We start from the raw sequence: 113779 nt of genomic DNA on the forward strand, positions 1-113779 counted from the left end.
GCGATACGTATGAAGTCGGATGGCTTGCGCTCCAGACCCGCGGGTTTGGCAGTACGGCGGCCAGCAAGCTCGATTGCTGTCGGCTCAGGTTTTTCGCGCTGGTCCCAAAATGATGCCGTGCCGCAGCCTCTGCGCCAAACACCCCGTCATCCCACTCAACGCTATTCAAGTACACCTCAAGAATCCGCTGCTTGGGCCAGAACACTTCGATCAGTCCGGTAAACCAGGCTTCCAGGCCTTTGCGCAGCCAGCTGCGCCCAGACCACAGGAACAGGTTTTTCGAGACTTGCTGGCTGAGGGTGCTGGCGCCACGGATCGAACCGCCGCGCTCGTTATGAGCAAACGCCGCCTGAATAGCGCCGATATCGAAGCCCCAGTGCTCCGGGAATTTCTGGTCTTCGCCGGCAATCACCGCGACTTTCAGGTCGTCGGAGATCTCGTCCCAGGGTTTCCAGCTCCGTTGCAGGTCGATGGGTTCGCCGTCAAACCAGGATTCGATCTTGCGCTCGACCATCAGTGCCGTCCCCGGAGGCGGCACCACGCGAAAGATCAGCACCAGCAATACGCTGCCGCCCATGAACCAGAGCACGGCCTTGGAGAAATGACGGAAATAGATACGCAGCATAGAGATGGCTTGGCCGAACCCGTTGAGCGGGCCATTATACAGACCCTTTGGATCGAAACTGACTGGAGTTCTGCATGCTGCGTGGCTTTCTGATGCTGGCCGCTTTTTTCGGTTTCACCGGTGTCGGTCTTGGCGCCTTTGCCGCCCATGGGCTGAAGAACCGCCTGAGCGCCGAGTACCTGGCGATCTTCCACACCGGCGTCACCTATCAACTGGTGCACGCCCTGGCGTTGCTCGGTATCGCGGCGCTGGCCACGCAGATTCCCGGTCGACTCGCCACCTGGGCCGGTGCGTCGTTTGCCATCGGGATCCTGCTGTTCTCCGGCAGTCTTTACGTGCTGACGCTGACGGGGATCAGCAAGCTCGGCATCATCACGCCTTTCGGCGGTCTGGCATTCCTGGTCGGCTGGCTCTGCCTGGGCCTAGCCGCCTGGCGTCTGACCTGATCCGGGATATGACCTCATGTAGGAGCGGCCGCAGGCTGCGATCTTTTGCCTTTTGTTTTTTAAGATCAAAAGATCGCAGCCTGCGGCAGCTCCTACATGAATTGCATTTCAAGACGAATGGCTTGGGTCGGCCTGACTGATCGGGCTAGAATGCCTGCCCCAAAAAATGATGGCGGCATCCGGCATGCGCATTCAGTTGAACGGCGAATCCTTTGAACTGCCCGACGGTGAGACCGTTGCGGCCCTGCTGACCCGTCTGGACCTGACCGGACGCCGGGTGGCGGTCGAGCTCAATCTGGATATTGTCCCGCGCAGCCAGCATGCAGACACCACGTTGAACGACGGCGACAACGTCGAAGTGGTGCACGCCATCGGCGGCGGCTAGTAGTCTCGGCCGAGTGGCCACAGAATTCTGCAAGTACCTCACCCCTACAGAGGATTTCCCATGAGCATCGTTCGCAGCGACAAGCCTTTCGTCCTGGCCGGTCGTACTTACCAGTCGCGTTTGCTGGTCGGTACCGGCAAGTACCGTGACATGGAAGAAACCCGCTTGGCCATCGAAGCCTCGGGTGCCGAGATCGTCACCTTCGCCGTGCGCCGCACCAACCTCGGTCAGATCGAGGGCGAGCCGAACCTGCTCGAAGTGCTGTCGCCGGATCGCTACACCTTCCTGCCGAACACCGCCGGCTGCTACGACGCCATCGAAGCTGTGCGCACCTGCCGCCTGGCCCGTGAGCTGCTCGACGGCCACAACCTGGTGAAGCTGGAAGTATTGGCCGATCAGAAAACCCTGTTCCCCAACGTGATCGAAACCCTCAAGGCCGCCGAAACGCTGGTCAAGGAAGGCTTCGACGTGATGGTCTACACCAGTGATGACCCGATCATCGCCCGGCAATTGGCGGAAATCGGCTGTATCGCGGTGATGCCGCTGGCCGGTCTGATCGGTTCAGGTCTGGGGATCTGCAATCCGTACAACCTGCAGATCATCCTTGAAGAAGCCAAAATTCCGGTGCTGGTGGATGCCGGCGTCGGTACCGCTTCCGACGCCACCATCGCCATGGAACTGGGTTGTGATGCTGTGCTGATGAACTCGGCCATCGCCCACGCCCAGCAGCCGGTCATGATGGCTGAAGCCATGAAACATGCGATCGTCGCAGGCCGCCTGGCTTACCTCGCCGGCCGTATGCCGAAAAAACTCTATGCCAGCGCCTCTTCGCCGCTGGATGGTCTGATCAAGTAAGAGCCATTGATGACTGAATCGAACGACACGCCAATCCAGACGGAAGAAGGCGACGAGCGCCAACACCGCCGCATCAAGAGTTTCGTGATGCGCGCCGGGCGCATGACCGAAGGCCAGCAACGCGGCCTGGAGCAGGGCGCGCCGCTGTTCGTGCTGCCGCTGGCCGACGCGCCGGTGGACTTCGACCAGGTGTTCGGTCGCTCGGCACCGCGCTCGCTGGAAATCGGTTTCGGCATGGGCCATTCGCTGCTGGAAATGGCAGCGGCTGCGCCGGACCAGGATTTCATCGGCGTAGAAGTGCACCGTCCGGGTGTCGGGGCGCTGCTCAATGGCGTGCTGACGCAAGGCCTGACCAATCTGCGGGTCTACGATTGCGATGCGATCGAAGTGCTCAACCGCTGCGTGGCCGATAACAGCCTTGACCGGCTGATGCTGTTTTTCCCGGATCCGTGGCACAAGAGCCGTCACCACAAGCGCCGTATCGTCCAGGCGTCCTTCGCCGAGCTGGTGCGCAGCAAGTTGAAGGTCGGCGGCATTCTGCACATGGCCACCGACTGGGAACCGTACGCCGAATACATGCTGGAAGTGATGAACGTTGCGCCGGGTTACCGCAACCTCGCCGAAGACGGCAAGTGCGTACCGCGCCCGGCCGAGCGTCCGATCACCAAGTTCGAACGCCGTGGCGAACGTCTTGGGCATGGCGTGTGGGATTTGAAGTTTGAGAAGCAGTCTTAAACTGTACTCAATACAAACTGTGGGAGCGGGCTTGCTCGCGAAGGCGTCGTGTCAGTCGACATTAATGTTGTCTGATACACCGCATTCGCGAGCAAGCCCGCTCCCACATTTGTTTTGTGTGTGGCTTGAGATCAGCGGCGGTCAGCTACTACGCCGATGAGTACCAGCACCACCAACAACACCGGCGCCAGGCTGTAGTTGTTGAATTGGCTCAAGCCGCGTACGACCCATGGCGTGGCGTAGATCAGCGCTGCACCGCTGCCGATCATGCACAGCAGGGCCATCAGTGGTACGCGCAAGGCGCCGGCGATGCTGCCCAGGCGCTGCTCGACCCAGCCTTTGAAATCCGCACCAAACAGCACCAGCAGGCAGCCCACCAGGGCCAGGGCGATTTCCGAGAGGTTGCTGCGGCTCCAGCGAGACACGGTGGCAAGCAGGTCGAGTACCAAATCCATTCGATTTCCTTATGTCAGAAATTTCTGCAGCAAGTCGTTGAGGAAGAGTTGTCCGCGCATCGTGGCTACCAGGCGTGACGGTTCGACCTGCAACAAGCCGCTTTGTTCGGCTTCACGGCGGCCTTCAGCAAGGCTTTCCAGGGTCATGCCGGTACGTTCAGGGTACAGCCGCGATTCGACGCCTTCAGTCAGGCGCAGCGCGTTCATCAGGAATTCGAACGGCATTTCATCGTTGCCCAGCGCTTTCTCGCCGGCCCGGAAGCTTTTCGCCGGATTCAGGTAATCCTTCGGCAGGCGGGTTTTCCAGGTGCGGACAATGCGCCCGTCCGGGTGGCTGAGCTTGCCGTGGGCGCCGGCACCGATGCCGATGAAGTCGCCAAAACTCCAGTAATTGAGGTTGTGGCGCGCCGGGCGACCGGGCAGGGCATAGGCCGAGACTTCGTACTGTGCGTAACCGTGTTCGGCCAGCAGCGCTTGCCCGGCCTCCTGGATGTCCCACAGCGTGTCGTCTTCCGGCAGTGTCGGCGGCTGGTTCCAGAACACCGTGTTCGGTTCCAGGGTCAGTTGATACCACGACAGGTGAGTCGGTTTCAGGGCGATGGCGGTGCGCAGGTCGGCCAAGGCATCGTCCAGGGACTGATTCGGCAAGCCATGCATCAAGTCCAGGTTGAAGTTATCGAAGCCGGCCTGCCGCGCCATACCGGCGGCGCGTACGGCTTCGTCGCCGTTGTGAATCCGGCCCAGGGCCTGGAGTTTTTCCTGCTGGAAACTCTGGATGCCGATCGACAGGCGATTGATCCCCAGTTTCCGGTACGCCACGAACTTGTCTTGCTCGAACGTCCCCGGATTGGCTTCCAGCGTGATTTCGATGTCGCTGGCAAAGGGGATGCGTTGTTCGACGCCTTTGAGCAGGCGACCCAGGGAATCGGCACTGAACAGGCTCGGCGTGCCGCCACCAAAGAAGATCGAGCTCAGTTCGCGGCCATGGACGGCGTGCAGGTCCTGGTCGAGATCGGCCAGCAACGCGTCGACATACTCTTCCTCCGGCAGCACAGGGCTGGCGGTGTGGGAGTTGAAGTCGCAATAAGGGCATTTACGCACACACCACGGGATGTGGATGTACAGCGCCAGGGGCGGCAACACAGGCAATGCCGCCCGGGGCGATGAAGCATCGCCGCCGAAGATCAGCGGCGAAGCGGATGATTCACGGGTCATTTCAAGCCCAGACGCTGGCGCAGCAGATCCATTGCACGGGCGCGGTGGCTGATCTGGTTCTTGTCGGCAGGGCTCAGTTCGGCGCTGGAGCAATCGCGCTCCGGCACCCAGAACAGTGGGTCGTAGCCAAAACCGTGTTCGCCGCTGGCCTGGGTCAGGATTCGCCCGTGCCACAAACCTTCGCAGAGGATCGGCAACGGATCGTCGGCGTGACGTACCAGTGCCAGCACGCAGACGAACTGCGCCCCACGCTCGGCTTCAGGCACGTCTTTCAGCACGTCGAGGAGCTTGGCGTTGTTCGCCGCATCGCCCTTGCCGTCGGCATAACGCGCCGAATAAATGCCTGGCGCGCCACCGAGGAAGTCCACGGCCAGCCCGGAATCGTCGGCCAGTGCCGGCAATCCGGAAATGCGCGCGGCATTACGGGCTTTGAGGATGGCGTTCTCGACGAACGACAGACCGGTTTCTTCAGGCTCGACGCTGCTGAACTCGCCGATCGAGCGCAGATGTACCGATTCGCCGAGCATGGCCTGGAGTTCCTTGAGTTTGCCGGCGTTATGGCTGGCCAATACGAGTTGCGTGAAGTTGATCATTGGCCAGGGAAGAGCTCTTGGTTGAAATTGATGGTGTTGATTTTGTCACCGGTCTGCACCTTGATCTCAAAGGTGCGGACTTCCTGTTGATCCACCGGATATTGCGCGATGTAGTAGATCGCGCCTTGTTCGGTGATCTGTTTGAACTTCAGTGGCACGGTCTGGCTGGTCAGGTCTTTGACCGAACCGCTCACTTGGGCCATCAGTGGCTTGCCTTCCTTGAGCACCGAGATATTGATCACGCCCTGGTTCTTGCTGCGGACCAGTTCGGCGGACTTGGCAATGTCCGGGGTCAGGTAGGTGGAGTTGAACGTGTTGTAGTGCACCGTCACGTCACCGAAGGTTTCCTGGCGTTCGCCCTTGATGGCTTCGGCGCCCATGGCGGTGACGCTCAGGCAGGCAGTGAGTAGAAACAAAGCAAGACGACCCATGATCGTTCTCCTTGAATTAGGGTGGATCAGACCGCGACCTTGTGGTCGGAAAGTCCCGGACTGCTGACGCGGTAGATTCCGATCTCACCTAACAGATTAGGCCATAGCTTACTGGCCCACCCGTGCCGATGCTGTTGATCCACTGCAAGCCGATCAATGACCTTCGCTTCACGTTCGCGACACAAGGCTTCAAAGTCCGCGAAGGTACAGAAGTGGATGTTCGGCGTGTTGTACCAGGTGTACGGCAGAAACTCGGAAACCGGCATCCGGCCTTTGCTCGCCAGGTACCAGCGGCAGCGCCAGTGACCGAAATTGGGGAAGGTGATGATGCACTGGCGACCCACGCGCAGCATTTCTTCGAGGATCTTGTCCGGGTAGTGCACTGCTTGCAGCGCCTGGGTCATGACCACGATGTCGAAACTGTTGCTGGCAAAGTTGCCCAGGCCCTTGTCCAGGTCCTGTTCGATGACGTTGATGCCCTTGGCCACGCACTCGGCGATGTTGTCGGCGTCGTTTTCCAAGCCATAACCGGTGACTTGCTTGTTGTCGCGCAGCCAGGTCAGCAGTTCGCCATCGCCGCACCCGAGGTCGAGCACGCGGCTGCCGGCGGGGATCCATTCCTGGATGATTTCCAGATCAGCTCTCATGGCTTTCTCACAACGTAATGCGGTTCATGTAATTGCCGAATGCCTGCAGGTAGCGCGGGATCGGAATCAGGAAGGCGTCGTGGCCTTGCGGTGCGTCGATCTCGAGGTAGCAGACGTCCTTGCGCGCGGCCATCAGCGCGTCCACCAGCTCGCGCGAGCGGGCAGGGGAGAAGCGCCAGTCGGTGGTGAACGACATCACACAGAACTTGGCTTTGGCACCTTCGAAGGTTTTCGCCAGGTTATCGTCGAAGTTCGCCGCCGGGTCGAAGTAATCGAGCGCCTTGGTCATCAACAGGTACGTGTTGGCGTCGAAACGCCCGGAGAACTCTTCGCCCTGATAGCGCAGGTAGCTTTCGACCTGGAACTCGACGCTGTGAAAGTCGTAGTTGAGCTTTTCGCTCTTCAGCCCACGGCCGAATTTCTCGCCCATGGAGTCGTCGGACAGGTAAGTGATATGCCCGACCATTCGCGCCAGCATCAGGCCGCGTTTGGGGATCACGCCCTGTTCCTGGAACGAACCGCCGTGGAATTCAGGGTCGGTGAGGATCGCCTGGCGCGCCACTTCGTTGAACGCGATGTTCTGTGCCGACAGCTTGGGGGCCGAGGCGATGGCCAGGCAGTGACGGATGCGGTCGGGGTAGGTGATGCTCCATTGAATCGCTTGCATGCCGCCGAGGCTGCCGCCGATCACGGCCGCGAACTGGGCGATGCCGAGGCGATCGGCCAGGCGCGCCTGGCTGTGGACCCAATCTTCGACGGTCAATACCGGGAAATCGGCGCCGAACGGCTTGCCGGTGTCCGGGTTGATGCTGCTCGGGCCGGTGGAGCCGTTGCAGCCGCCGAGGTTGTTCAGGCTGACCACGAAGAACTTGTTGGTGTCGATTGGCTTGCCGGGGCCGATGCAGCTGTCCCACCAACCGGGTTTACGGTCGTCGGGGCTGTGATAGCCGGCAGCGTGGTGGTGCCCGGACAAGGCGTGGCAGATCAGCACGGCATTGCTCGCCGTGGCGTTGAGCGTGCCGTAGGTTTCGTAGATCAGGTCATAGGCCGGGAGCGAACGACCACAGGCCAAAGCCAGCGGCTCGCTGAAGTGCGCCACTTGCGGCGTCACCAGACCAACAGAATCGGGGGGAAAGGCAGCTGGCATCGACCCTGCTCTCATTGAAATGAGGCGTAAGTCTAAAGACCGCTGGGGTTAGCGGCAAGCAAAGGCCGGGCCTGATTTCTTTCAGTAAGACCGAGGTGCGGCCTTCGCGAGCAAGCCCGCTCCCACAGAGGAACGCATTCCCCTGTGGGAGCGGGCTTGCTCGCGAATGAGGCGACTCGGTGGATCAGGCTGGACGCACCAGATCAGGCAAGTCCGGCAACTTCTTCGGCGAACAGATCCGCACCCGTTTCTGCCGGTTCAACTCGCCACTGATCAAACTGACCTGGCTCTTGGACACGCCAAACGCCTTGGCCAGAAACGCCATCAGATAAGCGTTGGCCTTGCCCTCGACCGGCGGCGCGGTCAGGCGGATCTTCAGGCGATCACCGTGCAGCCCGGCGAAGTCATCGCTACGGGCTGCCGGTTGCAGGTGACACTCCAGAATCAGGTCGTCACCGTCCCAGCGAAACCAGCTCACCGGGTCAGATCAACACGCGGAGGATTTCCGGCATCAGGGTCAAGGCGGCGAGGTTGTTGATCACCAGCATGTCGATCAGTTTGATCGCCAGGAACGCAAAGATCGGCGACAGATCAAGCCCGCCCAGGTTCGGCAGGAACTTGCGGAACGGCGCCAGGGCCGGCTCGCAGACGTCGTTCACCAGTTCGGCGCCCGGGTTATGGCTGCCCGGTGCGACCCAGGACAGGATCACACTGATGATCAGGGCAAAGAAGAAGATGTTCAGGAATAGCGCGGTCACACCGATGATCGACCAGATCAGCAGTTGCAGCGGATTGCCGGTGGTGCCGTAGGTCAGCAACAGGGTCAGGGCCATCAGGGCCAGTTGTACCAGGATCGCCAGCACCAGCGAGGACATGTCCAGGCCGAACACGCTCGGGATGATCCGGCGCAGCGGCTTGAGCAGCGGCTGAGTGGCCTTGACGATGAACTGGCAGATCGGGTTGTAGAAGTTCGCCCGCACCAGTTGCAGCACGAAGCGCATCAGCACGATCAGCAGGTACAGGCTGCCGAGGGTTTGCAGCACGTAGACCGCTGCGGTGTTCAATCCAATCATGAAAAGCTCCTTATTGACCCAGTTGTTCGGCCATTTCGGCCGAGCGATGCGCAGCAGCGCCGAGTGCTTTTTCGACCAGGGCTTCAAAACCATTGGCCTGGAACGACTTGATTGCAGCTTCCGTGGTGCCCGCTGGGGAGGTGACACGACGGCGCAGCTCGGCCGCGTCGACGTCGCTGGAGACCGCCATGTGCGCGGCGCCCAGTGCGGTTTGCAGGGTCAGTTGTGCGGCGATGTCCGCCGGCAGGCCAAGTTTCACCCCGGCGGCGGTCATGGCCTCGATCAGCAGGAAGAAATAGGCCGGGCCCGAGCCGGAAACGGCGGTGACGGCATCCAGTTGCTGCTCTTCATTGAGCCATAAGGCGATGCCGACCGCGGACAGCAACTCCTGGGCTTGCTGGCGCTGTTCGGCGGTCACCTGGGCTGTTGCGAACAAGCCGCTCACGCCCTGACGCAGTAGCGCCGGGGTGTTGGGCATGCAGCGCACGATCGGCTGGGCGCCAAGCCAGTTGTTCATGCTGGCGCAGGTGATGCCTGCTGCAATCGACACCACCAGTTGGTTAGGCTTGAGGCTTGGGCGAATCGCTTCGCACACGGCTTTCATCGCTTGCGGCTTGACCGCAAGGACAACGACGTCGGCGCCGTCGATGGCCTGGGCGTTGTCGGCGAAGGTTTCGATGCCGTGTTCAGCGCTCACGCGGGCGCGGGTTTCTTCGCCCGGATCGCTGGCGCGGATCTGCGCGGCTTCCAGACCCTTGGCCCGCAGGCCGCCGATCAGGCTGGCGGCCATGTTGCCGGCACCGATAAAGGCAATACGCGTCTTGCTCATGTCAGGTCCTTATAAGGAAGAGAGTCGGTCATGGGTTATGGCCGATCGTAATCACGGGCGCCAAACAGGGCCGTACCGATACGGACCCAGGTGGCGCCCTGGGCAATGGCCGACTCAAGGTCGTGGCTCATGCCCATGGAAAGTGTGTCGAGTGGCAGATTCAGGCTGGCTTGCAGGCTTTGCACGGCCGCAAACGCGGCGTCTTGGGCGGCGCGATCTTCAGTCGGCTCAGGGATGGCCATCAGCCCGCGCAACGTCAGGCGCGGCAGGGCGCTGATGGCACTGGCCAGGGCCGGCAGGTCAGCCGGGGTGCAGCCGGATTTGCTGGCTTCACCGCTGACGTTGACCTGAATGCAGATATTCAGGGGCGGCAAATCGGCAGGACGTTGTTCGGACAGGCGTTGCGCGATTTTCAGACGATCCACGGAATGCACCCAGTCGAAGTGCTCGGCGATAGCACGAGTCTTGTTCGATTGAATGGGGCCGATGAAGTGCCAGATCAAGGGCAGGTCGGCCAGTTCAAGCTGTTTGCCCAGCGCTTCCTGCAGGTAGTTCTCGCCAAAGTCGCGCAGGCCGGCGGCGTAGGCTTCACGCAGGTCCTGTGCGGGTTTGGTCTTGCTCACCGCCAGCAGATGGACGCTGTTTTCGGCGCGATTGGCGGCAAGTGTTGCGGCATGGATGCGCGAACTAACTTCGAGAATGTTGTCTGCTATGGTGGACATCAAGAGGCGCCAGCGGTCTGAAGGTTCGCGGCATTCTACTGGAATTGAGAGGCGCTATGGATATCACTGAGCTGCTGGCGTTCAGCGCCAAACAGGGGGCATCGGACCTGCATTTGTCTGCTGGCCTGCCACCGATGATTAGGGTGGACGGCGATGTGCGACGCATCAACCTGCCGGCCCTGGACCACCAACAGGTGCAGGCGCTGATCGATGCCATCATGAACGACACCCAGCGGGCGGACTTTGAGAGGCATCTGGAAATCGATTTTTCCTTTGAAGTGCCCGGTGTGGCGCGTTTTCGGGCCAATGCGTTCAATCAGAGCCGTGGCGCAGGTGCGGTGTTTCGTACAATTGCGGCGAAAGTGCAGAGCATGGACGAGCTGGGCATGGGGGAGGTGTTTCGCAAAATGACCGACGCGCCCCGGGGCCTGGTGCTGGTGACCGGCCCGACCGGTTCCGGAAAATCCACCACGCTGGCGGCGATGATCGATTACCTCAATAACCATCGCCATCATCACATCCTCACCATTGAAGACCCTATCGAGTTTGTCCACGAGCCGCGCAAGTGCCTGATCAACCAGCGTGAGGTCCACCGCGATACCCGCAGCTTCGCCACGGCCCTGCGCTCGGCGTTGCGGGAGGACCCGGACGTGATTCTGGTGGGGGAGATGCGCGATCTGGAAACCATACGCCTGGCATTGACCGCCGCCGAAACCGGCCATCTGGTGTTCGGCACGCTGCACACCACGTCGGCGGCGAAGACTATTGACCGGGTGGTGGACGTGTTTCCGGGGGACGAGAAGTCAATGGTGCGTTCGATGCTCTCCGAGTCGCTGCTGGCGGTGGTGTCCCAGACGCTGGTGAAGAAGGTCGGCGGCGGGCGCATCGCGGCCCACGAAATCATGTTGGGGACGTCGGCGATCCGCAACCTGATCCGCGAGGACAAGGTGGCGCAGATGTACTCGGCGATTCAGTCGGGAGGCGCGTTGGGAATGCAGACGCTGGATATGTGCTTGAAGGGCCTGGTGACCAGGGGGTTGATCAGTCGTGATCATGCGCGGGAGAAGGCACGGTCACCGGATAACTTGTGAGGATTGCAATGCTACCTGTGGCGAGGGAGCTTGCTCCCGTTGGGTTGCGAAGCAGCCCCAAAAAAGCCGGGAGCGCTACGCACTCCAGCGGGAGCAAGCTCCCTCGCCACAAGTGTTCGCTATCAGGTGTGCATCAGCGCTGAACCACACGCATCTGATTCGGTTCTTTCGGCAGAACCCGCTTGGCAACCACGTAGTGGTTTTCCCAGTACGGTTTTTTCAAGGTGTCGATGCTCACCGACTTGCCGCGACGTGGCGCGTGGATGAAACGGTCGTTGCCCAGGTAAATGGCGACGTGATTGACCCGGCGGCTCTTGATGTTGAAGAAAATCAGGTCGCCCGGCTTCAGGTCGTTGCGATCGACTTTCTCCCCATGACCGCTGGCCATGGCATTGGAGGTGCGTGGCAGGTCGAACGTGGCGTCGTTGAACGCGTATTTCACCAGGCCGCTGCAATCGAAGCCTTTGCTTGGGCTGCTGCCGCCCCAACGATAGGGAGTGCCAAGGACGTTCACGGCGCGGCTCAGCACGTCGCTGCTTTCCTTGGTGCCCATCGGTGGAACCAGGCCGCTTTTGCTGCTGGCCAGGCTTGGAGCATATTTGGCGGATTTCTTGTCTTTGCTCGAAGGAGCAGAGACATGGGATTTTGGGGTGTAACCATTAACGTTAGGAAGACGTTGCTCACGATTGGTGGCGTGGGCGGCCAGTGGCATCAAAAGGCAAATGGTTAGCCATGTCTTGAAAAATGAACGCATTAGGCAAGGCTCTTAATAAGTTAGCGCGCAACTTTATAACAGCTTTTTTGCCGCTTCCGAGGCCGTTGGTCGATTCAACCTGGGGGACAATGGTGGCAAAAAAGCGGCAAAATGGCGCAATTGTCGGACAGAAGTCCGGTGTTACAAGGCTTTGACGGGAGTGAAGGTAGCATTTGCCATACGTCGGGTGCCTGTAAAAAAGTCACAAAGAATTAAAGAATATTTATCTATCGCGTGAATCGAGGTCATTCATGAACCCCTATCAACAGACTTTTCCGCAGCAAGACACCCACAGCAAAGTGATCGGTTATTTGCTGTGGATTTTCGGATTTACCGGCGCTCACCGCTTCTATTACGGCAAGCCGGTGACCGGGACGATCTGGTTCTTCACCTTTGGTTTGCTGGGCATCGGCTGGCTGATCGACCTGTTCCTGATCCCGGCGATGGATCGCGAGGCTGACCTGCGGTTTACCGCGGGGCCTATTGAATACAACGTGGCGTGGATTCTGCTGACGTTTCTCGGGGTGTTCGGTGTGCACCGGATGTATCAGGGGAAATGGATCAGCGGGCTGCTGTACCTGCTCACCGGCGGGTTGTTCTTTCTCGGGGTGCTGTATGACTTCTGGACGTTGAATGACCAGGTTTCCGTGCGTAACGCGCAGCGTCGATAAGCAAAGAGCAAAAGATCGCAGCCTGCGGCAGCTCCTACACAGGAATATGCATTTCCCTGTAGGGGCTGCCGCAGGCTGCGATCTTTTTTTCAAGCCTGGTGGCTGATCCGCCCGTCCACCAGGGTGTAACGCACCACACCCGGCAGGCTGTGGCCAATGAACGGGCAGTTCTCGCCCTTCGACAACCAGGTTTCGCCCGCGACGGTCGAGGCCGCCGGGTCGAACAGCACGATGTCCGCAGCGCCACCCACTGCCAGTTTGCCTGCCGGCAGGCGCAAGGCCTCGGCAGGGCCGGCGCTCAGGCGTTTCAGCAACGTCGGCAGGTCCAGCAAGCCGTCTTCGACCAGGGTCATCGCCAATGGCAGCAGCAGTTCAACGCTGCTGATGCCCGGCTCGGTCGCGCCGAACGGTGCCAGCTTGGCGTCACGCTCATGGGGTTGGTGATGACTGGAGATGGCCGAGATCACGCCGGATTTCACCGCTGCGCGCAGGCCATCGCGGTCGGCGCGGGTGCGTAGCGGCGGCTGGACGTGATACAGGCTGCTGAAGTCGATCAGGGCTTCGTCCGTCAGGATCAGCTGGTACAGGGCGACATCCGCGGTCACCTTCAGGCCCCGGGCCTGGGCCTGGGCGATCAGTTCCACGCCGCGGGCACTGGTGAGCTGGCTGAAGTGCGCACGCACGCCGGTCTGTTCAACCAGCAGCAGGTCCCGGGCCAGGGCGACGGTTTCGGCGCTTTCCGGGATGCCCGGCAAGCCAAGGAAACTGGCGGTCGGACCTTCGTGAGCCAGGCCACCTTCGGCCAGGTCGTGATCCTGGGAGTTGAAAATCACCGTGAGGTCGAACGTTGCCGCGTAGTCCAGCGCCCGGCACAGGGTGCGGGTGTTGCGGAAACTCTCCAGGCCGTTGCCGAAGGCCACGCAACCGGCGTCGCGCAAGGCAACCAGCTCGGCCAGTTGCTCACCGTCCAGGCCTTTGCTCAGGGCGCCAATCGGGAAGACTTTGGTGTTACCGGCCTCACGGGCGCGGTCGAGGATCAGTTCGGCCACCGCCGAGGTGTCCAGCACCGGTTTGGTCTTCGGCGGGCAGCACAGGCTGGTCACGCCGCCAGCCGCCGCCGCGCGGGTTTCGCTGACAATCGAGCCTTTGCGGCTGTAACCCGGCTCGCGCAGGGCAACGTTGAGGTCGACCAGGCCGGGAGCGGCCACCAGGCCTTTGGCGTCGATTGTGTCGACGGCGACAAAACCGGCGGGCGCCGCGCCAAGGGCGACGACTTTGCAGGCTTCAATGTGGATATCGGTCACTTGATCCAGGCCGCTGACCGGATCGATCACGCGGGCGCCGAGAATGCTGAGCTTCACTGTGCGTTCTCCTGTTCGAATTGGCCCTGCTCGAATTGACGCTGCGCAGTCTGCCCGCTCATGGCCATGGACAGCACGGCCATACGAATGGCGATCCCGTAGGTCACCTGGTTGAGGATCACCGAGTGTGGGCCGTCGGCCACTGCCGACTCGATTTCCACGCCGCGGTTGATCGGCCCCGGGTGCATCACGATGGCATCGGGTTTGGCGCCGGCCAGGCGCGCGGTGGTCAGGCCGAACAGGCGGTAGAACTCGCCTTCGCTCGGCAGCAGGCCGCCGGTCATGCGTTCACGCTGCAGACGCAACATGATCACCACGTCGACGTCCTTCAGGCCTTCGGTCATGTCGGTGTAGACCTTCACGCCGTATTGCTCGATGCCGATCGGCAGCAGGGTCTTCGGTGCGATCACGCGAATGTCCGGGCAGCCGAGGGTTTTCAGGGCCAGCATGTTCGAGCGCGCGACCCGCGAGTGCAGGATGTCGCCGACGATGGCCACCGAAAGGTTTTCGAAACCGCCCTTGTGCCGGCGAATGGTCAGCATGTCGAGCATGCCCTGGGTCGGGTGCGCGTGCCGGCCGTCACCACCGTTGATGATCGCCACTTGCGGGCAGACATGTTCGGCGATGAAGTGCGCGGCGCCGGAGTCGCCGTGGCGCACGACGAACATGTCGGCGGCCATGGCTTCCAGATTGCGCAGGGTGTCGAGCAGGGTCTCGCCTTTGCTCGCCGACGACGTGGACACGTTGAGGGTGATCACGTCCGCCGAGAGCCGCTGGGCCGCCAGTTCGAAGGTGGTGCGCGTGCGGGTCGAGTTCTCGAAGAACACGTTGCACACGGTCTTGCCGCGCAGCAACGGGACTTTCTTCACGGCCCGGGCGCCGACTTCGAGGAAGGAGTCGGCGGTGTCGAGGATTTCCGTCAACAGCTCACGGCGCAAACCGTCGAGCGAGAGGAAGTGGCGCAGCTGGCCCTGATCATTGAGCTGCAGCGGGCGCTTGGTGTCTAGAGGCGTCATCGCAAGGGGGACTCTCAATAGGGCGAATTAAAGGGCGAGGTCTTGCAGTTCGAGCGCGAGTTCCGGGCCGGACAGCTTCACCCGTTCGTGTGCGGCCAGCGACAGGGTCGCGCCCACCACGTTCGGGCGGATCGGCAGTTCGCCGGCGTCCAGGTCCAGCAGGCACACCAGCGTCACACTGGCCGGGCGGCCGTAGTCGAACAGTTCGTTCATGGCGGCTCGGATGGTCCGGCCGCTCATCAGCACGTCGTCGATCAGCACCAGGTGCTGGCCTTCGATCTCGAACGGCAGCGCCGAAGGGCGAACCTGCGGGTGCAGGCCGTTCTGGCTGAAATCGTCGCGGTAGAAGGACACGTCGAGGGTGCCGAGGGGCTCATTGCTGCCCAGTTCCTTGAGCAGGGCCTGGGCCACCCAGACGCCGCCGGTACGAATGCCGATGAAACGCGGGTCGCTGATGCCACGGTGTTCCAGGTGGGCCTTCAGGCGCGTGGCCATCTGGCTGATCAGTTCGGCGGGATTGGGCAGGCTCATGGTTGCTCCTTCTTGGGCCCGAGCCGGGTTTCACGCGAGGTGGCTCGGGTTGTAGCTAAGAGAGACGCATCGCGGCTCTTCAGGATTCGAACAGTGCGCCATTTTCGTCGAGCCAGCCTTGCAGCAGCAGGGCGGCGGCGATGGCGTCGACCGGGTTGTCGCGGTAACTGCCTTTCTGGCCGCCACGAGCCAGGCGTTCGCCCTTGGCCTCGAAGGTGGTCAGGCGTTCATCGTGGGTATAGAAGGGCAGGTTGAAGCGGCCGTTCAGGCGCCGGGCGAACTTTTCCGCGCGGGCGCACATGTCGCTGGGCGTGCCGTCCATGTTCAGCGGCAGGCCGACCACCACGGCATCGGGTTTCCACTCTTTGATGAGGGCTTCGACCTGGTTCCAGTCAGGAATGCCGTTCTGCGCTTTCAGGGTGCACAGCTCACGGGCCTGGCCGGTAATCACCTGGCCGACCGCAACGCCGATCTGTTTGGTGCCGTAGTCAAAACCCAGAATCAGCTTCAGGGCCATCAGGCGTGCCCCGCCTGGCTGGTCAGCAGGCTGAGGTTGACACCCAGGTGTCTGGCGGCCGCTTCCAGGCGAAGTTCGCTGCTGGTGTTGAACAGGATGTCGGCGTCAAACGGGCAGTTCAGCCAGGCGTTCTGCGCCAGTTCGGCCTCCAGTTGCCCGGCTTCCCAGCCGGCATAACCGAGGGCGATCAGGCTTTTTGCCGGGCCGACGCCGTCAGCGATGGCGAACAGGACGTCCTGGGACGTCGACAGGGACAACTCATCTTCCAGATCAACGGTCGCCTGGAAACTCTGCCCCTTGGGGTGAAGGACGAAGCCGCGATCGGTTTGCACCGGGCCGCCGATGAAGATCGGCACATGCTGGCAGAGCGCTGGTGGTTCGATTTCCGGGCGTAATTGCTCAAGGATATCGGCCAGGTTCAGCTCTTGCGGACGGTTGACCACCAGCCCCATGGCACCATTGGCCGTGTGCTCGACGATGTAGGTCAAGGTGTGCGCAAAGTTCGGGTCGGCCATGTGCGGCATGGCGATCAGGAATTGATGCTTGAGGTAGCTGGGGCTGACGTTTTTCATGTGCGCTAGTGTGGCGTTCGAGGGGCGAACTGACAAGCTTGAGAGCGCCAAAAGATCGCAGCCTTCGGCAGCTCCTACAGGGTGAATGTGTACATCTGTAGGAGCTGCCGAAGGCTGCGATCTTTTAATTACTGGAAAGTCGATCGCCGCGGGCAAACTTCCAGGTCCGGATAATCTCCAGCCGGTCAACATCCGACAGATCCCCGGAAAAGGGTGCGAACGGCGCCGCCAGCCGGACGATCCGTTGCGCCGCCTGGTCCAGCAGCGGCTGGCCTGAAGATTCCAGCACCAGCACCTCATACAGCGAGCCGTCACGGTTGATCGACACCATCAGGCGCAAATTGCCGTAGATCTGTTTGCGTCGTGCTTCGTCGGGGTAATTGAGGTTGCCGATGCGCTCGACTTTCTTGCGCCATTCGTCCTTGTACCAGGCGCCCTTGTCGCGCATGGTCGAGGCGGCGCTCAAGCGGTGGATGCGCGGGCGCTTGGCGTACAGTTGTTGTTCGGCGGCCAGTTCGGCTTCGAGGCTGGCGATGTCGCTGGACAGCCGCTCACTGTCGAACGTCGGCGCCTGGACCTGGGGTTTGACCTCGGTCTTGGGCTCCTCGGTCTTGGCGGGGGCTTTTTTCGGCTTCGGCGCCACGGTGGTCACGGCAGCCTTCGGCGGGGCTTCCTGCACTTCAGGCTTGGCGGCCGGCGGTGGCGTGACTTTCTGTACCTTGTTGTCCTGGAAGGGCGCGACCTCGGTGGTCTTGGGTATCGCCTTTTTATCCAGGGTGCCGCTGCCTTGCTGGTTCTCTTGCGCCAGGAAATCGGCCTTTTCAGGCTTCTTTTCGCTTTTGAAGGTGGCGAGGGTGATTTCCAGGGTTTTGCTGATCTGCTTGGGCTCGACCACGGCAAACCCGACACCCAGCAGCAAGGCCAGGTGGATCAGCGCCGCCAGGAACAGAGTAAAACCGAGGCGATCGGCCGGGCGCACGCCACGGTGGGCGAGTTCGGCAGGCAGATCGGACGGGAGGGTCATGACAAGGAAACCAACATCGCGTTTTCACAGGCCGCGCATGATAACGCAATGTTGGTTTGGCTAATCAACGTGCCTTGAGCTTCTGATCGATGGCATCCATCAGCAGGCCGCCGATATCGGTGCCAAAGGCATTGTCGATTTCGCGGATGCAGGTCGGGCTGGTGACGTTGATCTCGGTCAGGTGCTCGCCGATCACGTCCAGGCCAACGAACAGCAGGCCTTTTTCACGCAGGGTCGGGCCGACTTGTGCGGCGATCCAGCGATCCTTGTCGGTCAGGGGACGGGCTTCGCCACGGCCGCCGGCGGCGAGGTTGCCACGGGTTTCACCCTGGGCCGGAATCCGTGCCAGGCAATAATCCACAGGCTCGCCGTCGATCATCAGGATGCGCTTGTCGCCGTCCTTGATGGCCGGCAGGTAGGCCTGGCCCATGATCTGCTGGGCGCCGAGGGCCGTGAGGGTTTCGAGGATCACCGACAGGTTCGGGTCGCCCGCGCGGTGGCGGAAGATCGACGTGCCGCCCATGCCGTCCAGCGGCTTGAGGATCACATCGCCGTGTTTGGCGGCGAATTCACGCAACACGTCGGCGCGGCGGCTGACCACGGTCGGCGGCGTGCATTGCGGGAACAGCGTGGCGAACAGCTTTTCGTTGCAGTCGCGCAGGCTCTGCGGCTTGTTCACCACCAGCACACCGGCGCGCTCGGCCTGTTCCAGCAAGTAGGTGGAGTAGACGAACTCCATGTCGAACGGCGGATCCTTGCGCATCAGGATCACGTCCAGATCGCTCAGCAGTGCGTCGCTTTCGGCTCCCAGTTCGAACCATTTTTCCGGGTTGGCGAACACCTGCAGCGGACGCATCCGCGCCCGGGCCTCACCTTCGCCCTGATACAGATCGCGCTGTTCCATGTAGAACAGCTCCCAGCCACGCTTCTGCGCGGCCAGCAGCATGGCCAGCGAGCTATCCTTTTTATAGGAAATGCTGGCGATAGGGTCCATGACAATCCCGACGCGAACGCTCATTGGGTTTTCCTCGAAATTTGGGGGCCGGACGTTGATCTTCTGTAGGAGCGAGCCTGCTCGCGATGGCGTGTCAGTCGACATCAATGCAGCTGATACACCATCGCGAGCAGGCTCGCTCCCACAAAAAGCGATCAGGCCAAAGGGCCGTATAAAAGTGGCGTCAGAGTGGCGCTGAGTGTGTTTGCGGTCAAGGAAAAACCATCGCCCCGGTCGGCCGATAGATTGGTTCTGGAGACTGTGCTAAAAAGGCTGCCATGCCGTGCTGGCCCTTGAGTATCAAGGGTTTCGAGCCGCCAATTACCCGCAAACGGACAATTTGATTCGTAAAGGCGACGCAGAGCATCTTATGGAACAGCACCCCAGCGCCTTGAAGGTCATGGTGATCGACGATTCGAAGACGATCCGTCGCACCGCCGAAACGCTGCTCAAGAATGTGGGTTGTGAGGTCATCACGGCCATCGACGGCTTCGATGCCCTGGCCAAGATTGCCGATAACCACCCCGGCATCATCTTTGTCGACATCATGATGCCGCGCCTGGATGGCTATCAGACCTGCGCCCTGATCAAGAACAACAGTGCGTTCAAGTCCACCCCGGTGATTATGCTGTCATCCAAGGATGGCCTGTTCGACAAGGCCAAGGGGCGCATCGTCGGCTCCGACCAGTTTTTGACCAAGCCTTTCAGCAAGGAAGAATTGCTCGATGCGATCCAGGCCCATGTACCTGGTTTCGCCACCGTTTTGCCGCAGTAGGACACGCACAGTGACGCTCGGCCATCGGGCTCTGCGTCGACAAGAATGGGGAAGACCATGGCACGTATTCTGATCGTCGATGATTCGCCGACCGAAATGTACAAACTGACCGGCATGCTGGAAAAGCACGGTCATGAAGTGTTGAAAGCCGAGAACGGCGCCGACGGCGTGGCCCTGGCCCGCCAGGAAAAGCCCGACGCCGTCCTGATGGACGTCGTCATGCCCGGCCTCAATGGCTTCCAGGCAACACGCCAGTTGACCAAGGACCCGGAAACCGGACACATCCCGGTGATCATCATCACCACCAAAGACCAGGACACCGACAAGGTCTGGGGTACGCGCCAGGGCGCCAAGGACTACCTGACCAAACCGGTCGATGAAGAGACCCTGATCAAGACCCTGAACAACGTGCTGGCCGGTTGATCGACAGGCCATGAACGAGTCGCTGACGGCTTTCGAACTGCTGCTGCAAATCGACCAGCGGTGTCGTTTGCTGGCGGCGGACTTGCCGTCCCAGCCGACCCGTCGGGACAGCTGGAGCGGCATCGGTTTTCGCCTGGGCGAGCACTGGTATGTCGCGCCCATGAGTGAAGTCAGCGAAGTCTTGCATGAGCCGCGACTCACTCAGCTGCCGGGGGTCAAACCCTGGGTCAAGGGTGTCGCTAACCTGCGCGGGCGATTGCTGCCGGTCATGGATCTGGGCGGTTTCTTCGGGCACGAACTTTCGGCGGGACGCCGGCAGCGCCGGGTGTTGGTGGTGGACCACGATGAGGTGTTTGCCGGGTTGCTGGTCGATGAAGTCGTCGGCCTCCAGCACTTTGCCCGGGGCAGCCTGGAGCCGGTGCCGGCAGACGCGTTGAAGGGGCCTGTGGCGGCATTCGTCAAAGGCCGGTTTCAGCGCGAGCAGTGCTGGCAGGTGTTCAGCCCGTTTGCGTTGACGCAGTCCCAGGGATTCATGAACGTCGCGGTGTAAATGGAACAACAGCGATCCAATGTGGGAGCGGGCTTGCTCGCGAAGGCGGCAGTCCATTCAACATTGATTTTGGCTGATCTACCGCTTTCGCGAGCAAGCCCGCTCCCACAGGGTCCCGGGCAGGACAGGAAGTGGGTTAACAGGCGAGGACCGATGACAAAAACAAAAGCAGGCAAGCCAATGGAAGGGTCGCGCAGCCGGTCGCAGATCATCGTGCTGTTCATCGCGCTGATCGTCTTCATCATGCTGCTGTTCGCCAACTTCGCGTACCTCAACACCCAGGCTACCTACGACAAACAGTACATCGGCCACGCCGGCGAACTGCGCGTGTTGTCCCAGCGTATCGCCAAGAACGCCACCGAAGCGGCCGCCGGCAAGGCTGCCGCATTCAAGTTGCTCAGCGATGCGCGCAACGATTTTGCCCGGCGCTGGGGTTATCTGAAGAAGGGCGACCCCGCCACTAGCCTGCCCCCGGCCCCTGCCACCGTGCGTCCTGAGATGCGCGCGGTGCAACAGGACTGGGAACGCCTGTTGAAAAACACCGACGCGATTCTCTCCAGCGAGCAAACCGTACTGTCCCTGCATCAGGTCGCCGCGACCCTGGCCGAAACCGTGCCGCAATTGCAGGTCGAGTACGAAAAGGTCGTCGAGATCCTCCTGCAACGGGGCGCCCCGGCAGCCCAGGTGGCCATGGCCCAGCGCCAATCGCTGCTGGCCGAGCGGATCCTCGGTGCGGTCAATACGGTATTGGCCGGCGACGAAAACTCACAGCAGGCCGCCGATGCGTTCGGGCGTGACGCGACGCAGTTCGGCAAGGTGCTCAACGGCATGCTCCAGGGCGACCCGGCGCTCAAGGTCAGCCAGGTCGAAGACCACGACGCCCGTGCACGACTGGCGGAAATCGCCGAGCTGTTCGAGTTCGTCTCGGGCTCGGTGGACGAGATCCTCGAAACCTCGCCTGAGCTGTTCAAGGTCCGTGAATCGGCCTCGAACATTTTCAGTCTGTCGCAAACCCTGCTCGACGAAGCCTCACACCTGGCCAGCGGTTTTGAAAACATGGTCGGCGGGCGCACCACCGACACCATAGGCGGTTATGTGCTGGGCTTGCTGGCGCTGGCTTCGATCATCCTGATCGGCCTGGTGATGGTGCGCGAAACCAATCGCCAGCTGCGCGAAACCGCCGAGAAAAACGAGCGTAACCAGAACGCGATCATGCGTTTGCTCGACGAGATCGAAGATCTGGCCGACGGCGACCTCACGGTGACGGCCTCGGTGACGGAAGACTTTACCGGCACCATCGCCGACTCGATCAATTACTCCGTCGACCAGTTGCGCGATCTGGTCGCGACCATCAACCTCACCGCCGGCCAGGTCGCCGCCGCCGTGCAGGAAACCCAGGCCACCGCCATGCACCTGGCCCAGGCTTCGGAACATCAGGCCCAGCAGATTTCCGAGGCTTCGATGGCGATCAACGACATGGCCGAGTCCATCGACCAGGTGTCGGCCAATGCCGCTGAATCCTCGGCGGTTGCCGAGCGCTCGGTGGAAATCGCCAACAAGGGCAACGAGGTGGTACACAACACCATCCACGGCATGGACAACATTCGCGAGCAGATTCAGGACACCGCCAAACGGATCAAGCGCCTTGGCGAGTCGTCCCAGGAAATCGGCGACATTGTCAGCCTGATCGATGACATTGCCGACCAGACCAACATCCTCGCCCTCAACGCGGCCATCCAGGCGTCCATGGCCGGCGACGCCGGTCGCGGTTTCGCCGTGGTGGCCGATGAAGTGCAGCGGCTGGCCGAGCGCTCGTCCGCCGCCACCCGGCAGATCGAGACCCTGGTGCGGGCGATCCAGACCGACACCAACGAAGCGGTCATCTCCATGGAGCAGACGACGACTGAAGTGGTGCGCGGCGCCCGTCTGGCGCAGGATGCCGGTGTGGCCCTGGAAGAAATCGAGGGTGTGTCGAAGACGCTTGCGGCGCTGATCCAGAGCATCTCCAATGCCGCGCAGCAGCAGACGTCGTCGGCCGGCCAGATTTCCCTGACGATGAACGTGATCCAGCAGATCACCTCGCAGACGTCGTCGGGTTCCACCGCCACGGCCGACAGCATCGGCAACCTGGCTAAAATGGCCAGTCAGTTGCGTCGTTCGGTGTCCGGTTTCACCTTGCCGGAAGCCAAGGCGCAGGTTGTGGACAAAGCTTGAACCGCCCATGGGTATCTGAATTGTGATTGGAGTGGTTATGGGTGATCGGCACGACTATGTGGCCCTCGAGTGGGTCAAGGGCGAGATTGCCGAAACGCTGAAACAGGCTCATCACGCGATTGAAAACCTGCTCGATGACCCGCAGGCGACGCACGCGCTGGATGAATGCCTTGCGTGCATCCATCAGGTCCACGGCAGTTTGCAGATGGTCGAATTCTACGGTGCGGCATTGCTCGCCGAAGAAATGGAACATCTGGCCATGGCCTTGCAGGGCAACCGTGTCAGCCATCGCGACGAGGCGTTGCACCTGTTGATGCAGGCCCTTGGACAGTTGCCGATCTACCTGGACCGGGTGCAAGGCGCGCGCCGCGACTTGCCACTGGTGGTGTTGCCACTGATCAACGACCTGCGCAGCGCCCGTGGCGAAAGCCTGCTGTCGGAAACCAGCCTGTTCAGCCCGCAATTGCCCGAGATGCCTGCACTGGATGCAGAAACGCTGGCGCAGCTTGAGCCGGCCGAATTGCCCAATGTGCTGCGCAAGCTGCGGCAGATGCTGCAAATGGCGTTGGTCGGGTTCCTGCGTGAGCAGGACAACGAAACCAACCTCGATTACCTGGCCAAGGTCTTCGCCCGCCTCGAAGCACTGTGCGCCAATGCGCCCCTGAGCTTGCTATGGCAGGTGGCCTCGGCGCTGGTCGAAGGCATGCAGGGCGGTGCGATTGCCAACAGCCCGGCCTTGCGCAGCCTGTTCAAGGATGCCGACAAGGAACTCAAGCGCCTGCTCGAAGAAGGCATGCGCGGCATCAACCAACCGGCGCCACCGGAGTTGCTCAAGAGTTTGTTGTTCTACATTGCCAAGGCCGAACATCCCACCGGGCAGATGCTGACCATGAAAGAACGCTACTCACTGGACGACGCGCTGCCCGACAGCGCGATGGTCGATGAAGAACGCGCGCGGCTGGCCGGTCCCGACCGTGATGCCATGCGCTCGGTGCTGGCAGCGCTGTGCGAAGAGCTGGTGCGGGTCAAGGAGCGCCTGGATCTGTTCGTGCGCAGTGACCGCCAGCACACCTCGGACCTCGACAGCCTGCTGGCACCGCTGCGGCAAATCGCCGACACCCTGGCGGTCCTGGGCTTCGGCCAGCCGCGCAAGGTGATCATCGATCAATTGGCAGTGGTGCTCAGCCTCGCCCAGGGCCAGCGCGAACCCAATGATGCGATCCTCATGGACGTTGCCGGGGCCCTGTTGTACGTCGAGGCGACGCTGGCCGGCATGGTCGGAACCGTGGAGCCGGAGAGCCAGGATGACAATCGCCTGCCGACCACCGACCTGACCCAGATTCATCAGATCGTGATCAAGGAGGCCCGCATCTGTTTGCAGCAGGCCAAGGACATGATCGTCGACTACATCGACGCCGATTGGGACCGCCAGCACTTACAGGCACTGCCGGCCTTGCTGACCCAGGTACGCGGCGCGCTGGCGATGATTCCGTTGAGCCGGGCGGCGAGCCTGGTCGACACCTGCAATCACTTCATTCGCGAGCACCTGTTGCTCGAGCCGGGTCAGCCGGGCTGGCAGGAACTGGACAGTCTGGCCGACGTGATCACCAGCATCGAGTACTACCTCGAGCGCCTCGGCGATGACCCGCAGGCGCAGGGTGAAAACCTGCTCGATGTCGCGGAAAAAAGCCTGGCGAGCCTCGGGTTTTTCCCCAGTGAGCAGCATGTGCCCGTGCTGGATGATGTGCTCAACCCGAGCGAAGCGCAGGTCATGCAGATGATGCAGGAGCTGGATGACCCGCAGATCGTCCAGACCCTGGCCGATGTGCTCGCCAGCCCGGTTTCGAGCCTGAACCCGCCCGCCCTGGACACCCCGGGCAGCCTGCTGCCGCCACCCCCGGGCGAAGAGCCGGTGGACGAGGAACTGCGCGAGGTGTTCCTTGAAGAGACCGACGAAGTCCTGGAAATCCTGCGCGAGTATTTACCGCGCTGGTCGGTCAACCCTGACAACCGCTCGGCCCTGAGCGAACTGCGCCGCGCCTTTCATACCCTCAAGGGCAGTGGCCGCATGGTGCGCGCCCTGGTGCTGGGAGAGCTGGCCTGGGCCGTGGAAAACCTGCTCAACCGCGTACTGGAAAACAGCGTGGAGCCGGGCGCTACGGTGCAGCAACTGATCGGCGATGTGCTGCATCTGCTGCCGGAGCTGGTGGCTGAATACGCCGCCAATGCCCAGCGCCAGCGCAACGATGTCGACCAGTTGGCCGCCCGCGCCCATGCCCTGGCCAAGGGCGACGAACCGGTGTCCGATGAGGATACGCAGGATGTCGCGGCCCTCGATCCGCTGTTGCTGGAGATCTTCCGCAAAGAGGCGCAAACCCACTTGGGCAGCCTCAATCGCTTCCTTGATCAGGCTGCCGAGCACGTGCCGTTGCAGGCCAGCGACGAATTGCAGCGGGCCTTGCACACCCTCAAGGGCAGTGCCTCCATGGCCGGTGTCTTGCCGATTGCCGAGCTGGCTGCGCCGCTGGATCAACTGGCCCGGGAATACAAGGCGCACCTGATCGCGCTGGACCTGGACGAAGTGGAATTGCTGCTGGAAGCCGAAGGACTGTTCCGCCTCGGTTTGCGCCAGCTCAAGACCGATCCGCTGGCGGAAATTCCTGGCGCCCGGGATTTGACCGAGCGTGCCAAAGCGCTGCTGGCCGAGCGTCTGGAAAACCTCCTGAACACTCCGAACACCGGGCTGCGGATCAAGCGCGATCCGCAACTGATCAATAACTTCCTCGCCCAGGGCATGGACATCCTGCTGGACGCCGAGAGCCTGCTGCAACGTTGGCAGCAACACCCCGGCGAACGCCAGGAGCTCAGTGCGCTGCTGGATGAATTGACCACCCTCGGCGAAGGCGCCCACCTGGCCGACCTGCACCCGGTGGATGAGCTGTGTGAGGCGTTGCTCGACCTCTACGGTGCCGTGGAAGAAAGCAGCCTGGCGGTCAGCGAGCGGTTTTTCCATGAGGCTCAGGGTGCCCACGAAGCGCTGATCAACATGCTCGACGAACTGGCCGCCGGTCAGGAAGTCAGCCCGCAGCCGCAACGGATCAGGGCCTTGCGCGAGCTGCTCGACGAGAGCCTCGACCCGTCGGCCATGGGCCTGATCCGCAGTGATGGCAGCCGCACCCTGAGCATCCGCGAATTGGGAGCTGCCACCGCCGATCTAGAGCACACGCTACCCCCTGTAGGAGCGAGCCCGCTCGCGATGGACGTTAGCGAAGACGCGTTATCATTGGATAAACGCGGCGCCGGTGAGACCGTCGCGAGCGAGCTCGCTCCTACAGGAGAGGGGCGCGAACTGGACGATGAAATCGTCGCGATCTTCCTCGAAGAAGCGGTGGATATCCTCGAAAGCGCCGGTCAGGCCTTGCAGCGCTGGTTGCGCGACTCGGACAACGCCGCGCCGCTGTCGTCCCTGCAACGGGATTTGCACACCCTCAAAGGCGGTGCGCGCATGGCCGAGGTCGGGCCGGTCGGTGATCTGGCCCATGAACTGGAAAGCCTTTACGAAGGCCTGGTGGATCGTCGCTACGCCTACAGCGACTCATTGGCGGTGCTGTTGCAGCAGAGCCATGACCGCTTGGCGCAGTACCTTGACCAGTTACAGCACAACCAGCCCTTGGGCGATTGCGCTGAGCTGATCGAGACCATTCGCGCCTACCGGCAGGGCCACTCGGGCGTCGCCGAGGTCAGCGAACTGGCGGCCACCAATGACTCGGCCGCCCATGATCCGGAGTTGCTGGAGATCTTCCTCGAGGAAGGTTTCGACATCATCGAAAGCTCCGGTGCGGCGCTGGAGCGCTGGCAGGCCCAGCCTTCGAGCCGTCAGGAAGTGGAAACCCTGCTGCGCGACCTGCACACCCTCAAGGGCGGTGCACGCATGGTGGAAATCGCCGCGATTGGCGACCTCGCCCATGAACTGGAATTCCTCTACGAAGGTCTGTCCACCGGCGTGCTGCAACCGACGGCGCCGTTGTTCGCGCTGTTGCAACGCAGCCATGACCGCCTGGCGCAGATGCTCGACGCAGCCCGCGCCGGTGAGCCGATGCCGCCCGCCGACCGCTTGATCGATGCGATCAAGAACTTCAGCCACCCGGCCGTGCCCGAAGCGCCCGCGCCGGTTGCGTCGCCGGCCACGCCCAAGGCCGAGCCACTGGCGCCGCCGTCCGATGCCGGCGCCGACATGGTCAAGGTCTCGGCGGAGCTGCTCGACGATCTGGTCAACCTGGCCGGTGAAACATCGATCTTCCGTGGCCGGATCGAACAGCAGGTCAACGATGCGCACATCGCCCTGAGCGAGATGGAAACCACCATCGAGCGCATGCGCGACCAGTTGCGCCGCCTCGATACCGAAACCCAGGGGCGGATCCTCAGTCGCCAGCAAGTCGACGCCGAACGCTTGGGCTATGAAGAGTTCGACCCGCTGGAAATGGACCGCCACTCGCAATTGCAGCAACTGTCCCGCGCGCTGTTCGAATCGGCCTCTGACTTGCTCGACCTCAAGGAGACCCTCGAGCGGCGCAATCAGGATGCGGAAAACCTGCTGCAACAGCAGGGCCGCATCAACACCGAGTTGCAGGAAGGGCTGATGCGCACGCGCATGGTGCCGTTCGAACGCATGCTCCCGCGGTTACAGCGCATCGTCCGCCAGGTGGCCAGCGAACTGGGCAAGGACGTGGATTTCATCGTCGATAACGCCGAAGGCGAGATGGATCGCAACGTGCTTGAACGCATGGCCGCGCCGCTGGAACACATGCTGCGCAACGCCGTCGACCACGGCCTGGAGTCCGTCGAAGCGCGGCTGGCGGCGGGGAAACCTGCCAAGGGCAAGATCACCCTCGATCTGCTGCGTGAAGGCGGCGACATCATTTTCGACATTCGCGACGACGGCGCCGGTGTGCCGCTGGACGCGGTGCGGCGCAAGGCGATCAAGCGCGGCATGCTCGCCCCGGACAGCGTCATCAGTGATCACGACGTGTTGCAGTTCATCCTGCAACCGGGGTTTTCCACCGCCGAGAAAATCACCCAGATCTCCGGTCGCGGCGTCGGCATGGACGTGGTGCACGAAGAGGTGCGGCAGCTGGGCGGCACCATGAGCATCGACTCGGTGCCGGGGCAGGGCGTGCATTTCCGCATTCGCCTGCCGTTTACCGTATCGGTCAACCGGGCGTTGATGGTGCAGTGCGGTGAGGACCAATACGCGATTCCGCTCAATACCATCGACGGCATCGTGCGCGTCTTGCCCAATGAGCTTGAAGGCTATTTCCGTTTCGATTCGTCCACCTACGAATACGCCGGGCAACGTTACGAGCTGTGCTATCTGGGTGAGCTGCTGAAAACCATCCCGCGCCCGAAACTGTTGGGCCAGAGCCTGCCATTACCGGTGTTGCTGGTGCAGTGCAACGAACGGCACATCGCGGTGCTGGTGGACGCCATGGCCGGCACTCGCGAGATCGTGGTCAAGAGCCTGGGGCCGCAGTTCGCGGCGGTGCAAGGGGTGTCCGGGGCGACGATTCTCGGCGATGGCCGGGTGGTGCTGATTCTGGATCTACTGGCGCCGATTCGCGCCATGCAGGCCCGCGTACCCCAACATCCCGCGGGGCAGGAGATCGAGGTCGAACCGCATCGGCCGTTGCTGGTGATGGTGGTCGACGACTCGGTCACCGTGCGCAAGGTCACCAGCCGCTTGCTCGAACGCCACGGCATGAACGTGCTGACCGCCAAGGACGGAGTCGATGCCATGTTGCTGCTGGAAGAGCACATGCCCGACCTGATGCTGCTGGACATCGAGATGCCGCGCATGGACGGCTTCGAGGTCGCGACCCAGGTGCGCAACGACGAACGCCTGCAGCACCTGCCGATCATCATGATCACCTCCCGCACCGGTCAGAAACACCGCGACCGCGCCATGGCCATCGGCGTCAACGACTACCTGGGCAAGCCGTACCAGGAATCGGTGCTGCTCGAAAGCATCGCCTTTTGGAGCAAGACCCATGCTTGAACACCGCACCAGCAACCTCACCGGCCTGCTGCTGCCGTTGGCCGACCGCAACCTGATCCTGCCCAACGTCGCCGTGGCCGAGCTGATCGACTACCAGCAACCGGGGACCTTCGATCTCGACACACCGCCGTGGTACCTGGGCCTGGTGACATGGCGCGAACGGCAGATACCGCTGCTGAGTTTCGAGTCGGCTTGCGGGCAGAAAACTGTCATTGGCGAGCGTGCGCGGATCGTCATTCTCAACGCTCTCGGCGGGCGACCGGAGCTGAAGTTCATCGCGCTGCTGGTGCAAGGGATTCCGCGCTCGTGCAAGCTCGACAGCCAGTTGAGTTATGTGGATGTGCCGTTGTGTGCGCTGGAGCAGGCGGCGGTGCAGGTGGGGGAGCAGGTGGCGAAGGTGCCGGATTTGCTGGCGCTGGAGGCGTTATTGGTGGATGCCGGGTTAATCAACTGATCCAGATTCAGTGGTGATCTGACCGGCCTCTTCGCGGGCAAGCCCGCTCCCACAGTGTTCGTGTTTTGCCCAAATTCAACGGCAACCACTAACCCTGTGGGAGCGGGCTTGCCCGCGAAGGCGTCAGTCCAGACAACCATTACTCCAAGCGTAACGATCCGCCACTCTGCTTGATTGATGCCCCCACCCAACACTCCTAATGTGACCTCCACGACAGCGAACCCGTGGAGTGGTCATGACAACAACAATATCCCCCGACTCGCGATGGACGCGGCGGCGCAGCGAAAAGCAGCGGCGTCTCGAGCTGGTGCGAAGTCTTGCCGACGGTGTGGTGCTGCCCACCGATAACATCGTCGCTGCGCTGGAGGCGTTGATCCTGCCGGGCGACCGCGTGGTGCTCGAAGGCAACAACCAGAAGCAGGCGGATTTCCTTTCACGTTCCCTGGCCAAGGCCGACCCCGAGAAGTTGCATGACCTGCACATGATCATGCCCAGCGTCGGGCGCGCCGAGCATCTGGACCTGTTCGAACGCGGCATCGCGCGCAAGCTCGACTTCTCTTTCGCCGGCACCCAAAGCCTGCGCATCAGCCAGTTGCTCGAAGACGGCCTGCTGGAAATCGGCGCGATTCACACCTACATCGAACTCTACGCACGGCTGGTGGTGGACCTGATTCCCAACGTCGTGCTCTCGGCCGGCTTCATGGCCGACCGCGCCGGCAACATCTACACCGGGCCGAGCACCGAAGACACCCCGGCACTGATAGAGCCGGCGGCCTTCAGCGACGGCATCGTCATCGTCCAGGTCAACCAGTTGGTGGACGATGTCAGCGACCTGCCGCGCGTCGACATTCCCGCCTCCTGGGTCGACTTCGTGGTGGTCGCCGACAAGCCGTTCTACATCGAACCGCTGTTCACCCGCGACCCGCGGCACATCAAGCCGGTGCACGTGCTGATGGCGATGATGGCGATCCGCGGCATCTACGAAAAACACAACGTGCAGTCCCTCAACCACGGCATCGGTTTCAACACCGCGGCCATCGAGCTGATCCTGCCGACCTACGGCGAATCCCTCGGGCTCAAAGGCAAGATCTGCCGCAACTGGACACTCAACCCGCACCCGACCCTGATTCCGGCGATTGAAAGCGGCTGGGTCGAAAGCGTGCATTGCTTCGGCACCGAACTGGGGATGGAGAACTACATTGCGGCGCGGCCGGATGTGTTCTTTACCGGGCGCGACGGTTCCCTGCGTTCCAACCGAATGTTCAGCCAACTGGCCGGGCAATACGCCGTGGACCTGTTCATCGGTGCGACCTTGCAGGTGGATGGCGACGGCCACTCCTCCACCGTGACCCGTGGGCGCCTGGCCGGTTTCGGCGGCGCGCCGAACATGGGCCACGACCCGCGCGGTCGTCGCCACGGCACGCCCGCCTGGCTCGACATGCGCAACACCGACGTGGCCGAGCCGATGCTCGAGCGCGGCAAGAAACTCGTGGTGCAGATGGTCGAGACCTTCCAGGAGGGCGGCAAACCGACCTTCGTCGAAACCCTTGATGCCGTTGAGGTGGCGAAGAAAAGCGGCATGCCGCTGGCGCCGATCATGGTCTACGGCGACGACGTCACCCACCTGTTGACCGAAGAAGGCATCGCCTACCTGTACAAGGCGCGTTCGCTGGAAGAACGCCAGGCGATGATCGCCGCCGTCGCCGGGGTGACCGCCATCGGCCTGCGCCACAATCCCAAAGACACCGCGCGCATGCGCCGCGAAGGCCTGATCGCCTTGCCCGAAGACCTCGGCATCCGCCGCACCGACGCCACCCGCGAACTGCTCGCGGCGAAAAGCGTGGCCGATCTGGTGGAGTGGTCCGGTGGCCTCTACAACCCGCCCGCCAAGTTCAGGAGCTGGTAATGCACGCATTCAACCTGCAACCCAAAACCCTGAGCCTGGCCGAGCGGCTGGCGGACCTGGCGGTGGACGCGCTGATCGACGAGGCTGATCTGTCGCCGAAACCGGCACTGGTCGACCGCCGCGGCAATGGCGCCCACAGCGATTTGAACCTGGGGCTGATGCACGCGTCGGCGCTGTCCCTGTGGCCGGCCTTCAAGGCGATGGCCGATGCCGCGACAGCATTCGGTGAGATCGGCTTGCCCCTGCGCGAAGCCGTCGGCCGCATTGGTCGTGAAGGCGAGCAAGCGATGCTCGACACCACGGGCGGCGTGAATACTCATCGCGGGGCGATCTGGGCCTTGGGCCTGTTGGTCACTGCCGCTGCGCTGGAGCCTGAGTCCACGGCTGCAAGCAGCGTATCGATTCGTGCGGCGCGTCTGGCGCTGCTCGACGACCGTTACGCGCCACGCCCACTCAGCCACGGCGCTCAAGTCGCCCAACGCTACGGTGCACGGGGCGCCCGCGAAGAAGCGCAACTGGGCTTCCCGGCGGTGTTACAACGCGCGTTGCCGCAACTCAAATGCAGCCGCGCCGCCGGCCATGGCGAACAGAACGCCCGGCTCGATGCGCTGCTGGCGATCATGACGAATCTGGCCGACACCTGCGTGCTGTACCGCGCTGGAGAACAAGGCCTGCACACCATGCAACTCGGCGCCCAGGCCGTGCTCGATGCCGGAGGTAGCGCCAGCCTCGCCGGACGTCGCCGTCTGCATGAGCTGGACCAACAACTCATCGCGTTGAATGCCTCGCCCGGTGGTGCTGCGGACCTGCTCGCAGCCTGCCTGTTCATCGACCGTATCGAGTCGGGCGACAGCCTCAAACAGGGAGCTTTCTGATGGAAACCTTATCTTTTGAATTTCCCGCCGGGCAGCCGCCACGCGGTCGTACCCTGGTGGGTTGCGTCGGCTCGGGCGATCTGGAAGTGCTGATCGAACCGGGTCAGGCCGGCAAGCTGACGATCAACGTGCAGACCTCGGTCAATGGCAGCGAACAACGCTGGCAGCATCTGTTCGCACGGATGTTCGACGGCCAGACGCCGCCGGCGATGGACATCGACATCCACGATTTCGGCGCGACCCCCGGCGTGGTGCGCCTGCGTCTGGAACAGGGTTTCGAGGAGATCGGCCATGACTGACAGCGCATCCCTGCTGAACAAGCACAGCTTCGTCGAACTCGGTGCGCGGCAACGGGCCAAGGCCCTGCTCGACGCCGGCACCTTCCGCGAACTGCTCGACCCCTTTCAACGGATCATGTCGCCGTGGCTGTCGCGCCAGGGCGTGGTGCCGCAAGCCGACGACGGCGTGGTGATCGCCAAGGGCAACCTCGATGGTTTGCCTGTGGTGATCGCCGCCATCGAAGGCGCGTTCCAGGGCGGTAGCCTGGGCGAAGTCGGCGGGGCAAAAATCGCCGGTGCGCTGGAACTGGCCGCCGAAGACAACCGCAACGGCATCCCGACCCGCGCCGTGCTGCTGCTGGAAACCGGCGGCGTGCGCTTGCAGGAAGCCAACCTCGGCCTGGCGGCGATTGCGGACATCCACGCGGCGATTGTCGATTTGCAGCAGTACCAACCCGTGGTCGGAGTCGTGGCGGGCAGCGTCGGTTGCTTTGGCGGCATGTCGATTGCTGCCGGGTTGTGCAGCTACCTGTTGGTGACCCAGGAAGCGCGACTCGGCCTGAACGGCCCGCAGGTGATCGAGCAGGAAGCCGGACTCGAGGAATACGACTCCCGCGACCGGCCCTTCATCTGGAGCCTGACCGGAGGCGAGCAGCGCTTCGCCAGTGGTCTGGTGGATCGCTATGTGGCCGACGACGTGGCGCAGATTCGCCAGCAGGCGGGTGAGTTGCTCCAGCAGGGTTTGCCGGCGCAATCACGCAGTCGTCAGGCTGAACTGTTCCTGCAACGCCTGGCGCGTCTGGACGCCGAACCGCAAATCGAGCCGTCCGTGGTTCGCGATCTGTACCAAGGAGAACGCCCATGAGCTCGTATTCCCTGCGTGGTTTGAACTGGTTCAACGCCTTGAGCGCCGGGGCGAAAGCGGTCGAGGGTTTACCGGCTTCGCTGAAGGTCGCGGACAGTGCGCTGGGCGATCAGCCTGTGCGTTTCATCGCGGTGGTGGCGGACCCGGAAAACCGCTTCGTCCGTGCACGCAATGGCGAAGTGGGTTTGCTCGAAGGCTGGGGTCTGGCCAAGGCCGTGGATGAAGTCATCGCCGCCGATCAGAACAAGGCCCGCAAACGCGCCCTGATCGCCATCGTCGACGTGCCGAGCCAGGCTTACGGCCGACGTGAAGAAGCCCTCGGCATTCATCAGGCGCTGGCCGCAGCGGCGGGCAGTTACGCCCGTGCCCGCCTGGCCGGTCATGCGGTGATCGGTTTGCTGGTGGGCAAGGCAATGTCCGGGGCGTTCCTGGCCCACGGCTATCAGGCCAATCGCTTGATCGCCCTGCGCGACCCGGGGGTGATGGTGCATGCCATGGGCAAGGCGTCGGCGGCGCGGGTGACCTTGCGCAGCGTCGAAGAACTCGAAGCCCTGGCGGCCAGCGTGCCGCCGATGGCCTATGACATCGACAGCTATGCCAGCCTCGGGCTGCTGTGGGAAACCTTGTCGGTGGAACAGATCGAGCAGCCGACTGCGGCGGATCTGGCGCGGGTGACCGAGTGCCTGGGTCAGGCGATGGGTGATATCGCCGAGAAGGGTGCAGATCTCAGCGGTCGTCTCGGTGCGGCCAATCGTGCGGCGTCGAGCAAGGTTCGCCAATTGCTGAGAGCACAGTGGTGAGTGCGCTTCTGGCTCACGACCTGCTGTGGGGCATGACCCCGCGGCAGTTGCCTGCGGATGCCCCGACCTGGGTGATCGACTCGATCAGTGCCGGCCAACCGGTGGTGGTCCGTCGCGCCTTGAGCGCGGCGGGGCAGGTGGCGGTGGGCGTGCGCGGGCCGTTGCGCGAGCAGCGGTTTGCGACGCAGATGGAAGTCGCCGCCATCACGCAGCGGGTGCGGCCGGAAGAGCTCTGCCATGTTCAAGGCCTGCGTGATTTCCCGGCGCTGCGTGCCTTGGCGCAACTGCGCTCGCACCTCGATGAAAGTGGCTGGGTCTGGGGTGTCAGTGGCAGTGCCGGGTTTGAGTTGGCCAGCGGTTTTGCCGCATTGCACGAGGGCAGCGATCTCGATCTGATCCTGCGTACACCGCGTCCGTTGAGTCGTGCCGATGCGCAGGCGCTGGTGGCCGTTCTCGACACGGCCGTGTGCCGCGTGGACATGCAGTTGCAGACACCCTTGGGCGCCGTTGCCTTGCGCGAATGGGCCGGCACTGCGTCACGTGTCCTGCTGAAAAATGCCACTCAGGCCAGTCTGGTCACTGACCCGTGGCATCCACAGGAGCAGGCAGCGTGAGCAGCTTGCTGGTGTTCCCCGGCCAGGGTGCGCAGCAACCCGGCATGCTGACGCGCTTGCCTCGGGAAACGTTGAACGAGGCGAGCGATTGGCTCGGTGAAGACGTGACGCAGCTGGATTCTGCCGAAGCATTGCGGTCGACGAGGGCGGTTCAGCTTTGCCTGCTGATCGCTGGCGTCGCCGCTTCACGCCAGTTGGCCATGGCCCCGGACTACGTGGCCGGCTTGTCGATCGGCGCTTATCCGGCGGCAGTGGTGGCGGGTGCCTTGGGTTTCAGCGATGCGCTGCATTTGGTCAGCCTGCGCGGTGAGCTGATGCAGCAGGCTTATCCACAGGGCTACGGCATGACCGCGATCATCGGTCTGGAGCTGGCCTTGGTGGAAGATTTGTTGGCGCAGGTTCACAGCGCCGATGCGTCGGTCTATCTGGCCAATATCAACGCCGATAACCAGGTGGTGATTGCCGGTAGCGATGCGGCGATGAAAGCGGTGGCGGAGTTGGCGAAAGGTTGCGGAGCTGGCCTGGCCAAGCGTCTGGCAGTGAGCGTGCCGTCCCACTGCCCATTGCTTGAAGCACCCGCGCAACGGTTGGCCGAAGCCTTCGCCAAAGTGCCGCTGCAAACCCCAAAGGTGGGCTACCTGAGCGGCAGCCGTGCGCGTCCGCTGATCAAGCCTGAAGCCTTGCGTGACGACCTGGCCTTCAACATGTGCCGCATCGTCGATTGGCGCGGCACGGTACAAAGCGCCTACGAGCGTGGCGTACGTCTACAGATCGAACTGCCGCCCGGTGCGGTGCTGACCGGGCTGGCGCGCCGGGTGTTCGAGCAGGGCACCGTGATTGCCTTCGACGGTGCGCGGCTCGATACCCTGCAGGCGCTGATGCGTGAGGAGGGAAGCCGCCACTCCTAAAACTCAGGCTTCGAACAACAAAAACAACATTCGAAATGCACTTTGAGGACTACAACAATGATTATTTACGGTGTGGCGCTGTTGGCGATCTGTACGCTGGCAGGGGTGATCATGGGTGACATGCTCGGGGTGTTGCTGGGCGTGAAATCAAACGTCGGCGGTGTCGGGATCGCGATGATCCTGCTGATTTGCGCACGGTTGTGGATGCACAGGCGTGGCGGCATGACCCGGGAGTGCGAGATGGGGGTCGGCTTCTGGGGCGCGATGTACATTCCGGTGGTGGTGGCGATGGCGGCGCAACAGAATGTGGTCACGGCGTTGCACGGTGGTCCGGTGGCGGTGCTGGCGGCGATCGGTTCGGTGGTGGTTTGCGGTTGCACCATTGCCCTGATCAGCCGGACCCACAAAGGTGAACCCTTGCCCGATGAACCGGCGGATGTAACGCAGGTTGGCGCACCGGCAGGAGGTCGCTGATATGTGGGATTTGATCAAGAACGGTCTGGAACACAACGGTCTGGTCACCGCATTCGCCTTCGTCGGCGTGATCATGTGGGTGTCAGTGGTGATCTCCAAGCGCCTGACCTTCGGACGCATCCACGGCTCGGCGATTGCCATCGTCATCGGCCTGGTGCTGGCCTGGGTTGGCGGAACGATGACCGGCGGGCAAAAGGGCCTGGCGGATTTGACGCTGTTTTCCGGCATCGGGTTGATGGGCGGCGCCATGCTGCGGGACTTTGCCATCGTCGCCACGGCATTCGAGGTGCAGGCCACCGAAGCGAAAAAGGCCGGTTTGATTGGCGTGATCGCGCTGCTGTTGGGAACAGTGCTGCCGTTCATTGTCGGCGCGTGCATGGCCTGGGTATTCGGTTACCGCGACGCGGTGAGCATGACCACCATTGGCGCCGGTGCGGTGACTTACATCGTCGGCCCAGTGACCGGGGCCGCGATTGGCGCCAGTTCCGATGTGGTGGCGCTGTCGATTGCCACCGGCCTGATCAAGGCGATCCTGGTGATGGTGGGCACGCCGATGGCGGCGCGCTGGATGGGCCTGGACAACCCGCGTTCGGCGATGGTGTTTGGCGGGCTGGCCGGGACGGTCAGTGGCGTGACTGCCGGCTTGGCGGCGACGGACCGGCGCCTGGTGCCTTATGGCGCGTTGACCGCGACCTTTCACACCGGGCTTGGCTGCTTGCTCGGGCCTTCGCTGTTGTTCTTCATTGTTCGCGGGATTGTGGGCTAGGTTCAGGGGCTGAGTTGTCGGGTCTGACGCTTTCGCGAGCAAGCCCGCTCCCACATTTGGAATGCGGTCGAATGTGGGAGCGGGCTTGCTCGCGAAGGGTGCGACTCGGTTTCAGGCTTGGCGATTGGCATACATCCGACACTCCGCCAGCAACGCCAGCAGGTTCGGATCACGCTCCTTGGCCTTCAGGAACACCACGCCAATGTGTTGCTGCAAACGGTACTTTTCCTGCAACGGGATCAGCTTCACCCGGTTCTCGTACACCGCCGCAATCCGCCCCGGCAGCAACGCATAACCCACGCCCGAACTGACCATGCTCAGCAGGGTGAAGATGTCGTTGACCTGCATCGCCACCTTCGGCTCGAACCCTGCCTGCTCGAATACCCGTTTGCCGTCCTGATGGGTGGCGAAGCCCTGGGTCAGGGTGATGAAGGTTTCGTCGCGGACTTCGGCCAGGTCGACTTCAGTCCGCTGGGCAAACTTCGAGTCGGCAGGTGTGGCGAGGAATATGTCGTCGGAAAACAGCGGGATCTGCTCGCAATCCGGATCGTTGACACTCTCGTCCAGCGACACCAGGGCCGCATCGACTTCCATGTTCTTGAGCTTGTAGAGCAGGTCGATATTGGAGCCCAGAATCAGGTCGATGTTGAGTTCGCTGCGGCGGATTTTCAAGCCCATGATCAGTTGCGGTACGGTCTTCACCGTCAGCGAATACAGCGAGCCCAACTTGAAGCGCTCGGCCGAGAACCCGGCGGCCTCGCGGGTCAGGCGCACGCTTTCGACGACATCCTGAATCAGCTTCTGCGCCCGCTCTTCCAGCACGTAAGCGCTTTCCAGCGGTGTGAGGTTGCGGCCTTCGTGCTTGAACAACGGGCAGCGCAGGGCACTTTCCAGGGAATGGATCGCCCGATGCACGCTGACGTTGCTGGTCTGCAATTCGGCGGCGGCGCGTGCCAGGTTGCCGGTGCGCATGAAGGCCAGGAACACCTCGAGTTTTTTCAGGGTCAACTCTTCATCGATCAGCATGGGGCGGACTCTTTTTGGTATCGGTCAATTGTGCCCGTTAAACACTGAGCGTTGTAGGAGCTGCCGAAGGCTGCGATCTTTTGACGTTGAAGATCAAAAGATCGCAGCCTTCGGCAGCTCCTACAGGAATCGTGACGTACGGAAACATTGCACTTTTACGCTTGAGGCTTGAGCCTTGTTTTGCGGTAACCATTTTTTAAGGCGGGTAATCGATGTATCACGGAGAAAGACTGAACGCCTGGACGCATCTGGCCGGGGCTGTGGCGGCGTTTATCGGCGGGGTGTGGCTGATTGTGCTGGCCAGTCTCGACGGCAGCCCGTGGAAGATTGTCAGCATGGCGATCTACGCCTTTACCTTGCTGGTGCTTTACAGCGCATCGACCGTGTACCACAGCGTGCGCGGACGCAAGAAAGCGATCATGCAGAAGGTCGATCACTTCTCGATCTACCTGTTGATCGCCGGCAGCTACACGCCGTTCTGCCTGGTGACCCTGCGCGGGCCGTGGGGCTGGACCTTGTTCGGGATTGTCTGGGGGCTGGCGCTGATCGGTATCCTGCAAGAGATCAAGCCGCGTTCGGAGGCGCGGATTCTGTCGATCGTGATTTATGCGGTGATGGGCTGGATCGTGCTGGTGGCGGTCAAGCCGCTGCTCGCGGCGCTGGGCGGCGCCGGGTTTGCGTGGTTGGCCTCGGGCGGGGTGTTGTACACGGTGGGGATAATCTTTTTTGCCCTTGATCATCGCCTGCGCCATGCCCACGGGATCTGGCATCTGTTTGTTATCGCCGGGAGTTTGCTGCACTTTGTGGCGATTTTCTTTTATGTCCTTTAAGGCTGTACCGGGGCCAACCGATCCAGTTGCTCCTGGGCTCGGCGGCTGAATACCTGCAACAGGTCGTTCAAGGTGTGTGGCGGCGGTTCGGCGGCACGGGTCACTGCGTACAGGGTGATGGGTAACGGCGGTGCCAGAGGGCGGATCATTGTGTTGGCGGGAGAGGCGCCAAGGGCGGTGAACGGATCGATCACCGCCAGGCCCGCGCCGGATTCCACCATCGCCCGTGCCAGTGAGTAGGTTTGCACGGCGATGCGTACCCGGGGCGGCGGTTCGACCGCTTCCAGGTAACTGTCGAGCCGCGCGGCCAGTGGATCGGCGCTGGATAAACCGATCAGTGGCGCATCCGCCAGCGCCATCAGCGGCAACGGTTTACCCACCTCTTCCTGAGGCCAGTAACCACTCGGCGCCAGCGCCACCAGCACACCGGACGCCAGCGCCTGGGCCTTGAGCCCCGGGTGATCCGGGCGTTGCAGGGTCAGGGCGACATCCACTTCGCGCATCAACAGGTTCTGCACCAGTTCGCGACTGTGGGCGCTGGAGAGTTCGCAAGCGATGTCCGGGTATCGCCCAGTCCATTCGTGAATGGCCGGCGGCAGCAATGACAGGGCCAGCGCCGGGGTGGCACCGATGCGCAGGCTGTGGCCCGGTTCGCGGCGCAGGCTCTGCGCCAGACGTCGCACGCCTTGCAGGCTTTCACTGACCTTGTCCACTTCACGCTCCAGTTCCAGCGCTTCCGGCGTCGCCTGCAACTTGCCGCGTACCCGCAGGAACAACGGGAAACCCAATTGTTGCTCGGCGTGCTGCAACACCTTGCTCACCGCCGGCTGCGAGACGTGCAGCAATTGCGCGGCAGCGCTGATCGAACCGGTCTGGCGGATGGCCTGGAAAATCTCGATATGGCGAAGGCGCATGGCAAGTCCATAACCTTTGTTTATGGGGTTGCCATTTTTATGCATTGTTCAACGTCTGTCACCTGGCTCTAACCTTGGCCTCGTCTTCACAACGGTTTTAAGGACGGACATGGCTCAGCGTGTGTGCATCATCGGTGGCGGTGTGATTGGCCTGGCAACGGCCTATGCGCTGGTGCGCGACGGCTTTGAAGTGACGGTGGTCGAGGCACGGGGCTCGCTGGGCAGCGAAACCAGCTTCGCCAACGGCGGCCAGTTGTCCTATCGCTATGTCGCGCCCCTGGCCGACGCCGGTGTGCCTTTGCAAGCCATTGGCTGGATGCTGCGCGGCGACTCACCGTTGAAGCTGCGCCCGCGCTTTGACCCGGCCCAGTGGCGCTGGATGGCATCGTTCCTCGGCGCCTGCCGCCGCTCGGTCAACCGCGAGAACGCCTCGCACCTGCTGCGCCTGGCGCTGTTCAGCCAGGACACATTGAAGTCCTGGCGCGAGGACGATGGGCTGACGGGATTCCAGTGGCGGCGCAATGGCAAACTGGTGACTTTCCGCCAGAACAGCAGCTTCGAGCGTGCGCGTCAGAGCCTGGCCGACCCGCAGCAACAGCAGGTGTTGTCGCCGGCCGAATGCGCGCTACTGGAACCGGCGCTGATCGATGCGCCCTTTGTCGGGGCGATCTACACCCCGGACGAAGAGGTGGGCGACTGCCACGGTTTTTGCCAGCAACTGGCCGGCCGGCTGCAAGCGTCCGGCCGTTGCGAGTTTCGTCTCGGGCAAGCGGTAACCGGCATCCGCCACAGCAACGGCAGCGTCAACGCCATCGAACTGGGCGAGCAAGTACTGCCGGTCGATCAACTGGTGATCGCCGCCGGTCACCGCAGTCCGCTGTTGGCGCTTCCCGGGCTGCAACTGCCACTTTATCCGCTCAAGGGCTACAGCCTGACCGTGCCGATCGGCGCCGGTCACCGGGCGCCGGACGTGAGCATCACCGACTACGACCGCAAGATCGTCTATGCCCGCATCGGCAAGCAATTGCGAGTGGCGGCAATGGTCGACATTGTCGGCTTCGATCCTGCTTTGGACCCCAAGCGCCTGGCGCTGATCAAGCGTCAGGCCCATGACACCTTTCCAAATGCCGGCGCCTATGACAAAGCCGTCGAGTGGGCTGGCATGCGCCCGGCCACCCCTAGCGGCGTGCCGTTGCTGGGCGTGACGGCCTATCGCAACCTGTGGCTCAACCTCGGCCACGGCGCGCTGGGTTTCACCCTGGCATGTGGCAGCGGGCGCTTGCTCAGCGAGCTGATCGGCGAGCGCCAGCCGTCCATTGACCTTCAGGGTTTCAGCCACCGGGCCGCCTGAATACTGATTTCTGAAGAGGACACTGCAATGACCATTACCCGACTGCACAGCAACCCGCGCCTGTCTGGCGCCGTGACCTTTGGCGACCTGGTGTTTCTCTCCGGGCAGGTGCCGGGCGATGCCCGGGATGCCAGCGGCCAGACCCGCGAAGTGCTGGCGAAAATCGATACCTTGCTGGCCGAGGCGGGCAGCGACAAGGATCATCTGCTCAGTGCGACCATTTACCTGAAGAACATCACCGAGGATTTCGCCGCGATGAACGAGGTCTGGTCGGCCTGGCTATCGCCGGGGCAGGCACCGAGCCGCACCACCGTGCAGGCCGAACTGGCCCGCCCGCAGGTGCTGGTGGAAATCACCGTCATCGCTGCACGCGTCTGATAAACCAACACCCACAACGGAGAATAACAATGCAAAAAATCACGTTGCTCGCTTGTACGCTTGGCCTGTTGCTCGGCAGTCAGGTTCAGGCCAATGAAGCGCCGCTGACCGGCACCCTGAGCAAAATCGCCAGCGCCAACAGCATCACCCTGGGCTATCGCGATGCTTCGGTGCCGTTCTCCTACGTGGGTGATCACAGCGGAAAGCCGATGGGGTACTCGGTGGATCTGGCGGGCAAGATCGTCGAGCGCATCCAGCAGCAACTGGCGCTGCCGGACTTGAAGGTGAAGTACAACCTGGTGACCTCGCAGACCCGTATTCCACTGGTGCAAAACGGCACCGTGGACCTGGAGTGCGGCTCCACCGGCGTGACCGCCGAACGACAGAAGCAGGTGGCGTTCTCTTATGGTTTCATCTACGTCAAAGGCCAGTTGCTGACCGCGAAGGACAGCGGGATCAAGAGCTTCGCTGACCTGCGCGGCAAGAATGTGGTGACCACCGCTGGCACCACCAACGAGCGCTTCCTGAAAAGCTACAACGTCGATCACAAGATCGACATGTTCGTGATCAGCGCCAAGGACCACGGCGAAGCCTTCCAGATGCTGCAGTCGGGCCGGGCGGTGGCGTTCTACATGGACGACGCGCTGCTCTATGGCGAGCGCGCAAAAGCTAACGACCCGCACAAATGGGTAGTGGTCGGGGAGGAGCAATCGAAGGAAATCTACAGCTGTATGGTACGCAAGGACGATCCGCAGTTCCTGGCGCTGGTCAACGGTGCGTTGGCGGATCTGTACAGCTCGGGCGAGATCAATGGCATCTACAAACGCTGGTTCGAGCAGCCGATCCCGCCGAAGGGTTTGAACCTTGAGTTCCCGATGACCAGCGAACTCAAGGCGATCATTGCCAAGCCGGTGAGTGATCCGGTGCAGTAAATGCAAAAGATCGCAGCCTGCGGCAGCTCCTACAATTGGATGGCGTACATCCTGTAGGAGCTGTCGCAGGCTGCGATCTATTCAGAAATCCCCCCAGAGTTGCTGGGCAACCGCCAACGCCACCACCGGCGCGGTTTCGGTGCGCAGCACTCGTGGACCGAGGCGGGCGGCGTGGAAGCCGCCGGCCTTGGCCTGATCGACTTCGGCATCGGACAAACCGCCCTCCGGACCGATCAGGAATGCCAGACTTGAAGGTTTGGCATGGCTCACCAGCGGCTCGGCCACCGGGTGCAGCACCAGCTTCAACTCGGCTTGCGTCTGCTTCAACCAGTCAGCCAGCAACAGTGGCGGATGAATCAGCGGTAACCGTGAACGGCCGCATTGCTCGCAAGCGCTGATCGCCACCTGGCGCCAGTGCAGCAGGCGTTTGTCGGCGCGCTCGTCCTTGAGCCGGACTTCGCAGCGTTCGGTGAAGATCGGGGTGATTTCGCTGACGCCCAGTTCCGTGGCTTTCTGAATCGCCCAGTCCATGCGCTCGCCTCGGGACAGGCCTTGGCCGAGATGGATTTGCAATGGCGATTCGATCTGCCCGGCAAAGCTTTCATCGATCTGCACCACGACGCGTTTTTTGCCGACTTCGACCAGCCGGGCGCGAAACTCCTGGCCCGAGCCGTCGAACAATTGCAACGCATCGCCCTCGGCCATGCGCAGCACGCGGCTGATGTAATGGGCCTGGGCTTCGGGCAACTCGTGCTCGCCGGTGCTCAGGGGGGCGTCGATGAAGAAGCGGGACAGTCTCATGCGGGGTCTCTACTGAATCTAATGTTCGGCATCGTAAGTGTGTCGGAGTAGCTTTTTGTGGCGAGGGGGCTTGCCCCCGTTCGGCTGCGAAGCAGTCGCAAATCCTGCTGATGCGATTTATCTGGGGAAACCAGGTTGCCGAATCTGGGGTCGCTATGCGACCCAACGGGGGCAAGCCCCCTCGCCACAGGGTAATCAGTGACTGTCAGCCCGGATCACGGAACCCCGGATGGAAGTCCTTCGGCACCGCCACGCTGACGCTGTCACGGGTGGCGATGTCGATCCCTTCACTGGCCACTTCGGCCAGGAAGTCGATCTGTTCCGGGGTGATCACATACGGCGGCAGGAAATACACCACGCTGCCCAATGGGCGCAGTAAAGCACCGCGCTCCAGGGCGTGCTGGAACACCTTCAGGCCACGGCGTTCCTGCCACGGGTAAGCCTCTTTGCTGGCCTTGTCCTTGACCATCTCGATGGCCAGCACCATGCCGGTCTGGCGCACTTCGGACACGTTCGGGTGATCCACCAGATGCGCCGTCGACGAATCCATGCGTTGCGCCAGGGCCTTGTTGTTCTCGATGACGTTGTCTTCTTCGAAAATATCCAGGGTCGCCAGGGCCGCTGCGCACGCCAGCGGGTTGCCGGTGTAGCTGTGGGAGTGCAGGAAGGCGCGCAGGGTCGGGTAGTCGTCGTAGAAGGCGCTGTAGACCTCGTCTGTAGTCATGCACGCCGCCAGTGGCAGATAGCCGCCGGTCAGGGCCTTGGACAGGCACAGGAAGTCCGGGCGGATACCGGCCTGTTCACAGGCGAACATCGTCCCGGTGCGGCCGAAACCGACAGCGATTTCGTCGTGGATCAGGTGCACGCCGTAGCGGTCGCAGGCTTCGCGCAGCAGCTTGAGGTACACCGGGTGGTACATGCGCATGCCACCGGCACCCTGGATCAGCGGCTCGACAATCACGGCTGCGACGCTGTCATGGTTCTCGGCCAGGGTCTGCTCCATCGCGGCGAACATATTGCGCGAGTGTTCTTCCCAGCTCATGCCCTCGGGACGCTGGTAGCAGTCCGGGCTTGGCACTTTGATGGTGTCCATCAACAGCGCCTTGTAGGTCTCGGTGAACAGCGGCACGTCGCCCACCGACATCGCCGCCATGGTTTCGCCGTGGTAGCTGTTGGTCAGGGTGACGAAGCGCTTCTTGTTCGGCTGACCGCGATTGAGCCAGTAGTGAAAGCTCATTTTCAGCGCTACTTCGATGCAGGACGAGCCGTTATCGGCGTAGAAGCACCGGGTCAGGCCTTCCGGCGTCATCTTCACCAGGCGCTCGGACAGCTCGATCACCGGTTGATGACTGAAACCGGCAAGGATCACATGTTCGAGCTGATCAACCTGGTCCTTGATGCGCTGATTGATCCGCGGGTTGGCGTGCCCGAACACATTGACCCACCAGGAGCTGACCGCATCGAGGTAGCGTTTGCCTTCGAAGTCTTCCAGCCACACGCCTTCTCCGCGTTTAATCGGGATCAGCGGCAGTTGTTCGTGATCTTTCATCTGGGTGCAGGGGTGCCACAACACGGCGAGATCGCGTTGCATCCACTGATTATTCAGGCCCATTTTCACTCTCCTGGAGGCGGTCCGTGACCTGCGCGGACAAACAATCGGGCAAGCCTATGCAATGCGTGCCACGGGGACAACCCATTGTGTCGAAAGAGCTACTTTGTCCTGGCCGATAGACGTTGCTGGCAGGTGCCTGATAGCTGACGTATCCTTCGCGCTTCTTGAGCCGTCTGGCTCGCAAAAACTGCTGTTTTCCTCGTGTGATTCCGGAGTTCGCTGAATGTCTGTCGGTTGGCTGCGCGCCTGTGCGCTGGTGGTGTTGGGGCTGTTCAGCGTGTCTGCGCTGGCCAAGGATAAAACCGCGATCGTGATCGGCGGCGGCCTGTCGGGCCTGACTGCCGCGTACGAGCTGCAGAACAAGGGCTGGCAGGTCACCCTGCTGGAAGCCAAGTCGAGCCTGGGCGGCCGTTCCGGCATGGCCACCAGCGAGTGGATCGGCAACGACAAGACCCAGCCGGTGCTGAACAAGTACGTATCGAACTTCAAGCTGAGCACCACACCGGCCCCTGAATTCGTGCGGACCCCAGGCTACCTGATCGATGGCGAGTATTTCTCTGCCGCCGATCTGGCGACCAAACAACCGGCCACCGCCGAGGCGCTCAAGCGTTTTGACAAGACTCTGGACGATCTGGCGCGTTCGATTGACGACCCGCTGAACCCGGCCGCCAACAACACGCTACACGCGCTGGATCAGATCAACGTGTCGAGCTGGCTCGACAAGCAGAACCTGCCGGCCACCGCCCGCCAGTTGATCAACCAGCAGATCCGTACCCGCTACGACGAACCATCGCGTTTGTCGCTGCTGTACTTCGCACAGCAGAGCCGCGTCTACCGTGGCGTCTCCGATCGTGACCTGCGTGCTTCGCGCCTGGTCGGTGGCAGCCCGGTGCTGGCCCAGGCCCTGGTCAAGCAGCTGAAAACCATCAAGACCAATTCCCCGGTCTCTGCGATCATTCAAGACAAGGACGGCGTGACCGTCAAAGTCGACAGCGTCGGCTACCAGGCTGACTACGTGGTGTTGGCCGTACCATTGCGCGCCCTGAACAAGATCCAGATGACCCCGGCGCTGGACGCCCAGCACCTGGCAGCGATCAAGGGCACCAACTACGGTTGGCGCGACCAGATCATGCTGAAGTTCAAGACGCCGGTGTGGGAAAGCAAGGCGCGCATGTCCGGCGAGATCTACAGCAACACCGGCCTGGGCATGTTGTGGATCGAGCCTGCCCTGAAGGGTGGCGCCAACGTGGTGATCAACCTGTCCGGCGACAATGCGCGGGTGATGCAGGCGTTCGGCGACAAGCAGATGGTCGATCAGGTGTTGATCCGCCTGCACGCGTTCTATCCACAGGCCCGTGGTTCGTTCACCGGTTATGAAATCCGTCGCTACAGCACTGACCCGTCGACTGGTGGCGCCTACCTGGCCTTCGGCCCGGGACAGATCAGCAAGTTCTGGCGTCTGTGGGAACGCCCGATTCAGCGCGTAACCTTCGCTGGCGAACACACCGATACCCTGTATCCGGGCACCCTGGAAGGCGCGCTGCGCACCGGTCAGCGTGCAGCCAGCCAGGTTGAAGACCTGGCGGCGGGCAAGTCGTTCGAGCCGGCCAAAGTAGCCCCGGCAGCGGCTGCTGCGGCAGGCGCTGGTGCGGTGGCGGCGAAGAAGGGCAACTTCTTCAGCAACCTGTTCGGCGGCTCGGATGACGAGAAGAAGCCGGAACCGGCCAAGGCACCTGAGCCTGTTGCACCGCCAGCACCTGCTCCGGCGCCAGCCCCGGCCGCCGCGCCGGCACCGGTGGAAGCACCGAAGCCTGCGGCACCGGTAAAAACCGAGCCAGCCAAGAAAGCTCCGGCGAAACCAGCCGCCAAGACCGAGGCGAAAAAAGCCCCGGCCAAGGCACCCGCCAAGAAAGTCGAGCCGGCCAAGAAGCCAGTGGCCAAACCGGCTGCGACTCCGGCAACGGATGCCAAGGCGCAGTAACGTTCAGGTGTAAAAAAAGCGCGGCTCAAGGGCCGCGTTTTTTTTGCCATAAAAAAATGAAACAACCGTTTTTTCTGCGCGGTCCTACATGCGGCAGCGATGCATCAGAAGCTTCCCACGAAATATTCGGAACTAAATGATAGCAGGGTGTTGAGCTTTAACTTTATGTTCTTCAGATAACAGGAGGATGTATGAAATCATTAACAGTAATAGTTATGTTGGTGGCACTTTCTGGCTGTGTAAGTAGCGAATGGTTTCCTAAGGGATACGGCCATGAACTGGCCTATAAATGCCAGATAAATCCGTACGATCCGGATTGTTTACAACCACCTCCGGTTTTCAAAAGTTCTTAAGGTTGTAAATAGCTTGCACGGTTAAAGAGGGTCTAATGAGAGTTTCCAAGTTTTGATTTCTATGCTTTCAAATAAAACGTTGACCTGCTTCGGCTTTGGAATGCGACCAGGGACGAATCCAAAGCGGGCCCAACGCAGGCTGCCCGTGCGCTGATCGTAAATGACCAAATTTCCATCATCTTGAATAACCATACAAGTGTTATACCAAAGCGATTTATCAATGCTATGGGTACTTTCAGCAATCCATAAACGCCTTCTGGAAGGGTCATATAGAAAACCACTATTGCTGATTGCAAACATCAGAGGCTCTCGCATTCTTTTTGGGTAGGTAGTTCGGCTGTAAGGCTGATTGCTATCTGCAACCCAGATTACAGCTTCACCATCCTTAATGACCAGATTACCATCAGTCTGTAATATCAATCTAAAGCGTCCATTCGCGGACATAAGGTACTGCCCCGGCGACATCCTTTGATTGGGAGGCAGCAAAGGCGAGCCGCTTGCTTGAAATTGTGTGTAAGTAATAGCCATGTTTTTTCATTAATTAATGAGTTGTTGAGCTCTCATTCAATCAGGTTAAAAATCGAAAGTGGCTATACATGTTTATATCTTTTCTAAAAAACCTACATTACAGGTTCGCGTGAAACAGAAAGGCAACGGCCGCCATCAAGGGCTCTGGATCGGTGAAGGTGCGCCGTCACTCACTGTAGGAGCGAGCTTGCTCGCGATGGTCGTTAACGGTGATGCAGACCCACTGGGTACCCTCGGTGTTCTTGAGCCCATCGCGAGCAGGCTCGCTCCCACAAAATCCTTTACCGATCAGCATTCGGCTCAAGGGTCGCGCTTTTTTTTGCCTGGAAAAAGCCGGCACCGGGATCGAATAAATCTTTTGATACAGGTGTTCTCTGGTTTGTATTCACTTTTTCTCACAATTTCGACTTTAATCTTTCCTTAACTCGCAGGCTTCAGACTGTTGATCGTATTTTTCGATATTTCAAAGCAAATTTTTCCGCTTTAATTCGATAGATAACTCGATACTCTTGGGCCAGCACTTACAGGGATCCAGGCAATGCAGCTACGAAACTCTACCTCCCGCTACGGCTGGGTCAGCATCTTCATGCACTGGGGCGTGGCGCTGGCCGTGTTCGGTTTGTTCGCGCTTGGGTTGTGGATGGTCGGGCTCGACTACTACAGCACCTGGCGCAAAGACGCGCCGGACCTGCACAAGAGCATCGGCCTGGTGGTGCTGGGTGTGATGCTGCTGCGGGTACTGTGGCGCTTCATCAGCCCGCCGCCGCCAACCCTGGCCAGCTACAGCCGCATGACGCGCCTCGGCGCAAAGTTCGGTCATGGCTTTCTGTACCTCAGTCTGTTTGCCGTGTTGATTGCCGGTTACCTGATTTCCACCGCAGAAGGTGTCGGTATCCCGGTGTTTGGCTTGTTTGAAGTTCCTGCTCTGGTATCCGGATTGCCGGACCAGGCAGATACCGCTGGCGCGATTCACCTCTATCTGGCGTGGGTGCTGGTAATTTTTTCCGGCCTCCATGCGTTGGCAGCATTGAAACACCACTTTATCGACCGTGATGTGACCCTCAAGCGAATGCTGGGTCGCAAAGCCTGAAGTTCAACCTCGACTCCCAAGGAAAACAAAGCATGTTGAAAAAGACTCTGGCCGCTCTGGCAATCGGTTCGGCCCTGTTGTCCGCTGGTAACGTAATGGCCGCTGACTACGTGGTCGACAAAGAAGGCCAGCATGCCTTCGTCGACTTCAAAATCAGCCATCTGGGTTACAGCTTCATCACCGGTACTTTCAAGGACATCGACGGCAAGTTCAGCTTCGACGCTGCCAAGCCTGAAGACAGCAAGATCGAGTTCAACGTGAACACCGCCAGCGTGTTCACCAACAACGCCGAGCGTGACAAGCACATCGCCAGCAAAGACTTCCTGAACGCCAGCAAAGCCACGTTTGTTTCCACCAGCGTCAAACCCACCGGCAAAAACGCCGCTGGCAAGGACACTGCTGACGTGGCTGGCGACCTGACGATCCTCGGTGTAACCAAGCCAATCGTGGTCAAGGCCACTTTCCTGGGTGAAGGCAAGGATCCATGGGGCGGCTACCGTGCAGGCTTTGAGGGTACTTTCAGCCTCAAGCGTTCCGATTTCGGCAAGCAGAAAGACCTGGGCCCATCGTCCGATGCGGTTGAGATGTACGTGAGCTTCGAAGGTGTCAAAGCGAAATAACTTTCGCCGCTGACAAAAAAACGCCCGCTGCTCCCCGAGCGCGGGCGTTTTTTATTGCCGTACACATTCCCCTGTAGGAGCTGCCGCAGGCTGCGATCTTTTGATTTTCAGGCGCAAAAGATCGCAGCCTTCGGCAGCTCCTTCACAAGCGGGTTGGAGTACCAAAAAAAAAGCCCCGGACCTTTCGGCGCGGGGCATTTTTTATTGCGGCGATAACTCAGCGATTGCGGGTCAGCAATGCCGGTTTCTCACCACGAGGACGGCTTGGCAGTTGATCCAGCTGCTCAGGTGTCGGGAAGCGGTCGGCTTTCGATTCCTTGTGCATGATCTTTGGTGCCGGGCCACGCGGGTTCTGCACAGCCGGTTCCGAACGAGGCTGGTCGTCACGGGCCGGGCGGCGATTGCGTGAGTCTTCGCGGCGGGCCTGGCCATCGCGCGGTGCGCCACTGCGAGGACCGCTACGCTTGGCCGGCGGGGTGCCGGTGCTGGCGCCATCGCTGTTGCGCGGACCGTTCTGGCGACCTTGTGGCTTGCCGGAACGTGGAGTGCCTGCGGCGGTGCCCTGTGCCGGAGCACCCGGACGGCGACCACGGCCTTGTGCGGGTTTCTGCTGCGGTACGTAGTCAACGCGGTTACCGAAGTTATCGATATCGTCGTCCAGGAACTCGTCCGGGGCACGGTCAGCGGCGGCACGAGGAGGCTGCGACGGACGCTGTTCGCGTGCCGGAGTGCCTTCACGTGGCTTTTGCTGACGGGCAGGGCGCTCGCCGCGTTCGCCGGCCGGTTTTTCCTTGCCCTTGTCCTTGCCTTTGTCCTTGCGACCGCCGCCACCACCGCTGCCGTTCGGGCCGTCGCCGCGCGGGCCACGCGGATTGCGCGGGTTACGCATGTCCGGGCGCTCGCGCACTTCAGGCTTTTCCGCCTCGATGGTGCTTGCATCGAAGCCCATCAGGTCGCCGTCGGCGATTTTCTGCTTGGTCATGCGCTCGATGCTTTTCAGCAGTTTTTCTTCGTCCGGGGCGACCAGCGAAATCGCCTCGCCCGAACGACCGGCACGACCGGTACGGCCGATACGGTGCACGTAGTCTTCATCGACATTCGGCAGCTCGAAGTTGACCACGTGTGGCAACTGGTCGATGTCCAGGCCGCGGGCGGCGATGTCGGTGGCCACCAGGATACGCACGGTGCCGGCCTTGAAGTCGGCCAGGGCTTTGGTGCGGGCGTTCTGGCTCTTGTTGCCGTGGATCGCGACGGCGCTCAGGCCGTGTTTGTCCAGGTACTCGGCCAGGCGGTTGGCGCCGTGCTTGGTGCGGGTGAACACCAGTACCTGTTCCCAGGCGCCAGCGGTGATCAGGTGCGCCAGCAAGGCACGCTTGTGGCTGGCCGGCAGACGGAATACGCGCTGTTCAATACGCTCGACCGTGGTGTTCGGCGGCGTGACTTCGATGCGTTCCGGGTTGTGCAGCAGCTTGCCGGCGAGGTCGGTGATGTCCTTGGAGAAGGTCGCCGAGAACAGCAGGTTTTGGCGTTTGGCCGGCAGTCGGGCCAGGACTTTTTTCACGTCATGGACGAAGCCCATGTCGAGCATGCGGTCGGCCTCGTCCAGCACGAGGATTTCCACGTGGGACAGATCGACGCTGCCTTGGCCGGCCAGATCGAGCAGGCGGCCAGGGCAGGCCACCAGCACGTCTACGCCACGGGACATGGCCTGAACCTGCGGGTTCATGCCGACACCACCGAAGATGCAGGCGCTGACGAACTTCAGGTCACGGGCATAGACCTTGAAGCTTTCATGCACTTGCGCGGCGAGTTCGCGAGTCGGGGTCAGGACCAGCACGCGCGGCTGGCGCGGGCCGTGACGCTGGGATTTGTCCGGGTGACCGTTGGGGAACAACCGCTCCAGGATCGGAAGGGCGAAACCGCCGGTTTTACCAGTACCTGTCTGTGCCGCGACCATCAGGTCGCGACCTTGCAACACGGCGGGAATGGCCCGCTGTTGCACCGGAGTAGGCTCGGTATAGCCCGCTGCCTCGATGGCGCGGACTAAAGCCTCGGAGAGACCGAGGGAAGCAAAGGACATGAGTAATCCTGTTTTAGTTAGGGCTTGGCCCAATGGGAGTCTTGCCTGGCGCGAATGGCGTTTAAGAGGACGCAATCCCGTCCGGTCCTGCTGGGTCTCGAAGGCTCGTCTGCAAGCGCTCGCGCGGGCTGAAAGCTGCGCAGTAGCGGGGTTGAGATGCCTTTAACGATTCCGGGCGTCCGGGCGTGAGCCTGGCGGGAAGGCCGGAGTATAACAGAGCAATCACTGCGCGCCGCTTTCCTGCTGCTCAACGGTTTTTTCCGTGGCGGCCGTGGTCTTTTCAGTTTTCATGTTGACGGCCGGTTCCGCGCCATAGCGGGCACTCAGCTCGGCGTAGGCGGGCTCGCGCTTGAAGCGTTTGAGTTCGGCACCGAAACGTTGCACCAGCAGATCCATGCCCGCATTGCGCCGCACCGCGAGAAACTGGCTTTGCTGGCTGATGATCGTCGGGTTCTCGGTGATCTTGTCGCGGATGCCCAGTTCATCGAGCAAATGCTGGCCGACCCGGCGGTCGGTAATCAACAGGTCAATCCGCCCGCGCAGCAGTTTGCCGAAGTTGGCTTCGTGGGTGGGCGCCGGCTCGCGAGTGAACAGCGTGGAGTCGCTGAAGTCCTTGCTGTACAGGTAACCCGGCGAGGTGCCGATGGTCAGGCCGCGCAAGTCATCAAGGGTGCGAAACGGATGGGGCCGGTCATTGGCGTAGAACAACACGAACTGCACTTCAGACAGTGGTTCGCTGGGGTAGAGAAGGGTCGCATCACGCTCATCGCTGTGAAAGATGTCCAGCGCGCCGTCGGCCTGGCCTGATTCAAGCATCGACAGGCAGCGTTTCCATGGCAGGAACTGCCACTCCACTTCGATGCCCAGGCGGTTGAAGACAATGGCGGTGGTTTCGTAGTCCAGGCCCAGTGACTTGCCGTTGTCCTCGTACACATAAGGCGCCCACGGCTCCGTGACAATGCGCAACTTCTCGCCCCGGGCGGCGAAGCTCAGGCAAGTGAAGGCAAGTACGGCGATTAACTGCGTGATCAAAGGCATGGGCTTGAGATTACGACGAGAAGCCGGAAAGAGCCAGAAACTCACCGCAGATGCTCTAACTCCGTGGATTGCTGCACATTTATAGTGCGTTGAAGCAAAAAAATCGCAGCCCACGAAAGCTCCTGTAGGAGCTGCCGCAGGCTGCGATCTTTTGATCTTGCTTTGCTTAACGCGGCAACTTCAGGTTGTTCCACACCGCCAGGCTCGCTTCAGCCTGGTTCAGCGTGTAGAAGTGCAGCCCTGGAGCGCCACCCTGCAGCAGTTGTTCGCACATCTCGGTGATGACCTGTTCGCCAAAGCGCTGAATGCTCTGGGTGTCGTCGCCGTAAGCTTCCAGTTGCTTGCGGATCCAGCGCGGAATCTCCGCACCGCAGGCATCGGAGAAGCGCGCCAGCTTGCTGTAGTTGGTGATCGGCATGATGCCCGGCACGATCGGGATGTCCACGCCCAACGCCCGCACACGTTCCACGAAGTAGAAGTAGCAGTCGGCGTTGAAGAAGTACTGGGTGATCGCGCTATCGGCGCCGGCGTTGGCCTTGCGCACGAAGTTGGCGACATCGTCTTCGAAGTTGCGCGCTTGCGGATGCATTTCCGGGTAGGCGGCGACTTCGATGTGGAAATGGTCGCCGGTTTCTTCACGAATGAATTCAACCAGGTCATTGGCGTGGCGCATTTCGCCACTGGCCATGCCCATGCCCGAAGGCAGGTCACCGCGCAGGGCGACGATGCGCTTGATGCCGGCGGCCTTGTACTGGGCCAGCAGACCACGCAGGTCGTCTTTGCTGTCGCCCACGCAGGACAGGTGCGGAGCGGCAGGGATTTTGACTTCGCTTTCCAGTTGCAACACGGTGTTCAGCGTGCGATCACGGGTCGAACCGCCGGCGCCATAGGTGCAGGAGAAGAAATCGGGGTTGTAGATGGCCAGCTGACGAGCAGTGGCGAGCAGCTTTTCATGCCCAGCATCGGTCTTCGTAGGGAAGAACTCGAAGCTGTAGCGACGATCTTGGGACATGGGAATACCCTTGAAAACGCGTAAGCCTGTGAGGCTTGCATATCCCATGTGGGAGCGGGCTTGCCCGCGAAGGCGGTGGGTCAGTCGACATTAATGTTGAATGATAAACCGCCTTCGCGAGCAAGCCCGCTCCCACAGGGAGAGCAGGCAGCAGATCCGATCAGTAGCGGTAAGCGTGCGGCTTGAACGGACCTTCGACGGTCACGCCGATGTAGTCGGCCTGGGTCTTGGTCAGTTGAGTCACAACGCCGCCGAAGCCACGGACCATTTCCAGGGCCACTTCTTCGTCGAGTTTCTTCGGCAGTACTTCAACGGTCAGGCGCTCGGCTTTCTGGGCTGGCGACAGGTCGGCGTACTTCTGGCCGAACAGGAAGATCTGCGCCAGAACCTGGTTGGCGAACGAACCGTCCATGATGCGGCTTGGGTGGCCGGTGGCGTTGCCCAGGTTAACCAGGCGGCCTTCGGCCAGCAGGATCAGGTAGTCGTCGTTCTGTGGGTCGAAATCGCCAGCGCCGGTACGGTGGATCTTGTGAACCTGTGGCTTCACTTCTTCCCATGCCCAGTTCTTGCGCATGAAAGCGGTGTCGATTTCGTTGTCGAAGTGGCCGATGTTGCAGACAACAGCGCGCTTCTTCAGGGCCTTGAGCATGTTCGAATCGCAAACATTGACGTTGCCGGTGGTGGTCACGATCAGGTCGATCTTGCCCAGCAGTGCCTTGTCGATGCTGGCTTCGGTACCGTTGTTGATACCGTCGATGAACGGCGAAACCACTTCGAAGCCGTCCATGCAGGCTTGCATGGCGCAGATCGGGTCAACTTCGGAAACCTTGACGATCATGCCTTCCTGACGCAGGGACTGAGCGGAACCCTTGCCCACGTCACCGTAGCCGATCACCAGCGCTTGCTTGCCGGACAGCAGGTGGTCGGTGCCGCGCTTGATGGCATCGTTCAGGCTGTGACGGCAGCCGTACTTGTTGTCGTTCTTGCTCTTGGTCACCGAGTCGTTGACGTTGATGGCCGGGATTTTCAGCTCGCCCTTGGCCAGCATGTCCAGCAGGCGGTGAACGCCGGTGGTGGTTTCTTCGGTCACGCCGTGGACGCGATCCAGAACCTGTGGGTACTTCTTGTGCAGCAGTTCGGTCAGGTCGCCGCCGTCGTCGAGGATCATGTTGGCGTCCCATGGCTGGCCATCCTTGAGGATGGTCTGCTCCAGGCACCACTCGTACTCTTGTTCGGTTTCACCTTTCCAGGCGAAAACCGGGATGCCGGCTGCGGCGATGGAAGCGGCGGCCTGATCCTGAGTCGAGAAAATGTTGCAGGACGACCAGCGCACTTCGGCACCCAGGGCAACCAGGGTTTCGATCAGCACGGCAGTCTGAATGGTCATGTGGATGCAGCCGAGGATCTTCGCGCCCTTGAGCGGTTGCTCTTCGGAGTACTTGCGGCGCAGACCCATCAGGGCTGGCATTTCGGATTCGGCGATGATGGTTTCGCGACGGCCCCAGGCAGCCAGGGACATGTCGGCGACTTTGTAATCGGTAAAATCTGCAGGCGTGATAACAGCGCTCATGAAGAGCCTCCATTCGTAATGTATGCGAATGGGCGCCGTTGTGCGTTTAGTGTCTGGCTTATGGCCAGGCAACGCCCCATCCGAGCCTGACAGGTCGAACCTGCTGCAGCGCCCCTCGGACAGGTGGCGGGAAAACGGTATCAAGTGATGATGACCGTTTTGAAACGGTGGCGATTATAGCGGGCTATGCTGATCTTCCAAAGCGTTTCTGTCGGTCAATGTCCGAACGGTAATCGAGACCATAGTCGATGCTCAATAGAGCTCTGGGTCGGGCTCTGCCATGATGGTCAGCATCATTCGGCAAGACGCTCAGGAGTGAACATGAATTTCCACACCCGCAAATGGGTAAAACCCGAAGACCTCAATCCTAACGGCACGTTGTTCGGCGGCAGTCTGCTGCGCTGGATCGACGAAGAGGCGGCGATCTACGCCATCGTCCAGTTGGGAAACCAGCGTGTGGTGACCAAGTACATTTCCGAAATCAACTTCGTCAGCGCCTCGCGCCAGGGCGACATCATCGAACTGGGCATCACCGCCACCGAGTTCGGCCGTACCTCGATCACTCTGACCTGCGAAGTGCGCAACAAGATCACCCGCAAGAGCATCCTCACGGTCGAGAAAATGGTCTTCGTCAACCTCGGTGAAGACGGCTTGCCGGCGCCCCACGGCCGGACCGAGATCAAGTACGTCAAAGACCAGTTCCAGGACGATGACGCCGGCTCGTAATGCGAGCCCGTTGGAGCTGCCGCAGGCTGCGATCTTTTGATCTTGATTTTAAAAGATCAAAAGATCGCAGCCTGCGGCAGCTCCTACAGAACGGAATAGAAGCCCCGCGTGTCGTAGCTAAATAGCCCGCCACTGGTTGCGCACATCATGAACTCGGCACAAGACGGCAAGACCCCGAACCTTTCGGCGCAAGAAGAGCATGATGTCGAAAAGAGTCAGCCGCCCCGTGCCGCGGTGTTGCACGAGATCATCCGCACCCAGGGCGATCAGGAGCTGGAGCGCAGCATTGCCGCTTTGTGGTGGTCGGCGCTGGCGGCGGGGTTGACCATGGGGCTGTCGCTGATGGGCATGGGCCTGCTCAATTCGCGCCTGCCGGACGGCGAGGGATTCAAGGTGATCGCCAGTTTCGGTTATTGCGCCGGTTTTCTCGCGGTGATCCTCGCGCGTCAGCAACTGTTCACCGAAAACACCCTGACTGCCGTGCTGCCGGTGATGACCAAGCCGACCCTGGCCAACTTTGGCCGTCTGCTGCGGCTGTGGACGGTGGTGCTGATCGGTAACCTCTGCGGCACTTTGCTGGTGGCGTACGTGATGCTGGAGCTGCCGATTTTCGACAGCAAGACCGACGTCGCCTTTCTCGATATCGGCCGCAAGGTCATGGAAAACCACGCCAGCCAGATGTTCGCCAAGGGCATCGTTTCCGGCTGGATGATCGCGACCATGGTCTGGATGATTCCGTCCATGGAGAGCGCGAAAATGTGGATCATCATCCTCATCACCTACCTCATGGCGCTGGGAGACTTCACCCACATCGTCGTCGGCTCGCTGGAGGTTTCGTATCTGGTGTTTGCCGGCGAGTTACCGTGGAAGGACTTCTGGCTGGTGTTCGCCGGGCCGACGCTGGCGGGGAACATCATAGGTGGCAGCTTTATTTTCGCGCTGATCAGTCATGCGCAGATTCGCAGTGAAAGCGGGCCGCCGAAAGCATCAGCGGATCAGAGCGAAGCACCTGATCCGCAGAAGATCAAAAAACCATCAAGGTGATGTTCAGCCCGCTACATTCAGCGCAGCCGCACCGCGTCGCTGGCGATAGATGAAGAACAGTGCGGTCAGCACGGTCAAGCCGCTGACCAGTGCGCCGGTCCACGGCAAGTCCGCCAGGTCCGCGCCGCTGGCCACTACCAGGCCGCCAATCCATGCGCCGGCGGCGTTGCCGAGGTTGAACGCGCTCTGGTTCAACGTTGAGCCGAGATTCGGTGCTTCATGGGCCTGATCGATGATCAGCAATTGCAGGATCGGGCATAGCGCGAAGGCGAACGTCCCCCACAGCACCAGTGTGATTGCCGCCGGGATCACCGATTGGCTGGTTTGTGTGAATGCCGCCAGCAGCACCAGCACCGCCAATGCCATGCCCACCAGCGATGGCAGCAAGCGGCTGTCCGCCAGTCGACCGCCGAGCATGCTGCCGGCGGTCAGGCCAACGCCGAACAACAGCAGCATGATGGTGACGCCGTGGGGGCTGACGCCAGTGATGTCCTGCAGGATCGGCGCGATGTAAGTGAACACACTGAACAGGCTGGTCGAGGCCAGCACGCTCATGCCCAGGGCCAGCAGCACATTGGCCTTGCCCAGCACCTTGAACTCGCTGGCCAGGTTGGCTTTATCCATCGCGATGTTTTTCGGCAGCCAGACCCATTGCGCAATCGCGGCCAGCACGCCGATCACCGATACCGCCCAGAACGTCGAGCGCCAACCCGCGTATTGCCCGAGCGCGGTACCCAATGGCACGCCGAGCACGTTGGCCAGGGTCAGGCCGGTGAACATCATGGCAATCGCCTGGGCCCGTTTGTTGGGGGCGACCAGTCCGGCAGCCACCACCGAACCGATGCCGAAAAATGCGCCGTGGCAGAGTGCCGTGATCACCCGCGCGGCCATCAGCGTGGCGTAGTTCGGTGCCAGTGCGCAGAGCATGTTGCCGAGGATGAACATCAGCGTCATGCCCAGCAGGGTGGCTTTGCGCGGCATGTTGGCGGTGCCGACGGCGAGGATCGGTGCACCGAACACCACGCCCAGGGCGTAACCGGTGATCAGCAATCCGGCATCGGGAATGCTGACGCCGAGATCGCGGGCGACGTCGGGCAACAGGCCCATGATCACGAATTCGGTGGTGCCGATGCCGAAGGCGGCAACGGCGAGGGCAAGCAAAGCGAGTGGCATGCGCAAGGTCTCTGTCGGTAGTCTTGACGCTGTGATCAGGCATACGCAGGCCGACGACCGTTCTCGACGAGAGCGGGCCGGACAGGATTTTTATTGGAATTGGTCTGTGCGCAACTGAGTGCGGCGTGGTCGTTTGCAGTATAAACAGCTGCTGACATATGGCGAATCAATTCTCTACCCGGCTTCCTGTAGGAGCTGCCGCAGGCTGCGATCTTTTGATGTTGTTTTTTCAGGATCAAAAGATCGCAGCCTGCGGCAGTTCCTACAGGGACTTGGTGAAAACAAAAAAGGAGTGGGCCGTGCTTGCGACGGCGTTGGTGTTGGTGGCGGCGCTGTTGCACGCGGCGTGGAATACCCTGATCAAGTTCAGTGCGGAGCGGCTGTTGGTGGTGGCCTGCATGGACAGCGTGGCGCTGCTCTTTGTCGCGCTGATGGTGCCGTTCCTGAGCATGCCGCCGCTGGAGATCTGGCCGTGGATCTTGGCCTCGGCGGCGTTCGAGTTGCTCTATCGCTACTTGCTGATCCAGGCCTATCGGGTCGGCGACCTCGGGCTGGTTTATCCGCTGATGCGCGGCCTGTCACCGTTGGTGGTGCTGGCCCTGACACTGATCTTTGCCGGTGAGGTGCTGACCCATCAGCAGATTTTCGGAATCCTGCTGATCCCGTTCGGCATGCTGTGCCTGCTCTGGCAGGGCGGTGGCGGTGCGCGTTTGCCGTGGTCGATGCTGCCGGTGGTGGCGTTGATCGGCCTGTGCATCGGTTGCTACACCTACATCGACGGTCAGGCCTTGCGGCGCTGGTCCCATCCTCTGGATTACCTGGTCTGGGTCACCATGCTCAGCGCCTGGCCGTTTCCATTGTTGGCAGTGGTGCGCAAGCGCCCCGCGTTCATGCTGTTCTGGCGTGAGCAGTGGCGGCTGGGCCTGGCGGTCGGGTTTTGCGTGTTGTTCAGCTACGCTCTGGTGCTGTGGGCGATGCAATTGGGCTCGATTGCAGAAGCGGCAGCGTTGCGCGAGATCAGCGTCATTCTGGTGGTGCTGTTTGGCATGCGTTACCTCAAAGAACCTTTTGGCGGGCCACGCCTCTTAGCCTGTGGGCTGGTGCTGATCGGCATACTGGTGATGAAGTTTTGATCGCCGTTGATGGATTCGATTTTCTACAACTTGAAGAAGGGACTGCGTAATGACGGTTGCTCTGTGGTGCATTTTGATTGCGATCTTCCTGCCGTATCTATGCACGGGTGTCGCAAAGATCAGTGGCGGGTTCCGACTGAAAGACAATCATGATCCACGAGGGTTTCTCGATTCCCTGGAGGGTTTGGGCAAGCGGGCAAATGCGGCGCAGCTGAACAGTTTTGAAGTGACGCCGGCGTTTGCAGCCGCGGTGATCGTGGCGCACCTGGCGGGCAACGCCGAATTGGTGACCATCAATGTGTTGTCGGTGTTGTTCATCACCAGCCGTCTGCTTTTCATCATTTTCTATCTGGCGGACCTGGCGGCGCTGCGGTCATTGATGTGGTTCGTGGGGATGGCGTTGATCGTGAGTTTCTTTGTGGTGTCGGTTTAAGGGCAAAATCAACGGATCGCAGGGCGCCAGTAAGAGCTGGCGAAGCCTGCGATCTTTTGACGTTAAAGTTTGTCCGCCACCTGCGGCACTTGCGGTAACGCCGCACCTTTGGGCCAGAGCATCCAGATCTGCCCCTGCTGTTTCATGTCCCCGGCCAGTTGTCCGGCTGCATCGCCGGTGCCCCAGAACAGATCCGCCCTGACTTCGCCGGCAATCGCGCCGCCGGTGTCCTGCGCTGCTACGGGGCGAACCAGGGCTGTACCGTCCGGTCTGGTGGTGGACAGCCACAGCAGGCTGCCCAGCGGAATTACCTTGCGATCCACGGCTGCGCTGTATCCGGCGGTCAAGGGTACGTTCAACGAACCGCGCGGCCCTTCGTTGCTGTCCGGGTTACGGGTGAAGAACACATAGCTGGGGTTGCTGCCGAGCAGTTCGGGAATCCGCGACGGATTGGCCTTGGCCCAGGTGCTGATGGCACCCATGGTCACGTCTTCTTTTTTCAGCTCGCCCTGTTCCACCAGCCAGCGGCCGATCGGTCGATAGGGATGGCCGTTCTGGTCGGCATAGGCGATGCGCAACTGGCGTCCGTTATCGAGTTGGATACGACCCGAACCCTGGATTTGCAGGAACTGCAGGTTCATCGGATCGGTCAGCCAGGCCACGACCGGTGCCTTGACCCCTTTGCTCTCGATGGTTGCGGCATCGTCGTACGGCTTGAGTACGCGACCTTCAAGTCGACCGCGCAGGCGTTTGCCCTTGAGTTCCGGGTAAATGCTGTCGAGGGCGACGATGATCATATCTTCGGGGACGCCATAGACCGGGACATTGGCCATGCTGGTCTGGGTCAGGCTGCCTGGATAGACCGGCTCGTAGTAGCCGGTGATCAAACCGTTGGGGTTGTCGTTGGCGGCGCGCAGGCCATACACATCGAGGTTTTGTTTGAGAAAGCCGCGAATGTCGCTGGCGGTTTGCGGCACGTTGGCCGCCGCCGCGCAGGTGCCACCCCAGACCGGGTCGGCCTTGAGTCGGGTGCAGGCGCTGCGCCAGGAGCCGAAACCTGCGATCAGGTCGGCGTCGGACACCGCCGGCAGCGCTTCCCATGTAGCGCTGGAGTAAGTGGCCAGGGCATGGGTTTTCGGTTGTTGCTTGTCGCCACCGGTGCAGCCTGCGAGCAGGGCCATCATCGGCAGGGTCCAGGCCAGGCTGTGACGCCATGCCTTGAAACGGCTGTTCATGGAGTGATTCCTTTGCCGGTTGCCTGATCGCTCCATGCGCTCAAGCAACCCTTATTGATAATAGGGCTATTGGTCTTTGCCGATGACACGAGGATACTGGCCGCCGTTTCCCGTGACCTGAAGCCACCATGACTCTTAAAAGACTTTCTGTTGTATTGCTGGCCTGCCTGACATTGTCCGCTTGTGGCGGCGTTGACCCCAACTCGCCGCTCGGTCAGCGCAAGGCCATTTTCAAGCAGATGCTCAAGACCGGCGAAGACCTGGGTGGCATGTTGCGCGGGCGTATCCCGTTCGATGGCCCGAAATTCGCCGAGGGCGCGGTGAAGCTCGATGGGTTGTCCCGTGAGCCGTGGAAACATTTTCCGCAGGTGCGTGAAGAAGATCACACCAGCGCCAAGAGCGATGTCTGGGAGCAGCAGGCACGCTTTCAGGGCATGGCTCGCGATCTTGAATCCGCCACCGGTGAATTGGTGATCGCCAGCCAGATTCAACCCTACAAGGCCAGCAACCTGGGGCCGGCGGTGCAGAAAGTCGAAGATGCTTGCAGTGCGTGTCATAAGGCGTTTCGGGATCATTGATTGGCGTTGTTCGGTCTGACGCCTTCGCGAGCAGGCTCGCTCCCACCGGTGGTCGCATAACCCTGTGGGAGCGAGCCTGCTCGCGAAGACTGCTTTGGCAACACCGAAATCTTTGTTCCTTATTTGTACTTACTTATCCAGCTCATCCAAAGCGTCCTGCAATTCCTTGCGGGCATCGGCGAGCTTGTCTTTGCGCTTGTTGATCTTCTCGGAGTCACCTTTGCTCATGGCCTTGTCGAGGTCCGCCTGACGCTTGCTGACTTCGTGCCTGGCGTCGAGCACCTTGTTTTCCCGCTCCTTCTTCAGCGAGGCGTCGGTGCAGTTGGCTTCGACTTCGCTCAGGGCTTTTTCCAGGCCGGCCTGCTGGTCGGCGTTGCCGTGGACCTTGGCCAATTCGATCTGGTTGATGATACCTTGCTTCTTAGCGGCGCAACCGGACAGCCCCGGCGCTTCCTCGTCCGCCATCAATGGGGTGGCCAGCATGCTGCACAGGGCCAGGAGGGCGAGCGGTGAAAGAAATTTCATAGAAAGCTCCATGTAGGAAGGCCGGCAGGCCGGTGTGGCAATGGCTTGGAGCCCAGCGATCCCCAGGGGTTCCCGGTGGGCACGGGGCTGGCAGCTAAAAGCCGTCAATCCCCGTTTCACGTAACGTTTCACTCAAGGCCAGGACCTGCGGATCGCGGAAAAAAGCGCTCAGTTGCGCCGCGCGTCCCGGCCCGATACCGACCTCGGCTCGCCATTGTTCGATGTCTCGCTGTGCCAGCGTCTGCCATGAATCGCCGAGAGGCACCGGACCTGCAGGCGGCAATCCCAAGGCTTTCAGCCAGTGCGCGAACGGGCGTTGCCGGGCCTGGTTGAAGCTGTCTGCAAGACGAGTCGCGCTGCGCTCGCCGAAACCGTCAATGGTAGCAAGCTCTTGGGCATCAAGGGTCAACCAATCCAGCACACCGTTCAGGCGACCTGTTGCAAGAAGTTTTTCCCAAGTGCCCGGACCGACATTGGGCAGTGCCAGACCCTGTTTGCCGCTGAGCCAGGTCAGGCGTGCGAGAAATTGGCCCTCACAACCCGGAGTCGGTTGCCAGCAGCTCAATGAATGAAAGTCCGCTGCCTTCGGCACGGTCAATTCGACACGCTCGCTGCTGCGCAACACGACGTCATCGAGCCTGGGAATGGTCAGCCCGGCCAGGCTGATGGCGACCTGATCACCCGGACGTATGTCCATTGCCCGCCAGCGTTGCAGCGAGCTGACGCTGACGCGTTTGATCTGCCGGTCATCGAGCGTCACCGGGGTCAGTTCCAGTACCGGAGTGATTCGCCCGGTCCGGCCGATTTTGAAGTGAACCTGGCGGACTTCGGCCAGTGCCTGGGCGAACGGATATTTCCAGGCGATGGCCCAGTAGGGTGGGCGGGCTTGCCAGCGTTCGGCGGCCGGGCGCTGGTTCTGGCGCAGGACGATGCCGTCGCTGGCAAAGGGCAGGGAGGCGCGATACCAGTGTTCGCGCCAGCGTTCGGCATCGCTGACGGAGGCGATTGGCTGGCTGTATGCCGTGGTACTGGGGAAGCCCAGCGCCGTCAGAGCTGCGGCCTGGGTGGGTGTGCTTGCCGGCCCTTGGGGCCAGTCCCAGACAAACAGGTCGATGCCGGCGGCCTGTTCGGTGCTCAAGACCTTGCGCGCCATCAGACCCGCCACTGTGGCGCGGGCGTTGAGGCTGCCGGCGCGGGCCTGCGCATGATCGGTCAGGCGCCAATACAGCTCACCTTGCACGAGCAGATCACGAGGCTCGGATAGCTGCTGCGGGATGGCCGGAATCTGTCGTGCCGGAGTGGTCCAGTCCTGGCCACTCTCGCCGTCGCCGCGGCTGATGGCCTGGGTCAGCAGACCATTACGGTAAACCAGGGTCACCGCCACCCCGTCGATTTTGGGCTGAGCCCAAACGTCCACCCGGTCACGCAGCCATTTTTCGACGGAAGGCCGATCATGCAGTTTGCCCAGACCGGTGTGGGCGATGGGGTGGGGCAGCGTGCCGCGCGCAGTGCGCAAGGGGTCTGCGGGCGGGTTCAGGTTGAAGCACTGGCGCCATTGAGTGAGTCGCGCGCGGGACTGGTCGTAGAGTTCATCGGCGACCAGTGATTGTCCCTGACGGTGATAGCTGTCGTCCCATAAGTCGATCTGCTGTTGCAGTCTGCCGACTTCCTTCAGGGCGCGTTCGGATGGCCAGTCCGGGCACTCGGTGGCGCTGGCATTCAGGCAGGCAAGGGTCAGCAGGGCGGCGAAAAACAGGCGCAGGTCGGGAAGCATCTTGAGCGTCCTTGCTCGGTGGAGTGCGTTAAGGCTAGGTCAGTATCTGTCGGTGCAGCGAGGGGGTGTTTTGCCGGGTATTTCCGGTGGCCTTGCTGGCCTCTTCGCGAGCAGGCTCGCTCCCACAGGGTTGTGAGTTAGTCAGAACACCACCGTCCGCAGTGGGAGCGAGCCTGCTCGCGAAGGCGGTCTTGCGGTCTGAAGCGCAAGCCAATAAAAAGCCCCGCAAGGCGCGAACCGTGCGGGGCTTCGGGTGTTGCGGGGAAGTCTTACAGGCCGGCAGCAGAACGCAGGGCGTCGGCGCGGTCGGTTTTTTCCCAGGTGAACGTGGTGAAGGTGTCGTCACCAACGGTCTTGGTTGCCGGGGTGCGACCGAAGTGGCCGTACGCAGCGGTTTCCTGGTACATCGGGTGCAGCAGGTCGAGCATGGTGGTGATCGCGTATGGACGCAGGTCGAACACTTCGCGAACCAGTTTGACGATCTTGTCGTCGCTGATCTTGCCGGTGCCGAAGGTGTTCAACGAAATCGAAGTCGGTTGGGCAACGCCGATCGCGTAGGAAACCTGGATCTCGCAACGCTCGGCCAGGCCGGCGGCAACGATGTTCTTGGCCACGTAACGACCGGCGTAGGCTGCCGAACGGTCAACCTTCGATGGATCTTTACCGGAGAACGCGCCACCGCCGTGACGGGCCATGCCGCCGTAGCTGTCGACGATGATCTTGCGACCGGTCAGGCCGCAGTCACCCACCGGGCCGCCAATGATGAACTGGCCGGTCGGGTTGATGTGGAACTGGGTGTCCTTGCTCAGCAGTTCGGCAGGCAGCACGTGCTTGACGATCAACTCCATCACGCCTTCGCGCAGGTCGTTGTACGACACTTCCGGGTTGTGCTGGGTCGACAGTACGACCGCGTCGATACCGACAACCTTGCCGTTTTCGTAGCGGCAGGTCACTTGCGACTTGGCGTCCGGACGCAGCCAAGGCAGCAGGCCGGATTTGCGGGCTTCGGCCTGGCGCTGCACCAGCTGGTGCGAGAAGGTGATAGGCGCAGGCATCAGCACGTCGGTTTCGTTGCTGGCGTAGCCGAACATCAGGCCCTGGTCGCCGGCACCCTGATCTTCAGGCTTGGCACGGTCGACGCCCTGGTTGATGTCAGGGGACTGCTTGCCGATGATGTTCATCACGCCGCAGGTCGCGCCGTCGAAGCCGACGTCGGAGCTGGTGTAGCCGATGTCGGTGATCACGTCACGAACGATCTGCTCCAGGTCAACCCAGGCCGAAGTGGTGACTTCGCCGGCGATGATGGCCACGCCCGTTTTCACCAGAGTCTCGCACGCCACACGGGCGAACTTGTCTTCAGCAATGATGGCGTCCAGCACCGCATCAGAAATCTGGTCGGCGATTTTGTCCGGATGCCCTTCAGACACGGACTCGGAGGTGAAAAGGGAGTATTCGCTCATCTCGATGTTTTCCTGAAATTACCGATGGTGAGTGTCGCCAGCCGGTCGCTGAAAGTGGCGGACCTGGATCTGGAAACCATTACGTAAGCCTACATAGAGGCTTTCCCCGGGAACGAGTCCCGCAGCGGTGGCCCAACGGGCCAGATCGTCCTGTTCAAACCCCAGCCAGAGATCACCGCAGGCCTCCTTGGCCCAACTCTGGTTGTGGCTACATAACTCTGTCACCAACAGGCTACCGCCTGGTTGCAGCAAGTGGGCCATGTGCTTGAGCGCATCGGCCGGCGCGGCAAAATGATGCAGCACCATGTTCAGTACCACGCAATCGGCCTTGAGGCTGACGCCGTTCAATGCATCGGCCAGTTGCAGGCTGACGTTAGTCAGCTTGTCGCGTTCGCAGACCTGGCGCGCCAGTTCGAGCATCGCGGTGCTGTTGTCCAGCGCCGTGACCTGTGAGAAGCGGCGCGCCAGTTCCGGCAGGAATGCGCCATCGCCGGGGCCGACTTCAATGGCCGTGGCGTCTTTGCCCAGGCTCAACTTGTCGAGCAGGGCCACCACGCTTTCGCGGTACTGCGGCAGGCCGGCGATCAAGTCTTGCTGGGCGCGAAACTTCTCCGCTACCCGTGAGAAAAAGTCCTGGCTGGCGGCTGCTCGTTGCCCGTGGACCTGGGCGATGCGCGCCTGCACATCGGCCGGCAGCGTCAGGTTGTCCACTTCTTCGAGCAGGGCTGCGTGCAATTTGCCGCCCAGCAGTTCGGTGTGGGGCAGGGCGCGACGGTAAAAAATCGCATTGCCTTCGCGACGCGTTGCCACCAGGCCGGCCTGGGCCAGTACCTTGAGGTGGTGGCTCATACCTGACTGGCCGATACCGAAGATCTGCGCCAGTTCCAGCACGCCAAACGAATCGTTGGCCAGTGCGCGCAAAACATTCAACCGCAGGGGATCGCCGCCAGCCTTGCACAAGGCCGCCAGCTCATCGCAATCGTCATGCTGAATGGAGGGCACGCGTAAATTCATAAGGCCGGCAGTCTAGTCACGGGTCGAAGGCATCGCAAGAGCAATATCAAAAAGTTTTGATATTGCTCGATAGATGGCACTTCTTGACGTTAGCTTCAGTCAACAAACGAACAGCGGAAAGGTTTCATCAGGCGAATACGTTGTTATCCATTGGAAAAACGCCTTCAGATGACTATCTGTCATTGCCCCGAGGCGGCCGGGTGAGGGAAAATGCTCGCCTTTTTTCCGTTTCGTTTTATTCAAGTCCCCCAGGAGAACAGCGATGCCTAGCCGTCGTGAGCGTGCCAACGCCATTCGTGCCCTCAGCATGGATGCCGTGCAAAAAGCCAACAGCGGCCATCCCGGTGCCCCAATGGGTATGGCGGATATCGCCGAGGTACTTTGGCGCGACTACCTCAAGCACAACCCGAGCAATCCATCGTTCGCCGACCGTGACCGCTTCGTGCTGTCCAACGGCCACGGCTCGATGCTGATCTACTCGCTGCTGCACCTGACCGGCTACGACCTGTCGATTGATGACCTCAAGCAGTTCCGTCAACTGCACAGCCGCACCCCGGGCCACCCGGAACTCGGCTACACCCCGGGCGTGGAAACCACCACCGGTCCACTGGGCCAGGGCCTGGCCAACGCCGTGGGTTTTGCCCTGGCTGAAAAAGTCATGGCGGCGCAGTTCAACCGTCCTGGCCACAATATCGTCGACCACCACACCTATGTGTTCCTGGGTGATGGCTGCATGATGGAAGGCATTTCCCACGAAGTCGCTTCCCTGGCCGGTACCCTGGGCCTGGGCAAGCTGATCGCCTTCTACGATGACAACGGCATCTCCATCGACGGCGAAGTCGAAGGCTGGTTCACCGACGACACGCCGAAGCGTTTCGAATCCTACAACTGGCAAGTGATCCGCAACGTCGACGGTCACGACCCGGAAGAGATCAAGACCGCGATCGACACTGCACGCAAAAGCGCGCAGCCAACCCTGATCTGCTGCAAGACCACCATCGGCTTCGGTTCGCCGAACAAGCAAGGCAAGGAAGACTGCCACGGCGCCCCACTGGGTGACGCGGAAATCGCCCTGACCCGTGCGGCGCTGAAGTGGAACCACGGCCCGTTCGAAATCCCGGCGGACATCTACGCCGAGTGGGACGCCAAAGAAGCAGGCAAGGCTGTCGAAGCCGAATGGGACCAGCGTTTCGCTGCCTACTCCGCTGCGTTCCCGACTGAAGCCAACGAACTGGTGCGTCGCCTGAGCGGTGACCTGCCAGCCGACTTCAGCGAAAAAGCCGCGGCTTACATCGCTGAAGTGGCCGCCAAGGGCGAAACCATCGCCAGCCGTAAAGCCAGCCAGAATGCCCTGAACGCATTTGGCCCGCTGCTGCCCGAGTTCCTCGGCGGTTCGGCTGACCTGGCCGGTTCCAACCTGACCCTGTGGAAAGGCTGCAAAGGCGTCACCGCCGAAGACGCCAGCGGCAACTACATGTACTACGGCGTGCGCGAGTTCGGCATGACCGCGATCATGAACGGCGTTGCCCTGCACGGCGGCCTGGTACCTTACGGCGCGACCTTCCTGATGTTCATGGAATACGCCCGCAACGCAGTGCGCATGTCGGCCCTGATGAAGCAGCGTGTGATCCACGTCTACACCCACGACTCCATCGGTCTGGGCGAAGACGGCCCGACCCACCAGCCAATCGAGCAACTGGCCAGCCTGCGCTGCACGCCGAACCTCGACACCTGGCGTCCAGCCGACGCCGTTGAATCGGCGGTGTGCTGGAAGTACGCGCTGGAGCGCAAGGACGGTCCTTCGGCCCTGATCTTCTCCCGTCAGAACCTGCAGCACCAAACCCGTGATGCCGGCCAGATCGCCGACATCAGCCGCGGTGGTTATGTGCTGAAGGACTGCGCAGGCGAGCCTGAGCTGATCCTGATCGCTACCGGTTCGGAAGTCGGCCTGGCTGTTCAGGCCTTCGACAAACTGACCGAGCAGGGCCGCAAGGTTCGCGTGGTTTCCATGCCGTGCACCAGCGTGTTCGATGCCCAGGACGCCGGCTACAAGCAATCGGTCCTGCCGTTGCAGGTCAGCGCACGTATTGCCATCGAGGCCGCTCACGCGGACTACTGGTACAAGTACGTGGGGCTGGAAGGCCGTGTGATCGGCATGACCACCTACGGCGAGTCAGCACCTGCGTCAGCCCTGTTCGAAGAGTTCGGCTTCACCCTGGAAAACATCCTGGGTCAGGCAGAAGAGCTGCTGGAAGACTAAAACACGACGCGGTGGCCCAGACCACCGCGATCCCCTGTAGGAGCTGTCGTAGGCTGCGATCTTTTGATCTTGATCTTAAAAGGATCAAAAGATCGCAGCCTGCGGCAGCTCCTACAGAGGGTGTGTTGTTAGCGAAAATTCGTCTGACTGCGTCTATCGAGAAACCCATGCCTCAACCGCGTCCCTACAAAGTTGCACTCAACGGCTACGGCCGGATTGGTCGTTGCGTCTTGCGTGCGTTGTTCGAGCGAGGCGACAAGGCCGGGTTTGAAATCGTCGCGATCAACGATCTGGCGGACATGGCCAGCATCGAATACCTGACACGCTTCGACTCCACCCATGGCCGGTTCCCCGGCGAAGTGAAGGTCGATGGCGATTGTCTGCATATTAATGGCGACTGCGTGAAGGTCCTGCGCAGTGCCACCCCCGAAGGCATTGATTGGGCATCCCTGGGCATCGATCTGGTGCTGGAGTGCTCCGGCGCTTACCACACCCGCGAAGACGGCCAGCGTTTCCTCGACGCCGGCGCCCCGCGTGTGCTGTTTTCCCAGCCGATGGCCAGCGAGACCGATGTCGACGCCACCATCGTCTACGGCGTGAACCAGGATTGCCTGACCGGCGATGAACTGCTGGTGTCCAACGCGTCCTGCACCACCAACTGCGGCGTGCCGCTGTTGCGCCTGCTGAATCAGGCCATTGGCCTGGATTACGTATCGATCACCACCATTCACTCGGCGATGAACGATCAGCCGGTTATCGATGCCTATCACCACGAAGACCTGCGCCGTACCCGTTCGGCGTTCCAGTCGGTGATTCCGGTGTCCACCGGTCTGGCGCGTGGTATCGAACGCCTGTTGCCGGAACTTGCCGGACGAATTCAGGCCAAAGCCGTGCGGGTGCCGACGGTCAACGTGTCCTGCCTCGATATCACGATGCAGACCGCCACCGCGACCGACGCCGCCGAGGTCAACCGGATCCTGCGCGAAGCCGCCACCAGCGGCCCGCTCAAAGGCCTGCTGGCTTACACCGAGTTACCCCACGCAAGCTGTGATTTCAACCATGACCCACATTCGGCAATTGTCGATGCCAGTCAGACCCGCGTTTCCGGCCCACGGCTGGTGAACATCCTGGCCTGGTTCGACAACGAATGGGGTTTTGCCAACCGAATGCTGGACGTTGCAGAACACTATCTGCAAACAGCAACTTCAAAAAAACCGTAGGAAGTGCGACCCATGACCGTGTTGAAGATGTCCGACCTCGATCTGCAAGGTAAGCGCGTATTGATCCGCGAAGACCTCAACGTCCCAGTCAAGGACGGTGTTGTCACCAGCGATGCGCGTATCCTGGCCTCGCTGCCGACCATCAAGCTGGCCCTGGAAAAAGGCGCGGCCGTGATGGTCTGCTCGCACCTTGGTCGTCCGACCGAAGGTGAGTTCTCGGCCGAGAACAGCCTCAAGCCAGTCGCCGACTACCTGAGCCGTGCCCTGGGCCGTGAAGTGCCGCTGGTGGCCGATTACCTGGGCGGCGTCGACGTGAAAGCCGGCGACATCGTGCTGTTCGAAAACGTGCGCTTCAACAAAGGAGAGAAAAAGAACGCCGACGAACTGGCCCAGCAATATGCCGCCCTGTGCGACGTGTTCGTGATGGACGCCTTCGGCACCGCTCACCGTGCCGAGGGTTCGACCCACGGCGTGGCCAAGTTCGCCAAAGTCGCCGCTGCCGGCCCGCTGCTGGCCGCTGAGCTGGACGCACTGGGCAAGGCCCTGGGCGCCCCGGCCCAGCCGATGGCGGCCATCGTTGCCGGCTCCAAGGTGTCGACCAAACTCGACGTACTGAACAGCCTGAGCCAGATCTGCGATCAGTTGATCGTCGGCGGCGGCATTGCCAACACCTTCCTGGCCGCTGCTGGTCACCCGGTCGGCAAGTCGCTGTACGAGCCGGACCTGCTCGACACCGCTCGCGCCATCGCCGCCAAAGTCAGCGTGCCGCTGCCAGTGGACGTAGTGGTTGCCAAGGAATTCGCGGAAAGCGCCGCTGCGACCGTCAAGCTGATCGCTGACGTCGCTGCCGACGACATGATCCTGGACATCGGCCCGCAGACCGCGGCGAACTTCGCCGAACTGCTGAAATCGTCCAAGACCATCCTGTGGAATGGTCCGGTCGGCGTGTTCGAATTCGACCAGTTCGGCAATGGCACCAAAGTGCTGGCCCAGGCCATCGCAGACAGCGCGGCGTTCTCCATTGCCGGCGGTGGCGACACCCTGGCTGCCATCGACAAATATGGCGTGGCCGAGCAGATCTCCTACATTTCTACCGGTGGCGGTGCGTTCCTCGAGTTCGTCGAAGGCAAGGTGTTGCCAGCCGTTGAAGTCCTGGAAAGCCGGGCCAAGGCCTGAGGGTCGCCCGTTTGACCAGGCAAGGGAGTGTTGAAATGGTCAAGACGTTAGCGTTGTTGATCGTCGCAGGTTCGCTGGTGGCGTGCGGGAGTAACCCGAAGGCCACTGCGGAACCGGCGCCGTCCGAGTCGGACAAGGGCTGCTATCAGGCCGACTGGCAGGCCGAAACCAACCCGGTGCTCAACAAGCGTTCCGGGCCGGAAGGCCTGGACAAATACGAGACCCGGACGCCCGCCAAGGAACATGGCTGCCCTTGACGGGTCTGACTCATTACTCAGGGCTGGCAGCGTGCGCCGCCAGTCGAGGGACACGGATGAAAGGTTTTATCGCCGTTACGGCGCTGGCGCTGTTGGCCGGTTGTGCTCAGATAAATCAGTTGAACCCGTTCCAGTCGTCCGCACCTGTGGATAACTGGACCACCTGGACCTGCGACAGCCAGGCCAAAGTGCTGTGGCGCTACACCGACGACAGCCGCAAGGAAGTCGACGTGCGACTGGGCGGTGCCGATCAGGTCTACCGCTTGAAGCAGGAACCGGGTGCATCGGGCTCGCTTTACAGCAATGACATGCTGGCGTTCCACATAAAAGGTGAGGAAGGCCTGGTTTACTGGGTCGCCACCAATGATTTGATCGGCCGTGGCTGTAAGGCTGATTAACACGATTGATTTGACGTACAGAGATCCAAATGTGGGAGCGGGCTTGCTCGCGAAAGCGGTGGATCAGCTTGCATAGATGTTGAATGTTGAGCCGCATTCGCGAGCAAGCCCGCTCCCACAAGGGTTCTATGCAGTTGTTGAGATTTTGGCATCACCCGAATTCGCAGCCCGGGCTCACCCCCGATCTGCAATAACTTGAATAGCCGCCGCCGCTACGGCAGGCTGGCACGATTAACGACCCTCAACCGGGAGAGACACACACAATGGCACTTATCAGCATGCGCCAGATGCTGGACCACGCAGCCGAGTTCGGCTACGGCGTTCCAGCCTTCAACGTCAACAACCTTGAGCAGATGCGCGCCATCATGGAAGCCGCTGACAAGACTGACTCCCCGGTGATCGTCCAGGCTTCGGCCGGTGCTCGCAAATACGCCGGTGCACCGTTCCTGCGTCACCTGATCCTGGCGGCAATCGAAGAGTTCCCGCACATCCCGGTGTGCATGCACCAGGACCACGGCACTAGCCCTGACGTCTGCCAGCGCTCCATTCAACTGGGCTTCAGCTCGGTGATGATGGACGGTTCCCTGGGCGAAGACGGCAAGACCCCGACCGACTACGACTACAACGTGCGCGTCACCCAACAGACCGTGGCCATGGCTCACGCCTGCGGCGTCTCGGTAGAAGGTGAGCTGGGTTGCCTGGGTTCGCTGGAAACCGGTATGGCCGGTGAAGAAGACGGCATCGGCGCCGAAGGCGTTCTGGATCACAGCCAGATGCTGACCGACCCGGAAGAAGCCGCTGACTTCGTAAAACGCACTCAGGTTGATGCCCTGGCCATTGCCATTGGTACCAGCCACGGCGCCTACAAGTTCACCAAGCCGCCTACCGGTGACGTGCTGGCGATCGACCGCATCAAGGAAATCCACAAGCGCATTCCGAACACTCACCTGGTGATGCACGGTTCGTCTTCGGTTCCGCAAGAGTGGCTGGCGATCATCAACCAGTACGGCGGCGACATCAAGGAAACCTACGGCGTACCGGTTGAAGAAATCGTCGAAGGCATCAAGCACGGCGTGCGCAAGGTCAACATCGACACCGACCTGCGCCTGGCATCCACTGGCGCCATGCGTCGCCTGATGGCCACCAACCCGAGCGAATTCGACCCGCGTAAATTCTTCGGCGCCACCGTCACCGCCATGCGCGACGTGTGCATCGCTCGCTACGAAGCTTTCGGTACTGCCGGTAATGCATCGAAGATCAAGGCGATCTCGCTGGAAGGTATGTATCAGCGTTACCTCAAAGGTGAGTTGAACGCTAAGGTCAACTAAGACCCTCAGCGTTTCAGTCGCACAAAAAACCCGCAGAAATGCGGGTTTTTTGTGAGCGCAAATTCAAAAGATCACAGCCACAGTTCCCTGTAGGAGCTGCCGAAGGCTGCGATCTTTTCAACGGTAATGTTATTGATTGTGATCGATATCCAGCTTGCTGAAGGTCACTTTCCCGCCTTCAGTGGTGTACCCGGTATTGTCCTGCACATAGACCCCGGCCTTGAAGTACAGCGGCTTGTCGCGCCAGGTTGTGCTGATTTGCGTATCCCATTGATAGCCTGCCGCGCTGATACCCAAGGCGCCACCGGGGCTTAGGTGAATGAGGTAGTTGAACTCCTGGTCGAGTTTCACCCCTGTCGCAACGATGATCACCCGGCCTGTATCGTCATCGGGATGCATCCGGACCTTGGCGACGATATTGCCGGTGGCGGTACTGGTTTTGTATTGGTACTCGACCTTCACCAGCGGTTTCTGGCTTTGATAGGCATGGATCTGGCCGATGACGATTTTCCCGGAACTCGGCACCTGGTTCACAGCCAGCGTGGCATACAACAAATTGTCGGCATCCGGGTAATACCAGTTTTTCAATGTGCCGTTGCTGTAGGTTTCACGTAATTCGGTGCGCGGATAAATCGCGTTTTCGGTACGGGAGCCGGTCACGGGCGACCAGAAAAACAATGTGCCGGTGTCGGAGTGGAAGTATTGATCCTTGAAACCATCCACCAGCTTGGAGGTTTCGACAGTGTACGGCGGGCTGCCGACGGGGACGCTGAGGTTCCAGGTTGCGAGGTCGATCATGTCGGTTCTTCCGCTTGATTCATGCTGCACGGACGTGCCACTAGCTCTAGACCGCGCCTTTGGGGCGGCCTTTATAAGCGTAGCGAGGTTTTTTGTTAATGCTTGTCTGACGGGTGGTTGACGTCAACATCCTGTCGAAATTCCATCTTTCCCGGTTTTATGGGGCTGAGCCATCGACCGTTAGTCGGCAAAAAGTCACAATGGTGAATGCTGGCTCACTGACACCTTCTGCTTTTGCAGAACCGGGTCTAGAGTGAAGGCACAGTATTTGTCCGGTTTTCACGAGAAACCGGCCTGACGCCCCGCAATTAGAGAAGCAGCATGGAATGCGCGCAACCCACGCCAGTAGACGGCGGCTCAACCCTTTTAGTCGTAGACGATTACCCTGAAAACCTGATCAGCATGCGTGCGTTGTTACAGCGCCAGGGCTGGCGGGTCATTACTGCCACCTCGGGATTCGAGGCCCTCGGCTTGTTGCTGGAGCACGATATCGACCTGGTGCTGCTGGACGTGCAGATGCCGGGCATGGACGGTTATGAAGTGGCGCGCCTGATGCGCGGTAGCCAGCGGACCCGTCTCACGCCGATCATTTTCCTGACCGCCAATGAACAGTCCCAGGACGCGGTTATCAAGGGCTATGCCAGCGGTGCGGTGGATTACCTGTTCAAGCCGTTCGACCCGCAGATCTTCACGCCCAAGGTCCAGGCGTTGCTCGAACACCAGCGCAACCGCCGGGCCTTGCAGCGCTTGAGTCATGATCTGGAATCCGCCCGGGCCTTTAATGCATCGGTGCTGGATAACGCGGCCGAAGGCATTCTGGTATTGGGGGAGGACGGCCTGATTCGTTTTGCCAATCCGGCGATGTCGCGGCTGCTCAATGCCCCGGTGCAGGAACTGCAAGGCAAGGAGTTTCTGGACTATCTGCAAAAGCCCCATATCCCGGTCTGGGCCGATTCCGAGTTTTTCACGGGCTACAAACGTGGCGAAACCTTGCGCCTGCACGATGCCTTGCTGCGTACGACGCGCGGCCAGCAGGTGCCGGTGGCCTTGTCCTGTGCGCCATTGCCTGCCGAGCAACATGCAATGGTAGTGACCGTGCTGGACATGTCGGTGGTGCGCCATCTGCATCAGCAGCTGGAGTTTCAGGCGGTCACCGATCCGCTGACCGGATTGCTCAACCGCCGCGGTTTCTACCAGACCGTAGAGAACCTGCTGTTGCGCGGTGAGCGTACCGACAGTTCCTGGGTCTTGATGTATCTGGACCTCGACGGCTTCAAGCGCGTCAATGATTCGCTCGGCCACGATGCCGGCGATCGGGTGCTGCGCTGGGTCTCCGAACAGTTGAAGGCATGCTTGCGGCCCTTCGACATCCTGGCGCGGATGGGCGGCGATGAATTCACCGCGCTGCTGGATCTGGAGGTCCCCGAGCAAGCGGCGAAGATTGCCGAGAAGCTCATCGAGCGCGTGTCGATCTGTCAGCAGGTCGACGGCCTCGATATCGCCCTGGGTGCCAGCATCGGCATTGCTACGTTCCCCGATTGTGGCGCCAATCTCGACGGGATGCTGCGGGCGGCCGACATCGCCATGTACGAAGCCAAGCGTGCCGGTCGTCAGCAATACCGCTTCTACGATCACGAAATGAACGGTCGGGCGCGCTCGCGGCTGATGCTCGAGGAAAGTGTGCGCACGGCCATCGAGAACCGGGATTTCAACCTGGTGTATCAGCCTCAGGTTGCGATTGCGGACGGGCGGATTCGTGGCTTCGAGGCCTTGCTGCGCTGGCAGCATCCGAGCGTTGGCGACGTGCCGCCGGGGCTGTTTTTGCCATTGCTGGAAGAGGCGCGGCTGATCAGTCGGCTGGGCAGCTGGATCTACCACCGCAGCGCCGGGCAGCGCAAAGCCTGGGAAACCCTGTTCACCGAGGATCTGGTGCTCGGCGTCAGCTTGAGCAGTACGCAGTTCGGCATGCCCAACCTGGTCACCGAACTGCGCCAGGTGCTGGAGCGCCATGGCTTGCAGCCGCGTCATCTGGAGGTCGAGGTCACGGAAGAGGCCTTGATGCATCACCCCGAGGAAACTCGCAAGCAATTACGCCTGTTGCACAATCTGGGCGTACGAGTGGCATTGGATGACTTCGGGGCCGGCCCGTGCTCCCTGTCGCACCTGCGCGACCTGGAGCTGGACACCCTCAAGCTCGACCGGCATTTGATAGCCCGGTTGCCGGACTCGGTACGGGATGCGGCGCTGGTGCGCAGTGTGATCGACTTGTGCAAACAGTTCGGGGTGCTGGTGATTGCCGAAGGGGTGGAAACCGTCGCGCAGTATGAATGGCTGCGGGCCAACGGCTGCGAATATGTGCAAGGCTTCCTGGTGGCCCGACCGATGATGGCCGAGGACGCCGGGGTCTTTGTCCAGCCGTTTGACTGGAGCGCGCTGCCCCGCTGAATTCGCTACACTGGCGACCTTTCAGTGACCTGTATTGCCGCCCCGATGACCGTGTTGAAATATCTCCAGGCCTATCCCGCCACCTTGCAGGATCAGGTGCGCCAGCTGATCGCCGACGGTCGGCTGGGCGATTACCTGAGCCAGCGTTACCCGCAAAAGCACGGAGTGCAGAGCGACAAGGCGCTGTACACCTATGCCCTGGACCTCAAGCAGGAATACCTGCGTAATGCTCCGGCCATCGACAAGGTGCTGTTCGACAACCGCCTTGACCTCACCCACCGTGCCCTTGGCTTGCATACCACGATCTCCCGGGTGCAAGGCGGCAAGCTCAAGGCCAAGAAGGAAATCCGCATCGCTTCGCTGTTCAAGGAAGCGCCTTGCGAGTTTCTGAAAATGATCGTGGTGCATGAGCTGGCGCACTTCAAGGAATCGGACCACAACAAGGCTTTCTACAAACTGTGCGAGCACATGCTGCCGGGGTATCACCAGGTGGAGTTCGATGTGCGGGTGTACCTGACGTGGCGGGATATGCAATAGAAGATCAAGATCAAGAGATCGCAGCCTGCGGCAGCTCCTACAGGGATTGGAGTAGGAGCTGCCGCAGGCTGCGATCTTTTAAGGAGCATCAGATGGACGTGAGCAAGACCAAGAGCAGCTTCTATCGCCGGTTGTATGTGGCGTACCTGATCGACAGCGGACTGGCCAGCAGCGTCCCGGCGCTCACCGAAGTGACCGGCATGCCCCGGCGCACGGCGCAGGACACCATCGCCGCATTGGCGGACCTGGATATCGTCTGTGAATTCGAGCAGGAAGAAGGCGCGCGCAACCATGCGGGGCGCTATCGGATTCGCGAGTGGGGGGCGATTGATCGGGGGTGGATCGAGCGTAATCTGCGGCAGATCAAGGCGGTGCTGGAGTATCCCTGAGATTTGCGTTGCCTGAACGGACGTCATCGCGAGCAGGCTCGCTCCCACAGTTGATTTGAGTTGTGAACACAATCCAGTGTGGGAGCGAGCCTGCTCGCGATAGGGCCCTTAAGAGCGACGCATGCCAATGTGTGGAATGCCATCTTCCACATACTCCTCACCCGCCACGACAAACCCATAGCGCCCGTAATACCCCTGCAAATGCGCCTGGGCCGAAAGGTAGACCGGCAGGCCGGGCCAGTACTTCTCGATCTGTTTCAACGCCTGGTCCATCAGTTCATGCCCCAGGCCCACGCCGCGTGCCTGCGGGGCAATGATCACCCGCCCGATCACCACGTCGCCGCCCTGCGATTGCGGGTCAAGCAACCGCAGGTAGGCCACCAGCTGGTTACCGTCCCAGGCCATCACGTGGCAGGTGTCGCCATCCAGGTCCTGGCCATCGATATCCTGGTAAACGCATTTCTGCTCGACGACGAACACTTGCGCGCGCAGCTGCAAAATGGCGTACAGCTGCTCCTTGCCCAGGTCGCTGTGATGTTTGCAAATCCAATCGACTGTCATGTTTTGATTCCCTGAAAACGTCGTTCCGATACTAAGCGCAGTCACGCCAGAAGTCTTTATGGCGGGAGAATCTGTGACAAAGGCCAAAATGCCATCATTCATTTCTCGCGTGGATGTCTTCTTTGTGTAATCTGGATCGAAGCGCTGTGCTGTGGCTTCGATGAGCTAATGTTGAGTACCCGGGTATCGCCGGATCAGGGGCCTTGGGGTTTTGGCTGAAAACACGTCGGGCAATCGCCCGCTAAGGATTTTCTAGCATGCCGCGATTGCATCGAGCTTTTGCTTTGATTGGATTGCTGTTGCTGGTTCAGGGAGCGGCGGCAGAAAAACTGCGGTTGGTTGCCGATGCCTGGCCACCCTTTACCGATGCCACGCTGGTCAACGGTGGTCTGGCCACGGACATTGTCAGTACCGCGCTCGCCAGGGCCGGCTATGCCAGTGAGTTTGAACAAGTGCCCTGGGCGCGGGCCTTGATGGGGGTGGGCGAGGGCCGATACGACGTGCTGGTCAATGCCTGGTACACCGAGGAGCGTACAAGGCTCGGCCAGTTTTCCGGCGAATACCTGCTCAACCGCGTACGTTTTCTCAAGCGTAAAGACGCGCCCATCGAATTCAATAACCTGCAGCAATTGCACACTTATCCGATTGCCATCGTGCGCGGTTACGCCTATTCGCCCGGGTTCGACAACGATGACTCGTTGCAGAAGGTCCCCGTGCACAGCTTCGCCATGGCCGTGCGTATGGTCGCTGCCGACCGGGTCAAACTGACGCTGGAAGATGAGTACGTCGCCCGCTATTACCTGGCTCGCGAATCACCCAAGGTACGAAACGCCGTGGAATTCCTGCCCAAGGCCTTGAGCGAGAACAGCCTGCATATTCTGGTCAGTCTGAAGAACCCGCAGCATGAGCAGATCGTTGCCGGATTCGACCGGGAGATTGCGGCGATGAAGGCGGATGGCAGTTATGAAAAGTTGATGAAGCAGCATGGGATGTGAGTGGGTTGTGCCAGTTTCTGTGTTGTTGCTGATGGCCTCATCGCGAGCAGGCTCGCTCCCATAGGGGGTTACTGGTGTTCACAAAACTCGTGTCGACTGAAGATCTACCGTGGGAGCGAGCCTGCTCGCGATGAGGCCCGCCTGGACACCACAGATCTCAATCCACACTGGTGTCCTTGATGAGATGCGCCGCCAATGTCCGCAACGGCCCGAGCTGCCGGCAGATCAATGCCAACTGCGTCTGCACCAGCCGCTGGCCTTCATCGATTTCATCCGGCATCTGTTCCAGCTCATTGGCCAGTGCTTCTTCTTCATCGCTCTGGATCGCAATCGAAGCCTTGCTCGCCAGTCCCTGGGCGATCTCGTCGATGCTGGCAGCCAGCTTCACCCCGGCCCCCTCGATCAACTGTTCACGCACGTCTGCCGGCAGTTGGGTTTCCCGGTGCGCACCGAGGCCCGACAGGTAACTGAGCAGCGTGTGCGACAGCACCAGGAAGCGGAAGCCCACGTCCGCTTCTTTTCGGAAATGTCCCGGCTCCATCAGCATATTGGCCAGCGTGGTCGACAGCGCCGCGTCGGCGTTGTGCGCGTTGCGGCGGGCCAGGCGGTAGGCCAGGTCGTCGCTTTTGCCCGCCGCGTACTGCTGCATGATCTGGCGCAGGTAAATGCTGTTGCAGGCCAGGGTGTTGGCCAGCACTTTGTTCAGGCGCCGGCCCTGCCAGTCCGGCAGGAACAGGAACACCGCCAGCCCGGCGATCAGGCTGCCGAGCAGGGTATCGAACAGCCGTGGCAGGAACAGTCCGTAACCGTCACCCACCTGGTTGAAGCAGAACAGCACCATCAAGGTGATTGCCGCCGTCGCCAGGGTGTAGCGGGTGGTGCGGTTGGTAAAGAACACCACCCCGGCAGCAATGGCGAAGCACGACTGAATCAGCGGGTTCGGGAATAGGTCGAACAGCGCCCAGGCCAACGTCAGGCCGATAGCGGTGCCAATGATCCGTTGACCGAGTTTGCGGCGGGTGGCGCCGTAGTTCGGTTGGCAGACGAACAGCGTCGTGAGGATGATCCAGTAGCCCTGGGACGGGTGAATCAAATGCACCATGGCGTAGCCGATGCTCAGGGCCAGGGGCAATCGCAGGGCGTGACGGAACAGCAACGAGGTCGGCGTCAGCTGCGTGCGCAGGCGAACCCACACGTCTTTGAGGTTGCGTGGCGAACGGTCGAGCAAGCTGCTGTCGGTGGCGTCGGCCAGGGCGTCGGGGTTGCTGGCATCGCTGAGCAAGCGGTCGAGGGTGCCGAGGTTGGCCGCCAGTGCCCGCAGCGAACGCAGCAGGCCGCGCCAGGCCGGGTTGCTCTGGATGCGCAGGTGTTCGAGAGAGGCATCCAGATCGCTGAGGGCCTCGGTGAAACTGGCGTCATAGGTGAACGGTTGACGCATCTGGATCGATTCGGCCAGGGCGCGGCAGGCTTTGCCTTGCTGACGCAACAGGCGTTGGCAGCGGAACATGACGTCACTGTGGAAAAACGCTTCTGCGAGTGCGTTGTACGGATAGTGTGAAGAGCTGGCGCGTTCGTGGATGTCCTGGGCGAGGAAGTACAGTTTCAGGTAGCGGCTGACCTTCGACCCCGGGCGCCCGTTGCCGACCCGGTGCAGGATGATTTCCTTGGCGGCATTCAGTGCCGCCACTACCCGGCCGTTCTGCTGGGCAAGTTCCAGCCGCCGGGCTTCCACGTCCATCTGCCGGATCGGCTCGAACAGCGAGGATTTCAGCTTCAGGTAAAAGCCCAGTTCGCGGAACAACCGCGCCAGGCTCTGCTGCACCGGCTGATTGGAAAACAGTGCCTGCCACAACACCGACAGCAGGCCATACCAGGCGGCACCGGCCACCAGCAGCACGGGCTCGTGCCAGACGTCGGTAACCGCTCCGCCACGCTGGTCTACGCCGATCATGGTGTAGACCGACAGGATCAAGGTTGCCGAAGCAATCGCGCCATAGCGCTCGCCGAGGGCGCCGAGCATGGTCAGGCAGAACGCGGCCAGGGCGAAAGCGATGATAAACAGCGAGGGGTAGGGGAAGAGCAGTTCGACGGACAGGGCGGCAACCGCGAAACACACCAGCGTCACCGCCAGCGCGTTGAGACGACCCTGCCAGCTGTCGTCGGTCTCGGCCAGGGCACTGGCAATAATCCCCAGGAACAACGGGATCAGCAGGCCCATTTCGTCCTGATACCAACACAGCGCCATGGTGCCGGTCAGGGCAATGAACACCCGCACGCTGTAGCTGAATTTATCCAGCGCCCAAAGGCGCCGCAGAGACTGACGGAACGAAGTCGATGACATGAAGTGCGAAGGCCTTCCGAGGCAATGACGCTAAATTGAGCCACTAATGACGCCGACGCAATGGCGCCGATCACATCAGACAGCAAAATCTGTTCCTTCCCTGACTGAAACACGATCCCTGTAGGCGCTGCTGCAGGCTGCGATCTTTTGACTTTGCTTTTCAAAAACAGGATCAAAAGATCGCAGCCTGCGGCAGCTCCTACAGATCATCCTCTGTGGATCAGACGTACTGCGCCGCCGCGTAGCCCGAAGCCCACGCCCACTGGAAGTTGAATCCGCCCAGATGCCCGGTGACATCCAGTACTTCGCCGATGAAATACAGCCCCGGGCTTTTCAGCGACTCCATGGTCTTGGACGACACTTCATTGGTGTTGACGCCGCCCAGGGTCACCTCGGCGGTGCGATAACCTTCGGTGCCCGCCGGCACGACTTTCCAGCTCGCCAGTTTCTCGGCGATGTCAGCCAGTTCCGCGTGGGTGTACTGCTTCATCGGTTTGGAGACGAACCAGTTGTCCGCCAGCAGGTTGGCCATCTTCTTGGTGAAGATTTCACCGAGCAGGGTTTTCAGCTCGCTGTTGGGGCGTTCGGCCTGTTGCTGTTGCAGCCAGCCCGGCACGTCGTGATCCGGCATCAGGTTGATCTCGACGGTATCGCCGGACTCCCAGAACGACGAAATCTGCAAGATCGCCGGGCCGCTGAGGCCGCGGTGGGTAAACAGGATGTTCTCGCGGAAGCTCTGGTCGTTGCAGCTCACCAGGCAATCCACCGAGGTACCGGACAACTCGGTGCACAACACCTTGAGCTGATCGGTGATGGTGAATGGCACCAGACCGGCGCGGGTCGGCAGCAGCTCGTGGCCGAACTGCCTGGCCACCTGGTAACCGAAGCCGGTGGCGCCCAGCGTCGGGATCGACAGGCCGCCGGTGGCGATCACCAGGGATTCGCAGGTGATCTGGTCGAGTGTCGTGTCCAGCAGGTAGCCGCTTTCGAGCTTCTCGATGGTCTGGATAGAGGTGTCCAGGTGCAGGTTGACGCCGACCTGGTCGCACTCGTTCAGCAGCATTTCGAGGATGTCGCTGGATTTGTTATCGCAGAAGAGCTGGCCGAGTTTTTTCTCGTGGTACGGCACGCCGTGCTTGGCCACCATGCCGATGAAATCCCACTGGGTGTAACGGGCCAGGGCGGATTTGCAGAAATGCGCGTTCTGCGAGAGAAAATTGCCCGGTTCCGTGTACATGTTGGTGAAATTACAGCGACCACCGCCGGACATCAGGATTTTCTTGCCGGCCTTGTTGGCATGGTCGAGCAGCAGCACCTTGCGCCCGCGCCCGGCGGCAGTCAGCGCACACATCAACCCTGCGGCGCCAGCGCCAATGATCACGACTTCGGTAGAGCGCAAAACGGTGTCCTCAAAAGAAACCTGTAGGAGCTGCCGACGGCTGCGATCTTTTGACTTTGCTTTTCAAAAACAAGATCAAAAGATCGCAGCCTGCGGCAGCTCCTACAGGGTAGGCGGTGTTTTTTACAGGATGCGTACGCGCAACGAACGGCCCTTGATCTTGCCGTCGTTCAAACGCTGCAAGGCCTGCTTGGCGACGCCGCGCTCCACGGCCACATAGGCCTGGAAGTCGAAAATCGCGATCTTGCCGACCTGGGCGCCGGGGATGCCGGCGTCACCGGTCAGTGCGCCAAGAATGTCGCCCGGACGGACCTTGTCCTTGCGGCCGCCAGCGATGCACAGGGTGCTCATCTGCGGCAACAGCGGGCCACCGCCCTTGGAGGTGAGGTTGTCCACCTGATCCCAGGTCAGCGGTGTTTTCTGCAATTGCTCGATGGCTTGCGCCCGCTGCGCTTCGGACGGCGCCACCAGGCTGATCGCCAGGCCTTTCTCACCGGCGCGGCCGGTGCGGCCGACGCGGTGGATGTGGATTTCCGAATCGCGGGCCAGCTCGACGTTGATCACCATGTCCAGGGAGTCGATGTCCAGACCACGGGCCGCGACGTCGGTGGCGACCAGTACCGAAGTACTGCGGTTGGCGAACATCGCCAGCACCTGGTCGCGGTCGCGCTGTTCCAGATCACCGTGCAGGCCAACGGCGGAGATGCCTTTGGCGGTCAGGTGATCGACGGTTTCCTGAACCTGCTGCTTGGTGAAGCAGAAGGCTACGCAGGACGCCGGACGGAAGTGGCCAAGTACCTTGGTCACCGCACTCATGCGGTCATCCGGGGAGATCTCGTAGAAGCGCTGCTCGATCTGCGTGTCGTCGTGGAACGCTTCGGCCTTCACTTGCTGCGGGTTGCGCATGAACTTCGAGGCCAGCTGCTTGATGCCCACCGGGTAGGTCGCGGAGAACAGCAGGGTCTGGCGACGCTCCGGGGCCTGCATGATGATTTCTTCGATGGAGTCGTAGAAACCCATGTCGAGCATGCGGTCGGCTTCGTCGAGGATCAGGGTGTTGAGGCCGTGAAGGACCAGCGAGCCCTTGCGCAGGTGCTGCTGGATGCGCCCCGGCGTGCCGACGATGATGTGCGCGCCATGCTCCAGCGAAGCGATCTGCGGACCGAGGGACACGCCGCCGCACAGGGTCAGGACCTTGATGTTGTCTTCGGCACGGGCCAGGCGACGGATTTCCTTGGCGACCTGGTCGGCCAGTTCGCGGGTCGGGCACAGGATCAGTGCCTGGCAACCGAAGTAACGCGGATTGATCGGGTTCAGCAGGCCGATGCCGAAGGCCGCGGTCTTGCCGCTGCCGGTCTTGGCCTGGGCGATCAGGTCCATCCCTTTGAGGATCACCGGCAAGCTTTGCGCCTGGATCGGCGTCATCTGGGCATAACCGAGGGATTCGAGGTTAGCCAGCATGGCGGCAGACAGCGGCAAAGTATTAAATTCGGTGGCGATGGTGGTCACGGGACTGGCCTGCAAAACAAAATGTCGCGCAGTGTACCAGTCCGATGGCCATTCGCCCTAAGGCTCTATGTGTTCTTCCGGACGCTTGACACGCCGTCCGTCTTGCTTCGAGAGCTGGGAAAAGATGGTCGCGGCCAGCATCGCCATGATTCCAACGGTCACAAAGGTCAGCTGGAACGCGCCCAAAACCGTCTCGACGCCGTCGTTTCCGATCTCCGCCGTGAAGCCGCCGAGCAACGCACCGGCGCAGGCAACCCCCAGACTCAGGGACAATTGCGCGACCACCGACAGCAGGCTGTTGCCGCTGCTGGCGCTGGCGTCGTCGAGGTCGATCAGGGTCACGGTGTTCATCGCGGTGAACTGCAGGGAGTTGATCGCGCCAAGAATCGCCAGCAGGCACAGCAGCAGCCAATACGGCGTCTGCTCGCTGACCAGACCCATGCTCGCCAGCATGATGCCCAATGCCAGGGTGTTGCCGGTCAGCACGATGCGGTACCCCAGACGTTCGATCAGCGGCCGGGCCACCCACTTGGCGATCATCGCCGCAGCGGCCAGCGGCAGCATGCTCATCCCGGCCTGGGACGGCGAGTAGCCCAGCGCCACTTGCAGCAGCAACGGCACCAGAAAAGGCAGGGCGCCGCTGCCGAGACGGGCGAACAGGTTGCCGAGAATGCCCACGGCAAAGGTCCGGGTCTTGAACAGCGACGGTGCGAACAACGGGTTCTCGATATGCCCCGCGCGCAACCAGTACGCCGCCAGGCACGCCATGCCACCGAACAGCAGCAACATCACCCGCAGGTGCGGCAGGTGCAGTTCGCCCAGGCCTTCCATGGCGATGGTGATCAGAATCATTGCTGCGCCGAACAGCACGAAGCCCAGGCTGTCGAAACGGGTGCGTTCCGAGCCGCGCAGGTCCGGGATGAATTTCCACACGGCGTAGCATCCCACCAGCCCCACCGGCAGGTTGATCAGGAAGATCCAGTGCCAGGTCAGGTATTGCACCATCCAGCCGCCCATGGTCGGGCCGATCAAGGGGCCTAGCAGCCCGGGAATGGTGATGAAGCCCATGATCCGTACCAGTTCCGAACGCGGGTAGGCACGCAGTACCACCAGCCGCCCGACCGGCAGCATCAACGCCCCGCCCAGGCCCTGGATCACCCGGGCGCCGATCAGCAGGCTCAGGCTGCTCGACAATGCACAGAGCAACGAGCCGAGACTGAACAGCAGGATTGCACTGAAGAAGATCTTCCTGGTGCCAAAACGGTCGGCGATCCAGCCCGAAGCCGGGATCAGCAAGGCGACCGTGAGCATGTAGGCGATGATCACCCCTTGCATGCGCAATGGGTCCTCGGCCAGGTCGCGGGCCATGGCCGGCAGGGCGGTGTTGAGGATCGTCCCGTCGAGGGACTGCATGAAGAAGGCTATGGCGACGACCCAGGGTATCCAGCGGGCGGTGACAGCGTCGAGAGGCGGGCGGTTGGGCATGGGACCTCTTGTCAGTGTGAATCAGGGAGTCCGCGGTGACTTCTTCGCGAGCAGGCTCGCTCCCACATGGGGGGTGAACATCCTGTGGGAGCGAGCCTGCTCGCGAAGCTTTTAAAGGGTCAGAGTCAACCGGTTGACCAACGCTCCCGGCAACAACGCCGAAGCCGTCGCCCGCTGGCTGTACGTACTCGCCGACAACAACAACTCCCGCTCCGCGGTCAACGCTTCCAGCTGCGAACCGAGCAGGCTGAAGGCGCTGTCATCAAAGCGCATGGTGTTGACCGGTGCTTGAATCTCGCCGTTCTCGACCCAGAACGTGGCAAAGCGGGTCATGCCGGTCAGGCGTGCGGCCGGTTGATCCGAAAAGTTCAGGTACCACAGGTTGCTGATGTACAGCCCCGTACCCAACTGCTTGAGAATGTCCGCGTCAGGCAATGCCCCGGCTTTCATGTTCAGCGCGCTCGGGGATTCACCGCCGCTGGCGCCGTTGGCAGTCAAACCGTATTCCGCGGCGCTGCGCGAACTGACCAGTTGTGCCCCGGCCTTGCCGTTGACGATCAGCCCGAGGTCACTGCGCGGATAACCTTCATCGGAAAACGCCGGGCTGAGTGAGCCGCTGACTTTTTCGTCCAGCGAGACCAGCGGGCTGAACGCGCTGTCGCCACCATAGAGCCTTTGCAGCGGGCTGCTTTTGCTGGCAATCGACTGTGCCGAGAAACCACCCCAGCACAGCATGCCCAAGATTTCTTCCAGCGCCGCCGGTGCCAGGTAAGCGCGGTACTGGCCGGGCGCCAAAGTGCGTAGCGGGCGTCCCAGAAACTCAAGCTGCTCGCGGGCTTGCTCGAAGCGTTTGGCAAAGCCTTCGCTGTTCCAGTCTTGCCCGGCATAGCTGGCCTTTACCGCCTGGCCGTTCTCGTGGAACAGGCTGAAGTCGAAATTGAAACTGTTGGCCTGATGCCAGCCGAAGGCGCCCGAAGAACTGGCAAAACCACGACTGATCGGTCCAGCAGCGTAGAAACCGACAAGATCCAGGCCTTCGGCGGCCTGGGTGATTTGCGCGACCACCTGTTCGGTGTCCGGCAGCGGTTGGGCCTGCACGTTGTTGTTCTGCCAGCCATTGTGGTTGAGCAGCAGATACGGGTCCGGAGGTAGCAGCGGCAAGGTGTCGCGCAGCTGTTGCAGGCCTTCGTTCAAACGTTGCAGATCAACCTGGGGATCGCCGGCCAACGTGATTTGCAGGTCGGCATGGCGGCCTTCGTTGATCAGTTTCAGGCCGATGCTCGCCTGCTGCACCTGACCGGCCTGACGCACCTTGGCGTGGTTGAAACGTATGAAGGCCGAAGATTCGGCGGCGTAGCTGAGGGTGAACTGTTCGGGCTCGTGAAGCGCTGCACGCAGGCTGTTGACCAGCGCCTTGAACGATGCGGACTGGCTGATTGACGGATGCATCAGGCGTCTCCTCCGAATACATCAACGTTGCTGAACACGCAGGCCGGTGATGCGTGGCCGACGCGGATCACCTGGTTCGGCTCGCCCTTGCCGCAATTCGGTGTGCCGAGGACCTTGAAAGTACTGGCATCGCCGACGGCGCTGAGGCTTTTCCAGAACTGCGCGGAGATGCCCCTGTAATTGGGATTCTTTACCACTCCCTTGAGTTCGCCGTTTTCGATCAGTTGGCCCCATTCGCAGCCGAACTGGAATTTATTGCGGGCATCGTCGATCGACCAGGAACGGTTGGTCGACATCAGCACGCCGTGTTCGATACCGCCGATCAACTGCTCGATGGACTGATCGCCCGGCTCGATGTTGAGGTTGGCCATGCGATCGATCGGCGGGCGATTCCAGCCGCAGGCGCGGCTGTTGGCGACGCCGTCCATGCCGGCCCGGAATTGCGACAACGCACCGCCCAGCGGGCGCAGCAACAGGCCTTCGCGGATCAGGAACTGTTTGCTGGCGGGCGTGCCGTCGTCGTCATGGCCATAGCTGGCGAGTTCTTCGGGGATCTCCGGGTCGAAGGTCACGTTGAGCAGGCCGGAGCCATATTGCAGTCGGCCGAAATCCTCGGCTTTGACGAAGCTGGTGCCGGCGTAATTGCGCTCGTCACCCAGAATGCGGTCCAGCTCCAGCGGATGGCCGATGGATTCGTGGATTTGCAGCATCATCTGGTCGGGCATCAGCAGCAGGTCGCGCTTGCCTTGCGGTGTGTTTGGCGCCAGCAGCAGTTGCAGCGCCTGATCAGCCACCTGGGCACCGGCACCGATCAGGCCACAGCGGCTGATGACGTCCGCCGCGCCTTGCTGACCGAAGTTCTCGCGCCCCAGGCTGCGGGTCTGGCTGTCGTTGCCGTCGTAGGCCGTGACGTCCAGGCCAGGGTACACAAAGCGTTGGGCCTGGCGCAGTTCGGCACCGGCGCTGTTGAGGTAAATCTGCTCGACGTGGGTGATGCCGAGGCTGACCTGCCAATTCACCAGCCGCTCGTCCCTGGGCACGGCGGCCGACTCGGTGCCGAGCAGTTGGTAGCAGTCGCTCAGGGACGGGAAGGGCTGGTCGAGGTTCGGCGAAAAGTAATCGGCGCGGTCGCTGGAAACAGCCTGTTCACGCAGGTCCAGCAAGGCGTGGGGCTTGAGTCGACGGGCCTGATGTTCGGCGCGCTCGAGGGCGGCCTGCAGGCCTTGTTGCGACAGATCGTTGGTCGCCGCATAGACCTCGACGCCATTGACCCGCACAGTCAGCATCGCCCCTTCGTCACGGCTCAGGCTCGGCGGTTCGGCGACGTTCTTGCGCACCGACAGGTACTGCCCGGATTCGCGCACATAACGCAGGGAAAAGAATTCAGCACCCGTGCGCAAGGCAGCGAAGCGCTGCTTGAGCTGGGGGTAGAAGTCGAACATTCGTGAACCTCCTGGTTATGGAGTGGCGATGGCGCGGTGCTGCGAGGGGAAGGGGTGAAACGATTGCGTGGCGCTAGATTAGGCCTGCGAGGGGGGGAGGATCAAGGGTGGTGCGGTGTTGGGAGGGATTACTGGGAGGGGCGGGAGATATGTGTTGCTTGGTTAGGCCCCTTCGCGAGCAGGCTCGCTCCCACAAAGGATCTGAGTCGTTCACAGATCCAATGTGGGAGCGAGCCTGCTCGCGAATAGCCTTACCGCGGTGTTATGCCTTAAGCGATCTGGCTCACTTCCCGCACCGGCTTGCCCTTCACCGGCGCTTCACCGGCCACATAGTAAGTGGCTGTGCTGCGCGGCAATGGCTTGCGGCCACGGATCTTGTCGGCGATTTTCTCGGCCATCATGATCGTGGGTGCGTTGAGGTTGCCGGTGGTGATGATCGGCATGATCGAGGCATCGACCACGCGCAGGCCTTGCATGCCATGCACGCGACCTTCGCCATCGACCACGGCCATCTCGTCGGTGCCCATCTTGCACGAGCAGGACGGGTGGAACGCGGTTTCGGCGTGTTCGCGGATGAACTTGTCCAGTTGCTCGTCGGTTTGCACCTCGATGCCCGGACTGATCTCGCGACCGCGGAAGGCGTCCAGCGCCGGCTGTTGCATGATTTCACGGGTCAGGCGGATGCCGTCGCGGAATTCCTGCCAGTCCTGCTCGGTGGCCATGTAGTTGAACAGGATGCTCGGGTGCTGGCGCGGATCCTTGGACTGGGCCTGGATGCGCCCACGGCTTGGCGAACGCATGGAGCCCATGTGCGCCTGGAAGCCGTGCTCTTTCACACCGTTGCTGCCGTTGTAGTTAATCGCTACCGGCAGGAAGTGGTACTGGATGTTCGGCCATTCGAATTCCGGACGGGTGCGGATGAAACCGCCGGCTTCGAACTGGTTGCTGGCGCCGATGCCGGTGCCGTTGAACAGCCACTCGGCACCGATGGCCGGCTGGTTGTGCAACAGCAGCGACGGGTACAGCGAGACTGGCTGGGTGCAAGCGTATTGCAGGTACAACTCAAGGTGATCCTGCAGGTTTTCACCGACGCCCGGCAGATCGTGGACCAACGGAATGTCGAGCTTGTTCAGCAGCTCGGCCGGGCCGACGCCGGAGCGTTGCAGGATCTGCGGCGAAGCGATGGCGCCGGAGCACAGCAGCACTTCCTTGCGTGCCTTGACCTCGACACGCTCTTCCGCCGCGCCCACCAGGTAACGCACACCGACCGCACGCTTGCCTTCGAACAGGATCTTGTCGGTCAGGGCGTGGGTGACGATGGTCAGGGTCGAACGCTTCTTGGCCACGTCCAGGTAACCACGGGCGGTGGAGGCACGACGACCTTTCGGTGTCACGGTGCGATCCATCGGGCCGAAGCCTTCCTGCTGGTAGCCGTTCAAGTCTTCGGTGCGCGGGTAACCGGCCTGCACGCCGGCTTCAACCATGGCGTGGAACAGCGGGTTGTTGCCGGCTTTCGGCGTGGTCACGCTGACCGGGCCGTCGCCACCGTGGTAGTCGTTCGGGCCGATGTCGCGGGTTTCCGCTTTACGGAAATACGGCAGGCAGTCCAGGTACGACCAGTCTTCCAGGCCTGGCAGTTTCGCCCAGCCGTCGTAGTCCATGGCGTTGCCGCGGATGTAGCACATGCCGTTGATCAGCGAAGAACCGCCCAGGCCCTTGCCGCGACCGCACTCCATGCGACGACCGTCCATGTGTGGCTCAGGATCGGTTTCGTAGGCCCAGTTGTAGCGACGGCCTTGCAGCGGGAACGCCAGGGCGGCCGGCATTTGCGTGCGGAAGTCGAAACGGTAGTCCGGGCCACCGGCTTCGAGCAGCAGGACGGTGACGCCGGCGTCTTCGGTCAGACGGGTCGCCAGGGTGTTACCGGCCGAGCCGGCACCGATGATGATGTAGTCGAATTCTTGGGACATTGAATGCACCCTCTTTGAAGTTGGTTCAGGTCAGGCCATGGCGAGTGCTGCGCACTCGATTCGCGAGCAAGCCCGCTCCCACATTTAATCTCTGGTGTACACAGGGTCTGTGTGCGCCGCGGGTCCCTTGTGGGAGCGGGCTTGCCCGCGAAGAGGCCCTCGCAGGCAATACAGGACTCGGGTCTTAGAACACCGAGACGTAATCGCCCAGCTCGACCTGTACCGATTTGATGCGGGTGAAGTTGTTCAGGGAGCTGATGCCGTTCTCACGGCCGACACCCGACTGCTTGTAGCCGCCAACCGGCATCTTCGCGTCGGACTCGCCCCAGGCGTTGATCCAGCAGATACCGGCTTCCAGTTGGTGAATCACGCGGTGCGCGCGGTTCAGGTCGCGGGTGACGATACCGGCGGCCAGGCCGAATTCGGTGTCGTTGGCGCGACGGATCACTTCTTCTTCGGTTTCGTAGGTGAGGATCGCCATCACCGGGCCAAAGATTTCTTCACGGACGATGGTCATGTCGTCGGTGCAGTCGGTGAACACGGTCGGGGCCACGAAGGCGCCTTTGGCGAAGTCGCCGTCGGTCAACCGCTCGCCGCCGCACAATACGCGGGCACCTTCTTCCTTGCCCTTGGCGATGTAGCCCAGCACGCTTTCCATGTGGGCGAAGCTGACCAATGGGCCGAAGTTGGTGTTTTCGTCTTCAGGGTTGCCGACGCGGATGCGCGCAACGCGCTCAACGATCTTGGCTTCGAAAGCGGCTTTCAGATGGGCCGGTACGAACACGCGGGTGCCGTTGGTGCACACCTGACCGGAGCTGTAGAAGTTGGCCATCATCGCGGTGTCGGCAGCACGATCGAGGTCGGCGTCGTCACAGATGATCAGCGGGGACTTGCCGCCCAGTTCCATGGTCACGTCCTTGAGCGAAGAGCTCGAAGCGCTGGCCATGACTTTCTTGCCGGTGTCGGTGCCGCCGGTGAAGGAAACTTTCTCGATACGCGGGTGCTCGGTCAGCCAGGTGCCGACTTCGCGGCCGCTGCCGGTCAGGACGTTGAACACGCCGTTTGGCACGCCGGCTTCGGTGTAGATCTCGGCCAGTTTCAGGGTGGTCAGCGAGGTGACTTCGCTTGGCTTGAAGATCATCGCGTTACCGGCCGCCAGGGCTGGCGCGGATTTCCACAGGGCGATCTGGATCGGGTAGTTCCACGCGCCGATACCGGCCACGACGCCCAGCGGCTCGCGACGGGTGTAGACGAACGAGGTGGTGCGTAGCGGAATCTGCTCGCCTTCGATGGCCGGAACCAGGCCTGCGTAGTACTCCAGCACATCGGCGCCGGTGACGATGTCGACGTAGCGGGTTTCGGAGTACGACTTGCCGGTGTCCAGGGTTTCCAGGGCGGCCAGTTCGTCGTTGCGCTCACGCAGGATTTCCACGGCGCGACGCAGGATGCGCGAACGCTCCATGGCGGTCATGGCGGCCCAGATTTTCTGGCCCTTTTCGGCGCTGACGACGGCGCGCTCGACGTCATCGAAGGTGGCACGTTGTACTTTTGCGAGGACTTCACCGTTAGCCGGGTTGATGGCTTCGAAAGTGGCGTCGCTGCTGGCGTCAGAGTAAGCGCCATCGATGTAGAGTTTTTGCAATTCGAAACGGGCCATAAAGTCCTCGCAAGTGCATCAGTGATTGGCGCGGTCCGGTGGTTGAGCGTTCTGTGTGCTCTAACTCACCTGCTTGGCCAGTTGGAAATCCATGTATTCGTAAGCGATCTGGTGCGCCTGCCCGGTGTCGAAAGCATCTCCCGACAGCGCGCCGCGCAACCACAAACCGTCAATGAGGGCTGCCAGGCCACGGGCTGCACTGCGCGCATCGTCGAGCGGCAGTACGCGGCGGAACTGGCAGCACAGGTTGGAATACAGACGGTGATCGTTGATCCGCTGCAACCTGTGCAAAGACGGGTGGTGCATGCTGGTGGCCCAGAAGGCCAGCCAGGTTTTCATTGCCGGGCCATTGACCTGGCTGGCGTCGAAGTTGCCTTCGATGATCACCTGCAGATGCGCCCGCGGGCTTGCATCTGTCAGCGCCTGACGGCGCGCGGTGACGTTCTCGCTGAGGACACTCATCAGGTACTGCGCCGTGGCAGCGATCAGGCCGTTCTTGTCCTGAAAGTAATGACTGATGATGCCATTCGAGACACCGGCCAAACGGGCGATCAGCGCAATGCTGGCGTCCCCCATTCCGACCTGGTCGACCGCCAGCAATGTGGCTTCGATCAACTGTTGGCGACGGATGGGTTGCATACCGACCTTGGGCATCTTGCACATCTCCTTAGGCCTTCCGGCAGACGTCAAACGACTACCGGCTTGAGGGCCAGTCTATTTTGTTTTGATTGAACGTTCAATCAACAAAGAATAAGATCTGCGACAAATCGTCGCTGCCTTCAGATTTTTCCTACATGTAGCGGCGGAAAAAATGACTTCCGAATCTGCTCGAAACCTACGCGCTGTGGCGCTCAAGGGGTTTCGGGCTTTTTTCGGGGTGTCTTTATATCACCCGCCGGTCGGCTGCCCACTAACCGATTGGTCGGGTAACTCGTTTGCCTTGCGTTCTTCTCTCGCACTGCCCGGAGCATCTGTGCCATGAGTTCTGCCTCGCTAATAAAGACCCCACCGCAGAAGGTGTCGGTCAACGGTTGGGTGTTCTACACCTCTACCGCGTTGATTCTGTTGTTGACCGCCATTCTGATCATCGCCCCGCAAGAGGCCGGCAGAATGCTGGGTACGGCGCAAGCCTGGTTGTCCCGCAGCTTCGGCTGGTACTACATGGTGGTGATTGCCGCCTATCTGATTTTCGTCGTCGGCCTGGCGTTTTCGTCCTACGGCAAACTCAAACTGGGCAGCAAGGATGACACCCCGGACTTCAGCTACGGCGCCTGGGCGGGGATGCTGTTCTCCTCGGGTATCGGCATCTCGTTGTTGTATTTCGGCGCGTCCGAACCGCTGGACCACTACTTCAACCCGCCGGAAGGCGTGGCCGGCAGCAACCTCGCGGCACGTCAGGCAGTACAACTGACGTTTCTGCATTGGGGCCTGCACGGCTGGGCGATTTACGCGCTGGTCGGTTTGGCGGTGGCGTACTTTGCCTACCGTCATAACCAGCCGCTGGCGTTGCGTTCGGCGCTGTATCCGCTGGTGGGTGAGCGCTGGGTCAAGGGTGCGGCCGGTCATGCGGTGGACGGCTTCGGCATGTTCGTGACCCTGCTGGGCCTGGTGACCAACCTGGGGATCGGTTCGCTGCAAGTGTCGTCGGGCCTTGAAAACCTGTTCGGCATGGAGCACAGCAACACCAACCTGCTGATCGTGATCATCGTGATGAGCACCGTGGCGACCATCGCCGCCGTGTCGGGTGTGGAAAACGGCATCCGTCGTCTGTCCAACCTGAACATCGTGCTGTTCAGCGGCCTGCTGATTTTCGTCCTGCTGTTCGGCCCGACCCTGCATCTGCTCAACGGTTTCGTGCAGAACGTCGGCGACTACCTGAACGGCGTGGTGCTGAAGACCTTCGACCTTTACGTGTATGAAGGCGACGCCGAGAAGTCCGACCGCTGGTTGGGCCTGTGGACCCTGTTCTACTGGGCCTGGTGGATTTCCTGGGCACCATTCGTGGGCATGTTCATCGCACGTATTTCCCGTGGTCGCACGGTACGTGAACTGGTGGCCGGTGTACTGCTGATTCCGCTGGGCTTCACCCTGGCGTGGCTGTCGATCTTCGGTAACTCGGCCCTGGACCTGGTGATGAACCATGGGGCGGTGGAGCTTGGAAAAACGGCGCTGGAACAGCCGTCCATGGCGATCTACCAGTTGCTTGAGCATTACCCGGCGTCGAAGGTGGTGATCGGCGTGTCGATCTTTGTCGGTTTCGTGCTGTTCCTGACCCCGGCGGATTCCGGCGCGGTGATGATGGCCAACCTGTCGTGCAAGGGCGGTACCGTCGATGAAGACGCGCCGCACTGGCTGCGGATCTTCTGGTCGGGGGTGATCACCCTGGTGACCATCGGCCTGCTGTTCGCCGGCAACTTCGAAGCCATGCAGACGATGGTGGTACTGGCCGGTCTGCCGTTCTCGGTGGTGCTGGTGTTCTTCATGTTCGGCTTGCACAAGGCCATGCGCCAGGACGTGCAGATTGAACAGGAGCAAGCGGAACTGGCGGCGCGCGGTCGTCGTGGTTTCAGCGAGCGTTTGACCCAACTGGACCTGCAGCCAAGCCAGTCGGTGGTGCAGCGCTTCATGGACAAGCAAGTGAGCCCGGCGCTGGAAGATGCGACGGCGCAAATGCGTGCTCAGGGCCTGAAGGTTCAGACGCTGCTGGGCAAGTCCAAGCGTTGCATGGGCGTGCGCGTCGAGATGGAGGAGGGCAACCCATTTGTCTACGAAGTCAGCCTGGACGGTTACCTGGCCACGCCGACTGAATCGGCACAGTCCGATGAGGCGCGTCAGCGTTTCTATCGCGCCGAGGTTTACCTGCATAACGGTAGCCAGGACTACGACTTGATGGGTTTCACTCAAGATCAGATCACCCGTGACGTGCTCGATCAGTTTGAAAGCCATCGGCAGCTCCTTGGCCGGGTTTACAGCTGAGTTGTGAGGGGCGCGGTGTTTCAGTGATACCGCGTCCAGCTTCAAAAGATCGCAGCCTTCGGCAGCTCCTACACTAGAACGCGATCCCCTGTAGGAGCTGCCGAAGGCTGCGATCTTTTGATCTTTGCTCTTCAAACAAAAACGCCGCGATTCTCTCGCGGCGTTTTTGCATCTGTTGCCTTACCCCAGGTTCTTGCCGAGCAGTGCGTGATACAGCTCGCTGTCGCCCAGAATTCCCACCACCTTGTTGTTGTCATGCAGAACCAGCTTGTTGCCGGTCTGATAACGAATCTGCAGCGCATCGCGCATGCCGATGTTCGAGTCCACCAGGGTTGGTCGACGACCCAGGCCTTCAACGGCCTGACCCGGTATCCAGTTCTGCAAGTCCAGCGCAGACCCGTTCTGGCGAGCGCCCTTGATGGTGTTGCCTTCGGCCAGGTCCAGCCACGAATCACCGCCTGGATCCAGGCACACCGAACCATTGATGCGTTTGCAGTTGTCCAGGGTGCGCATCAGGCTGCGGCCGCACAGTACGTTCAGCGGGTTGGTGTGGGCCACGAAGGTCCGCACGTAATCGTCCGCAGGGTTGAGGACGATCTCTTCCGGTTTGCTGTACTGGATGATCCGGCCGTCTTTCATGATCGCGATACGGGAGCCCAGTTTCAGGGCTTCGTCGAGGTCGTGGCTTACGAACACGATGGTCTTGCTCAGCTTGCGTTGCAGTTCCAGCAGTTCGTCCTGCAGACCCTGGCGGATCAGCGGGTCGAGTGCCGAGAACGGTTCGTCCATCAGCAGGATGTCGGCGTCCATCGCCAGGGCACGGGCCAGGCCCACGCGTTGCTGCATACCACCGGACAGCTCGTTGGGTTTCTTGTTGCGCCACTGGGTCAGGCCCACCAGCTCAAGCTTGTCGTCCACCAGTTTGCGTCGTTCCTTCTCAGGCCGACCCTGCATTTCCAGGCCAAAGCTGATGTTCTCGCGAACGGTCAGCCAAGGCATCAGGGCGAACTTCTGGAACACCATCGCGATGCGTTTGGTACGCATCATTTTCAGCTCGGCCGGGCTGCAGGAGGCGATGTCGATCTGCTTGCCTTCGTGCTCGACGAACAACTTGCCACGGCTGACAGTGTTCAGGCCGTTTATGCAGCGCAACAGGCTGGACTTACCGGAGCCGGACAGGCCCATCAGTACGCAGATTTCACCTTTTTCGATATCCAGGCTGGCTTTTTCAACACCGACGATCTGCCCGGTCTTTTTCAGGATCTCGTTGCGGGTCATGCCCTGATCCAGCAGCTTGAGCGCCTCGCGTGGATCCCTGGAGAAGATAACGTCAACGTTCTCGAAGCGAATAATGCTCATGCGTCACCCCCTACCTTGGCGTCGGGTTGTTTGCAGATACGGTCGAGCATGATCGCCAGCAGTACGATCGCCAGGCCTGCTTCGAAGCCCAGGGCGATATCAGCAGTGTTCAGTGCGTTGACCACCGGTTTGCCCAAACCATCGGCGCCTACCAGTGCTGCGATCACCACCATCGAAAGAGACAGCATGATGCACTGGGTGATGCCTGCCGCGATGCTTGGCATGGCGTGGGGCAGTTCGATTCGCGAGAGCAGCTGACGCCGAGAGCAGCCAAAGGCCTTGCCGGCGTCCATCAGTTCTTCCGGAACATCGCGGATACCCAGGTAGGTCAGGCGAATGGGCGCGGCAATCGCGAACACCACCGTCGAAATCAGGCCCGGGACCACACCCAGACCAAAGAGGGTCAGGGTAGGAATGAGGTACACGAAGGTCGGTACGGTCTGCATCAGATCGAGTACCGGACGCATTAGAGTATAGAACATCGGCTTGTGCGCGGCGACGATGCCCAGGGGCACGCCGATGACCACGCAGACCAGGGTGGCGAACATCACCTGGGCGAGGGTTTCCATGGTTTCCTGCCAGTACCCCAGATTGAGGATCAGCAGAAAGGAGGCAACGACAAACGCGGTCAGGCCCCATTTGCGTTGAATGAAGTGTGCCAGTAGAGCGATCAGGCCGATCAGCACCAGCGGGTTGAACCAGGTCAGCGCAAACGTCACGCCGTGGATCATCGTTTCCAGTGTCACGGCGATTGCGTCGAAGGTGCTGGCGCCGTGTTGCGTCAACCATTCAACGAAGCCCGCGATGTACTGGCCTAGAGGTATTTTCTGATCAATCAGCATGGTAGTGAACGTCCGCATGCAAGGAAATAAACAGCCCGGACGGCGTGAGCCGTCCGGCATAAGCGATTACTGCAGTTTGGCTTTCACGGCCTCCAGGCCAGGTTTACCGTCAATGGTGGTCACGCCAGCGAGCCAGGTATCGAGCACCTGTGGATTCTTTTTAAGCCAGGCCTTGGCGGCCGCGTCAGGCTTCATCTTGTCGTCCAGGATGTTGCCCATCAGTTCGCTTTCCATGTCGACCGTGAACTCCAGGTTTTTCAGCAACTGACCGACGTTGCTGCATTCCTCGGCGTAGCCCTTGCGGGTGTTGGTCGCCACAGTGGCGGCGCCAAAGTCGGGGCCGAAGAAATCGTCGCCGCCGGTCAGGTATTGAATCTTGAAGCGCTTGTTCATCGGGTGCGGCGCCCAGCCCAGGAACACCACGGCGGTGTCGCGTTTCTGCGCACGGTCGACCTGCGACAGCATGCCGGCTTCGCTGGACTCGACGACCTTGAAGCCCGCGTCCTTGAGGCCGAAGGCGTTCTTGTCGATCATCGACTGGATCAGGCGGTTACCGTCGTTGCCAGGCTCGATGCCGTAGATCTTGCCGTCGAGCTCTTTCTTGAATTTGGCGATGTCGGCGAAGTCATGCAGCCCCTTGTCGTACAGCGCTTGAGGGACGGCGAGGGTGTACTTGGCGCCCTTGAGGTTGGTACGCACGGTTTCCACGGTGCCGGCATCGCGGTAGGCCTTGATGTCGTTTTCCATGGTCGGCATCCAGTTCCCCAGGAACACGTCCATGTTCTTGCCGTCGGCCAGCGACTTGTAGGTCACGGGCACGGAAATCATGGTGGTCTTGGTCTTGTAGCCGAGGGCGTTGAGCACGACGCTGGTGGTCGCGGTGGTCGCGGTGATGTCGGTCCAGCCGACATCGGAGAAGTTTACGGTATTGCATTGCGCCGGTTCTGCGGCTTGCGCCAGAACCGGCAGACTAAGCATGGCGGCCAACAACAACGACGGGGAACCTTTCATGGATGGACTCCTTGGTGTTTTTTTTGGCAGTGTTCCGACTGGACCACCGCACTTATAGGTTGCGGTTGGATGGCGTTCTGGAGACAGCTCTACCACGGCGCCTTGCAATCGAGTCGATATGATCATGTACCAGTGAAAATCTGACGCCTACAGGGCGCGTCGTATCCAGTACAGGGATGGTCGCATCCAGTGTCGGTGACGTCGTTTACAGATTTTTTCAGCCCTTTTTTCCCCTCTGAACCGCAAAAAAACGGCGAAAACACGGCGTAAAAGACACGCGGCGTTGGTGGGCATGAGTGCGTCGGTTAGAGACGTCGAACAGCAGGATAAAAGCTTGATGATGCGCTCATCTCGGCGGATTGCAGCTTCAGCGTAGCAGCTCCGTCACCGCGCGCTTTGGCGTGCGCAGTGGGCCCATTCAGGAGTTCGTCAGTCATGGCTATCAGTGTTTTCGACTTGTTCAAAATCGGCATCGGCCCTTCCAGTTCGCACACCGTGGGGCCCATGCGGGCAGCGGCGTTGTTTGTGCAGGGCTTGCGCGAGCGGGGGCTGCTGGAACAGGTGCGGCGTGTCGAAGTCCAGCTGTTTGGCTCGTTGTCGGCCACCGGCATCGGCCACGGCAGCGACAACGCGGTGATCATGGGCCTGATGGGCGAGTGGCCGGATGCGATCGATCCGTCGCAAATCGGCATCCGTATCCAGGCCCTGCGCGAAACCCATGCGCTGTTGCTCGACGGTCGCCTGTCGGTGCCGTTCGTCTGGGCTCGGGACATGCGCCTGATCGACGAAAACCTGCCGTTCCACCCCAACGCCATGACCCTGGTTGTCGAAGGCGATGACGGCGAACTGCATCGCGACACCTACTATTCGGTCGGCGGCGGTTTTGTCGTCGATGAGGCGCAAGCCTCCAGCGGTGTCGTGGATCTGGATCGCACCGTACTTCCTTATGACTTTTCCAGCGCCGCCGAGCTGTTGCAGCTGTGCAAGAAGCACAACCTGCGCGTGGCGGAATTAATGATCGCCAACGAGAAAGTCTGGCGCAGCGAAGAGGAAATCCGCAGCGGCCTGATGAAGCTCTGGCGCGCCATGCAGGATTGCGTCGAGCAGGGCCTGAAACACGAAGGCATCCTGCCCGGCGGGCTGAACGTGCGCCGCCGCGCGGCCAAGCTGCATCGTAGCCTGCAGGAACTGAATAAGCCCAACGTGATCGGCTCGACCTTGAGCGCCATGGAGTGGGTCAACCTGTTCGCCCTGGCGGTCAACGAAGAAAACGCCGCCGGCGGGCGCATGGTCACGGCACCGACCAATGGCGCGGCGGGGATCATTCCAGCGGTGCTGCACTATTTCATGAAATTCAGCGAGGCCGTGACCGACGCCAATGTCGTCGACTACTTCCTCGGTGCGGCGGCGGTGGGCATCCTGTGCAAGAAGAACGCCTCGATCTCTGGTGCCGAGGTCGGTTGCCAGGGCGAAGTCGGTTCGGCCTGCGCCATGGCGGCCGCCGGGCTGGCGGAAATCCTTGGCGCCACGCCAGAGCAACTGTGCAACGCGGCGGAGATCGGTCTTGAACACAACCTCGGCCTGACCTGCGACCCGGTGGGTGGGCTGGTCCAGGTGCCGTGCATCGAGCGCAACGCGATTGCTGCGGTGAAGGCGATCAACGCCGCGCAGATGGCGTTGCGGGGCGATGGCCAGCACTTTATTTCGCTGGACCGGGTGATCCGCACCATGCGCGATACCGGTGCCGACATGCATGACAAATATAAGGAGACATCGCGGGGTGGGTTGGCGGTCAGTGCTGTTGAATGCTGAAACCGAGTTGACCCTGTGGCGAGGGGGCTTGCCCCCGTTGGGTCGCGAAGCGGCCCTAAAACTTTTACGACTGCTTCGCAGCCGAACGGGGGCAAGCCCCCTCGCCACAGCAGACCAGTCAAAACTGCGCGCTAAGTGAACACCCGGATTAAAACGCGCCTCCTTTTAGCGCGTCGCTCACAGATAAATTGTCTTGCCACTTATCGAGGGCCAACCAGCCCTCGACCGCTCGTCACCTGTGCCTGCGGTGACACTCCTTTCCGACGCGGCGCAACGCCGTTCCCACAAGTGCTACCGAATTGCTCACCGCTCGTGAGCCGGCGCGCTTGCCAGTCCTGATGGCCATTTAAATCCCCACGCCTTGCAAGACATATATAGACACATTCCGACGTCGTTTTTAGGAGTTATTGAACGCACATTCAAAAATAGGCATGGCAATTGCTCTGTCATTACAAAGCCCGTCTCCCACGCGAGAACGATGGCAATAAAAAGAGCCTCCGCCTGAGGCCATCACCCGCTTTGTGTGAGGAGATACCGCGATGACGACGTTCAACTCCGGGGCCCAACCCCAGAACCGTGCGCCTCAATCCATCGGCTTTCTGCTGCTGGACAATTTCACGCTGATTTCTCTGGCCTCCGCAGTGGAACCCCTGCGCATGGCCAACCAGTTGTCCGGTCGCGAGCTGTATCGGTGGACTACCCTCACCGTCGATGGCGGTCAGGTCTGGGCCAGTGACGGCCTGCAGATCACCCCCGACGCCTCCATGCACAAAGCCCCGCCAATGGACACAGTCATCGTCTGCGGCGGTATCGGCATCCAGCGCACTGTGACCCGTGAACACGTGTCATGGCTGCAAAGCCAGGCTCGCCAGTCCCGCCGCCTCGGCGCGGTGTGCACCGGCAGCTGGGCCCTGGCCTGCGCCGGCCTGCTCGACGGCTTCGATTGCAGCGTGCACTGGGAATGCCTGGCAGCCATGCAGGAAGCTTTCCCGCGGGTGGCCATGAGCACCCGCCTGTTCACCCTCGACCGTAACCGTTTCACCAGCTCCGGCGGCACCGCGCCGCTGGACATGATGCTGCACCTGATCAGCCGCGATCACGGCCGTGAACTGTCGGCGGCCATTTCGGAAATGTTCGTCTACGAGCGCATCCGCAACGAGCAGGATCACCAGCGTGTGCCGCTCAAGCACATGCTCGGCACGAATCAGCCAAAACTGCAGGAAATCGTTGCGCTGATGGAAGCCAACCTCGAAGAGCCAATCGATCTCGACGAACTGGCCGTCTATGTCGCGGTATCCCGTCGTCAGCTCGAGCGCCTGTTCCAGAAATACCTGCACTGCTCGCCGTCGCGTTACTACCTCAAGCTGCGCCTGATCCGCGCCCGGCAACTGCTCAAGCAAACGCCGATGTCGATCATCGAAGTGGCATCGGTGTGCGGTTTTGTGTCCACGCCGCACTTCTCCAAGTGCTACCGCGAATACTTCGGCATTCCACCGCGTGACGAGCGTGTAGGCTCCAACACTACCCAGCAAGTGGCGATGATGCCGTTGCCGCAAGCCTTGGTGCTGTCGCCGTTGTCCGGGCCGTTGTCGGCGCTGAGCCAGGCGCGTAATGAGTCGACGTTTGCAAGCGTAAGGCTTTAAATCATTGTGGCGAGGGGGCTTGCCCCCGTTGGTCTGCGCAGCAGACCCAAAACCACTCACAGAGTCGTGTCAGTTGGAACACTGTGATTGGATTGCGACCGCTTCGCGGCCGAACGGGGGCAAGCCCCCTCGCCACAGAAAACCCCAAAAGTCCTGATAGTCTAATCTCGAAAATCAGGTGCGATGGCTCTGCTGATACTCCGCCAACGCTGGCAACAACTGCTTATCGATCGCCTGACGCACCGCTGGCAGGATCGTCGCGCTGCTGGTGTACATCTGTTTGACCATGGTCCGCAGGGTCATCGCCCGTACATCGTTCAAACCCCGTACAGCACACTCGCAGGCCTGCTCGGCGGTGGCGCCGGTGGGCACCTCGAATCCCAACGACTTGAGCTGGCCCAACAGGTCTTCCTGGTCTATCAAATCGGCGTGCATCATGACGCAATCCTTCTTCAGGGAACGGTGTCGTGGCTCGATTCTGGTAGGGCCACGCAGTAGCGGCAAGGGCGAATTGTCGCAATGGCCGCAATGGCTATGAACAGGTCGTTTTCGACTAACTTGCCGTGCGCAGGAGTGGGCACACTGGGCTCAGCTCGCTTCACGAAGGTTTGGTCACCCTCGCACGGCGGCTCCTCAACAGTACCCTCTGCCTCGATCCTGTCACGGCTTGATCGGGGCTTTTTTTGGTCGGTTGAAAAGCAAAAGATCGCAGCCTTCGGCAGCTCTGACATGGATCGTGTTTCACCTGTAGGAGCTGCCGAAGGCTGCGATCTTTTAGAAAATTAACGCTGCAACACCAGAATCCGCGACAACAACTCATCCCGGTCGACATAGCAACCCTGGAAGTGCCGCGCCCCGGTGGCGGGGTCGAAGGCGTTGCGGGCGTGCAGGGTGCGGCGGTTGTCGAAGCACCACAGCTCACCGGGATTGAGCCGCTGCATCAGGCGGAACCGGGGTTCGCGCGTCATCGCGATAAAGCGCCGGTAGGCGTGATAGAGCCTGGGCATTTGTTCCACCGAGGTGTCGAACGGTCCGCGCAAAAAGTTCGCCATGCGGATTTCCGATACCTGCCCCAACGTATCCAGGGCGATGATCGGCGCGAGGCAGCGGTAGTCGCTGTGGCGGTCCTTGTTGCGAAACTCTACGGGGATTTCGCAAAGGCTTTTGAATGACTCCGGGTCTTCTCGGCGCAGCGCATCGGCGATGGCAAAACCGTCGACAAAAATGCTTTCGCCGCCCTCTGCGTCATTGACCAGGCAATGCAGGAATTGCAGCCCCGGTTGCAACTCCCGGGTCGGCAAATCGCTGTGCAGCGGCAGGTTGAAAGCGGTGTAGGCGTTGCTGTCGGCGTCGGCTTTGGATTGCACGTTGAACAGCACGCCGAAATTGCTCTCGCGAATAAAGGAAATCCGTTGTGCGATCAGCTTCAGAGAGCCGGGCTCGGTGGGCACGCCACGAACCTGGGTCAGGCCGACATCGCGAACCGCCAGCAGCCATTGCAGCAACGCCTGCTGGTCGTTCATCAGTGCTTGATACTCGAACACCGGCAACTGCAAATCACTGTGCCAGAGCCTGGCTTTCGGCTTGCGCGCCAGGCGTTCGGCGCGGGATTCATCGTCATAGGCGTGGGCGCGCAGCCAGCCGGGATCGAAGCGGCTGGCGTGGCCATCCTGCCAATCCACCGACAGGCAACCATCGGTGTCGATGTGTACGGCATCAGGCATCAGGTCTTGAGCCACATCGACGATTTCCAGCACTTGCTCGCGGGTCACGGTGTAGACGCACTGCGGGCACGGGCAGTTATCCCGCAGCCATTGATGGTGGAAAGGGCTGACGCGAGCGTCGGCCCACTTCACCAGAATCCGGTCCGCCAGTGTCTGCACGCCAGTCAGTGCGCTGATCAACGGATAGGTACGAAAGTCGGCAAATGCAGCGGCGGTGTTCATGGCGATCTCCTTGTTATTTTTTTGGGGGTAATGCGATCACTCGGCCAATGTACCCGGGCGTTGGCAGGTCCGCCTGTTCGGCGACGATGGCTTGCAGCCGATTCAAGGACTGTTCGCTGAACGGGGCCGAGCGCGGTCCGGCGAGATCCACGTGCAGCAGCATCTGCTCGTTGCCTGCAAGTTCCTGGGCATCACCGACCAGATGCAGGCTGTGATAGAGGTGCAGGCGTTTGCTGTCGTGGGCAATGATTTGGGTGTGCACTTCGACTTGGGCGTCGAGTTTCACTTCGTGCAGGTAGTTGAGGTGCAGCTCAAGAGTGAACAACGAGTTGCCGCTGGCTTCCCGACTGTTGCTGTCCAAGCCCAGGCGATCCATCAGGGCATCGGTGGCGTAGCTGAAAATCAGCAGGTAGAAGGCGTCGCGCAGGTGGCCGTTGTAGTCGACCCAGTCGGGGATGATGGTGGTTTGGTAAGTGGTGAGGGTGGGCATGGTTCAGGTTCCGATAATAGTGGTGACTGGGTTACCGCTTTCGCGAGCAAGCCCGCTCCCACATTGGAATGCGTCCCCCTGTGGGAGCGGGCTTGCTCGTGAAGGGGCCAGACCTGCTGGCCTATCAACTTACGTCTACTCGCTGAAGGCCATCCCATGCTTCTCTTTGGTGGTCTTCACCGCCTCCAGCACTGCCAGCAGGCAGTCATCACGATAGCGCTCCAGTGCCGAAATGCTGTGTTTACCCAGTTGATCGCTGGTGCCGTCGACCACGTCGTCGATCAGTTTGTCGGTCAGTTCCGGTGCCGGCAGGTAAGTCCATGGCAACTGCAGCGCCGGGCCGAACTGCGCCATGAAGTGACGCATGCCGGCATCACCACCGGCCAGGGTGTAGGTCAGGAAGGTGCCCATGAACGACCAGCGCAAGCCTGCGCCGAAACGGATCGCATCGTCGATTTCACCGGTAGTCGCCACGCCGTCGTTGACCAGGTGCAGCGCCTCACGCCACAGCGCTTCGAGCAGGCGGTCGGCAATGAACCCCGGCACTTCCTTGCGCACGTGCAACGGGCGCATGCCTAGAGACTCATAGACTTTCATCGCCGCTTGCACGGCTTCGGGCGCGGTGTTTTTACCGCCGACCACTTCGACCAGCGGCAGCAGGTAAACCGGGTTGAACGGGTGACCGACCACGCAGCGCTCCGGGTGGGTGGCACTCTCGTAGAACTCGCTCGGCAGCAGGCCAGAGGTGCTGGAGCCGATCAACGCATTGGGCTTGGCCGCTGCGCTGATTTTGCTGTGCAGTTTCAGTTTCAGCTCAAGGCGTTCCGGGGCACTTTCCTGGATGAAGTCAGCGTCGCGAACGCATTCTTCGATGGTTGCAACAAAGCGCAGGCGATCCTGCGATGCACCGGGCGCCAGTCCTTGTTTCTCCAGTGCGCCCCAGGCGTTGGCGACGCGTTTGCGCAGGGCAGCTTCAGCGCCTGGTGCCGGGTCCCAGGCCACGACGTCCAGGCCATGGGCGAGCGCGCGGGACACCCAGCCGCTGCCGATGACACCGCTGCCCAGGGCGGCGAAGGTTTTGATTTCGGTAATAAAGCTCATGGTCACGTCCTAAAGAGTTCAAAAAAACCTGTGGGAGCGGGCTTTTGTGGCGAGGGGGCTTGCCCCCGTTGGGTCGCGAAGCGGCCCTAAAACCAGCAACTGCGGTGTTTCAGACACACCAAGCTCAATGGTTTACGACTGCTTCGCAGCCGAACGGGGGCAAGCCCCCTCGCCACAAAAGCCCGCTCCCACAGGGTTGGGTGTAAGTTCTATTAACCGCGCTGGGTCAGGCCCATTTTTTTGCGGCCTTCAGCGGGGGTGAGCACGCGGGCACCGAGGCGGCTGAGGATTTCCGTGGCGCGTTCGACCAGTTGGCCGTTGGTCGCCAGCACGCCCTTGTCCAGCCACAGGTTGTCTTCCAGCCCGACTCGCACGTTGCCGCCGAGCAACACCGCTTGTGCCGCCATCGGCATCTGCATGCGACCGATACCGAAGCCGGCCCAGACCGCGTCGGCGGGCAGGTTGTCGACCATGGCCTTCATGGTGGTGGTGTCCGCCGGCGCGCCCCACGGGATGCCCAGGCACAGCTGGAACAACGGGTTGTCGAGCAGGCCTTCCTTGATCATCTGCTTGGCGAACCACAGGTGGCCGGTGTCGAAGATTTCCAGCTCGGCCTTCACGCCCAGCTCTTGAATGCGTTTGGCGCCAGCGCGCAGCTGGGCCGGGGTGGAGACGTAGATGGTGTCGCCGTCACCGAAGTTCAGGGTGCCGCAATCGAGGGTGCAGATTTCCGGCAGCAGTTCTTCGACGTGGGCCAGGCGGGTCAGCGGGCCGACCAGATCGGTGTTCGGGCCGAATTCCATCGGACTTTCGCCGGCACCGATTTCCAGGTCGCCGCCCATGCCGGCAGTGAGGTTGACGATGATGTCCACGTCCGCCTCGCGGATACGCTCCATCACCTCGCGATACAGCGCCACATCACGGCTGAACTTGCCGGTTTGCGGGTCGCGAACATGGCAGTGAACCACGGTGGCACCGGCCTTGGCGGCTTCCACGGCGGCAGCCGCGATCTGTTTTGGGGTGACCGGCACGTGTGGGCTCTTGCTGGTCGTGTCGCCAGCACCGGTGAGTGCGCAGGTGATGATGACGTCGTGGTTCATTGGGCGGTTCCTTACAGGCGAGTTTTTGGTTTTGGCCAGGCGTGGTGGTCCCGTTCGCAGCCCCTTGGGGCTGCGAGACGGTGGTGGGTTCGGGTTTATTTACTGGTCAGTTGCAGGTTTTCAGCGGCTGGTTTGCCATCGAAGGTGGTGACGCCTTCAAGCCAGCGTTTTTTGTCCTGCGGGTGATCCTTGAGCCATTGTTTGGCCGACTCGAAAGCGTCCTTGTGATCCAGCAGTGGCTGCATCATCCGGCTCTCGTCCTCGGCGGTGAACGTCAGGTTGCTCAGCAGGCGACCGATGTTCGGGCATTGCTCGGCGTAGGTCGGCGCGGTGACGGTCCACACGGTTGCCTTGCCTTCGTTCGGGCCGAGGGCGTCGTCGCTGCCGGTGAGGTAGGTCATTTTCACGTTGACGTTCATCGGGTGCGGCGCCCAGCCGAAGAACACCACGGCTTCGTTGCGACGCACGGCGCGGTCCACCGCCGCGAGCATGCCGGCTTCGCTGGACTCGACCAGCTGGAACTTGCCGAGGCCGAACTGGTTCTTGGAGATCATCGCCTTGATCTGGGTGTTGGCGCCCGAGCCCGGCTCGATGCCGTAGATCTTGCCGCCCAGTTCTTTTTCGAATTTGGCGATGTCAGCGAAGGTTTTCAGGCCCTTGTCGGCGAGGTAGGTCGGCACGGCGAGGGTCGCGCGGGCGTCTTGCAGGCTTGGCGCTTCAAGCACCTTGACCTGCTTGGCATCGACGAAGGGGGTGATGGTCTGGGTCATCAGCGGGTTCCAGTAGCCGAGGAACAGGTCCAGACGCTGGTCGCGGATCCCGGCGAAGATGATTTGCTGGGAGGCGCTGGTTTGTTTGGTGCTGTAGCCGAGGCCATCGAGCAATACCTGGGTCATGGCACTGGTGGCGATCACGTCGGTCCAGTTCACTACACCCATGCGCACGTTCTGGCATGCGGCGGGTTCGGCGGCCATGACACTGGCGCTCAGTAACGCGGTACCACTGAGTGCAAGAACACAGCTGCTGATCAGTCGTTTCATTCTCAGGTTCCTCGGCAGTTCGTTTATTGTGAGTTCCGGTGTCTGATGCGCCGGTGATGCCAAGTTACGCAGCAAAGCACCGATGAAGGCGCACTGCGGCGACCAGCTCTTGCACTGCAGCGACCTGTGCTCTTGAAAGCCGCTTGCAACTGGCGTATCAACATCCCTACGCTGCCCGCCCTCTCGTTACCTGGCCTCTTGTTACCTGCTAAGCGAGTGCGCTCCATGTCCCAGGATTTCTACTTCTTGTTGATGCCGGGTTTCTCGGCCATCGGATTTATCTCGGCCATCGAGCCGTTGCGGGTTGCCAATCGCTTTCGTGGCGAACTCTATCGCTGGCATGTGTTGAGCGCGGATGGGGGGGCGGTGCTGGCCAGTAACGGTATGTCGGTCAACGCCGATGCGGCGCTGGAACCGCTGAAGAAGGGCGCGACCTTGTTGGTGGTCGCCGGCTTCGAACCGCTGAAATTCGCCACCCCGGCACTTGAGCATTGGTTGCGCCGACTGGACAACGAAGGCGTGACCCTCGGCGCCATCGACACCGGCAGCTTCATCCTCGCCGAGGCAGGCCTGCTCGACGGCCATCGCCTGACCCTGCACTGGGAAGCCATCGACGCCTTCAAGGAGTCTTATCCACAGCTCAGCGTCACCCAGGAATTGTTCGAGATCGACCGCCGGCGCATCACTTCCGCTGGTGGCACGGCCTCCATCGATTTAATGCTGGATTTGATCGCCCAGGCCCATGGCCCGGAACTGGCGATCCAGGTCAGCGAACAATTCGTGCTCGGCCGCATCCGCCCGCGCAAAGACCACCAACGCATGGAGGTCGCCACGCGCTACGGCATCAGCAACAAGAAGCTGGTGCATGTGATCGGTGAGATGGAACAGCACAGCGAACCGCCGCTCAGTACGCTGGAACTGGCGGAATCGATCAAGGTGACGCGGCGGCAGTTGGAGCGGTTGTTTCGGTTGCACCTGAACGACACGCCGAGCAATTTCTATTTGCGCTTACGCTTGGAAAAAGCGCGGCAGTTGCTGCGGCAGACCGACATGAGCGTGCTGGAGGTGAGCATTGCCTGCGGGTTTGAGTCGCCGTCGTATTTCACCCGCAGTTATCGGGCGAAATATGAGCGGTGCCCGCGGGAGGATCGACGTACCGCTAAAGCGTAAAATCAAAAGATCGCAGCCTTCGGCAGCTCCTACATGGATTCCCTCTGTAGGAGCTGCCGAAGGCTGCGATCTTTAGATATTGGCGGTATTACTTCTTCAACAGCGCCGAACAAGCCGCTTTAAACGCTTCATGCTGATACTTGTTCAGCGTATCCGGCAGCTCGACATTGAATTTCTTGCACTGCGCCGTGATGGTCTGCGGCGACAGCAGCGTCACTTCGCAATTCTCCAGCAACTGGAAAACCCCTTCGATCTTGAACGTGGTCGGACCACCGGCGAATTCGCCCTTTTTGCTGCGCTTCTTGATTGCGATACGGTCGATGGAGTTTTCGCGCACAAACGAAGCGACCTGGGCTGCGAACACTTTGACGTTGGCGGCTTCGTCGTCATCGTCCAGGGCAATTTTCTTGGTGGCGAGCGCGAGATGGCTCAGCGCCTGACCGTCCAGCGTGGCCACGGCGATGATCGCTTCGCTGCCTTTGATTTCGATGCCGCAGACTTTCATGTTCAATCCCATTGGTGATAGAGGTGAGCAGCTTACAGTTCAAGCTGACTGGCGCACGAATCACTCCTGCCCAATCGACTCCAAAAACTCCGACCGCTCATCACTCATCCGCGCAATGCAGTCGTTCTGGGCAATGGTGAACGCCTTGCTGCCACCGGTGGCGGGGAAGGCTTCGACGGCGCAGTCGGCATCGCGGGTCTTCAGCCATTGCTGTTGGGCAGCCTTGAGCTTGGCGGTGATGTCGGCCAGTTGCGACGGGTTTTTGCCGTATTGCGACTGCATGCGGTCGGTCAGGCCCTGGAGGTTTTCCTTGAGCAGGTCTTCGGCGGTGGTTTTGCTGAAGGCCGAGCACTCGAGGGTCTGGACGTCGTTTTCGACTTTATCGCACGGGTTGTCGTCGGACTCCTCCGCTGCGTGTACGCCGGTCGCAATCAGTGCCAAAGCCAGAAGGATGGATTTCATTCAGGTCGCCGCTCTATTCCAGTGATGCAGCGAATTCTGGCCCAAGCCGAAGGCCTTGAACAGGTCGCTGATTGTGCCTGGCGACGACCCTTTGTCGCGGATTGACGCTTTCGGCAAACCCCCTGTCGTTTTTGCACCCGGTCGCCGAGGCACCGAGGCATATGCTGGCCCCAAAGCGCCGGCAGACGATTCGGCGCATGAATCGCTAATAAGGGGACAGCCTGATGAGCCCAGCCGAATTGCACGCCGACAGCATCGTTATCGACGGGCTGATTATTGCCAAGTGGAACCGTGAACTGTTCGAAGACATGCGCAAGGGCGGTTTGACCGCAGCCAACTGCACCGTGTCGGTGTGGGAGGGCTTTCAGGCCACCGTCAACAACATTGCCGCGAGCCAGAAGCTGATCCGCGAGAACAGCGACCTGGTGATGCCGGTGCGTACCACCGCCGACATCCGCAAGGCCAAGGAGCAGGGCAAGACCGGCATCCTTTTCGGCTTCCAGAACGCCCATGCCTATGAAGACCAGATCGGCTATGTCGAGGTGTTCAAGCAGCTCGGCGTGGGCATTGTGCAGATGTGCTACAACACCCAGAACCTGGTGGGCACCGGTTGCTACGAGCGTGATGGCGGCCTGTCGGGCTTCGGTCGCGAAATCGTCGCCGAGATGAACCGCGTTGGCGTGATGTGCGACCTGTCTCACGTTGGCTCCAAGACTTCCGAAGAAGTCATCCTTGAGTCGAAAAAGCCGGTTTGCTACTCCCACTGCCTGCCGTCGGGGCTCAAGGAGCACCCACGCAACAAGTCCGATGAAGAACTCAAGTTCATTGCCGACCACGGCGGCTTTGTCGGCGTCACCATGTTCGCGCCATTCCTCGCCAAGGGTATCGACTCGACCATCGACGACTACGCCGAAGCCATCGAGTACGTGATGAACATCGTCGGCGAAGACGCCATCGGCATCGGCACCGACTTCACCCAGGGCCATGGCCAGGACTTCTTCGAATACCTGACCCACGACAAGGGCTACGCCCGCCGCCTGACCAGCTTCGGCAAGATCATCAACCCGCTGGGCATCCGCACCGTGGGCGAGTTCCCGAACCTGACCGAAACCCTGCTCAAGCGCGGCCACTCCGAGCGAGTGGTGCGCAAGATCATGGGCGAAAACTGGGTAAGCGTCCTCAAGGACGTCTGGGGCGAGTAAGCCACTGCACCTCTGAATCCTTTCCCCCGGCCGCCCGCGCCGGGGGCAACACCAAAATTTTTCTGGAGTTAAGTTTCCATGGCCAAGATCGCCCCGCAATTGCCAATCGAAGTCGACAGCGAGACCGGTGTCTGGACGTCCGACGCCCTGCCGATGCTGTATGTGCCACGGCATTTCTTCGTCAACAACCACATGGGCATCGAGGAAGTGCTGGGCGCTGAAGCCTATGCTGAAATTCTCTACAAGGCCGGCTACAAGTCCGCCTGGCACTGGTGTGAAAAAGAAGCCGAATGCCATGGCCTGGAAGGCGTCGCGGTGTTCGAGCACTACATGAAGCGCCTGTCGCAGCGTGGCTGGGGCCTGTTCAAGATCCAGGACATCGACCTCGACAAAGGCACCGCCAGTGTCAAGCTCGAGCATTCGGCGTTCGTCTATGTGTACGGCAAGGTCGGGCGCAAGGTCGACTACATGTTCACTGGCTGGTTTGCCGGCGCGATGGACCAGATCCTCGCCGCTCGCGGCAGCAAGATCCGCACCGTGGCCGAGCAAGTCTACGGTGGCTCCGAAGAGGGCCACGAAGACGGCTTGTTCATCGTCAAGCCGTTGTAAGTCGAGGAACCCGCCATGGCTTTCGAAGCAATGTTCCAGCCGATCCAGATCGGCAAACTGACCATCCGTAACCGCGTGCTCAGCACCGCGCACGCCGAGGTTTATGCCACCGACGGCGGCATGACCACCGATCGGTACGTCAAGTATTACGAAGAGAAAGCCAAGGGCGGGATCGGCCTGGCGATTTGCGGCGGCTCGTCCGTGGTGGCTATCGACAGCCCGCAGGAATGGTGGAGTTCGGTGAACCTGTCCACCGACCGCATCATTCCGCACTTCCAGAATCTGGCCGATGCCATGCATAAGCACGGCGCCAAGATCATGATCCAGATTACCCACATGGGCCGTCGTTCGCGTTGGGACGGCTTCAACTGGCCGACGCTGATGTCGCCGTCGGGTGTGCGCGAGCCGGTGCACCGTGCCACTTGCAAAACCATCGAGCCGGAAGAAATCTGGCGGGTAATCGGTAACTACGCTCAAGCAGCTCGCCGTGCCAAGGCCGGTGGCCTGGACGGTGTTGAACTGTCGGCGGTGCACCAGCACATGATCGACCAGTTCTGGAGCCCGCGGGTCAACAAGCGTACCGACGAATGGGGCGGCACCTTCGAAGGCCGGATGAAGTTCGGTCTGGAAGTCTTGAAAGCCGTACGCGCCGAGGTCGGTGACGATTTCTGCGTGGGCATGCGCATCTGTGGTGACGAGTTCCACCCGGACGGCCTGTCCCACGAAGACATGAAGCAGATCGCCAAGTATTACGACGATACCGGCATGCTCGACTTCATCGGCGTCGTGGGTTCGGGTTGCGACACCCACAACACCCTGGCCAACGTGATTCCGAACATGAGTTATCCGCCGGAGCCGTTCCTGCACCTGGCGGCCGGCATCAAGGAAGTGGTCAAGGTTCCAGTGCTGCACGCGCAGAACATCAAGGACCCGAACCAGGCCACCCGTATCCTGGAAGGCGGTTACGTCGACATGGTCGGCATGACTCGCGCGCACATCGCCGACCCGCACCTGATCGCCAAGATCAAGATGGGCCAGATCGACCAGATCAAGCAATGCGTCGGTGCCAACTACTGCATCGACCGTCAGTATCAGGGCCTGGATGTGCTGTGCATTCAGAACGCCGCGACTTCTCGTGAATACATGGGCCTGCCGCACATCATCGAAAAAACCACTGGCGTGAAACGCAAGGTGGTGGTGGTCGGTGCCGGTCCTGCCGGGATGGAGGCCGCCCGCGTGGCCGCCGAGCGTGGCCACGACGTGACCCTGTTCGAGAAAAAGGAATTCATCGGCGGGCAGATCACCACCGCATCGAAAGCCCCGCAACGGGACCAGATCGCCGGTATCACCCGCTGGTATCAACTGGAACTGGCACGGTTGAAAGTCGACCTGCGCCTGGGTACCGCGGCTGACGCGCCAACCATCATGGACCTGCGTCCGGACGTGGTAGTGCTGGCTGTCGGCGGTCATCCGTTCATCGAACAGAACGAACACTGGGGCGCGGCTGAAGGCCTGGTGGTCAGCAGCTGGGACATCCTCGATGGCAAGGTTGCACCGGGCAAGAACGTGCTGGTCTACGACACCATTTGCGAATTCACCGGCATGTCGACCGCTGACTTCATCGCGGACAAGGGCAGCCAGGTAGAGATTGTCACCGACGACATCAAGCCGGGCGTGGCCATCGGGGGTACATCGTTCCCGACGTACTACCGCAGCATGTACCCGAAAGAAGTGATCATGACCGGCGACATGATGCTGGAGAAGGTCTACCGCGAAGGCGACAAGCTGGTGGCGGTACTGGAAAACGAATACACCGGTGCCAAAGAGGAGCGGGTGGTTGACCAGGTGGTCGTGGAAAACGGCGTGCGTCCGGACGAAGAAATCTACTACGCGCTGAAGGAAGGCTCGCGCAACAAAGGCCAGATCGACGTCGAAGCCTTGTTCGCGATCAAGCCGCAACCTTGCCTGGAACAGAGCGGCGACGGCTACCTGCTGTTCCGCATCGGCGACTGCGTGGCCCAGCGTAACGTACACGCGGCGATCTATGACGCGCTGCGGTTGTGCAAGGATTTCTAAGAGCTTGTTGATAACCCTTGTAGGAGCGAGCCTGCTCGCGATGGTCGTGAACGATGACGCGGGGAGTCTGACTTAGCGCGACGTTCTCAGGTTTTTCGCGAGCAAGCTCGCTCCTACAAGGAATCGGGCAAGGCATCCAGGTAGTTTGGCCTGCAAGACCCTACGGTCTTTGGGAGCTTCACAATGTTGAACACCCTTCTTCCAATCCTGTTGTTCGCTGCCCTGGGCCTTGGTGTCCTGGGCGCGTTGCGGCGGGTGGCCATGTGGCGCCGGGGCCGGGCTTCGAAAGTCGACCTGATCGGTGGACTGTTCGCCATGCCCAAGCGCTACATGGTCGACTTGCACCATGTGGTGGCGCGGGACAAATACATCGCCAACACCCACGTCGCCACGGCCGGCGGTGCGGTGGCGTCCATCGTACTGGCGATTCTGGTGCACGGTTTCGGCCTGCATAACCGTTTCCTCGGCTATGCGCTGCTGCTGATGACGGCGGTCATGTTCGTCGGCGCGATCTTCGTTTACCTGCGTCGGCGCAATCCGCCGGCGCGCCTGTCGAAAGGCCCGTGGATGCGCCTGCCGAAAAGCCTGCTGGCATTCTCGGCCTCGTTCTTCCTGGTGACCCTGCCGGTGGCGGGCATTCTGCCGGAGAATTTCGGCGGCTGGCTGTTGGCAGCGATTCTCGGGGTTGGCGTGTTGTGGGGCGTGTCGGAACTGTTCTTCGGCATGACCTGGGGCGGGCCGATGAAGCACGCCTTTGCCGGCGCTTTGCACTTGGCCTGGCACCGCCGCGCCGAACGTTTTGGTGGCGGCCGTTCCACCGGTTTGAAGCCGCTGGACCTTAGCGACCTGAGTGCGCCATTGGGCGTGGAAAAACCCAAGGATTTCACCTGGAACCAATTGCTCGGCTTCGACGCCTGCGTGCAGTGCGGTAAATGCGAAGCAGCGTGCCCGGCCTTCGCCGCCGG

General features: G+C 61.1%; 107 protein-coding genes and 1 riboswitch (2 of these 108 only partly in view). Of the genes, 51 read left to right on the plus strand and 56 right to left on the minus strand.

Features of this window, described 5'->3' with window-relative positions:
• Positions 1-625: the 5' portion of a monofunctional biosynthetic peptidoglycan transglycosylase gene (mtgA, locus tag KW846_RS02120; protein WP_218481164.1), read on the minus strand. 98 nt of this gene lie to the left of the window's left edge; 625 of the gene's 723 nt are visible here — the first part of the coding sequence; its start codon is at positions 623-625; the stop codon falls past the left edge of the window.
• Positions 626-699: 74 nt separating this feature from the next.
• On the opposite strand from mtgA, the gene KW846_RS02125 reads away from it, so the two are divergent.
• The 4 genes from KW846_RS02125 (at position 700) to trmB (ending at position 3046) form a co-directional block, all read left to right on the plus strand.
• Positions 700-1071 carry a DUF423 domain-containing protein gene (locus tag KW846_RS02125; RefSeq protein ID WP_218481165.1) on the plus strand — a complete coding sequence of 124 codons (372 nt, stop codon included), beginning with the start codon at positions 700-702 and terminating at the stop codon, positions 1069-1071.
• Between the two features lie 184 nt (positions 1072-1255).
• The gene (gene thiS, locus KW846_RS02130; protein ID WP_007953386.1) at positions 1256-1456 is read left to right on the plus strand and encodes a sulfur carrier protein ThiS; all 201 of its coding nucleotides are present in this window, start codon (positions 1256-1258) and stop codon (positions 1454-1456) included.
• Positions 1457-1516: 60 nt separating this feature from the next.
• Positions 1517-2311, plus strand: a complete 795-nt coding sequence (locus KW846_RS02135) for a thiazole synthase (protein ID WP_007975390.1) — start codon at positions 1517-1519, stop codon at positions 2309-2311.
• A 9-nt stretch (positions 2312-2320) separates the two neighbouring features.
• Positions 2321-3046, plus strand: a complete 726-nt coding sequence (trmB, locus tag KW846_RS02140; protein ID WP_085716366.1) for a tRNA (guanosine(46)-N7)-methyltransferase TrmB — start codon at positions 2321-2323, stop codon at positions 3044-3046.
• Between the two features lie 131 nt (positions 3047-3177).
• On the opposite strand, the gene KW846_RS02145 is transcribed toward trmB, so the two are convergent.
• The 10 genes from KW846_RS02145 to KW846_RS02190 all read right to left on the minus strand — a co-directional run bounded on the left by KW846_RS02145 (position 3178) and on the right by KW846_RS02190 (position 10158).
• The gene (locus KW846_RS02145; RefSeq protein WP_007975393.1) at positions 3178-3501 is read right to left on the minus strand and encodes a DUF3392 domain-containing protein; all 324 of its coding nucleotides are present in this window, start codon (positions 3499-3501) and stop codon (positions 3178-3180) included.
• A 9-nt stretch (positions 3502-3510) separates the two neighbouring features.
• Entirely contained in the window at positions 3511-4716 is a 1206-nt protein-coding gene (hemW, locus tag KW846_RS02150) for a radical SAM family heme chaperone HemW (protein WP_256356562.1), read from the minus strand.
• On the minus strand, positions 4713-5309 hold the full coding sequence (gene rdgB / locus KW846_RS02155) for an RdgB/HAM1 family non-canonical purine NTP pyrophosphatase (protein WP_007975395.1): 597 nt from the start codon (positions 5307-5309) through the stop codon (positions 4713-4715). The genes hemW and rdgB overlap by 4 nt, the downstream gene beginning before the upstream one ends.
• On the minus strand, positions 5306-5740 hold the full coding sequence (locus KW846_RS02160; RefSeq protein WP_095964210.1) for a DUF4426 domain-containing protein: 435 nt from the start codon (positions 5738-5740) through the stop codon (positions 5306-5308). Before KW846_RS02160 ends, rdgB begins: the two co-directional genes overlap by 4 nt.
• 26 nt (positions 5741-5766) lie before the next feature.
• A complete protein-coding gene (gene metW / locus KW846_RS02165) occupies positions 5767-6387 on the minus strand; it encodes a methionine biosynthesis protein MetW (protein WP_007975398.1) in 621 nt (206 codons plus the stop codon).
• Positions 6388-6394: 7 nt separating this feature from the next.
• Entirely contained in the window at positions 6395-7534 is a 1140-nt protein-coding gene (locus KW846_RS02170; RefSeq protein WP_218481166.1) for a homoserine O-acetyltransferase, read from the minus strand.
• Between the two features lie 184 nt (positions 7535-7718).
• Positions 7719-8012, minus strand: coding sequence for a DUF167 domain-containing protein (locus KW846_RS02175; protein WP_015097208.1), 294 nt, complete (start codon positions 8010-8012; stop codon positions 7719-7721).
• Positions 8013-8016: 4 nt separating this feature from the next.
• Positions 8017-8607: a YggT family protein gene (locus KW846_RS02180; protein ID WP_104450140.1), complete on the minus strand. Its 591-nt coding sequence runs from the start codon at positions 8605-8607 to the stop codon at positions 8017-8019.
• Between the two features lie 10 nt (positions 8608-8617).
• Entirely contained in the window at positions 8618-9436 is an 819-nt protein-coding gene (gene proC, locus KW846_RS02185) for a pyrroline-5-carboxylate reductase (protein WP_218481167.1), read from the minus strand.
• Between the two features lie 35 nt (positions 9437-9471).
• Positions 9472-10158, minus strand: coding sequence for a YggS family pyridoxal phosphate-dependent enzyme (locus tag KW846_RS02190; protein WP_015097206.1), 687 nt, complete (start codon positions 10156-10158; stop codon positions 9472-9474).
• A gap of 56 nt (positions 10159-10214) precedes the next feature.
• On the opposite strand from KW846_RS02190, the gene KW846_RS02195 reads away from it, so the two are divergent.
• Positions 10215-11249: a type IV pilus twitching motility protein PilT gene (locus KW846_RS02195; RefSeq protein ID WP_218481168.1), complete on the plus strand. Its 1035-nt coding sequence runs from the start codon at positions 10215-10217 to the stop codon at positions 11247-11249.
• Between the two features lie 133 nt (positions 11250-11382).
• Here the strand turns inward: KW846_RS02195 and KW846_RS02200 are convergent, their stop codons facing one another.
• Complete coding sequence (locus KW846_RS02200; protein ID WP_007975406.1) at positions 11383-12003, minus strand: C40 family peptidase; 621 nt, start codon at positions 12001-12003, stop codon at positions 11383-11385.
• 251 nt (positions 12004-12254) lie between these two features.
• Between KW846_RS02200 and KW846_RS02205 the strand changes: the two genes are divergently transcribed.
• The gene (locus tag KW846_RS02205; RefSeq protein ID WP_116579628.1) at positions 12255-12674 is read left to right on the plus strand and encodes an NINE protein; all 420 of its coding nucleotides are present in this window, start codon (positions 12255-12257) and stop codon (positions 12672-12674) included.
• Positions 12675-12763: 89 nt separating this feature from the next.
• On the opposite strand, the gene KW846_RS02210 is transcribed toward KW846_RS02205, so the two are convergent.
• The 7 genes from KW846_RS02210 to gshB form a co-directional block, all read right to left on the minus strand.
• Positions 12764-14035, minus strand: coding sequence for a dihydroorotase (locus KW846_RS02210; RefSeq protein ID WP_218481169.1), 1272 nt, complete (start codon positions 14033-14035; stop codon positions 12764-12766).
• Positions 14032-15051, minus strand: a complete 1020-nt coding sequence (locus KW846_RS02215; RefSeq protein ID WP_104450136.1) for an aspartate carbamoyltransferase catalytic subunit — start codon at positions 15049-15051, stop codon at positions 14032-14034. The genes KW846_RS02210 and KW846_RS02215 overlap by 4 nt, the downstream gene beginning before the upstream one ends.
• Before the next feature lie 27 nt (positions 15052-15078).
• Complete coding sequence (gene pyrR / locus KW846_RS02220) at positions 15079-15582, minus strand: bifunctional pyr operon transcriptional regulator/uracil phosphoribosyltransferase PyrR (protein WP_015097201.1); 504 nt, start codon at positions 15580-15582, stop codon at positions 15079-15081.
• 79 nt (positions 15583-15661) lie between these two features.
• Positions 15662-16099, minus strand: coding sequence for a Holliday junction resolvase RuvX (gene ruvX, locus KW846_RS02225; RefSeq protein ID WP_007975412.1), 438 nt, complete (start codon positions 16097-16099; stop codon positions 15662-15664).
• Positions 16099-16671: a YqgE/AlgH family protein gene (locus tag KW846_RS02230; protein WP_015097200.1), complete on the minus strand. Its 573-nt coding sequence runs from the start codon at positions 16669-16671 to the stop codon at positions 16099-16101. Before KW846_RS02230 ends, ruvX begins: the two co-directional genes overlap by 1 nt.
• Before the next feature lie 124 nt (positions 16672-16795).
• On the minus strand, positions 16796-17695 hold the full coding sequence (locus KW846_RS02235) for an energy transducer TonB (protein WP_116579627.1): 900 nt from the start codon (positions 17693-17695) through the stop codon (positions 16796-16798).
• A 64-nt stretch (positions 17696-17759) separates the two neighbouring features.
• Positions 17760-18713 (minus strand): glutathione synthase, encoded by a 954-nt coding sequence (gshB, locus tag KW846_RS02240; RefSeq protein ID WP_218481170.1) that lies wholly within the window; start codon positions 18711-18713, stop codon positions 17760-17762.
• 346 nt (positions 18714-19059) lie between these two features.
• On the opposite strand from gshB, the gene pilG reads away from it, so the two are divergent.
• The 15 genes from pilG to madM all read left to right on the plus strand — a co-directional run bounded on the left by pilG (position 19060) and on the right by madM (position 36643).
• Positions 19060-19464: a twitching motility response regulator PilG gene (gene pilG, locus KW846_RS02245; protein ID WP_218481171.1), complete on the plus strand. Its 405-nt coding sequence runs from the start codon at positions 19060-19062 to the stop codon at positions 19462-19464.
• Between the two features lie 57 nt (positions 19465-19521).
• Positions 19522-19887, plus strand: coding sequence for a twitching motility response regulator PilH (gene pilH, locus KW846_RS02250; RefSeq protein ID WP_218481172.1), 366 nt, complete (start codon positions 19522-19524; stop codon positions 19885-19887).
• 10 nt (positions 19888-19897) lie between these two features.
• The gene (locus KW846_RS02255) at positions 19898-20437 is read left to right on the plus strand and encodes a chemotaxis protein CheW (RefSeq protein WP_218481173.1); all 540 of its coding nucleotides are present in this window, start codon (positions 19898-19900) and stop codon (positions 20435-20437) included.
• A gap of 153 nt (positions 20438-20590) precedes the next feature.
• A complete protein-coding gene (locus KW846_RS02260; protein ID WP_218481174.1) occupies positions 20591-22651 on the plus strand; it encodes a methyl-accepting chemotaxis protein in 2061 nt (686 codons plus the stop codon).
• A gap of 37 nt (positions 22652-22688) precedes the next feature.
• Positions 22689-28703 (plus strand): Hpt domain-containing protein, encoded by a 6015-nt coding sequence (locus KW846_RS02265; RefSeq protein ID WP_218481175.1) that lies wholly within the window; start codon positions 22689-22691, stop codon positions 28701-28703.
• Positions 28696-29157: a chemotaxis protein CheW gene (locus KW846_RS02270; protein ID WP_218481176.1), complete on the plus strand. Its 462-nt coding sequence runs from the start codon at positions 28696-28698 to the stop codon at positions 29155-29157. Before KW846_RS02265 ends, KW846_RS02270 begins: the two co-directional genes overlap by 8 nt.
• 235 nt (positions 29158-29392) lie before the next feature.
• Positions 29393-31063: a malonate decarboxylase subunit alpha gene (mdcA, locus tag KW846_RS02275; protein ID WP_218481177.1), complete on the plus strand. Its 1671-nt coding sequence runs from the start codon at positions 29393-29395 to the stop codon at positions 31061-31063.
• Entirely contained in the window at positions 31063-31938 is an 876-nt protein-coding gene (locus KW846_RS02280; RefSeq protein WP_218481178.1) for a triphosphoribosyl-dephospho-CoA synthase, read from the plus strand. The genes mdcA and KW846_RS02280 overlap by 1 nt, the downstream gene beginning before the upstream one ends.
• Positions 31938-32237 (plus strand): malonate decarboxylase subunit delta, encoded by a 300-nt coding sequence (locus KW846_RS02285; RefSeq protein ID WP_007975424.1) that lies wholly within the window; start codon positions 31938-31940, stop codon positions 32235-32237. The genes KW846_RS02280 and KW846_RS02285 overlap by 1 nt, the downstream gene beginning before the upstream one ends.
• On the plus strand, positions 32230-33081 hold the full coding sequence (locus KW846_RS02290) for a biotin-independent malonate decarboxylase subunit beta (protein ID WP_218481179.1): 852 nt from the start codon (positions 32230-32232) through the stop codon (positions 33079-33081). The genes KW846_RS02285 and KW846_RS02290 overlap by 8 nt, the downstream gene beginning before the upstream one ends.
• Positions 33078-33881 (plus strand): biotin-independent malonate decarboxylase subunit gamma, encoded by an 804-nt coding sequence (gene mdcE, locus KW846_RS02295; protein ID WP_218481180.1) that lies wholly within the window; start codon positions 33078-33080, stop codon positions 33879-33881. The genes KW846_RS02290 and mdcE overlap by 4 nt, the downstream gene beginning before the upstream one ends.
• Entirely contained in the window at positions 33875-34495 is a 621-nt protein-coding gene (locus KW846_RS02300; RefSeq protein WP_218481181.1) for a malonate decarboxylase holo-ACP synthase, read from the plus strand. The genes mdcE and KW846_RS02300 overlap by 7 nt, the downstream gene beginning before the upstream one ends.
• On the plus strand, positions 34492-35403 hold the full coding sequence (gene mdcH, locus KW846_RS02305; RefSeq protein ID WP_218481182.1) for a malonate decarboxylase subunit epsilon: 912 nt from the start codon (positions 34492-34494) through the stop codon (positions 35401-35403). The genes KW846_RS02300 and mdcH overlap by 4 nt, the downstream gene beginning before the upstream one ends.
• A 57-nt stretch (positions 35404-35460) precedes the next feature.
• Positions 35461-35877: a malonate transporter subunit MadL gene (gene madL / locus KW846_RS02310; protein ID WP_008050285.1), complete on the plus strand. Its 417-nt coding sequence runs from the start codon at positions 35461-35463 to the stop codon at positions 35875-35877.
• 1 nt (position 35878) lies between these two features.
• A complete protein-coding gene (gene madM / locus KW846_RS02315; protein WP_102673448.1) occupies positions 35879-36643 on the plus strand; it encodes a malonate transporter subunit MadM in 765 nt (254 codons plus the stop codon).
• Positions 36644-36754: 111 nt separating this feature from the next.
• Here madM and KW846_RS02320 read toward each other — a convergent pair whose 3' ends face one another.
• Positions 36755-37669 carry a LysR substrate-binding domain-containing protein gene (locus tag KW846_RS02320; protein WP_007975432.1) on the minus strand — a complete coding sequence of 305 codons (915 nt, stop codon included), beginning with the start codon at positions 37667-37669 and terminating at the stop codon, positions 36755-36757.
• Between the two features lie 212 nt (positions 37670-37881).
• Here KW846_RS02320 and KW846_RS02325 point away from each other — a divergent pair, with 212 nt between their 5' ends.
• Positions 37882-38499 (plus strand): hemolysin III family protein, encoded by a 618-nt coding sequence (locus KW846_RS02325; RefSeq protein ID WP_007975433.1) that lies wholly within the window; start codon positions 37882-37884, stop codon positions 38497-38499.
• Here the strand turns inward: KW846_RS02325 and KW846_RS02330 are convergent.
• Positions 38496-39413 carry a LysR family transcriptional regulator gene (locus KW846_RS02330; protein ID WP_218481183.1) on the minus strand — a complete coding sequence of 306 codons (918 nt, stop codon included), beginning with the start codon at positions 39411-39413 and terminating at the stop codon, positions 38496-38498. The genes KW846_RS02325 and KW846_RS02330 overlap by 4 nt on opposite strands.
• Positions 39414-39522: 109 nt before the next feature.
• On the opposite strand from KW846_RS02330, the gene KW846_RS02335 reads away from it, so the two are divergent.
• Genes KW846_RS02335 through KW846_RS02345 form a run of 3 tightly spaced genes read left to right on the plus strand, consistent with a single transcriptional unit; the run spans position 39523 to position 42074 of the window.
• Positions 39523-40764 (plus strand): D-amino acid dehydrogenase, encoded by a 1242-nt coding sequence (locus tag KW846_RS02335; RefSeq protein WP_218481184.1) that lies wholly within the window; start codon positions 39523-39525, stop codon positions 40762-40764.
• Positions 40765-40791: 27 nt separating this feature from the next.
• On the plus strand, positions 40792-41142 hold the full coding sequence (locus KW846_RS02340; RefSeq protein ID WP_007975437.1) for a RidA family protein: 351 nt from the start codon (positions 40792-40794) through the stop codon (positions 41140-41142).
• A gap of 29 nt (positions 41143-41171) precedes the next feature.
• Entirely contained in the window at positions 41172-42074 is a 903-nt protein-coding gene (locus KW846_RS02345) for a transporter substrate-binding domain-containing protein (protein WP_218481185.1), read from the plus strand.
• An 81-nt stretch (positions 42075-42155) separates the two neighbouring features.
• Here the strand turns inward: KW846_RS02345 and KW846_RS02350 are convergent, their stop codons facing one another.
• Positions 42156-42875, minus strand: coding sequence for a 16S rRNA (uracil(1498)-N(3))-methyltransferase (locus KW846_RS02350; RefSeq protein WP_218481186.1), 720 nt, complete (start codon positions 42873-42875; stop codon positions 42156-42158).
• A 205-nt stretch (positions 42876-43080) separates the two neighbouring features.
• Positions 43081-44487, minus strand: coding sequence for an adenosylmethionine--8-amino-7-oxononanoate transaminase (locus KW846_RS02355; RefSeq protein WP_218481187.1), 1407 nt, complete (start codon positions 44485-44487; stop codon positions 43081-43083).
• A 223-nt stretch (positions 44488-44710) separates the two neighbouring features.
• On the opposite strand from KW846_RS02355, the gene KW846_RS02360 reads away from it, so the two are divergent.
• Positions 44711-46468: a flavin monoamine oxidase family protein gene (locus tag KW846_RS02360; RefSeq protein ID WP_218481188.1), complete on the plus strand. Its 1758-nt coding sequence runs from the start codon at positions 44711-44713 to the stop codon at positions 46466-46468.
• Between the two features lie 374 nt (positions 46469-46842).
• On the opposite strand, the gene KW846_RS02365 is transcribed toward KW846_RS02360, so the two are convergent.
• Positions 46843-47349 (minus strand): hypothetical protein, encoded by a 507-nt coding sequence (locus KW846_RS02365; RefSeq protein WP_218481189.1) that lies wholly within the window; start codon positions 47347-47349, stop codon positions 46843-46845.
• A gap of 538 nt (positions 47350-47887) precedes the next feature.
• Here KW846_RS02365 and KW846_RS02370 point away from each other — a divergent pair.
• Positions 47888-48439, plus strand: a complete 552-nt coding sequence (locus tag KW846_RS02370) for a cytochrome b (protein WP_218481190.1) — start codon at positions 47888-47890, stop codon at positions 48437-48439.
• Between the two features lie 32 nt (positions 48440-48471).
• Positions 48472-49059, plus strand: a complete 588-nt coding sequence (locus KW846_RS02375; protein WP_007975445.1) for a YceI family protein — start codon at positions 48472-48474, stop codon at positions 49057-49059.
• A gap of 217 nt (positions 49060-49276) precedes the next feature.
• Here KW846_RS02375 and KW846_RS02380 read toward each other — a convergent pair whose 3' ends face one another.
• The 4 genes from KW846_RS02380 to ahcY all read right to left on the minus strand — a co-directional run bounded on the left by KW846_RS02380 (position 49277) and on the right by ahcY (position 54759).
• The gene (locus tag KW846_RS02380) at positions 49277-51139 is read right to left on the minus strand and encodes a DEAD/DEAH box helicase (protein ID WP_102699937.1); all 1863 of its coding nucleotides are present in this window, start codon (positions 51137-51139) and stop codon (positions 49277-49279) included.
• Between the two features lie 222 nt (positions 51140-51361).
• Complete coding sequence (locus tag KW846_RS02385; protein WP_007975447.1) at positions 51362-52177, minus strand: ABC transporter substrate-binding protein; 816 nt, start codon at positions 52175-52177, stop codon at positions 51362-51364.
• A gap of 166 nt (positions 52178-52343) precedes the next feature.
• Complete coding sequence (gene metF, locus KW846_RS02390) at positions 52344-53189, minus strand: methylenetetrahydrofolate reductase [NAD(P)H] (RefSeq protein WP_104450110.1); 846 nt, start codon at positions 53187-53189, stop codon at positions 52344-52346.
• A gap of 160 nt (positions 53190-53349) precedes the next feature.
• Entirely contained in the window at positions 53350-54759 is a 1410-nt protein-coding gene (gene ahcY / locus KW846_RS02395; protein ID WP_007975450.1) for an adenosylhomocysteinase, read from the minus strand.
• A 23-nt stretch (positions 54760-54782) separates the two neighbouring features.
• Positions 54783-54882: riboswitch (S-adenosyl-L-homocysteine riboswitch) on the minus strand.
• A gap of 198 nt (positions 54883-55080) precedes the next feature.
• On the opposite strand from ahcY, the gene KW846_RS02400 reads away from it, so the two are divergent.
• Positions 55081-55485 carry an acyl-CoA thioesterase gene (locus KW846_RS02400; protein ID WP_102699934.1) on the plus strand — a complete coding sequence of 135 codons (405 nt, stop codon included), beginning with the start codon at positions 55081-55083 and terminating at the stop codon, positions 55483-55485.
• A 147-nt stretch (positions 55486-55632) separates the two neighbouring features.
• Complete coding sequence (locus tag KW846_RS02405; RefSeq protein WP_218481191.1) at positions 55633-56529, plus strand: formate/nitrite transporter family protein; 897 nt, start codon at positions 55633-55635, stop codon at positions 56527-56529.
• A 3-nt stretch (positions 56530-56532) separates the two neighbouring features.
• Here the strand turns inward: KW846_RS02405 and KW846_RS02410 are convergent, their stop codons facing one another.
• Entirely contained in the window at positions 56533-57702 is a 1170-nt protein-coding gene (locus tag KW846_RS02410) for an MFS transporter (RefSeq protein ID WP_218481192.1), read from the minus strand.
• 299 nt (positions 57703-58001) lie between these two features.
• On the opposite strand from KW846_RS02410, the gene KW846_RS02415 reads away from it, so the two are divergent.
• Positions 58002-58835, plus strand: coding sequence for an EamA family transporter (locus KW846_RS02415; RefSeq protein ID WP_218481193.1), 834 nt, complete (start codon positions 58002-58004; stop codon positions 58833-58835).
• Between the two features lie 49 nt (positions 58836-58884).
• A complete protein-coding gene (locus KW846_RS02420) occupies positions 58885-59268 on the plus strand; it encodes an MAPEG family protein (RefSeq protein ID WP_007975455.1) in 384 nt (127 codons plus the stop codon).
• A gap of 62 nt (positions 59269-59330) precedes the next feature.
• On the opposite strand, the gene KW846_RS02425 is transcribed toward KW846_RS02420, so the two are convergent.
• Positions 59331-60503: a murein transglycosylase A gene (locus KW846_RS02425; RefSeq protein WP_218481194.1), complete on the minus strand. Its 1173-nt coding sequence runs from the start codon at positions 60501-60503 to the stop codon at positions 59331-59333.
• 128 nt (positions 60504-60631) lie between these two features.
• Here KW846_RS02425 and KW846_RS02430 point away from each other — a divergent pair, with 128 nt between their 5' ends.
• A complete protein-coding gene (locus KW846_RS02430) occupies positions 60632-61081 on the plus strand; it encodes a cytochrome c (protein ID WP_104450104.1) in 450 nt (149 codons plus the stop codon).
• A 129-nt stretch (positions 61082-61210) separates the two neighbouring features.
• Here KW846_RS02430 and KW846_RS02435 read toward each other — a convergent pair whose 3' ends face one another.
• The 4 genes from KW846_RS02435 to KW846_RS02450 form a co-directional block, all read right to left on the minus strand.
• The gene (locus KW846_RS02435; RefSeq protein WP_218481195.1) at positions 61211-61606 is read right to left on the minus strand and encodes a DUF1090 domain-containing protein; all 396 of its coding nucleotides are present in this window, start codon (positions 61604-61606) and stop codon (positions 61211-61213) included.
• 94 nt (positions 61607-61700) lie between these two features.
• Entirely contained in the window at positions 61701-63380 is a 1680-nt protein-coding gene (gene ligB / locus KW846_RS02440; RefSeq protein ID WP_218481196.1) for an NAD-dependent DNA ligase LigB, read from the minus strand.
• A gap of 269 nt (positions 63381-63649) precedes the next feature.
• On the minus strand, positions 63650-64840 hold the full coding sequence (gene metK / locus KW846_RS02445; protein ID WP_007975460.1) for a methionine adenosyltransferase: 1191 nt from the start codon (positions 64838-64840) through the stop codon (positions 63650-63652).
• An 18-nt stretch (positions 64841-64858) separates the two neighbouring features.
• The gene (locus tag KW846_RS02450) at positions 64859-65854 is read right to left on the minus strand and encodes a metalloregulator ArsR/SmtB family transcription factor (protein WP_102699239.1); all 996 of its coding nucleotides are present in this window, start codon (positions 65852-65854) and stop codon (positions 64859-64861) included.
• A gap of 262 nt (positions 65855-66116) precedes the next feature.
• On the opposite strand from KW846_RS02450, the gene tkt reads away from it, so the two are divergent.
• From tkt to fba, 6 genes are all read left to right on the plus strand, one after another.
• Positions 66117-68114, plus strand: coding sequence for a transketolase (gene tkt, locus KW846_RS02455; protein ID WP_116579597.1), 1998 nt, complete (start codon positions 66117-66119; stop codon positions 68112-68114).
• Positions 68115-68281: 167 nt separating this feature from the next.
• A complete protein-coding gene (gene epd / locus KW846_RS02460; RefSeq protein ID WP_218481197.1) occupies positions 68282-69334 on the plus strand; it encodes an erythrose-4-phosphate dehydrogenase in 1053 nt (350 codons plus the stop codon).
• 12 nt (positions 69335-69346) lie between these two features.
• The gene (locus KW846_RS02465; RefSeq protein ID WP_007975464.1) at positions 69347-70510 is read left to right on the plus strand and encodes a phosphoglycerate kinase; all 1164 of its coding nucleotides are present in this window, start codon (positions 69347-69349) and stop codon (positions 70508-70510) included.
• A 35-nt stretch (positions 70511-70545) separates the two neighbouring features.
• Entirely contained in the window at positions 70546-70767 is a 222-nt protein-coding gene (locus KW846_RS02470) for a hypothetical protein (protein ID WP_007975465.1), read from the plus strand.
• Positions 70768-70823: 56 nt separating this feature from the next.
• Positions 70824-71165, plus strand: coding sequence for an MliC family protein (locus tag KW846_RS02475; protein WP_218481198.1), 342 nt, complete (start codon positions 70824-70826; stop codon positions 71163-71165).
• 263 nt (positions 71166-71428) lie between these two features.
• Positions 71429-72493 carry a class II fructose-bisphosphate aldolase gene (gene fba / locus KW846_RS02480; protein WP_007981624.1) on the plus strand — a complete coding sequence of 355 codons (1065 nt, stop codon included), beginning with the start codon at positions 71429-71431 and terminating at the stop codon, positions 72491-72493.
• 129 nt (positions 72494-72622) lie between these two features.
• Here the strand turns inward: fba and KW846_RS02485 are convergent, their stop codons facing one another.
• Positions 72623-73291, minus strand: a complete 669-nt coding sequence (locus KW846_RS02485) for a polysaccharide lyase family 7 protein (RefSeq protein ID WP_218481199.1) — start codon at positions 73289-73291, stop codon at positions 72623-72625.
• Positions 73292-73612: 321 nt separating this feature from the next.
• On the opposite strand from KW846_RS02485, the gene KW846_RS02490 reads away from it, so the two are divergent.
• The 3 genes from KW846_RS02490 to KW846_RS02500 all read left to right on the plus strand — a co-directional run bounded on the left by KW846_RS02490 (position 73613) and on the right by KW846_RS02500 (position 76662).
• Entirely contained in the window at positions 73613-75736 is a 2124-nt protein-coding gene (locus KW846_RS02490; RefSeq protein ID WP_218481200.1) for a bifunctional diguanylate cyclase/phosphodiesterase, read from the plus strand.
• Between the two features lie 45 nt (positions 75737-75781).
• Positions 75782-76273, plus strand: coding sequence for a YgjP-like metallopeptidase domain-containing protein (locus KW846_RS02495; RefSeq protein ID WP_110658740.1), 492 nt, complete (start codon positions 75782-75784; stop codon positions 76271-76273).
• A gap of 92 nt (positions 76274-76365) precedes the next feature.
• Entirely contained in the window at positions 76366-76662 is a 297-nt protein-coding gene (locus tag KW846_RS02500) for a helix-turn-helix domain-containing protein (protein WP_007894945.1), read from the plus strand.
• Between the two features lie 108 nt (positions 76663-76770).
• Here KW846_RS02500 and KW846_RS02505 read toward each other — a convergent pair whose 3' ends face one another.
• Positions 76771-77223, minus strand: a complete 453-nt coding sequence (locus KW846_RS02505; protein ID WP_218481201.1) for a GNAT family N-acetyltransferase — start codon at positions 77221-77223, stop codon at positions 76771-76773.
• A 257-nt stretch (positions 77224-77480) separates the two neighbouring features.
• Between KW846_RS02505 and KW846_RS02510 the strand changes: the two genes are divergently transcribed.
• Positions 77481-78218 carry an ABC transporter substrate-binding protein gene (locus tag KW846_RS02510; protein WP_218481202.1) on the plus strand — a complete coding sequence of 246 codons (738 nt, stop codon included), beginning with the start codon at positions 77481-77483 and terminating at the stop codon, positions 78216-78218.
• A 157-nt stretch (positions 78219-78375) separates the two neighbouring features.
• On the opposite strand, the gene yccS is transcribed toward KW846_RS02510, so the two are convergent.
• From yccS to betI, 9 genes are all read right to left on the minus strand, one after another.
• Complete coding sequence (yccS, locus tag KW846_RS02515) at positions 78376-80559, minus strand: YccS family putative transporter (protein WP_218481203.1); 2184 nt, start codon at positions 80557-80559, stop codon at positions 78376-78378.
• Between the two features lie 220 nt (positions 80560-80779).
• Positions 80780-81958: an NAD(P)/FAD-dependent oxidoreductase gene (locus KW846_RS02520; protein ID WP_218481204.1), complete on the minus strand. Its 1179-nt coding sequence runs from the start codon at positions 81956-81958 to the stop codon at positions 80780-80782.
• Between the two features lie 123 nt (positions 81959-82081).
• Positions 82082-83419, minus strand: coding sequence for an ATP-dependent RNA helicase DbpA (gene dbpA, locus KW846_RS02525; RefSeq protein ID WP_238540823.1), 1338 nt, complete (start codon positions 83417-83419; stop codon positions 82082-82084).
• Positions 83420-83524: 105 nt separating this feature from the next.
• On the minus strand, positions 83525-84952 hold the full coding sequence (gene mdtD / locus KW846_RS02530; RefSeq protein WP_218481205.1) for a multidrug transporter subunit MdtD: 1428 nt from the start codon (positions 84950-84952) through the stop codon (positions 83525-83527).
• Positions 84953-85063: 111 nt separating this feature from the next.
• A complete protein-coding gene (locus tag KW846_RS02535; protein ID WP_218481206.1) occupies positions 85064-86401 on the minus strand; it encodes a TldD/PmbA family protein in 1338 nt (445 codons plus the stop codon).
• Positions 86401-87843, minus strand: a complete 1443-nt coding sequence (locus KW846_RS02540; protein ID WP_218481207.1) for a TldD/PmbA family protein — start codon at positions 87841-87843, stop codon at positions 86401-86403. The genes KW846_RS02535 and KW846_RS02540 overlap by 1 nt, the downstream gene beginning before the upstream one ends.
• 269 nt (positions 87844-88112) lie before the next feature.
• On the minus strand, positions 88113-89813 hold the full coding sequence (betA, locus tag KW846_RS02545) for a choline dehydrogenase (RefSeq protein ID WP_218481208.1): 1701 nt from the start codon (positions 89811-89813) through the stop codon (positions 88113-88115).
• Between the two features lie 184 nt (positions 89814-89997).
• The gene (gene betB, locus KW846_RS02550; protein WP_218481209.1) at positions 89998-91470 is read right to left on the minus strand and encodes a betaine-aldehyde dehydrogenase; all 1473 of its coding nucleotides are present in this window, start codon (positions 91468-91470) and stop codon (positions 89998-90000) included.
• A 60-nt stretch (positions 91471-91530) separates the two neighbouring features.
• Positions 91531-92124, minus strand: coding sequence for a transcriptional regulator BetI (gene betI, locus KW846_RS02555; RefSeq protein ID WP_007975486.1), 594 nt, complete (start codon positions 92122-92124; stop codon positions 91531-91533).
• 381 nt (positions 92125-92505) lie between these two features.
• Between betI and KW846_RS02560 the strand changes: the two genes are divergently transcribed.
• Complete coding sequence (locus KW846_RS02560; protein ID WP_371321725.1) at positions 92506-94446, plus strand: BCCT family transporter; 1941 nt, start codon at positions 92506-92508, stop codon at positions 94444-94446.
• Positions 94447-94626: 180 nt separating this feature from the next.
• On the opposite strand, the gene choV is transcribed toward KW846_RS02560, so the two are convergent.
• From choV to KW846_RS02575, 3 genes are all read right to left on the minus strand, one after another.
• The gene (gene choV, locus KW846_RS02565) at positions 94627-95805 is read right to left on the minus strand and encodes a choline ABC transporter ATP-binding protein (protein ID WP_218481211.1); all 1179 of its coding nucleotides are present in this window, start codon (positions 95803-95805) and stop codon (positions 94627-94629) included.
• Positions 95802-96647: a choline ABC transporter permease subunit gene (gene choW / locus KW846_RS02570; protein WP_104450084.1), complete on the minus strand. Its 846-nt coding sequence runs from the start codon at positions 96645-96647 to the stop codon at positions 95802-95804. Before choW ends, choV begins: the two co-directional genes overlap by 4 nt.
• Positions 96648-96713: 66 nt before the next feature.
• The gene (locus KW846_RS02575; protein ID WP_218481212.1) at positions 96714-97658 is read right to left on the minus strand and encodes a choline ABC transporter substrate-binding protein; all 945 of its coding nucleotides are present in this window, start codon (positions 97656-97658) and stop codon (positions 96714-96716) included.
• Between the two features lie 435 nt (positions 97659-98093).
• On the opposite strand from KW846_RS02575, the gene KW846_RS02580 reads away from it, so the two are divergent.
• Complete coding sequence (locus KW846_RS02580) at positions 98094-99470, plus strand: L-serine ammonia-lyase (protein WP_218481213.1); 1377 nt, start codon at positions 98094-98096, stop codon at positions 99468-99470.
• 539 nt (positions 99471-100009) lie between these two features.
• The gene (locus tag KW846_RS02585; protein ID WP_007975492.1) at positions 100010-101113 is read left to right on the plus strand and encodes a GlxA family transcriptional regulator; all 1104 of its coding nucleotides are present in this window, start codon (positions 100010-100012) and stop codon (positions 101111-101113) included.
• A 174-nt stretch (positions 101114-101287) separates the two neighbouring features.
• Here the strand turns inward: KW846_RS02585 and KW846_RS02590 are convergent, their stop codons facing one another.
• From KW846_RS02590 to KW846_RS02615, 6 genes are all read right to left on the minus strand, one after another.
• Positions 101288-101551, minus strand: a complete 264-nt coding sequence (locus KW846_RS02590; RefSeq protein WP_218481214.1) for a hypothetical protein — start codon at positions 101549-101551, stop codon at positions 101288-101290.
• A 344-nt stretch (positions 101552-101895) separates the two neighbouring features.
• Entirely contained in the window at positions 101896-103059 is a 1164-nt protein-coding gene (locus KW846_RS02595; protein ID WP_218481215.1) for a gamma-butyrobetaine dioxygenase, read from the minus strand.
• 13 nt (positions 103060-103072) lie between these two features.
• Positions 103073-103549, minus strand: coding sequence for a thioesterase family protein (locus KW846_RS02600; RefSeq protein ID WP_218481216.1), 477 nt, complete (start codon positions 103547-103549; stop codon positions 103073-103075).
• A 135-nt stretch (positions 103550-103684) separates the two neighbouring features.
• Positions 103685-104650 carry an L-carnitine dehydrogenase gene (locus KW846_RS02605; protein WP_218481217.1) on the minus strand — a complete coding sequence of 322 codons (966 nt, stop codon included), beginning with the start codon at positions 104648-104650 and terminating at the stop codon, positions 103685-103687.
• Between the two features lie 212 nt (positions 104651-104862).
• Positions 104863-105750, minus strand: coding sequence for a 3-keto-5-aminohexanoate cleavage protein (locus tag KW846_RS02610; RefSeq protein ID WP_218473367.1), 888 nt, complete (start codon positions 105748-105750; stop codon positions 104863-104865).
• Between the two features lie 95 nt (positions 105751-105845).
• Positions 105846-106790, minus strand: a complete 945-nt coding sequence (locus KW846_RS02615) for a choline ABC transporter substrate-binding protein (protein ID WP_104450077.1) — start codon at positions 106788-106790, stop codon at positions 105846-105848.
• Between the two features lie 225 nt (positions 106791-107015).
• Here KW846_RS02615 and KW846_RS02620 point away from each other — a divergent pair, with 225 nt between their 5' ends.
• The gene (locus KW846_RS02620) at positions 107016-107960 is read left to right on the plus strand and encodes a GlxA family transcriptional regulator (RefSeq protein ID WP_085716447.1); all 945 of its coding nucleotides are present in this window, start codon (positions 107016-107018) and stop codon (positions 107958-107960) included.
• 88 nt (positions 107961-108048) lie between these two features.
• Here the strand turns inward: KW846_RS02620 and KW846_RS02625 are convergent, their stop codons facing one another.
• Entirely contained in the window at positions 108049-108465 is a 417-nt protein-coding gene (locus KW846_RS02625; protein ID WP_218481218.1) for a DUF3010 family protein, read from the minus strand.
• 60 nt (positions 108466-108525) lie between these two features.
• Positions 108526-108927 carry a lysozyme inhibitor LprI family protein gene (locus tag KW846_RS02630; RefSeq protein ID WP_218481219.1) on the minus strand — a complete coding sequence of 134 codons (402 nt, stop codon included), beginning with the start codon at positions 108925-108927 and terminating at the stop codon, positions 108526-108528.
• A gap of 224 nt (positions 108928-109151) precedes the next feature.
• On the opposite strand from KW846_RS02630, the gene KW846_RS02635 reads away from it, so the two are divergent.
• The 4 genes from KW846_RS02635 to dgcB form a co-directional block, all read left to right on the plus strand.
• A complete protein-coding gene (locus tag KW846_RS02635; RefSeq protein ID WP_007975504.1) occupies positions 109152-110129 on the plus strand; it encodes a dipeptidase in 978 nt (325 codons plus the stop codon).
• A gap of 78 nt (positions 110130-110207) precedes the next feature.
• Positions 110208-110738, plus strand: a complete 531-nt coding sequence (locus KW846_RS02640; RefSeq protein ID WP_007975505.1) for a DUF5943 domain-containing protein — start codon at positions 110208-110210, stop codon at positions 110736-110738.
• A 15-nt stretch (positions 110739-110753) separates the two neighbouring features.
• Positions 110754-112814 (plus strand): dimethylglycine demethylation protein DgcA, encoded by a 2061-nt coding sequence (dgcA, locus tag KW846_RS02645; protein WP_007975506.1) that lies wholly within the window; start codon positions 110754-110756, stop codon positions 112812-112814.
• A 183-nt stretch (positions 112815-112997) separates the two neighbouring features.
• Positions 112998-113779: the 5' end (the start) of a dimethylglycine demethylation protein DgcB gene (dgcB, locus tag KW846_RS02650; protein WP_218481220.1), read on the plus strand. The gene runs 1162 nt beyond the window's last position; the window shows 782 of its 1944 coding nt (coding positions 1-782); it begins with the start codon at positions 112998-113000; the stop codon falls past the right edge of the window.

The organism is Pseudomonas sp. PDM32, from assembly GCF_019219225.1.
GTDB classification, from domain to species: Bacteria; Pseudomonadota; Gammaproteobacteria; order Pseudomonadales; family Pseudomonadaceae; genus Aquipseudomonas; species Aquipseudomonas laurylsulfatiphila.

Coding starts and splice junctions, on each gene's coding strand:
- KW846_RS02340 (WP_007975437.1), top strand. CDS start 40,792: ATGACCATTACCCGACTGCACAGCAACCCGCGCCTGTCTGGCGCCGTG.
- betA (WP_218481208.1), bottom strand. CDS start 89,813: ATGTCCCAAGAATTCGACTACATCATCATCGGTGCCGGCTCGGCCGGT.
- dgcA (WP_007975506.1), top strand. CDS start 110,754: ATGGCTTTCGAAGCAATGTTCCAGCCGATCCAGATCGGCAAACTGACC.
- KW846_RS02435 (WP_218481195.1), bottom strand. CDS start 61,606: ATGAAATTTCTTTCACCGCTCGCCCTCCTGGCCCTGTGCAGCATGCTG.
- KW846_RS02420 (WP_007975455.1), top strand. CDS start 58,885: ATGACGGTTGCTCTGTGGTGCATTTTGATTGCGATCTTCCTGCCGTAT.
- KW846_RS02595 (WP_218481215.1), bottom strand. CDS start 103,059: ATGAACACCGCCGCTGCATTTGCCGACTTTCGTACCTATCCGTTGATC.
- KW846_RS02135 (WP_007975390.1), top strand. CDS start 1,517: ATGAGCATCGTTCGCAGCGACAAGCCTTTCGTCCTGGCCGGTCGTACT.
- hemW (WP_256356562.1), bottom strand. CDS start 4,716: ATGACCCGTGAATCATCCGCTTCGCCGCTGATCTTCGGCGGCGATGCT.
- KW846_RS02610 (WP_218473367.1), bottom strand. CDS start 105,750: ATGAACCACGACGTCATCATCACCTGCGCACTCACCGGTGCTGGCGAC.
- KW846_RS02205 (WP_116579628.1), top strand. CDS start 12,255: ATGAACCCCTATCAACAGACTTTTCCGCAGCAAGACACCCACAGCAAA.
- metK (WP_007975460.1), bottom strand. CDS start 64,840: ATGAGCGAATACTCCCTTTTCACCTCCGAGTCCGTGTCTGAAGGGCAT.
- KW846_RS02290 (WP_218481179.1), top strand. CDS start 32,230: ATGACTGACAGCGCATCCCTGCTGAACAAGCACAGCTTCGTCGAACTC.
- KW846_RS02160 (WP_095964210.1), bottom strand. CDS start 5,740: ATGGGTCGTCTTGCTTTGTTTCTACTCACTGCCTGCCTGAGCGTCACC.
- fba (WP_007981624.1), top strand. CDS start 71,429: ATGGCACTTATCAGCATGCGCCAGATGCTGGACCACGCAGCCGAGTTC.
- KW846_RS02605 (WP_218481217.1), bottom strand. CDS start 104,650: ATGAGCTTTATTACCGAAATCAAAACCTTCGCCGCCCTGGGCAGCGGT.
- KW846_RS02270 (WP_218481176.1), top strand. CDS start 28,696: ATGCTTGAACACCGCACCAGCAACCTCACCGGCCTGCTGCTGCCGTTG.
- betB (WP_218481209.1), bottom strand. CDS start 91,470: ATGGCCCGTTTCGAATTGCAAAAACTCTACATCGATGGCGCTTACTCT.
- KW846_RS02255 (WP_218481173.1), top strand. CDS start 19,898: ATGAACGAGTCGCTGACGGCTTTCGAACTGCTGCTGCAAATCGACCAG.
- KW846_RS02475 (WP_218481198.1), top strand. CDS start 70,824: ATGAAAGGTTTTATCGCCGTTACGGCGCTGGCGCTGTTGGCCGGTTGT.
- KW846_RS02360 (WP_218481188.1), top strand. CDS start 44,711: ATGTCTGTCGGTTGGCTGCGCGCCTGTGCGCTGGTGGTGTTGGGGCTG.
- choV (WP_218481211.1), bottom strand. CDS start 95,805: ATGAGCATTATTCGCTTCGAGAACGTTGACGTTATCTTCTCCAGGGAT.
- thiS (WP_007953386.1), top strand. CDS start 1,256: ATGCGCATTCAGTTGAACGGCGAATCCTTTGAACTGCCCGACGGTGAG.
- KW846_RS02285 (WP_007975424.1), top strand. CDS start 31,938: ATGGAAACCTTATCTTTTGAATTTCCCGCCGGGCAGCCGCCACGCGGT.
- KW846_RS02465 (WP_007975464.1), top strand. CDS start 69,347: ATGACCGTGTTGAAGATGTCCGACCTCGATCTGCAAGGTAAGCGCGTA.
- KW846_RS02590 (WP_218481214.1), bottom strand. CDS start 101,551: ATGATGCACGCCGATTTGATAGACCAGGAAGACCTGTTGGGCCAGCTC.
- yccS (WP_218481203.1), bottom strand. CDS start 80,559: ATGTCATCGACTTCGTTCCGTCAGTCTCTGCGGCGCCTTTGGGCGCTG.
- KW846_RS02265 (WP_218481175.1), top strand. CDS start 22,689: ATGGGTGATCGGCACGACTATGTGGCCCTCGAGTGGGTCAAGGGCGAG.
- KW846_RS02320 (WP_007975432.1), bottom strand. CDS start 37,669: ATGCTGATCGATGAAGAGTTGACCCTGAAAAAACTCGAGGTGTTCCTG.
- KW846_RS02350 (WP_218481186.1), bottom strand. CDS start 42,875: ATGAGACTGTCCCGCTTCTTCATCGACGCCCCCCTGAGCACCGGCGAG.
- ahcY (WP_007975450.1), bottom strand. CDS start 54,759: ATGAGCGCTGTTATCACGCCTGCAGATTTTACCGATTACAAAGTCGCC.
- KW846_RS02280 (WP_218481178.1), top strand. CDS start 31,063: ATGCACGCATTCAACCTGCAACCCAAAACCCTGAGCCTGGCCGAGCGG.
- ruvX (WP_007975412.1), bottom strand. CDS start 16,099: ATGGCCCTGAAGCTGATTCTGGGTTTTGACTACGGCACCAAACAGATC.
- KW846_RS02620 (WP_085716447.1), top strand. CDS start 107,016: ATGTCCCAGGATTTCTACTTCTTGTTGATGCCGGGTTTCTCGGCCATC.
- KW846_RS02450 (WP_102699239.1), bottom strand. CDS start 65,854: ATGAATTTACGCGTGCCCTCCATTCAGCATGACGATTGCGATGAGCTG.
- KW846_RS02575 (WP_218481212.1), bottom strand. CDS start 97,658: ATGAAAGGTTCCCCGTCGTTGTTGTTGGCCGCCATGCTTAGTCTGCCG.
- KW846_RS02365 (WP_218481189.1), bottom strand. CDS start 47,349: ATGGCTATTACTTACACACAATTTCAAGCAAGCGGCTCGCCTTTGCTG.
- KW846_RS02425 (WP_218481194.1), bottom strand. CDS start 60,503: ATGAACAGCCGTTTCAAGGCATGGCGTCACAGCCTGGCCTGGACCCTG.
- KW846_RS02490 (WP_218481200.1), top strand. CDS start 73,613: ATGGAATGCGCGCAACCCACGCCAGTAGACGGCGGCTCAACCCTTTTA.
- pilH (WP_218481172.1), top strand. CDS start 19,522: ATGGCACGTATTCTGATCGTCGATGATTCGCCGACCGAAATGTACAAA.
- KW846_RS02375 (WP_007975445.1), top strand. CDS start 48,472: ATGTTGAAAAAGACTCTGGCCGCTCTGGCAATCGGTTCGGCCCTGTTG.
- KW846_RS02500 (WP_007894945.1), top strand. CDS start 76,366: ATGGACGTGAGCAAGACCAAGAGCAGCTTCTATCGCCGGTTGTATGTG.
- KW846_RS02200 (WP_007975406.1), bottom strand. CDS start 12,003: ATGCGTTCATTTTTCAAGACATGGCTAACCATTTGCCTTTTGATGCCA.
- pyrR (WP_015097201.1), bottom strand. CDS start 15,582: ATGAGCCTGCCCAATCCCGCCGAACTGATCAGCCAGATGGCCACGCGC.
- KW846_RS02235 (WP_116579627.1), bottom strand. CDS start 17,695: ATGACCCTCCCGTCCGATCTGCCTGCCGAACTCGCCCACCGTGGCGTG.
- KW846_RS02640 (WP_007975505.1), top strand. CDS start 110,208: ATGGCCAAGATCGCCCCGCAATTGCCAATCGAAGTCGACAGCGAGACC.
- tkt (WP_116579597.1), top strand. CDS start 66,117: ATGCCTAGCCGTCGTGAGCGTGCCAACGCCATTCGTGCCCTCAGCATG.
- KW846_RS02335 (WP_218481184.1), top strand. CDS start 39,523: ATGGCTCAGCGTGTGTGCATCATCGGTGGCGGTGTGATTGGCCTGGCA.
- KW846_RS02470 (WP_007975465.1), top strand. CDS start 70,546: ATGGTCAAGACGTTAGCGTTGTTGATCGTCGCAGGTTCGCTGGTGGCG.
- dbpA (WP_238540823.1), bottom strand. CDS start 83,419: ATGCTGGCTAACCTCGAATCCCTCGGTTATGCCCAGATGACGCCGATC.
- gshB (WP_218481170.1), bottom strand. CDS start 18,713: ATGAGCGTTCGCGTCGGGATTGTCATGGACCCTATCGCCAGCATTTCC.
- KW846_RS02385 (WP_007975447.1), bottom strand. CDS start 52,177: ATGCCTTTGATCACGCAGTTAATCGCCGTACTTGCCTTCACTTGCCTG.
- mdcA (WP_218481177.1), top strand. CDS start 29,393: ATGACAACAACAATATCCCCCGACTCGCGATGGACGCGGCGGCGCAGC.
- KW846_RS02635 (WP_007975504.1), top strand. CDS start 109,152: ATGAGCCCAGCCGAATTGCACGCCGACAGCATCGTTATCGACGGGCTG.
- KW846_RS02125 (WP_218481165.1), top strand. CDS start 700: ATGCTGCGTGGCTTTCTGATGCTGGCCGCTTTTTTCGGTTTCACCGGT.
- KW846_RS02325 (WP_007975433.1), top strand. CDS start 37,882: ATGTATCACGGAGAAAGACTGAACGCCTGGACGCATCTGGCCGGGGCT.
- pilG (WP_218481171.1), top strand. CDS start 19,060: ATGGAACAGCACCCCAGCGCCTTGAAGGTCATGGTGATCGACGATTCG.
- KW846_RS02190 (WP_015097206.1), bottom strand. CDS start 10,158: ATGTCCACCATAGCAGACAACATTCTCGAAGTTAGTTCGCGCATCCAT.
- ligB (WP_218481196.1), bottom strand. CDS start 63,380: ATGCTTCCCGACCTGCGCCTGTTTTTCGCCGCCCTGCTGACCCTTGCC.
- madM (WP_102673448.1), top strand. CDS start 35,879: ATGTGGGATTTGATCAAGAACGGTCTGGAACACAACGGTCTGGTCACC.
- KW846_RS02260 (WP_218481174.1), top strand. CDS start 20,591: ATGACAAAAACAAAAGCAGGCAAGCCAATGGAAGGGTCGCGCAGCCGG.
- metF (WP_104450110.1), bottom strand. CDS start 53,189: ATGTCCCAAGATCGTCGCTACAGCTTCGAGTTCTTCCCTACGAAGACC.
- KW846_RS02195 (WP_218481168.1), top strand. CDS start 10,215: ATGGATATCACTGAGCTGCTGGCGTTCAGCGCCAAACAGGGGGCATCG.
- metW (WP_007975398.1), bottom strand. CDS start 6,387: ATGAGAGCTGATCTGGAAATCATCCAGGAATGGATCCCCGCCGGCAGC.
- mdcE (WP_218481180.1), top strand. CDS start 33,078: ATGAGCTCGTATTCCCTGCGTGGTTTGAACTGGTTCAACGCCTTGAGC.
- mdtD (WP_218481205.1), bottom strand. CDS start 84,952: ATGCCCAACCGCCCGCCTCTCGACGCTGTCACCGCCCGCTGGATACCC.
- KW846_RS02180 (WP_104450140.1), bottom strand. CDS start 8,607: ATGATTGGATTGAACACCGCAGCGGTCTACGTGCTGCAAACCCTCGGC.
- KW846_RS02495 (WP_110658740.1), top strand. CDS start 75,782: ATGACCGTGTTGAAATATCTCCAGGCCTATCCCGCCACCTTGCAGGAT.
- KW846_RS02355 (WP_218481187.1), bottom strand. CDS start 44,487: ATGGGCCTGAATAATCAGTGGATGCAACGCGATCTCGCCGTGTTGTGG.
- KW846_RS02215 (WP_104450136.1), bottom strand. CDS start 15,051: ATGACGCCTCTAGACACCAAGCGCCCGCTGCAGCTCAATGATCAGGGC.
- KW846_RS02505 (WP_218481201.1), bottom strand. CDS start 77,223: ATGACAGTCGATTGGATTTGCAAACATCACAGCGACCTGGGCAAGGAG.
- KW846_RS02585 (WP_007975492.1), top strand. CDS start 100,010: ATGACGACGTTCAACTCCGGGGCCCAACCCCAGAACCGTGCGCCTCAA.
- madL (WP_008050285.1), top strand. CDS start 35,461: ATGATTATTTACGGTGTGGCGCTGTTGGCGATCTGTACGCTGGCAGGG.
- KW846_RS02170 (WP_218481166.1), bottom strand. CDS start 7,534: ATGCCAGCTGCCTTTCCCCCCGATTCTGTTGGTCTGGTGACGCCGCAA.
- KW846_RS02345 (WP_218481185.1), top strand. CDS start 41,172: ATGCAAAAAATCACGTTGCTCGCTTGTACGCTTGGCCTGTTGCTCGGC.
- choW (WP_104450084.1), bottom strand. CDS start 96,647: ATGCTGATTGATCAGAAAATACCTCTAGGCCAGTACATCGCGGGCTTC.
- KW846_RS02230 (WP_015097200.1), bottom strand. CDS start 16,671: ATGAAAAACGTCAGCCCCAGCTACCTCAAGCATCAATTCCTGATCGCC.
- KW846_RS02405 (WP_218481191.1), top strand. CDS start 55,633: ATGAACTCGGCACAAGACGGCAAGACCCCGAACCTTTCGGCGCAAGAA.
- KW846_RS02380 (WP_102699937.1), bottom strand. CDS start 51,139: ATGTCCTTTGCTTCCCTCGGTCTCTCCGAGGCTTTAGTCCGCGCCATC.
- KW846_RS02625 (WP_218481218.1), bottom strand. CDS start 108,465: ATGAAAGTCTGCGGCATCGAAATCAAAGGCAGCGAAGCGATCATCGCC.
- KW846_RS02145 (WP_007975393.1), bottom strand. CDS start 3,501: ATGGATTTGGTACTCGACCTGCTTGCCACCGTGTCTCGCTGGAGCCGC.
- KW846_RS02400 (WP_102699934.1), top strand. CDS start 55,081: ATGAATTTCCACACCCGCAAATGGGTAAAACCCGAAGACCTCAATCCT.
- proC (WP_218481167.1), bottom strand. CDS start 9,436: ATGAGCAAGACGCGTATTGCCTTTATCGGTGCCGGCAACATGGCCGCC.
- KW846_RS02485 (WP_218481199.1), bottom strand. CDS start 73,291: ATGATCGACCTCGCAACCTGGAACCTCAGCGTCCCCGTCGGCAGCCCG.
- KW846_RS02410 (WP_218481192.1), bottom strand. CDS start 57,702: ATGCCACTCGCTTTGCTTGCCCTCGCCGTTGCCGCCTTCGGCATCGGC.
- KW846_RS02615 (WP_104450077.1), bottom strand. CDS start 106,790: ATGAAACGACTGATCAGCAGCTGTGTTCTTGCACTCAGTGGTACCGCG.
- KW846_RS02600 (WP_218481216.1), bottom strand. CDS start 103,549: ATGCCCACCCTCACCACTTACCAAACCACCATCATCCCCGACTGGGTC.
- KW846_RS02540 (WP_218481207.1), bottom strand. CDS start 87,843: ATGTTCGACTTCTACCCCCAGCTCAAGCAGCGCTTCGCTGCCTTGCGC.
- KW846_RS02370 (WP_218481190.1), top strand. CDS start 47,888: ATGCAGCTACGAAACTCTACCTCCCGCTACGGCTGGGTCAGCATCTTC.
- KW846_RS02535 (WP_218481206.1), bottom strand. CDS start 86,401: ATGCATCCGTCAATCAGCCAGTCCGCATCGTTCAAGGCGCTGGTCAAC.
- KW846_RS02510 (WP_218481202.1), top strand. CDS start 77,481: ATGCCGCGATTGCATCGAGCTTTTGCTTTGATTGGATTGCTGTTGCTG.
- KW846_RS02630 (WP_218481219.1), bottom strand. CDS start 108,927: ATGAAATCCATCCTTCTGGCTTTGGCACTGATTGCGACCGGCGTACAC.
- epd (WP_218481197.1), top strand. CDS start 68,282: ATGCCTCAACCGCGTCCCTACAAAGTTGCACTCAACGGCTACGGCCGG.
- betI (WP_007975486.1), bottom strand. CDS start 92,124: ATGCCCAAGGTCGGTATGCAACCCATCCGTCGCCAACAGTTGATCGAA.
- KW846_RS02330 (WP_218481183.1), bottom strand. CDS start 39,413: ATGCGCCTTCGCCATATCGAGATTTTCCAGGCCATCCGCCAGACCGGT.
- trmB (WP_085716366.1), top strand. CDS start 2,321: ATGACTGAATCGAACGACACGCCAATCCAGACGGAAGAAGGCGACGAG.
- KW846_RS02580 (WP_218481213.1), top strand. CDS start 98,094: ATGGCTATCAGTGTTTTCGACTTGTTCAAAATCGGCATCGGCCCTTCC.
- KW846_RS02430 (WP_104450104.1), top strand. CDS start 60,632: ATGACTCTTAAAAGACTTTCTGTTGTATTGCTGGCCTGCCTGACATTG.
- rdgB (WP_007975395.1), bottom strand. CDS start 5,309: ATGATCAACTTCACGCAACTCGTATTGGCCAGCCATAACGCCGGCAAA.